Annotated in this window: 101 protein-coding genes, 4 pseudogenes and 1 other annotated feature (2 of these 106 running past the window's edge); of the genes and pseudogenes, 58 read left to right on the top strand and 47 right to left on the bottom strand. The window is 48.8% G+C overall.

Translation table 11 applies throughout. The features are described from left to right. Both IPG31_08715 and xerD read left to right on the top strand, forming a co-directional pair. Positions 1 to 622, top strand: the 3' portion of a protein-coding gene (locus IPG31_08715; protein MBK6618427.1) for a DUF3426 domain-containing protein. The gene continues 137 nt to the left of window position 1, outside the view; the window shows 622 of its 759 coding nt (coding positions 138–759); its start codon lies beyond the left edge, outside the window; the stop codon is at positions 620 to 622. Between the two features lie 94 nt (positions 623 to 716). After that, positions 717 to 1628 (top strand): site-specific tyrosine recombinase XerD, encoded by a 912-nt coding sequence (xerD, locus tag IPG31_08710; GenBank protein MBK6618426.1) that lies wholly within the window; start codon positions 717 to 719, stop codon positions 1626 to 1628. A 37-nt stretch (positions 1629 to 1665) separates the two neighbouring features. Here xerD and IPG31_08705 read toward each other — a convergent pair whose 3' ends face one another. From IPG31_08705 to IPG31_08685, 5 genes are all read right to left on the bottom strand, one after another. Continuing rightward, on the bottom strand, positions 1666 to 2688 hold the full coding sequence (locus IPG31_08705; GenBank protein ID MBK6618425.1) for a PstS family phosphate ABC transporter substrate-binding protein: 1023 nt from the start codon (positions 2686 to 2688) through the stop codon (positions 1666 to 1668). Between the two features lie 112 nt (positions 2689 to 2800). Continuing rightward, positions 2801 to 4168 carry a phosphoglucosamine mutase gene (gene glmM / locus IPG31_08700; GenBank protein MBK6618424.1) on the bottom strand — a complete coding sequence of 456 codons (1368 nt, stop codon included), beginning with the start codon at positions 4166 to 4168 and terminating at the stop codon, positions 2801 to 2803. 74 nt (positions 4169 to 4242) lie between these two features. Next, positions 4243 to 5073: a dihydropteroate synthase gene (gene folP, locus IPG31_08695; GenBank protein MBK6618423.1), complete on the bottom strand. Its 831-nt coding sequence runs from the start codon at positions 5071 to 5073 to the stop codon at positions 4243 to 4245. Positions 5074 to 5142: 69 nt separating this feature from the next. Beyond that, on the bottom strand, positions 5143 to 7065 hold the full coding sequence (gene ftsH / locus IPG31_08690; GenBank protein ID MBK6618422.1) for an ATP-dependent zinc metalloprotease FtsH: 1923 nt from the start codon (positions 7063 to 7065) through the stop codon (positions 5143 to 5145). A gap of 204 nt (positions 7066 to 7269) precedes the next feature. Continuing rightward, the gene (locus IPG31_08685; GenBank protein MBK6618421.1) at positions 7270 to 7893 is read right to left on the bottom strand and encodes an RlmE family RNA methyltransferase; all 624 of its coding nucleotides are present in this window, start codon (positions 7891 to 7893) and stop codon (positions 7270 to 7272) included. A gap of 35 nt (positions 7894 to 7928) precedes the next feature. Between IPG31_08685 and IPG31_08680 the strand changes: the two genes are divergently transcribed. Continuing rightward, entirely contained in the window at positions 7929 to 8318 is a 390-nt protein-coding gene (locus IPG31_08680; protein MBK6618420.1) for a YhbY family RNA-binding protein, read from the top strand. Between the two features lie 13 nt (positions 8319 to 8331). Here the strand turns inward: IPG31_08680 and greA are convergent, their stop codons facing one another. The 9 genes from greA to def form a co-directional block, all read right to left on the bottom strand. Then, positions 8332 to 8808 (bottom strand): transcription elongation factor GreA, encoded by a 477-nt coding sequence (greA, locus tag IPG31_08675; protein ID MBK6618419.1) that lies wholly within the window; start codon positions 8806 to 8808, stop codon positions 8332 to 8334. A 220-nt stretch (positions 8809 to 9028) separates the two neighbouring features. Next, the gene (gene carB / locus IPG31_08670) at positions 9029 to 12226 is read right to left on the bottom strand and encodes a carbamoyl-phosphate synthase large subunit (GenBank protein MBK6618418.1); all 3198 of its coding nucleotides are present in this window, start codon (positions 12224 to 12226) and stop codon (positions 9029 to 9031) included. A 24-nt stretch (positions 12227 to 12250) separates the two neighbouring features. After that, entirely contained in the window at positions 12251 to 13408 is a 1158-nt protein-coding gene (carA, locus tag IPG31_08665) for a glutamine-hydrolyzing carbamoyl-phosphate synthase small subunit (GenBank protein ID MBK6618417.1), read from the bottom strand. A 485-nt stretch (positions 13409 to 13893) separates the two neighbouring features. Then, positions 13894 to 15150 carry a sigma-54-dependent Fis family transcriptional regulator gene (locus IPG31_08660; GenBank protein MBK6618416.1) on the bottom strand — a complete coding sequence of 419 codons (1257 nt, stop codon included), beginning with the start codon at positions 15148 to 15150 and terminating at the stop codon, positions 13894 to 13896. A 110-nt stretch (positions 15151 to 15260) separates the two neighbouring features. After that, positions 15261 to 17432 (bottom strand): HAMP domain-containing protein, encoded by a 2172-nt coding sequence (locus tag IPG31_08655; protein MBK6618415.1) that lies wholly within the window; start codon positions 17430 to 17432, stop codon positions 15261 to 15263. 9 nt (positions 17433 to 17441) lie between these two features. Next, a complete protein-coding gene (locus tag IPG31_08650) occupies positions 17442 to 17999 on the bottom strand; it encodes a DUF4390 domain-containing protein (GenBank protein MBK6618414.1) in 558 nt (185 codons plus the stop codon). A 40-nt stretch (positions 18000 to 18039) separates the two neighbouring features. After that, on the bottom strand, positions 18040 to 19317 hold the full coding sequence (rsmB, locus tag IPG31_08645) for a 16S rRNA (cytosine(967)-C(5))-methyltransferase RsmB (GenBank protein ID MBK6618413.1): 1278 nt from the start codon (positions 19315 to 19317) through the stop codon (positions 18040 to 18042). A 34-nt stretch (positions 19318 to 19351) separates the two neighbouring features. Beyond that, positions 19352 to 20302, bottom strand: coding sequence for a methionyl-tRNA formyltransferase (locus tag IPG31_08640; GenBank protein ID MBK6618412.1), 951 nt, complete (start codon positions 20300 to 20302; stop codon positions 19352 to 19354). 57 nt (positions 20303 to 20359) lie between these two features. Next, complete coding sequence (gene def / locus IPG31_08635) at positions 20360 to 20866, bottom strand: peptide deformylase (GenBank protein MBK6618411.1); 507 nt, start codon at positions 20864 to 20866, stop codon at positions 20360 to 20362. 174 nt (positions 20867 to 21040) lie between these two features. Here def and IPG31_08630 point away from each other — a divergent pair, with 174 nt between their 5' ends. The 4 genes from IPG31_08630 (at position 21041) to IPG31_08615 (ending at position 26415) form a co-directional block, all read left to right on the top strand. Further along, a complete protein-coding gene (locus tag IPG31_08630) occupies positions 21041 to 22069 on the top strand; it encodes a LysM peptidoglycan-binding domain-containing protein (GenBank protein ID MBK6618410.1) in 1029 nt (342 codons plus the stop codon). A gap of 95 nt (positions 22070 to 22164) precedes the next feature. Beyond that, positions 22165 to 23274, top strand: a complete 1110-nt coding sequence (gene dprA / locus IPG31_08625; protein MBK6618409.1) for a DNA-protecting protein DprA — start codon at positions 22165 to 22167, stop codon at positions 23272 to 23274. A 105-nt stretch (positions 23275 to 23379) separates the two neighbouring features. Beyond that, a complete protein-coding gene (locus tag IPG31_08620; GenBank protein MBK6618408.1) occupies positions 23380 to 23838 on the top strand; it encodes a DUF494 domain-containing protein in 459 nt (152 codons plus the stop codon). A 63-nt stretch (positions 23839 to 23901) separates the two neighbouring features. After that, positions 23902 to 26415, top strand: coding sequence for a DNA topoisomerase III (locus tag IPG31_08615; GenBank protein MBK6618407.1), 2514 nt, complete (start codon positions 23902 to 23904; stop codon positions 26413 to 26415). 73 nt (positions 26416 to 26488) lie between these two features. On the opposite strand, the gene IPG31_08610 is transcribed toward IPG31_08615, so the two are convergent. Continuing rightward, positions 26489 to 26737, bottom strand: coding sequence for a hypothetical protein (locus IPG31_08610; GenBank protein MBK6618406.1), 249 nt, complete (start codon positions 26735 to 26737; stop codon positions 26489 to 26491). 188 nt (positions 26738 to 26925) lie between these two features. Here IPG31_08610 and aroA point away from each other — a divergent pair, with 188 nt between their 5' ends. The 12 genes from aroA (at position 26926) to IPG31_08550 (ending at position 37261) form a co-directional block, all read left to right on the top strand. Beyond that, the gene (aroA, locus tag IPG31_08605) at positions 26926 to 28233 is read left to right on the top strand and encodes a 3-phosphoshikimate 1-carboxyvinyltransferase (protein ID MBK6618405.1); all 1308 of its coding nucleotides are present in this window, start codon (positions 26926 to 26928) and stop codon (positions 28231 to 28233) included. 40 nt (positions 28234 to 28273) lie between these two features. Beyond that, positions 28274 to 28972 carry a (d)CMP kinase gene (locus tag IPG31_08600; protein ID MBK6618404.1) on the top strand — a complete coding sequence of 233 codons (699 nt, stop codon included), beginning with the start codon at positions 28274 to 28276 and terminating at the stop codon, positions 28970 to 28972. A 128-nt stretch (positions 28973 to 29100) separates the two neighbouring features. Further along, entirely contained in the window at positions 29101 to 30849 is a 1749-nt protein-coding gene (gene rpsA / locus IPG31_08595; GenBank protein MBK6618403.1) for a 30S ribosomal protein S1, read from the top strand. Positions 30850 to 30858: 9 nt separating this feature from the next. Beyond that, positions 30859 to 31158: an integration host factor subunit beta gene (locus tag IPG31_08590; GenBank protein MBK6618402.1), complete on the top strand. Its 300-nt coding sequence runs from the start codon at positions 30859 to 30861 to the stop codon at positions 31156 to 31158. A 273-nt stretch (positions 31159 to 31431) separates the two neighbouring features. Further along, positions 31432 to 31644, top strand: a complete 213-nt coding sequence (locus IPG31_08585; protein MBK6618401.1) for a LapA family protein — start codon at positions 31432 to 31434, stop codon at positions 31642 to 31644. 2 nt (positions 31645 to 31646) lie between these two features. Continuing rightward, positions 31647 to 32342: an orotidine-5'-phosphate decarboxylase gene (gene pyrF, locus IPG31_08580; protein ID MBK6618400.1), complete on the top strand. Its 696-nt coding sequence runs from the start codon at positions 31647 to 31649 to the stop codon at positions 32340 to 32342. Between the two features lie 133 nt (positions 32343 to 32475). Next, positions 32476 to 32772, top strand: a complete 297-nt coding sequence (locus IPG31_08575; protein MBK6618399.1) for an IS66 family insertion sequence element accessory protein TnpB — start codon at positions 32476 to 32478, stop codon at positions 32770 to 32772. Continuing rightward, the gene (tnpB, locus tag IPG31_08570) at positions 32760 to 33110 is read left to right on the top strand and encodes an IS66 family insertion sequence element accessory protein TnpB (GenBank protein MBK6618398.1); all 351 of its coding nucleotides are present in this window, start codon (positions 32760 to 32762) and stop codon (positions 33108 to 33110) included. The genes IPG31_08575 and tnpB (IPG31_08570) overlap by 13 nt, the downstream gene beginning before the upstream one ends. Positions 33111 to 33173: 63 nt before the next feature. Then, positions 33174 to 34775 carry an IS66 family transposase gene (locus IPG31_08565; protein ID MBK6618397.1) on the top strand — a complete coding sequence of 534 codons (1602 nt, stop codon included), beginning with the start codon at positions 33174 to 33176 and terminating at the stop codon, positions 34773 to 34775. A gap of 186 nt (positions 34776 to 34961) precedes the next feature. After that, positions 34962 to 35258 (top strand): IS66 family insertion sequence element accessory protein TnpB, encoded by a 297-nt coding sequence (locus IPG31_08560; protein ID MBK6618396.1) that lies wholly within the window; start codon positions 34962 to 34964, stop codon positions 35256 to 35258. Further along, entirely contained in the window at positions 35246 to 35596 is a 351-nt protein-coding gene (gene tnpB / locus IPG31_08555) for an IS66 family insertion sequence element accessory protein TnpB (GenBank protein ID MBK6618395.1), read from the top strand. Before IPG31_08560 ends, tnpB (IPG31_08555) begins: the two co-directional genes overlap by 13 nt. Before the next feature lie 63 nt (positions 35597 to 35659). Continuing rightward, positions 35660 to 37261 (top strand): IS66 family transposase, encoded by a 1602-nt coding sequence (locus tag IPG31_08550; GenBank protein ID MBK6618394.1) that lies wholly within the window; start codon positions 35660 to 35662, stop codon positions 37259 to 37261. 17 nt (positions 37262 to 37278) lie between these two features. On the opposite strand, the gene IPG31_08545 is transcribed toward IPG31_08550, so the two are convergent. Both IPG31_08545 and IPG31_08540 read right to left on the bottom strand, forming a co-directional pair. After that, complete coding sequence (locus IPG31_08545; GenBank protein ID MBK6618393.1) at positions 37279 to 37560, bottom strand: IS66 family insertion sequence element accessory protein TnpB; 282 nt, start codon at positions 37558 to 37560, stop codon at positions 37279 to 37281. A gap of 144 nt (positions 37561 to 37704) precedes the next feature. Continuing rightward, entirely contained in the window at positions 37705 to 39096 is a 1392-nt protein-coding gene (locus tag IPG31_08540) for a cysteine--tRNA ligase (protein MBK6618392.1), read from the bottom strand. Between the two features lie 169 nt (positions 39097 to 39265). On the opposite strand from IPG31_08540, the gene IPG31_08535 reads away from it, so the two are divergent. The 3 genes from IPG31_08535 (at position 39266) to ald (ending at position 41661) form a co-directional block, all read left to right on the top strand. Continuing rightward, positions 39266 to 39904 carry a peptidyl-prolyl cis-trans isomerase gene (locus IPG31_08535; protein MBK6618391.1) on the top strand — a complete coding sequence of 213 codons (639 nt, stop codon included), beginning with the start codon at positions 39266 to 39268 and terminating at the stop codon, positions 39902 to 39904. Positions 39905 to 39926: 22 nt separating this feature from the next. Then, positions 39927 to 40418 (top strand): peptidyl-prolyl cis-trans isomerase, encoded by a 492-nt coding sequence (locus IPG31_08530; GenBank protein MBK6618390.1) that lies wholly within the window; start codon positions 39927 to 39929, stop codon positions 40416 to 40418. Positions 40419 to 40545: 127 nt separating this feature from the next. Next, complete coding sequence (gene ald / locus IPG31_08525; protein MBK6618389.1) at positions 40546 to 41661, top strand: alanine dehydrogenase; 1116 nt, start codon at positions 40546 to 40548, stop codon at positions 41659 to 41661. Between the two features lie 76 nt (positions 41662 to 41737). Here ald and IPG31_08520 read toward each other — a convergent pair whose 3' ends face one another. From IPG31_08520 to IPG31_08505, 4 genes are all read right to left on the bottom strand, one after another. Then, positions 41738 to 44083, bottom strand: a complete 2346-nt coding sequence (locus IPG31_08520; GenBank protein MBK6618388.1) for a hypothetical protein — start codon at positions 44081 to 44083, stop codon at positions 41738 to 41740. A 206-nt stretch (positions 44084 to 44289) separates the two neighbouring features. Next, positions 44290 to 44724, bottom strand: coding sequence for a DUF937 domain-containing protein (locus tag IPG31_08515; GenBank protein ID MBK6618387.1), 435 nt, complete (start codon positions 44722 to 44724; stop codon positions 44290 to 44292). 118 nt (positions 44725 to 44842) lie between these two features. Further along, positions 44843 to 45385, bottom strand: coding sequence for a hypothetical protein (locus IPG31_08510; protein ID MBK6618386.1), 543 nt, complete (start codon positions 45383 to 45385; stop codon positions 44843 to 44845). A 17-nt stretch (positions 45386 to 45402) separates the two neighbouring features. Then, a complete protein-coding gene (locus tag IPG31_08505) occupies positions 45403 to 45954 on the bottom strand; it encodes a hypothetical protein (protein MBK6618385.1) in 552 nt (183 codons plus the stop codon). A 156-nt stretch (positions 45955 to 46110) separates the two neighbouring features. Between IPG31_08505 and IPG31_08500 the strand changes: the two genes are divergently transcribed. Further along, the gene (locus IPG31_08500) at positions 46111 to 46857 is read left to right on the top strand and encodes an EI24 domain-containing protein (GenBank protein ID MBK6618384.1); all 747 of its coding nucleotides are present in this window, start codon (positions 46111 to 46113) and stop codon (positions 46855 to 46857) included. Here the strand turns inward: IPG31_08500 and IPG31_08495 are convergent. From IPG31_08495 to IPG31_08450, 10 genes and pseudogenes are all read right to left on the bottom strand, one after another. Beyond that, positions 46842 to 48182 carry a deoxyribodipyrimidine photo-lyase gene (locus IPG31_08495; protein ID MBK6618383.1) on the bottom strand — a complete coding sequence of 447 codons (1341 nt, stop codon included), beginning with the start codon at positions 48180 to 48182 and terminating at the stop codon, positions 46842 to 46844. The two genes, IPG31_08500 and IPG31_08495, sit on opposite strands and share 16 nt — an antisense overlap. After that, positions 48175 to 49476 carry an EAL domain-containing protein gene (locus IPG31_08490; GenBank protein ID MBK6618382.1) on the bottom strand — a complete coding sequence of 434 codons (1302 nt, stop codon included), beginning with the start codon at positions 49474 to 49476 and terminating at the stop codon, positions 48175 to 48177. The genes IPG31_08495 and IPG31_08490 overlap by 8 nt, the downstream gene beginning before the upstream one ends. A 23-nt stretch (positions 49477 to 49499) precedes the next feature. Continuing rightward, complete coding sequence (locus IPG31_08485; GenBank protein ID MBK6618381.1) at positions 49500 to 50786, bottom strand: DUF3391 domain-containing protein; 1287 nt, start codon at positions 50784 to 50786, stop codon at positions 49500 to 49502. A 79-nt stretch (positions 50787 to 50865) separates the two neighbouring features. After that, positions 50866 to 54330 (bottom strand): transcription-repair coupling factor, encoded by a 3465-nt coding sequence (mfd, locus tag IPG31_08480; protein MBK6618380.1) that lies wholly within the window; start codon positions 54328 to 54330, stop codon positions 50866 to 50868. A 103-nt stretch (positions 54331 to 54433) separates the two neighbouring features. Then, positions 54434 to 56259 (bottom strand): annotated as a pseudogene (recJ, locus tag IPG31_08475) (single-stranded-DNA-specific exonuclease RecJ). Positions 56260 to 56416: 157 nt separating this feature from the next. Continuing rightward, on the bottom strand, positions 56417 to 56848 hold the full coding sequence (locus IPG31_08470; protein ID MBK6618379.1) for a flagellar protein FlgN: 432 nt from the start codon (positions 56846 to 56848) through the stop codon (positions 56417 to 56419). 19 nt (positions 56849 to 56867) lie between these two features. Continuing rightward, positions 56868 to 57179, bottom strand: a complete 312-nt coding sequence (flgM, locus tag IPG31_08465; GenBank protein MBK6618378.1) for a flagellar biosynthesis anti-sigma factor FlgM — start codon at positions 57177 to 57179, stop codon at positions 56868 to 56870. 130 nt (positions 57180 to 57309) lie between these two features. Beyond that, positions 57310 to 58920, bottom strand: a complete 1611-nt coding sequence (locus tag IPG31_08460) for a peptide chain release factor 3 (protein MBK6618377.1) — start codon at positions 58918 to 58920, stop codon at positions 57310 to 57312. Positions 58921 to 58937: 17 nt separating this feature from the next. Beyond that, entirely contained in the window at positions 58938 to 60980 is a 2043-nt protein-coding gene (locus IPG31_08455; protein MBK6618376.1) for an ABC transporter ATP-binding protein, read from the bottom strand. Continuing rightward, positions 60977 to 62482, bottom strand: coding sequence for an ABC transporter permease (locus tag IPG31_08450; GenBank protein ID MBK6618375.1), 1506 nt, complete (start codon positions 62480 to 62482; stop codon positions 60977 to 60979). Before IPG31_08450 ends, IPG31_08455 begins: the two co-directional genes overlap by 4 nt. Before the next feature lie 135 nt (positions 62483 to 62617). Between IPG31_08450 and IPG31_08445 the strand changes: the two genes are divergently transcribed. Then, positions 62618 to 64303 (top strand): L,D-transpeptidase family protein, encoded by a 1686-nt coding sequence (locus IPG31_08445; protein ID MBK6618374.1) that lies wholly within the window; start codon positions 62618 to 62620, stop codon positions 64301 to 64303. 101 nt (positions 64304 to 64404) lie between these two features. Continuing rightward, positions 64405 to 64941, top strand: coding sequence for a DUF882 domain-containing protein (locus IPG31_08440; GenBank protein MBK6618373.1), 537 nt, complete (start codon positions 64405 to 64407; stop codon positions 64939 to 64941). A 60-nt stretch (positions 64942 to 65001) separates the two neighbouring features. Here the strand turns inward: IPG31_08440 and IPG31_08435 are convergent, their stop codons facing one another. The 3 genes from IPG31_08435 to IPG31_08425 form a co-directional block, all read right to left on the bottom strand. Next, the gene (locus tag IPG31_08435; GenBank protein ID MBK6618372.1) at positions 65002 to 65637 is read right to left on the bottom strand and encodes a thiol:disulfide interchange protein DsbA/DsbL; all 636 of its coding nucleotides are present in this window, start codon (positions 65635 to 65637) and stop codon (positions 65002 to 65004) included. 174 nt (positions 65638 to 65811) lie between these two features. Next, entirely contained in the window at positions 65812 to 66462 is a 651-nt protein-coding gene (locus tag IPG31_08430; protein ID MBK6618371.1) for an SPOR domain-containing protein, read from the bottom strand. Positions 66463 to 66488: 26 nt separating this feature from the next. Next, on the bottom strand, positions 66489 to 68249 hold the full coding sequence (locus IPG31_08425) for an arginine--tRNA ligase (protein ID MBK6618370.1): 1761 nt from the start codon (positions 68247 to 68249) through the stop codon (positions 66489 to 66491). A 160-nt stretch (positions 68250 to 68409) separates the two neighbouring features. Here IPG31_08425 and IPG31_08420 point away from each other — a divergent pair, with 160 nt between their 5' ends. From IPG31_08420 to rng, 9 genes are all read left to right on the top strand, one after another. Then, the gene (locus IPG31_08420; GenBank protein MBK6618369.1) at positions 68410 to 69087 is read left to right on the top strand and encodes a hypothetical protein; all 678 of its coding nucleotides are present in this window, start codon (positions 68410 to 68412) and stop codon (positions 69085 to 69087) included. A gap of 24 nt (positions 69088 to 69111) precedes the next feature. Next, positions 69112 to 69999: a bifunctional methylenetetrahydrofolate dehydrogenase/methenyltetrahydrofolate cyclohydrolase FolD gene (gene folD, locus IPG31_08415; GenBank protein MBK6618368.1), complete on the top strand. Its 888-nt coding sequence runs from the start codon at positions 69112 to 69114 to the stop codon at positions 69997 to 69999. A 52-nt stretch (positions 70000 to 70051) separates the two neighbouring features. Next, positions 70052 to 72709 carry a pyruvate dehydrogenase (acetyl-transferring), homodimeric type gene (gene aceE / locus IPG31_08410; protein ID MBK6618367.1) on the top strand — a complete coding sequence of 886 codons (2658 nt, stop codon included), beginning with the start codon at positions 70052 to 70054 and terminating at the stop codon, positions 72707 to 72709. A gap of 81 nt (positions 72710 to 72790) precedes the next feature. Next, a complete protein-coding gene (aceF, locus tag IPG31_08405; protein MBK6618366.1) occupies positions 72791 to 74170 on the top strand; it encodes a dihydrolipoyllysine-residue acetyltransferase in 1380 nt (459 codons plus the stop codon). Positions 74171 to 74193: 23 nt separating this feature from the next. Continuing rightward, positions 74194 to 74877 carry a nicotinate-nucleotide adenylyltransferase gene (nadD, locus tag IPG31_08400; GenBank protein ID MBK6618365.1) on the top strand — a complete coding sequence of 228 codons (684 nt, stop codon included), beginning with the start codon at positions 74194 to 74196 and terminating at the stop codon, positions 74875 to 74877. Beyond that, complete coding sequence (rsfS, locus tag IPG31_08395) at positions 74874 to 75203, top strand: ribosome silencing factor (protein ID MBK6618364.1); 330 nt, start codon at positions 74874 to 74876, stop codon at positions 75201 to 75203. Before nadD ends, rsfS begins: the two co-directional genes overlap by 4 nt. A gap of 9 nt (positions 75204 to 75212) precedes the next feature. After that, complete coding sequence (gene rlmH / locus IPG31_08390; GenBank protein ID MBK6618363.1) at positions 75213 to 75680, top strand: 23S rRNA (pseudouridine(1915)-N(3))-methyltransferase RlmH; 468 nt, start codon at positions 75213 to 75215, stop codon at positions 75678 to 75680. 30 nt (positions 75681 to 75710) lie between these two features. Then, positions 75711 to 76337 carry a septum formation inhibitor Maf gene (gene maf / locus IPG31_08385; protein MBK6618362.1) on the top strand — a complete coding sequence of 209 codons (627 nt, stop codon included), beginning with the start codon at positions 75711 to 75713 and terminating at the stop codon, positions 76335 to 76337. Positions 76338 to 76520: 183 nt separating this feature from the next. After that, a complete protein-coding gene (rng, locus tag IPG31_08380) occupies positions 76521 to 77972 on the top strand; it encodes a ribonuclease G (GenBank protein MBK6618361.1) in 1452 nt (483 codons plus the stop codon). A 110-nt stretch (positions 77973 to 78082) separates the two neighbouring features. On the opposite strand, the gene IPG31_08375 is transcribed toward rng, so the two are convergent. Next, complete coding sequence (locus tag IPG31_08375) at positions 78083 to 78793, bottom strand: glutathione S-transferase family protein (GenBank protein MBK6618360.1); 711 nt, start codon at positions 78791 to 78793, stop codon at positions 78083 to 78085. 141 nt (positions 78794 to 78934) lie between these two features. On the opposite strand from IPG31_08375, the gene IPG31_08370 reads away from it, so the two are divergent. After that, positions 78935 to 79300, top strand: a complete 366-nt coding sequence (locus tag IPG31_08370) for a helix-turn-helix transcriptional regulator (protein ID MBK6618359.1) — start codon at positions 78935 to 78937, stop codon at positions 79298 to 79300. Positions 79301 to 79480: 180 nt separating this feature from the next. Here IPG31_08370 and IPG31_08365 read toward each other — a convergent pair whose 3' ends face one another. The 8 genes from IPG31_08365 to IPG31_08330 all read right to left on the bottom strand — a co-directional run bounded on the left by IPG31_08365 (position 79481) and on the right by IPG31_08330 (position 87086). Continuing rightward, positions 79481 to 80374, bottom strand: a complete 894-nt coding sequence (locus IPG31_08365; protein MBK6618358.1) for a DUF4868 domain-containing protein — start codon at positions 80372 to 80374, stop codon at positions 79481 to 79483. Next, positions 80364 to 80933, bottom strand: coding sequence for a hypothetical protein (locus IPG31_08360; GenBank protein ID MBK6618357.1), 570 nt, complete (start codon positions 80931 to 80933; stop codon positions 80364 to 80366). Before IPG31_08360 ends, IPG31_08365 begins: the two co-directional genes overlap by 11 nt. Beyond that, positions 80926 to 82305: a hypothetical protein gene (locus IPG31_08355; GenBank protein MBK6618356.1), complete on the bottom strand. Its 1380-nt coding sequence runs from the start codon at positions 82303 to 82305 to the stop codon at positions 80926 to 80928. Before IPG31_08355 ends, IPG31_08360 begins: the two co-directional genes overlap by 8 nt. Further along, positions 82305 to 83729 (bottom strand): N-6 DNA methylase, encoded by a 1425-nt coding sequence (locus IPG31_08350; protein ID MBK6618355.1) that lies wholly within the window; start codon positions 83727 to 83729, stop codon positions 82305 to 82307. The genes IPG31_08355 and IPG31_08350 overlap by 1 nt, the downstream gene beginning before the upstream one ends. A 98-nt stretch (positions 83730 to 83827) precedes the next feature. Continuing rightward, complete coding sequence (locus IPG31_08345) at positions 83828 to 84040, bottom strand: addiction module protein (protein MBK6618354.1); 213 nt, start codon at positions 84038 to 84040, stop codon at positions 83828 to 83830. Positions 84041 to 84055: 15 nt separating this feature from the next. Further along, complete coding sequence (locus tag IPG31_08340) at positions 84056 to 86455, bottom strand: DEAD/DEAH box helicase family protein (GenBank protein MBK6618353.1); 2400 nt, start codon at positions 86453 to 86455, stop codon at positions 84056 to 84058. A 146-nt stretch (positions 86456 to 86601) separates the two neighbouring features. After that, a complete protein-coding gene (locus tag IPG31_08335; GenBank protein MBK6618352.1) occupies positions 86602 to 86811 on the bottom strand; it encodes a BrnA antitoxin family protein in 210 nt (69 codons plus the stop codon). Continuing rightward, positions 86808 to 87086, bottom strand: a complete 279-nt coding sequence (locus IPG31_08330; protein MBK6618351.1) for a BrnT family toxin — start codon at positions 87084 to 87086, stop codon at positions 86808 to 86810. The genes IPG31_08335 and IPG31_08330 overlap by 4 nt, the downstream gene beginning before the upstream one ends. A gap of 178 nt (positions 87087 to 87264) precedes the next feature. On the opposite strand from IPG31_08330, the gene IPG31_08325 reads away from it, so the two are divergent. The 19 genes and pseudogenes from IPG31_08325 to IPG31_08235 all read left to right on the top strand — a co-directional run bounded on the left by IPG31_08325 (position 87265) and on the right by IPG31_08235 (position 107905). Next, positions 87265 to 88881 carry an alginate export family protein gene (locus IPG31_08325; GenBank protein ID MBK6618350.1) on the top strand — a complete coding sequence of 539 codons (1617 nt, stop codon included), beginning with the start codon at positions 87265 to 87267 and terminating at the stop codon, positions 88879 to 88881. 104 nt (positions 88882 to 88985) lie between these two features. Beyond that, the gene (locus IPG31_08320) at positions 88986 to 89159 is read left to right on the top strand and encodes a hypothetical protein (GenBank protein MBK6618349.1); all 174 of its coding nucleotides are present in this window, start codon (positions 88986 to 88988) and stop codon (positions 89157 to 89159) included. Between the two features lie 734 nt (positions 89160 to 89893). After that, a pseudogene (locus IPG31_08315) lies at positions 89894 to 90710 on the top strand (methane monooxygenase/ammonia monooxygenase subunit C). A 270-nt stretch (positions 90711 to 90980) separates the two neighbouring features. Beyond that, a complete protein-coding gene (locus IPG31_08310; protein MBK6618348.1) occupies positions 90981 to 91817 on the top strand; it encodes a methane monooxygenase/ammonia monooxygenase subunit A in 837 nt (278 codons plus the stop codon). Beyond that, positions 91817 to 93080, top strand: a pseudogene (locus IPG31_08305) (methane monooxygenase/ammonia monooxygenase subunit B). The gene IPG31_08310 and the pseudogene IPG31_08305 overlap by 1 nt, the downstream one beginning before the upstream one ends. A gap of 221 nt (positions 93081 to 93301) precedes the next feature. Continuing rightward, a complete protein-coding gene (locus IPG31_08300) occupies positions 93302 to 93874 on the top strand; it encodes a hypothetical protein (protein MBK6618347.1) in 573 nt (190 codons plus the stop codon). Between the two features lie 70 nt (positions 93875 to 93944). After that, on the top strand, positions 93945 to 94529 hold the full coding sequence (locus tag IPG31_08295) for an LPXTG cell wall anchor domain-containing protein (protein MBK6618346.1): 585 nt from the start codon (positions 93945 to 93947) through the stop codon (positions 94527 to 94529). A gap of 60 nt (positions 94530 to 94589) precedes the next feature. Next, positions 94590 to 95039, top strand: coding sequence for a copper resistance protein CopC (locus IPG31_08290; protein MBK6618345.1), 450 nt, complete (start codon positions 94590 to 94592; stop codon positions 95037 to 95039). 15 nt (positions 95040 to 95054) lie between these two features. Then, positions 95055 to 97181: a CopD family protein gene (locus IPG31_08285; GenBank protein ID MBK6618344.1), complete on the top strand. Its 2127-nt coding sequence runs from the start codon at positions 95055 to 95057 to the stop codon at positions 97179 to 97181. Between the two features lie 265 nt (positions 97182 to 97446). Then, positions 97447 to 97947 (top strand): hypothetical protein, encoded by a 501-nt coding sequence (locus IPG31_08280; protein ID MBK6618343.1) that lies wholly within the window; start codon positions 97447 to 97449, stop codon positions 97945 to 97947. Between the two features lie 172 nt (positions 97948 to 98119). Then, a complete protein-coding gene (hrcA, locus tag IPG31_08275) occupies positions 98120 to 99142 on the top strand; it encodes a heat-inducible transcriptional repressor HrcA (protein MBK6618342.1) in 1023 nt (340 codons plus the stop codon). Positions 99143 to 99174: 32 nt separating this feature from the next. Then, positions 99175 to 100260, top strand: coding sequence for a ferrochelatase (locus IPG31_08270; GenBank protein MBK6618341.1), 1086 nt, complete (start codon positions 99175 to 99177; stop codon positions 100258 to 100260). 21 nt (positions 100261 to 100281) lie between these two features. After that, complete coding sequence (locus IPG31_08265) at positions 100282 to 101085, top strand: sterol desaturase family protein (GenBank protein ID MBK6618340.1); 804 nt, start codon at positions 100282 to 100284, stop codon at positions 101083 to 101085. Positions 101086 to 101116: 31 nt separating this feature from the next. After that, positions 101117 to 101896 carry a M48 family metallopeptidase gene (locus tag IPG31_08260; GenBank protein ID MBK6618339.1) on the top strand — a complete coding sequence of 260 codons (780 nt, stop codon included), beginning with the start codon at positions 101117 to 101119 and terminating at the stop codon, positions 101894 to 101896. Between the two features lie 151 nt (positions 101897 to 102047). Continuing rightward, a complete protein-coding gene (locus IPG31_08255; protein ID MBK6618338.1) occupies positions 102048 to 102917 on the top strand; it encodes a phosphoribulokinase in 870 nt (289 codons plus the stop codon). Positions 102918 to 102979: 62 nt separating this feature from the next. After that, positions 102980 to 105208, top strand: a complete 2229-nt coding sequence (locus IPG31_08250) for a UvrD-helicase domain-containing protein (GenBank protein ID MBK6618337.1) — start codon at positions 102980 to 102982, stop codon at positions 105206 to 105208. A 74-nt stretch (positions 105209 to 105282) separates the two neighbouring features. After that, a protein-coding gene (gene prfB / locus IPG31_08245) for a peptide chain release factor 2 (protein ID MBK6618336.1) occupies positions 105283 to 106408 on the top strand; the annotation gives its coding sequence in 2 pieces (ribosomal slippage) (positions 105283 to 105363 and positions 105365 to 106408; 1125 coding nt in all). 48 nt (positions 106409 to 106456) lie between these two features. Further along, positions 106457 to 106828 carry an iron-sulfur cluster insertion protein ErpA gene (gene erpA, locus IPG31_08240; GenBank protein MBK6618335.1) on the top strand — a complete coding sequence of 124 codons (372 nt, stop codon included), beginning with the start codon at positions 106457 to 106459 and terminating at the stop codon, positions 106826 to 106828. A gap of 297 nt (positions 106829 to 107125) precedes the next feature. After that, a complete protein-coding gene (locus tag IPG31_08235; GenBank protein ID MBK6618334.1) occupies positions 107126 to 107905 on the top strand; it encodes a TolC family protein in 780 nt (259 codons plus the stop codon). A gap of 36 nt (positions 107906 to 107941) precedes the next feature. On the opposite strand, the gene IPG31_08230 is transcribed toward IPG31_08235, so the two are convergent. Beyond that, positions 107942 to 109161, bottom strand: a protein-coding gene (locus IPG31_08230) for an IS3 family transposase (protein MBK6618333.1) whose coding sequence is annotated in 2 segments (ribosomal slippage) — positions 107942 to 108876 and positions 108876 to 109161 — 1221 coding nt in all. Because the reading frame shifts where the segments join, the coding sequence is not laid out codon by codon here. Beyond that, positions 108767 to 108883: a sequence feature (AL1L pseudoknot), on the bottom strand. Its footprint overlaps the gene before it by 117 nt. 56 nt (positions 109162 to 109217) lie before the next feature. Here IPG31_08230 and IPG31_08225 point away from each other — a divergent pair. Both IPG31_08225 and IPG31_08220 read left to right on the top strand, forming a co-directional pair. Then, positions 109218 to 109760, top strand: coding sequence for a TolC family protein (locus IPG31_08225; GenBank protein MBK6618332.1), 543 nt, complete (start codon positions 109218 to 109220; stop codon positions 109758 to 109760). After that, complete coding sequence (locus IPG31_08220) at positions 109747 to 110994, top strand: DUF1611 domain-containing protein (protein MBK6618331.1); 1248 nt, start codon at positions 109747 to 109749, stop codon at positions 110992 to 110994. Before IPG31_08225 ends, IPG31_08220 begins: the two co-directional genes overlap by 14 nt. 270 nt (positions 110995 to 111264) lie before the next feature. Here the strand turns inward: IPG31_08220 and IPG31_08215 are convergent. From IPG31_08215 to IPG31_08205, 3 genes and pseudogenes are all read right to left on the bottom strand, one after another. Then, positions 111265 to 112001: pseudogene (locus IPG31_08215) on the bottom strand (ATP-binding protein). Next, positions 111980 to 113458 (bottom strand): IS21 family transposase, encoded by a 1479-nt coding sequence (locus IPG31_08210; GenBank protein ID MBK6618330.1) that lies wholly within the window; start codon positions 113456 to 113458, stop codon positions 111980 to 111982. The pseudogene IPG31_08215 and the gene IPG31_08210 overlap by 22 nt, the downstream one beginning before the upstream one ends. A gap of 135 nt (positions 113459 to 113593) precedes the next feature. Continuing rightward, complete coding sequence (locus tag IPG31_08205) at positions 113594 to 113812, bottom strand: hypothetical protein (GenBank protein ID MBK6618329.1); 219 nt, start codon at positions 113810 to 113812, stop codon at positions 113594 to 113596. On the opposite strand from IPG31_08205, the gene IPG31_08200 reads away from it, so the two are divergent. Both IPG31_08200 and IPG31_08195 read left to right on the top strand, forming a co-directional pair. After that, positions 113804 to 114250 (top strand): hypothetical protein, encoded by a 447-nt coding sequence (locus IPG31_08200; protein ID MBK6618328.1) that lies wholly within the window; start codon positions 113804 to 113806, stop codon positions 114248 to 114250. The two genes, IPG31_08205 and IPG31_08200, sit on opposite strands and share 9 nt — an antisense overlap. A 10-nt stretch (positions 114251 to 114260) precedes the next feature. Further along, a protein-coding gene (locus IPG31_08195; protein ID MBK6618327.1) for an HlyD family secretion protein crosses the window boundary here: on the top strand, positions 114261 to 115343 show its 5' portion. The gene runs 129 nt beyond the window's last position; the window shows 1083 of its 1212 coding nt (coding positions 1–1083); the start codon lies at positions 114261 to 114263; its stop codon lies beyond the right edge, outside the window.

Here is a 115343-nt window from a genome sequence, read left to right as displayed (position 1 = left end):
TGCCGATACCCAGATAGCATCCATTACCCCCCTGGTTTCAATCGAGCAGGACGGACATCCGACTGCCGTTACCACAAAGGTGCCCAGTCATAACGAAGAAGGGTTCGACTTTCTTGACTCTCCCGCAACGCAGCAGCCTTCTTCCCACAAGTTAAGAAAAGCAAGTTATATTTTGCTTGCTTTGCTGGCATGGCAAATCATGCATGGCTATCGTGGCGAGCTTGTCATGGCTTTTCCTGCGTGGCGCGCTTTCTTTGAAAACTATTGTGCTGTGATGCGATGCGATATGCCACTTCCACAGCAACTCACCCTGTTGAGCATAGAATCCTCGGAATTAAAATTTAACCCCGTCGATGCAACGGATGAAATCGGTCTGACAGCGATTATCCGCAACCACGCCCCATTTTCCCAGGAACTGCCGACATTGTTGTTTAGTTTAACCGACGTAAACGATCGGGTGATTGCCAGCCAGATCTTACACCCAAGGGATTATCTTCCGCCCGAAGCGCTGGATGCAATCAAAACAGGATTTTCTGCTAACCACGAAATTCTTATTCAGCGTCAGTTCAGACTTAACGCGGTCAAGGCGATAGGATATCGATTGGAACTCCGTTATCCGTAGCGCTGACATGCCTTCTTTTGAAGCGACATCAGAAAATTTTACTCTATCCTGATGAATAGCCTGCCTGCCGTTGGACGGTTACACATGAACGCGAATGAGTATGGCTAAAGACGCTACTACGCTGGTTGATGAATTTGCCGATGCGCTATGGCTGGAAGATGGCCTGTCACGCAATACCATCAGCAGTTACCGCGCTGATTTACTGAAATTGAGTCGATGGCTGGATGAGAAGCGCCATGCGGGTGGAGGGCTTGCTAATGTCACGCAGGCAGATCTGCTGGCTTTCTTGTCGAGTGGAATTTTGCAAGGTGCCAAGGCAAGTACTGCAAGTCGCGCGCTCTCCTGTATGCGGCGCTTCTACCGGTATTTATTACGGCAGGGGAAAATTAAGCTCGACCCCACCCTCAATATTGACAGTCCCAGAATTCCCCGCTATCTGCCCACAAACTTATCTGAAACAGAAGTTGAAATGCTGCTTGCTACCCCCAATATTCAGCAGCCATTAGGGCTGCGTGATCGTGCCATGCTGGAACTGCTCTATGCTACCGGCTTGCGCGTATCTGAGCTGGTTAATTTGCAGATCTCACAAGTACGGCAAGATATGGGAATCGTGCATATTCTGGGAAAAGGCAACAAAGAACGCCTGGTACCGCTTGGCGAAGAAGCATTGCACTGGCTGATGCAGTATTTGCAACAAGCACGCCCCACCATACTCAGGGGCAAACATAGCAGCAAACTCTTCATAACCGCTCATGGTGAAGCCATGAGTCGCCAGGCATTCTGGTATCTAATCAAGCGGTATACGTTACAGGCGGGTATCGATAAACCACTTTCGCCGCACACCCTGCGCCATGCCTTCGCCACCCATCTACTCAATCATGGCGCAGATTTGCGCGTGGTACAACTGCTGCTCGGACACACCGACATCTCCACTACGCAGATTTATACGCATGTTGCAAGTGAACGGCTCAAGCAATTACATGCGAAACATCATCCACGCGGATAGCAGCGCTTGCGATCGAGCAAGGAAGAAGTCACAATTTCTAGTGTGAACGGGATTTAGTAAATAATTCTTCGATAGTGAGATTAATACTGGCCTCGCCACCAAATACCGTTCCCAATACGTTATCCTGCATGTGCTTGATATTGAGTGTGTAGAATTTGCTATCCAGTGGGAAATATTTAACTTCCTTGACCAATTCCGGTGCGTTATTCATGTAGAAATTTACAAATTCCCTGACTTCAGGCTTCTGGGTGGATTTGGCGTTGACATAAATAAAAATTGGTCGTGACAGGGGGGCATAGCTTCCGTCTTGTACTGTCTGCATCGATGGAATGACACCACCGCTTCCATTATCAACTGCGACTACCTTTACTTTTTTTTGATTTTCAATGTAATAAGCAAAGCCAAAAAATCCAAGGGCATAAATATCGCTGGCAACACCCTGGACGAGTACATTGTCATCTTCCGAAGCAGTAAAATCACCCCGGCTTGACTTGGCTTTCCCAACAACAGCTTCAGTAAAATAATCAAAGGTTCCCGAATCCGCACCCGCACCATACAGTTTCATTTCTGCATCAGGCCAGGCAGGGTTGATCTGTTTCCAGCGGGTGATAGTTCGCTGTGCTGCTGGTTCCCACATTTTTTTGAGCTCTGCGACTGTCAATGACTGGATCCAATGATTCTTTGGATTGACTGCTACGGTCAATGCATCAAACGCAATCGGCATTTCAATGAAATCAACTCCGTTATTTTTGCACTCTTCAATTTCCGAGTGCAGAATAGGTCGAGAGGCATTCGATATATCAGTTTCACCGCGACAAAATTTCTTGAACCCCCCACCTGTGCCGGAAATTCCAACGGTAACCCGCACGGCACCCTTTTTATCAATCTGAAAATCCTCAGCAACAGCTTCCGTAATTGGGAATACCGTGCTTGAGCCGTCTATTTTTATAATTGGTTTTGCGTAACTATAGTGACTGGCCAAACTGAACACGAGGAAACTGACTAAAAATGTGAGTGTACGTCCATGATTTTTTTTTGGCGTTAATAAAAATTTTTGCATGTTAATTTCCTTAGTTAAGGATTAAAAGGTTGAACATTATTTGGCCAACAAGGCTAGACCCTGCCAAGGTAATCCGTTTTAGTTACCGTTGTGTGACACAGTGGTATTTATGTTAGTGACCCGTAGTTGCCTGATCCCGAATGATTTCAGCAAGTTTATTCGACCAATGTTCAATCTGCTCCTGAATTTTGCCCTCAACCATGACCCTAATCAAGGGTTCGGTTCCTGATGCGCGCAGCAGAATGCGACCATCATTACCCAGCGCTTGCTCAGCCTGACGCTTCATATTCAATACCGCCTCATTATGGTTGAAATCAAATTTTTTCTGAATCGGTACATTCAATAATTGTTGTGGAAAAAAATGGATACCCTGCATGAATTCAGAAAGTGTCAGTCCGGTATCCTGCAAGGCATACAGGACTTGCAGGGCCGAGATGATGCCATCTCCAGTTGAATGCTTATCATGACATATGATGTGCCCCGAATTCTCCCCCCCCAGATACCAATTGTTTTGTTCCAATAATGCCGATACATAGCGATCACCTACGTTGGCTCTGGCAAATGGAATGCCGAACTCTGCAAATTTCTGTTCAATAGCCAGATTGGTCATGAGTGTGCCAACAACACCGCCCTGCAGCGTGTCTAGCTGTTGTCGATGTTTTGCGATAATAAAAAGCAAGCTGTCACCATCGAATACTCGTCCGGTACAATCCACCATCATGACCCGATCGCCATCGCCATCAAGTGCGATACCCAGATCGGCCTGATGCTGAATAACAGCATTTTGTAGTGCGGTAATATGGGTGGCGCCACAGTCAAAATTGATATTGAGGCCATCAGGTGAAGCAAAAACAGTGACCACATCGGCACCTAGTTCATGAAACACTGAACCGGCAATGTGATAAGTTGCGCCATGAGCACAGTCCACTACAATTTTCAAGCTACGCAAGTTAAGTTGATAGGGGAAGGTGCCTTTGCAAAACTCTATATATCTGCCCGAGGCATCCTTGAGGCGCTGCACTTTACCCAGCTTTGCTGAAGGCATGGTTTCAATTGGTGTATCGAGGGCAGCCTCGATTTTTAACTCCATTTCGTCTGGTAGCTTGGAACCTGTTGACGAAAAAAATTTGATACCGTTATCATCGAAAGGATTATGTGAGGCAGAGATCACCACACCCGCCTGAATACGTAATGCACGCACAAGATAGGCAATAGCGGAAGTTGGCATCGGACCGGATAGCAGCACATCCACGCCAGCAGCAGAAAAACCCGCCTCAAGTGCAGATTCCAGCATATAGCCGGATATTCTCGTGTCTTTACCAATCAAAATCGTCGGTCGATCATTTGCGGGTAATTGCCAGTCGGTTTCACGCAGAACTTTTCCAGCCGCATATCCCAGCCGCAGAATAAACTCGGGAATTATCGGCGATATGCCAACCTTGCCACGTATACCATCTGTACCAAAATATTTTTTTTTCATCTTGCGTCAAAATTCAGAAATTAAGGAATGGCTGATTGGATATCACCTGTCTGATCGGCTGCCAATATTGCTCGTCACATCGCGCCCACCGAGTTCACCGCCTCCAACACGGCAAGCGCATCTCGAGTCGCTTTAACATCATGCACTCGTAATATTCTAGCGCCTTTATCTGCTGCAATCAAAGCTGCTGCGATGCTGGCATATTTCCGATTATCGACAGCATTTCCCGTAATCGCTCCCAGCATTGATTTTCTTGAAATGCCTACTAAAACCGGAAAATTCATTGATAAAAACTGATCAAGCTGACGTAATAGTATCAAGTTATGTTTCAGCGTTTTGCCGAAACCAAATCCGGGGTCAATGATGATTCGGGTTGCGGTGATTCCAGCTAAAGCTGCAGCGGCTGCTCGTTGCCTGAGAAATGCCCCGACTTCATTTATGACATCGCTGTACTCGGGGGCATCCTGCATGGTATCCGGTTGTCCCTGCTTGTGCATCAAACACACCATGACTTCGCTGGCAGCAACTACTTCCAGTGCCCCGGGGGTTTGCAGGGCATTGATATCATTAACCAGACTAATGCCAGCCTGAATGCTGGCCTGCATCACTTCCGGCTTGGTGGTATCAACTGAAACCAAGGCATTCTGATTAATCGCATATTCGATAACCGGCATGACCCGATCCAGCTCTTCATTCACTGAAACCGGCTTACTTCCAGGACGAGTGGATTCTCCGCCGATATCTAATACGTCAGCACCTTCTGCTATCAGCTGACTGATATGTGTTTTTGCCTGTGAAATCGTGGCATAGCAACCTCCATCAGAAAAAGAATCTGGCGTAACGTTGACAATACCCATTATCAGCTGGTGTTTTTCGGCAAGAAGCCTTTGTAGTCGATTATTCATTGGAACATAACAGAACGGCCTGAGCGTAATCAATACGCTCAGGCCGTTCAAATTTGGTGGTTGTTATGATTAAGCTTCCGCTTCTTGCGAGGATTTTTCAACTACTGCGGGTTCAGCATCAGGTTGTTTCTCTTCTTCAGATTTAACGGGTTTACTTTTATCATCGGTCGAGGATTGTGGCGCTTGCGGTGGGCGAGGAGTGCGGCCATCCATAATATCCTTGATCTGATCGCTGTTAATAGTCTCCCATTCAAGCAGCGCCTGCGTCATTGCCTCAATTTTATCTTTGTTATCTTCAATCAATTTACGCGCAAGCGCATATTGCTCATCGATAATCCGACGGATCTCCGCATCGACCTTCTGCATGGTTGCTTCGCTCACATTTTTGTGTGAGGTAACCGAACGCCCCAAGAACACCTCACCTTCATTCTCGCCGTAGACCATTGGCCCCAGATTATCAGACATTCCCCACTGGGTTACCATTTTTCTGGCAGTGTCAGTTGCACGTTCAAAATCATTGGAGGCGCCAGTGGTCATTTGGTGCATGAATACTTCTTCTGCGATTCTGCCACCAAACATCACCGCCAGAGTTTGTAACAACTGCTCACGATCCATACTGAAGCGATCTTCCGTGGGCAACTGCATGGTAACGCCTAATGCGCGACCGCGCGGAATGATGGAAACTTTGTGAACCGGATCTGTTTTGGGCAGCAGATAAGCAACTACCGCATGGCCAGATTCGTGATACGCAGTGTTACGGCGCTCATTTTCCGGCATAACTACCGAGCGACGCTCGGCACCCATAAAAATTTTATCTTTTGCGCGCTCAAAGTCTTCCATATCAACCAGGCGTTTATTGGAGCGAGCAGCAAATAGTGCGGCTTCATTAACTAGATTCGCAAGATCCGCACCAGACATACCAGGCGTTCCTCTAGCCAGAATATTGGCTTTAACATCGGGTGAGATAGGTACCTTACGCATATGAACTTGCAGAATTTGCTCGCGACCGCGAATGTCCGGTAAAGGAACGGTGACTTGCCGGTCAAATCGACCTGGACGGAGTAACGCCGGATCAAGCACATCAGGGCGGTTGGTGGCTGCAATGACAATGACCCCCATTGCACCTTCAAAACCATCCATTTCAACCAGTAATTGATTGAGAGTCTGTTCGCGCTCATCATTACCGCCGCCCAATCCCGCGCCACGTTGACGACCAACCGCGTCAATTTCATCTATGAAGATGATGCAAGGTGCATGTTTTTTGGCCTGCTCAAACATATCTCTCACCCGGGAAGCACCAACACCTACGAACATCTCCACAAAATCTGAACCGGATATACTAAAAAACGGCACTTTTGCTTCCCCTGCAATTGCACGGGCCAGCAGGGTTTTACCGGTTCCGGGGCTGCCACACATCAAAACGCCTCTAGGGATATGTCCACCAAGTTTTTGAAATCGTGTGGGGTCACGAAGAAAGTCAACCAGTTCGGCAACTTCTTCCTTGGCTTCTTCACAACCAGCGACGTCAGCAAAAGTCACGTTGTTACTTTTATGATCCAGCATCCTGGCTTTACTTTTTCCGAATGAAAAAGCACCGCCACCTTTGCCACCACCTTGCATCTGCCGCATAAAGAAAATCCATACGGCAATCAACAATAACATCGGGAACCATGAAACCAGCACACTCATCAGCATGGAAGTTTCTTCTTCTGGTTTGGCTTCCACGATCACGCCGGCCTGTAAAAGATCACTCACCAGCCATGGATCAGATGGAGAGAATGTAATAAACTGCCGTCCATCAGTTTTAGCTCCCTTGAGTGTTCGGCCGTCAATAATGACTTTGGCGATCCTTCCTTGTTTCATCTCATTTATGAATTGCGAATACTCCAGGGGGGGTTGTGATGTCTGGCGGGTCGTGAACTGGTTGAATACTGTCATCAATACCAATGCAATTACCAGCCATATGGCCATATTTTTAATTAAGTTATTCATATTAGCTCCTCAATATATTTCTCGACAAAACCAGTTGTAGCAGAAGTGCTGGTAATTTATTTGCAAATATTTACTATCCAGACATTTAAACAAACAAATAAAGCAATACCGCTTTCTACCCTTATGCGTCCCGTTACTTTCAAGTATGTAAATAGAAACCAAGTCAAGTTGACAACTATAACCATTTATCGCACTTTTTGCAGTCTAACAGATTACTTTTCCCCTCCCCAGCAAATAAATTTCCCTGCTGCGATCTCGTGAAGCCTTCGGTTTAACAGTAACAACTTTATCAAAACTGGCTTGCATCAATTGACGAAATGACTCATAACTGCTTCCGTGAAAAACTTTGACAAGAAAGCTTTTGCCAGGGTTCAAATGTGCCGCGCAAAACTCTAGTGCCAGTTCCGCTAAATAGATGCTCTGCGCCTGATCACTGACACGGATGCCAGTAAGATTTGGAGACATATCCGAAATAACGAGATCCACTTTTCTTCCCGCTAATATTTGCTCAAGTTCAGTGAGTACATTATTCTCGCGAAAGTCCCCTCGGATAAAGGTGACCCCAGGGATTGGCTGCATGGGCAAGATATCGAGCGCAATCACCCCCCCCTTCCGTCCAACCGCATTCGATGCCACCTGCGACCAGCTGCCAGGGGCTGAACCCAGATCAATAACGGTCATGTCAGGCTCAAACAACCTGTCCCGCGCATCAATTTCCAGTAATTTATAAGCCGCACGTGAACGGTAACCTGCTTGACGCGCCCGTTGGACAAAGCTGTCATTAACATGTGCAGCCATCCATGCTTTGCTGGTTTTAGCCGGTTTCATCAGGTAAAATTCACTATTTATCAGGAAACGATCTTATGCTTGAAGTATTAGATACGGCACAACGGCGGCTGCTTATCGCCAACGCACATCATCTGAACCCGGTCGTAATAATTGGTAAAGGAGGCTTGACGGAAGCGGTTATGAGCGAGATCGATCATGCGCTTATCAAGCATGAGCTTATTAAAATTAAAGCGACTGAAGATGATCGTGCCAAGAGAGGGGTGCTGCTGGAGCAGATATGCCAAGCCCTGGGCTGTGCATCAATAAATAATATTGGCAAAATCCTGGTGGTCTACCGTCGCAAGCCTGAAATTCAAGATAACAAACCACCCGTTACGGTAAAACATAAACCGATTAACCGCAAAAAACGGGTTTTTGCAACACAATCACCCGTCACCTCAGTTCGCAAACGAAAAAACAAATAAATGGATAGTCAGCTTACACATACCTGACGTCAATAATTTCGTATTCATGCACACCACCAGGCGCGTTGACTTCAGCAATATCCCCAGGGTATTTCCCAATCAGGGCACGCGCAAGCGGTGAGCTGATTGAAATTTTACCCGCTTTGATCTCCGCTTCATCATCCCCGACAATCTGATAAGTCACTTTAATATTGTTTTCCAGATCATCAAGATCAATTGTGGCACCAAAGACACATGCCCCATCTGCATTCAACGTCGCCGGATCGATAATCTGGGCGTTGGAAAGCTTGCTTTCTAATTCGACAATTCGTCCTTCAACAAAGCTCTGTTTTTCCTTGGCAGCGTCATACTCAGCATTTTCGGAAAGATCCCCCTGAGCCCTTGCTTCCGCGATGGCAGCAATAACGGCAGGACGTTGAACCGTTTTCAGTTCGTGTAATTCTGCGCGTAGCTTCTCGGCACCAGTATGGGTAATTGGTATGGTATTCATGTTTTCAATGTTCTTTTTTATAGCAAATGTTTATAAAACCCGCTGATATTATTATCTGCGAGTGATTGAGGAATAGTGTAGCCATGGCATATTGCTGCTACATAGCCACACATCTGGATGGCAACAGACAGCTTCAATTTTTGTTAGACCGGCGGTTTAGTAAAGCAGGAAATAAACTGGGTAAAATTATCGGCTGGTGTTTGACGATTCCTATTTTTGCCTAGAACACAAGTTTTTGCAAACAATAAACCTGCAATTCCTGACGGCCAACCATACCCATGCAGGCGGCACGTGCACCAGCAAGCGTTGTATAGTAGGTGGTCTTAGCCTGTAATGCTGCACGTCGGATCGAATAGGAATCCCGTATTGCACTGCGCTTATTCATTACGGTATTGATGATCAAACTGAATTCCCCATTTTTGATTCTGTCAACGACATGTGGCCTGCTTTCCGTCACCTTGTTGACGATGATGACGGGTAGACCGGCTTCCATGATGGCCTGGGCGGTACCACGCGTGGCGAACAATGAAAGGTTCAAAGCGAGAAACTGCTTGGCAAGAAGAATCGCCTCAGCTTTATCATTGTCCCGCACACTCAATAGCACCTTGCCAGAAGTAGGTAACTGCACACCCGCCGCCAGTTGAGATTTAATAAAAGCCTCCGCAAAGGTTTTTCCTACTCCCATAACTTCACCCGTTGATTTCATCTCCGGTCCCAGAATGGTATCCACACCAGAAAACTTCACAAACGGAAACACGGCTTCTTTAACTGAAAAATGCGTAGGAATCACTTCTCTGGCAACTCCCTGGTCAATCAGCTTTCTGCCAGTCATGCAGCGTGCAGCAATCTTGGCCAGTTGCAGACCGGTTGCCTTAGACACAAAGGGAACCGTTCGTGATGCTCGTGGATTGACTTCCAGCACATAAACCAGGCCATCCTGAATGGCAAACTGAATATTCATCAGTCCCTTGACATCGAGTTCATGGGCCATAGCAGTCGTCTGCCGACGCAACTCATCCTGTATCTCTGCAGAGAGACTATATGGCGGTAACGAGCACGCCGAGTCTCCCGAATGTACACCGGCCTGTTCGATATGTTCCATGATACCGCCGATCAGTACTGTTTCACCATCGCAGATAGCATCGACATCAACTTCGGTAGCATGGTTGAGAAAATGATCGAGTAATACCGGGGAATCATTGGAAACCTTTACTGCTTCGGTCATATAGCGTTGCAGGTCTCGAGCCTCATGCACGATTTCCATGGCACGGCCACCCAGCACATAGCTAGGTCTGACCACTAATGGATAACCAATTTTATCTGCCGCAGCCAGCGCTTCTTCCGGACTGCGTGCTGTCAGATTGGGCGGCTGTCTGAGCCCTAACCGTTGCAGCATGATCTGGAAGCGTTCACGATCCTCAGCGCAATCGATCATATCCGGGCTGGTGCCAATTATGGGCGCGCCATTGGCAGCCAGTTCGCGCGCCAGTTTCAATGGTGTCTGCCCGCCATATTGCACGATGACTCCCACCGGTTTTTCCAGCGCGATGATTTCCAGTACATCTTCCAGCGTCAGCGGTTCGAAATAAAGACGATCAGAGATATCGTAGTCAGTTGACACTGTTTCGGGATTGCAATTGACCATGATCGTTTCATACTGGTCCTCGCGCATCGCCAGCGCCGCATGAACACAACAATAGTCAAATTCGATTCCTTGTCCGATGCGGTTTGGGCCGCCACCCAACACCATGATTTTTTTACGATCACTTGGCCTGGCTTCGCACTCTTCTTCATAGGTGGAATACATGTAGGCGGTTTGGGTGGCAAATTCTGCGGCACAGGTATCCACCCGCTTATAAACTGGACGGAGGTTGAGTGAATGCCGTCTGGCTCTGACCGTATCCTGGTTGCATCCAAGCAAGTGCGCAAGACGCCGGTCAGAAAAGCCGTTACGCTTCAATCGGCGTAATGACTGATAATCGAGCGAATCCAGTGTTTTGCTGGAAAGAGACTGTTCTTGCCTGATCAGATCTTCGATTTGCGCCAGAAACCAGGGATCGATTTTCGTCAGCGAATGAATTTCAGCAAACTTCAATCCACAGCGAAAGGCATCGGCGACGTACCACAAGCGATCCGGGCCGGGATAACTCAGTTCAGCCTCAATAACTTCAAGATCGGTTGTTTTTTCATCGAGCCCATCCACGCCAGTTTCCAGCCCACGCAACGCTTTTTGTAACGATTCCTGGAATGTACGGCCAATTGCCATCACCTCGCCAACCGATTTCATCTGTGTCGTCAGACGATCATTAGCTTGCGGAAATTTCTCAAAAGCAAAACGTGGAATCTTGGTAACTACGTAATCAATAGCCGGCTCGAATGAGGCGGGTGTTTCTCCGCCAGTAATATCGTTGCCGAGTTCATTGAGTGTGTAGCCAATCGCGAGCTTGGCAGCAATTTTTGCAATCGGAAAACCGGTGGCCTTGGAAGCGAGCGCGGAGGAGCGTGAAACACGGGGATTCATTTCAATGACCAGCATTTGGCCATTTTCTGGATTAAGCGCAAACTGTACATTGGCGCCGCCAGTTTCTACTCCAATTTCCCGAAGTACGGCGATGGAAGCATCACGCATGCGCTGATATTCCTTGTCCGTCAGTGTTTGCGAGGGTGCAACCGTAATAGAGTCTCCTGTATGGACACCCATTGGATCAAGATTCTCGATCGAGCAGACAATGATGCAATTATCCTGCCTGTCACGAACGACCTCCATTTCGAATTCTTTCCAGCCAATAACGGATTCCTCGATCAGCAGCTCACGAGTGGGCGAAGCTTCCAGACCACCCTCACATATTTGGATAAATTCCTCACGATTGTACGCAATGCCACCGCCGCTACCTGCCAGCGTGAAAGAGGGGCGGATAATGACAGGGTAACCAATTGCCGCCTGTACCTGCAAGGCTTCCTCCATACTGTGCGCCACCGCCGAGCGCGCAGATTTAAGACCAATACGAGTCATGGCCTGCTTGAACTTGTCGCGATCTTCTGCCATATCAATAGCTTCTCGAGATGCGCCAATCAGCTCAACGCCATAGCGTTGCAGCACACCATGTTTTACTAGATCCAGCGCGCAGTTGAGCGCGGTTTGCCCTCCCATGGTAGGAAGCAGTGCACTCGGACGCTCAATTTCGATAATTTTCTCGACAACCGGCCAGGTAATGGGCTCTATGTAAGTAGCATCAGCCATTTCCGGATCAGTCATGATGGTAGCCGGATTGGAATTGACCAGAACAACTCGATAACCTTCCTCACGCAAAGCGCGGCAGGCCTGAACGCCCGAATAATCAAACTCACACGCCTGTCCGATAACAATCGGGCCGGCGCCTATGACGAGAATGGAATGTAGATCAGTACGTTTAGGCATTTAGTGTTGAGCAATTCGCAAGGTTCAAATGACGGACTCTTCGTGTGCATGTTGGGCGATACTATTGACGAAACGATCAAACAGATAATCTACATCATGCGGACCGGGGCTGGCTTCTGGGTGACCCTGAAAACAGAACACAGGTTGACCGGATAATTCGAATCCCTGCAAGCTGCCATCAAAGAGCGATCGATGAGTAATGCGCGCATTCTCAGGCAAGGTTTCGGCTGCAACCGCAAATCCATGATTCTGGCTGGTAATCATAACGCGGCCACTATCAATATCCTGCACCGGATGATTCGCACCATGATGCCCGAATTTCATTTTAACCGTCTGCGCACCCACGGCGAGCGCCACGATCTGGTGTCCAAGACAGATACCAAATAACGGAATTTTTCTGGTCAGCAGGGTACGGGTTGCCGCAATTGCGTAATCGCATGCCTTGGGATCCCCGGGTCCATTGGATAATAAGACGCCATCCGGCCGGTCTGCCAGAATTTCATGAATAGCTGTTTGCGCCGGATAAACTCTGACCTGACATCCCCGTTGCACTAGTTTGCGCAAAATAGCTCGTTTGACGCCAAAATCAAGAACCGCCACTCGCCAACGTCCGGAATTCGATAAACGATACCCGCTTTCAATTGTCCATTCTCCCTCATCGAATTCCCGAATGTGATCGCAGGTCACGACGCGCGCCAGGTCCATTCCTTCCAGTCCTGGAAAGGCGCGAGCCTCTCGCAATGCCTCGTCGGCATCAACCTGTCCGGCCATAATGCAACCAGCCAGTGCACCTTTTTCTCTGAGGATCCGGGTGAGCTTTCGTGTATCGATGCCAGCAATGGCGACAACGTGATGCTGTCTCAGAAAATCCGGCAGGGACTGCTTGCTGCGCCAGCTGCTATGCATCAGGGGCAGATCACGAATCGCCAATCCTGCAGCATGTACCGCATGGGTAGAGATAGACTCCACATCTTCGCTATTGGTGCCGGTGTTGCCAATATGGGGGTAAGTCAATGTGACGATTTGTCGACAATACGACGGGTCGGTAATAATCTCCTGATAGCCGGTCATGGCCGTATTAAAAGCGACTTCACCCGTAGTGATGCCCATAGCACCAATTGCGTATCCGTAAAAAACAGTACCATCAGCCAAAACGAGTACAGCACGCGGATGATCGGACACAAAGCTCTCCAGTATTTACAAGACGCTATTACGCAGACATAAAAAATGCGGTTTGAAATATATAAAAACCGATTTCGCGCCGCTTGGCTCGATTATACGCGAGAAGTTGGAGCCTTTCCAGAAGCAGTCTCTTTCAATATGAAATGAGTCTGAAGATATTAACAGGCGGTACGGTAAAATGAATATCAAGGAAGGAGGAATCTTGTATACAACTAACTCAGCGCAAAATTAACCAGGGTTACGCTGACCGATTCGCCTGACCTGTGCTTTTGACTTAGAACGGTGTTTTTTCAGCCAATGGATGATTCCTGTTTCAAATAGTCCTGGCAATATAATCCCCACGAACAACACCAAAATATAATCGGGTAAACCCAAAATTTTGCCAGAGTGAAGTAGTCATTGTCAGTGAGCAAAAGCGTCACCGCTGGTTTGTGTGCAGAGTGCGGAAATTTTGTCGCCAATCGCTGAGAAAGGGGGGGGTGCTGCTAGAGTTGGTTTCTGGTTTTAATCCCAAGTGATTTGATCTTTCGGTAAAGATGCGTCCTTTCAAGTCCAGCGCGCTCGGCTACGCGCGTCATGTTTCCACCTTCCTGTTCAATCAGTTTCTCAAAATAGGTTTTTTCAAAAATATCACGTGCTTCTCGTAATGTGATATTCAAAGGGATGTCTGAGGCAACGCCGGTTTCCTGGGGAGAAAAGGCCAATGCCTGCTGAACTGCTTCTGCAGAAATTTCATTATGTGTACAGGTGACCGCCAGGGAATGTACGATGCTGGTTAATTGTGCGAGGTTACCTGGCCAATCATAATTGCGCAAAGCATTCAGTGCAGCCGTATTAAATTGCAACACGGGTACTTCGCCAGATTCGATCAGTGTGGAGAGCAATTGATTGGCAATTTCAGGTATATCTTCCCGATGTAGTTTCAGCGGAGGAATAGAAATCGTCAGACTGCTTAATATTTCAAATAGCTTGGGATGGAACAGCCCTTGGGCGGTGAGTTCGGCCAGTGCGCGTGCAGTGGCACATACCAGGCGAGCATTATAGTGTTCCAGTTTTCCCAGGATCAGTAACAGCCCTTTTTGTTCGAGTTTGGTCAGATCGCCTATTTCACCTAGAAAAATCAGTCCTCCCCGTGCTTTTTCCAGTGGTTCCAATGGGCGTTCAGCCAGCAACGCGGAAGATTCTGGTTCTACCCAGGCGGTATTGATTCTGTGCAGGAAGCGTGCGCAATATTCAAATCCGACTCCTGGCTCCCCGGTCAGCAGAACGGGCACTTTGAGATTTTGCACTTGCTCCAGCTTTCTTCTGAGTTCCATGATTAGATTGCTGCGACCAAGATTAGTCAGGGAAAACGTTGAGAATGAAGGGTGCTGCGCGCCGCGTAATACCTGCCCTACGGTACTGAGTAATTTTTGTAGTGGAATCGGCTTTTCCAGATAGCCAACCGCGCCAATCCGGGTTGCCTCGACGGCGGTTTCGATTGTGCCATGGCCTGACATGATGACGACGGGCATGGTGAGTGCCCCGGTATTTGCCCATTCTTTGAGCAGCGTAATGCCATCGGTATCAGGCATCCATATATCCAGCAGTACCAGATCGGGACGCAATTGATTGCGGCATACCTTGGCCTCTTCGGCATTTTCAGCAAGCATGACGGTATAGCCTTCATCACCGAGAATCTCGGATAACAATTCGCGGATGCCCAACTCATCATCCACTACGAGAATGGTATTGTTAGCCATTAATAATCAGGTCTTGTAATTTAACCGACATGTATCGAATCTAAAAAGGAAATCTGACACAGATTTTATCATTGTATAAGGTAAATTTCTGTGCAAGGCTGGCATGGCCGCTAGACCGGGATATCGGGGTGTTGCGAATTTTCAATAACCAGGGCGGGTAAGGTAATGAATACCTGTGCACCGTGAGGTTGAATATTTTTGACGAGAATAGTACCACCGTGCTCATCGATGATTTTCTTGACAATAGGTAGACCGAGCCCCGTTCCTTTGGGTTTGGTAGTGATATAGGGTTCAAAGATGTTGGCCTCAACAGATTCAGAGAGTCCAATGCCATTATCCGTAATACTCAACAGAATGTTGCTTTTGCTGGATTCTGTCTGCACCCTTATCATGGGGTCATGAATTGTACTTAGAGCATCCTGTGAATTCTGTAAAAGATTGTGCAGCACCTGGCGTAGCCTGGCTGGATCACCTTTGATGGGCGGAATATCCGCCGCAAGCTGCATGTCGATTTGTGGATAAATGGCACTATTTTCTGGGTGGGTAGTCGTTTGATAGAGCGCAAGAACTTCTCTGATCAACCGGTTGAGGTCTATCTGATAGAACTCAAGTTCAGGAGCTCGGGCGTAATCTCTGAATTCATTGACCATTTTTTTGAGCGCCTCAACCTGATCGACAATAGTAGTGGTGGCGCGTTTTAGAATTCTGGCGTCGGTTTCGTCGAGCTTATTTACTAGTTTGTGCTGCAACCGCTCCGCCGAGAGCTGGATGGGGGTCAGGGGATTTTTAATTTCATGCGCGAGACGCCGCGCAACCTCTCCCCAGGCAACAGTTCGCTGCACTTGCAATAAACTGGTGATGTCATCAAATACCACTATCCCACCTCGGGAGGATGTTTGTGGCAGGCGTGAACCACGTAGTAGCAGTATTTGTTCTTTATTGGCCGTTGAATGTATGACCTGGCGTTGCCATTCCCCTGTTTTTTCCGAGGCAAATCCGATTTGAATTTCCTCGGCCAGGAGTTTTAATCTGGGTTGCTGAATAACGCATTCCGCAACTGTTAGTCCTTCAAATCTGGCAAGTGGAATCTGAAGAATTTGCTCGGCGCTCTGATTGGTAGCGCGCATACGCAAGTTCTCATCAAAAACGATGACTCCAGATGATAGATTTGCCAGAATGTTTTCCAGATAAGCCCGTGCATTCTCAACTTCCTGTTGATTACGCTGCGCAACATTACGCGCAATGGCCAGTTGCTCGGTCATCAGATTGAACGATTCGGTCAATACGCCAAACTCGTCTGTACTCTGAACCTGGTGGCGTCTGCTGAAATCTCCCTGAGCGACGGCACGGGTGCCATCCGCCAGTTGTCCAAGCGGCGCACTTAATTTTTCACTGATGACAAAAGCAGCAGCAACTGCTGAGAATAACGCGAGGAATAGTGCCAAGGTAAGGGTAACGCTGTATAGCCTGGTTAATCCCTGGCGGGACAGTATCAGTTCCTGATAATCACTGAAACCTGCTTGCACCTGTTCGGCACTGTCCGCCAGGGATTGTGGTATACGCTGTAATACCTGCAATACCCGAATATCTTCGTCTGAACTGAGAACATTGACGGGTACCAGAACACGTAGATAAAGTACGTTACCGTCAAGAGATTCCACTGCACGATAATTTTTTTGCATGCGGATATTACGCATCGCTTCTGCATTGGGCATCTCGGGAAATAGTACGTCATCATCCATGCTGGTAAAGGCAACGATTTTGCCATCCTGGTTGAATAACGTTGCCTCCTGGATCTGTGACTGGATCAGGAGCCGATTCAGTGTCGTGAGTGGAGAGCTGGTAGATTCTGATAGCGAAAGCGCCGCAGCCTGGGCTCTTTTCTGAAGTTCTTCCAAAAGATTATCCAGCACAGTCTGTCCGAGTGTAAGTCCGCCTTCCAGCGCTCGATCAACTTTAACGTTAAACCAGGATTCAATACTTTTTTCCAGAAACTGTACCGAAACACTGTAAATCAGGGCGCCAGGCAGAATTGCCATCAGCGAAAAAACGATTAATAGTCGTACTGCCAGTCTGGAGCCAAAAATCCCCATTTTGATACGGCGCCGCAGTCGCCAGAGCAGAAATGCTACTACCCCAATTAGGAAGATTAAAAAACCAACTATAAAAATAATCAACCAGCGGTAGCGGCGCTCAAAAAATTCCGTGTTAGCACCTGCAGTCGCCAGCAGATACAGCATGATAATGCTTAATCCTGTGACCAGTGCAATGACAAATTTCATGAGTTTGTGCTAATGGGTAATAGGATGATCAGACTCGGGTATGATTGGGCGAATAATTTTTTCAGAAACAAGATTCCAGTCTGCTGAATCAAACCATTCCATCTGGAAAGGTTTGGGCAGGCGCGAGACGTCCAGAGAGATCTGCAAAGCCAGATAATACTCATGGTTTGCCAGTAGCGGTGTGTATTCCTTAAAGGGCAGATCAGTCTGGTGCCCCAGTGTTTTTAACGCGACATCCAGCGAAGCGAAGCTGTGCAATTGCTCATTCTGCAGTAATCGATATTGACGGGTCAGTGCGTGATAACTCAGTCTGAAGCGCGCCCTGCAACGGGCAACCTCTTCATCCATCCAGTACCAGCGTGGTTTCATAATGGATGCATTTACCATAAAAACCAGTTCAACTCCTTTTTTTAGGGCATCTTCCAGCGTCTGATTCAGGGAAATATCTGCCAGTACATCCATGCGGAAACTCTCGGTAGACTTTCTGAAATCAAATGATTTTATGTGGATACTGCCGCCAGGGCTGGCGAATAGTGGCAACGTGATCAGAGTCAGCAAACACAGCATTGCCAATTGTTTGAATGATTTTTCAGTCAGAACAGTCGGTTTAATGTTTTTGTAAAGTGGCATAAAAGAAACCATCATGATGGTTGTCAGGCAATAACTGCCGACTGTTGAATTGTGGGTGAGTCGCAGGCAGCAGTTTTGCTTCCGGGTGATGCAATAAAAATTTTTTAACGAGCAAAATATTTTCTTCCTGAAAAATCGAACAGGTAATGTAGAGCAGTCTCGCGCCATGTTTCAGTAAAGGCCACATTCCTTCGAGAATGGTAAGTTGGGTTTGTGCGTAATGGGAGATGTCTTCCGGTTTTCTGCGCCATTTGATATCCGGGTGGCGACGTACCACGCCGGACGCCGAACAGGGAGCATCCACCATGATCCGGTCGAACAACCGTCCATCCCACCACTGAGCGGGATATCGGGCATCTCCGTCAATGATCTGATGAGCCGACAGCTTCAGGCGTGTCAGATTTTCCCTGACCTTCTGCAGGCGATGGATGCTGTTATCAAGAATAGTTAATTCAATATTCTCTAATTCCAGCAAATGTGTACTTTTACCACCTGGCGCGGCGCAGGCATCGAGGACGCGCATGCCATTACTGGCCGCCAGTAATGGTGCTGCTAATTGCGCGCCGGCATCCTGCACGCTGATCAGGCCATTGGCGAATCCCGGCAGTTTTTCCACCGAAACCGGTTTGGCAATTATCAGCGCGTGATCCCATAGTATCCTGGCATCTATTCCCTGTGCATCAAGCATGGCTTGATAGTCGTGCAGGGTTATCTGACGCTGATTGATTCGCACTGTCATCGGTGGATGCTGGTTACCTGCCAGCAGAATGCTCTGGTATTGCTGAGGATATTGTCGCCGTACTGTGTCGATCCACCATTGCGGATAAGAGAACCGGGTGGCCTCATTTTGTGTGGTCTGTTCCATTAGCACATCCCGTTGACGGATAAAGTTGCGCAGTATGGCATTGATCAGACCGGCTATTTTTGTATGGTCAGCAAGCTGGCGGGAAGCAGAAACGGCATGGTTGACGATTGCATGACTGGCCGCTTTGCTGTAACCCAGCTGATACAGGCTGACGAGTAACAGGTAGTGCAGGCGGTCATCCTGTAGTGGTTTATTCAGCAGTGTGTCTAATATGGCGACAAGTTGCGCATAATGACGCAGTACCCCATAGGCCAGATCCTGAATCGCGCCTCGCTGCTGTCCGGTCAACATGGCGTTGCTCTGCCAGGTCATTCGTAGCACGTCGGTCAGATTGGCGCCAGTCATGACTTCACTCACAGCCTGAGCCGCCAATAGTTGTGTTTTGATCATATTTGCTGCTGGGTATGGATAGTCACCGCAGTCATTAAGTCTGGTTGTCGCCACTGGCGAAGCGGTCGCTGTTTGAGATGGAGTGACCTGCCATAAACTGGGCAGCCGTCAGTTTTTTTCCTCCGGCGGGCTGTAAAACTTCAATCCGCAGTGCGTTGTGTCCGCATGCTACTACGATGCCGTCGTTTGACGCATTGATTATTTCGCCGGGTTTGCCTGAAGATCTGCCCGAATCAATCACGCTGGCCTGCCATAGTTTGACCGGATTACCGGTCAAGCCAGTTAATGCGCCGGGGTAGGGGTTAAATGCCCGAATTTTACGCTCGATACATAAGGCATCCAGCGTCCAGTCGATTGCTGCTTCTAATTTATTGACTTTGGAAGCATAACTGGCGCCTGTTTCGGTTTGCGGTGTCAATTCGAGCTTTCCGTCAATCAAATCCTGCAGGGTTGTCACGATGCTGGCTCCACCCAGGATAGCTAATTTGTCATGCAGACTTGCGGCGGTCTCGTTTGGTGTAATCGCTGCGGTATGCCGCGACAAAATGGCACCGGTGTCTAGCCCGCTATCCATCTGCATGATGGTAATACCCGTTTCCTGATCTCCCGCAAGGATTGCGCGCTGGATCGGAGCAGCGCCACGCCAGCGTGGTAAAAGAGATGCGTGGATATTGATGCATCCATATCGCGGGATGGTTAACAGGGCTTCAGGCAGAATCAGGCCGTAGGCCGCTACAATCATGACATCCGGAGCGACTGCGCGCAATTGCGCCTCCAGGGCGGCCGACTTAAGAGATGACGGTTGTAATAGCGGCAGATGGTATTGTTGCGCCAGCTGTTTGACCGGGCTTGCTTGCATTTTTAAGCCGCGCCCCGCAGCGCGATCCGGCTGGGTGAGTACCAAATCAACAGAGAAACCAGCTGCTAGTATTGCATCCAGAGCTGATGCAGCAAATATGGGTGTACCAGCAAAGAGAATTTTCATGGATTGCGGCAAGTGAGATTGGGAATAGAGAAGATTCTATCCGGCAACATACCAAAATCAGGCAATTTGTTTGCGAGCCTGTTTTTTCAGCTTACGCAGAATACGCGATTGTTTGAATGGAGATAGGTATTCGACAAAAACCTTGCCCAGTAAATGATCCATTTCGTGCTGGATGCAGACCGCCAGCAGGCCAGTTGCTTCCAACGTAAAAGCTTTGCCATCGAGCCCGGTTGCCTGGACCGTAATTTGTTCGGCACGCGAAACTGTGTCAAAAATGCCTGGTACGGATAGGCAACCCTCCTGGAATGAGGATATACCGCTGCTGGCGGTAATTTCCGGATTGATCAAGACCAGTAGATCGTTATGAGCCTCGGAAATATCAATGACGACCACGCGTTGGTGAACATTTACCTGGGTGGCAGCCAACCCAATGCCAACGGCAGCGTACATGGTTTCAGCCATATCCCTGGCCAGTTCGGTAATTTCTGCAGTGATTTGCGGAACGGCGCGCGCGATTCGGTGCAGTCGTTCATCGGGATAGTGGAGTATTTGTAGAATTGCCATGGTGAATATGCATAATTCAGGAATTTGAAACAAAACAGATGCTTTACTATGGATGATCAATCAACTTTTGATTTCTGCCTGGAATTGATGGTGAGCTTGCATGGCGTTGCCTTTTTAGCCCAATCAAACTTGGCAGTATTGTTTCGATGTGTATCTATAAAATTGAGAGCTTCTATGCGTATATTGACCATTATAACTGCGATTTTATTCGCTAGACTGGTTTCCCTCCCGCTTGTCAGTGCCAGTGAAATCAAGTTACAGGACAATGCGCCAATGCGCTATGTTGTGACGAGAGGGGATACGCTGTGGGGAGTTGCGGCACGTTATCTGCGGGACCCGTGGCGTTGGCCGGATATCTGGCAGGCAAACCGTCATGACATTGCCAATCCGCACCGGATTTATCCTGGCGACATTATTGTGATGGAAAAAACTGCGCAAGGTGTGCGTCTGCGAATTTCTGAGGAAAACGGTACGATCAGACTGTCTCCCCGGGTGCGATCGGAATCACTTACTTTGCGAGCGATACCAAGCATTCCTGCTGACCGGATAGAGCCATTTCTGAGCAAACCGTTGGTGGTGGAACGTCATGCCCTGGATCGAGCACCGGTGATTCTTGGTGCCAGCGATGAGCGTGTGATTCTCAGTACGGGTGACAAGGTGTATGTGCTGAATATGCCAATCGACCAAGGGCAAAAATGGCAGGTATTTCGTGGTGGGAAGGCGCTGCTTGATCCTGATGTGGTGGATCGTATTCTCGGATATGAGGCAAACTATCTGGGAGATATTGAAATAATGGATTTCGCAGAGACCAGCTCGGGCATGGTGACCCATTCAGCACGAGAAATTCTAAAAGGGGATCGTCTGGTTCCGGCTGTTACCTCTACCATCGGTGATTATTTTCCACATGCACCCGATTTCGGTATATCCGGACGCATTATTTCCGTTTATGACGGAGTTAATGAGATTGGAGAAAATGCAATTGTTACTCTGAATAAAGGCCGTCTGGACGCCATTGAGCCTGGGCATGTGCTTGCTGTATATCGCAAGCAGCAGATTCGTTCTCATGAAAGTAAGTGGGTCGATGCGCCAGATGAGCGCATCGGTCTGGTTTTCGTTTTTCGGGTGTTTGACCGGGTTGCTTATGCATTAGTGGTGCAAAGCCGTCAGGCAATTAAGGTGCTTGATGCTGTTAAAACACCCTGACAGGCAAGGCTGAAACTTCTATACTCACGTCTTTTTGGACTTGTGATTCGTTAAGTTGAGTAACAAGCTGCTCACTGTGAGGATAGTTGCTTTTTATGTCGATTGATCGGGATATCGAATCCTGGCTTCGTCTTGGTTTGATTAAAGGATTGAGTGGTGGTGCAATCCGAAAATTACTTACCGCTTTTGGTAGTCCCGACGAGATTTTTGCCACAAACATTCATTCGCTTGAGCGCGTGGTCAAAAAACCGGTTGCTTCCCGTATTTTTCAGCGTGAGGTGGATGAGGGAAATTTTGTCAGAACGATTGACTGGCTGTCCGATCCGGCTAACAGTCTAATTACGCTGGTTGATCCTGACTACCCTGTTGCGCTCCTCAATATTCCCGATCCTCCCCCTATTCTCTATTTCAAGGGACAACGCCATCTGCTTGCGCTGCCGGCGCTTGCCATGGTGGGTAGTCGTCATGCTACTCCGCAAGGATTGACTAATGCCAGAGCATTTGCAGAGGCTGCGAGCCATGCCGGATTTTGCGTTGTGAGTGGTCTGGCGCAGGGAATTGATGCGGCTGTACATGAAGGTGGCTTGCGGGGAGCGGGTTCCAGTATGGCTGTGGTTGGGACGGGCCTGGATATCGTGTATCCGGCCAGAAATCACGTGCTGGCGCATCAATTGGCAAAAGTGGGTGCGCTGATCTCAGAATTTCCCTTAGGCACTCCTGCGATTGGAAGTAATTTTCCGCGACGCAACCGTCTTATCAGCGGCCTGAGTCAGGCTTGTCTGGTCATTGAAGCTACGCTGCACAGCGGATCGCTTATTACCGCCAGGCTGGCGCTGGAACAGGGGCGTGAAGTCATGGCTATTCCTGGTTCGATTCACTCGCCGTTGTCAAAAGGCTGTCATGCACTGATCAAGCAAGGTGCCAAATTGGTTGAAAATATTCAGGATATTCTGGATGAACTCAACTGTTTCTCCGGGCAGCATTCTGATGCGGGACAAGTTAGTCTGCAGCAGGAAAATGTAATCGAGCATAAGCAGGGTGATGCCGCATTGCTGGTTTACCTGGGGCACGATGCTGCAGATATTGACACATTGTGCGAACGCAGTGGCTTCACGGCGGAGGCGGTGTCAACTATGCTGTTGACTCTGGAATTGGAGGGGAAAATAGGGAGTTTGCCCGGGGGGCGCTATCAGCGCATCAGTTGATGCTATCATGTGCGAGTTAACAATTGCGGCGGCAGGCATCCATCAGATGGCTTGTTTACTGGTCGCAGAAGTGTCCTGCAGTCAATAAAAGTCATAAAGTACGTTATGTTCGATATTCTTTTGTATCTGTTTGAAAATTATTTTGAAGCCGGTCGTTGTCCCGATCCGGCCACATTAACTCATAAATTGACAATGGCTGGATTTGAAGACGATGAGATAACGCTTGCGCTCGACTGGCTTTCCGGACTCTCCGAAAATGATGCTGATCGCTACCCGGCCAGTCTGATCGAAAGTCGATCACTTCGCCATTTTTCAGCAGAAGAAATGGAGATTATCGATATCGAGGGGCGTGGGTTTATTCTGTTTCTTGAGCAGACGGGCATCATTAATCCGCTGCAACGTGAGCTGCTGATCGAGCGCGTCATCGAGATGGATGGCGACCATGCCAGTCTGGAAAAAATAAAACTGGTCGTTCTGTTTGATCTGTGGATGCAGAACCGGTTATCAGAGCACTCTATAGCGGAGAAACTTTTTGTAGTCAGTGATTCTCATTCACGGCATTGATATGTCTTTCGCATAGCAGTTTTTTGTGGTATGAAGCGTCTTCGAGTAACCTGAAAGCAATCTATGAGCAAAAAACTGATTATCGCTGAGAAGCCGTCTGTCGCAAATGATATTGCACGAGCGCTCGGCAATTTTACTAAGGAAAACGACTATTACGAGAGTGATGAGTTCGTTTTGTCTTCTGCTGTCGGGCATTTGCTTGAATTGATTGTTCCCGAGGAATACGAAGTCAAGCGAGGCAAGTGGAGCTTTGATAATTTGCCTGTTATTCCACCACATTTTGATGTGGCGCCGATTGAGAAAACAGCTGCCCGTCTGAAGCTGTTAAGCAAGCTGATTAAACGCAAGGATGTGGATACGTTGATCAATGCCTGTGATGCGGGTCGAGAAGGTGAGCTCATTTTTCGCTATATCGTCCAGCATGCCAACAGCAGGAAATCTATTAAACGATTGTGGCTGCAATCGATGACCCCTGCCGCCATTCGTGATGCGTTTGATCATTTACTGGATGACAGCGAAGTTTTATCGCTGGCAGATGCTGCGGTTAGCCGTTCAGAGTCTGACTGGTTGGTTGGTATCAATGGTACTCGCGTGATGACCGCGTTTAACTCTCAGGAAGGGGGGTTTCATAAAACTACGGTTGGGCGGGTACAAACGCCTACACTGGCTATTCTGGTCGAGCGCGAAGAGGCCATCAAGAAATTTATCGCCAGAGATTACTGGGAGATTCACGCGACTTTTGCGACTGAAAATGGGACGTATGCCGGTAAATGGTTTGATGAGAGTTTTATCAAATCTAAAAATGAGGCTGATAGCAGGGCAGACCGGGTTTGGGAATTAGTCAGGGCTGAGGAAATTCGTGACAAATGCCAGGGGCAGTCTGGTCTGGTCTCGGAAGAGAGCAAACCGACCAAGGAGAACTGCCCGCTGCTTTATGATCTAACCAGTTTGCAGAGAGAAGCAAACAGCCGTTTCGGGTTTTCCGCTAAAGCAACGCTTGGACTCGCTCAGGCGCTCTACGAGAAGCATAAGGTTCTGACTTATCCGCGAACAGATTCGCGTGCATTACCCGAAGATTATCAACAGACTGTCAAAGAAACGCTGCAAACGTTGGTGTCATCGGAGTATGGCCAGTTTGCGCAGCATATTTTGACGGCGGACTGGGTTAAGCCCAACAAGCGGATTTTCAATAACGCCAAAGTATCTGACCATTTCGCCATTATTCCTACCACGTTTGCAGCAAAAAAACTCAACGAAGCTGAATCGAAACTTTATGATCTGGTTGTGAAACGCTTCCTGGCAATTTTTTATCCGGCGGCAGAATTCCTGATTACCACGCGGATTACCTGTGTGCGGGATGAGCTATTCAAGACCGAAGGTAAAGTGCTGATTCATGCTGGATGGCAAGCTGTCTATGGTAAACAGGATAGTAGCAGTCAACTTGATCAGGAAGATAAGGTTGCTCCCGTGTTGATGGCGGTGGCGCTGGATAAGCCTGTGATTGCTGAAAAAGTTGAGGTATTGGCTAATCGAACTCGACCACCTGCGCGATTTAATGAATCTACCCTGTTGTCAGCAATGGAAGGTGCAGGTAAATTGGTTGAGGATGAGGAGTTGCGTGCGGCGATGAGTAACAAGGGATTGGGTACGCCAGCAACACGCGCGGCGATTATTGAGGGTTTAATTTTTGAAAATTACGTGCAGCGACTAGGGCGAGAACTTCAGCCAACTGCCAAGGCGTTTTCATTGATTACTTTGCTGCGCGGATTAAAAATACCCGAATTGACATCACCGGAACTGACGGGTGACTGGGAATCTCAGTTACGTCAAATCGAACAAGGGCAGCTCAAGCGCGAGGAGTTCATGGCCAAGATTGCTGCCATGACTCGACATATCGTCGAGCAAGCTAAAAGCCATCGTGGTAAAACCATTAATGGTGATTTTGCTGCGCTCAGCACGCCTTGTCCGCGCTGTGGTGGAAAGATGCAGGAAAACTACAAAAAGTTTCAATGTCAGCAATGTGATTTTGCGTTATGGAAAATCCTGGCAGGGCGGCAATTTGAGGTAGAAGAAATGGAAGCTTTGATCGCGACGAGGGCGGTTGGTCCTTTATCTGGTTTTCGCAGCAAGATGGGTCGTCTATTCAATGCCATGGTCAGGCTGAATGATGATGACGAGATGAAATTCGATTTTGGTAATGAAGCAGATCAGGCGCAAGAAGAGATTGATTTTTCTGGACAGTTGTCTTTGGGCGCCTGTCCCCAGTGTGGACATGCAGTCTATGAGCATAAAATGTTTTATGTTTGTGAAAAGGCGGTAGGTGTGGAGCCTGCTTGCAGCTTTAAAACCGGTAAAATTATATTGAGTCGCCCGATAGAACCGGAGCAAGTGGTTAAGTTATTGCAGGCTGGAAGAACAGATTTGCTGAATAAGTTTATTTCAAAAAAAAGTCGTCCATTTTCGGCTTATCTGGTAGTAGTGCCTGGCGGTAAAATCGGGTTTGAATTTGAGCAGAAAAAAAACAAGGAGAAAGCAGCTACTCCCAAAAGTAAATCTGGAAAAGCTGCTGCCTCCTGATCGGGTGGTGTCTGGATATGTAAACTGAATGCATTGGTGAGCAAGACGGCTTATAACGAGCCGCCTTGTTCGGTCAGGAGAAAGTGACCATAATATATCGGACAATTCCGGATATTGCTGCGATCATAATGGCCAGACTGGCCACAACTGTTAAGCCCTCAACCACCAGGAAACCGATAGCCTGTGCAACGCTGGTGTACTCAACCTCGCCTGATTCGTTGCGACGAGCATCCCTGCGAATTTTGATCCAATAGAGTATTCCGAATACGATTGGTAGCGCCAGAATTGAATAGATTAGAGTGCTTAGATAAGAGTCTTCCATTAATTGGCCTCGTTGTTGTTAAAAATGTGATTCATTGAATGGTGTTTCCCTGAAAGCAGCATATTGTATGTGATCTGCGCGGGTGATGATAGACATTGCACAGCCAAAGAAGTTGTTTCAGAATTTCTTTGAGATACTTCAAATGGTGTGCAAATTGCGAGTAATTTTATAATGTTGGTGAGCGCCACATGAATTGGCTTGATCTTCCTTTAATCCCTGAAGTGCGCGGTGTAATTCGTTTGCCCGGTTCAAAAAGTATTTCCAATCGGATATTGCTGTTATCCGCTTTGGCTGAGGGTGTAACTACTATTTCAGGATTGTTGCATTCAGATGATACCGGTCAAATGTTGACTGCCTTGAAGACGCTGGGGACTCATATAAAATTTTCTGAAGAGGGTGATGTTGAGGTAACAGGTTGTCAGGGGGAGTTTCCGGTCAGGGAGGCCCGACTTTTTTTAGGTAATGCAGGCACGGCGTTTCGACCGTTGACAGCAGTGCTGGCGCTGATGCATGGACATTATTATTTAGCTGGTGTGCCACGGATGCATGAGCGTCCCATCGAAGATCTGGTGGATGCACTACGCCAAATTGGGGCTAGTATAAATTATTCGGGGCAAGCTGGTTTTCCGCCGATTGAAATTCATCCGGCAAGCATCCAGCCTTGTGCAATGACAATTAAAGGAGATATATCCAGCCAATTCCTCAGTGGTTTGCTCATGGCACTGCCGCTGACAGGGAAATCAATGGTGGTCACAATTGATGGCTTATTGATATCACAACCCTATGTTTCATTGACTTTGCAGCAAATGTCACGTTTTGGGGTGTGCGTCGAGCATGAATCCTGGCAGCGTTTTAGTATGGCTGGCGAGCAGGTCTACCGCAGCCCTGGCAATGTTCAGATTGAAGGAGATGCCTCTTCAGCATCTTATTTTCTCGCGGCGGGTGCAATTGCAGGCGGGCCCGTGCGTGTAGAGGGGGTGGGACGTGCGAGTCAACAGGGAGATATTCGTTTTGTTGAGGCTCTCGAAAAGATGGGGGCGTGTGTCAAAATGGGCGATAACTGGATTGAATGCAGCTCACCACGCCGGTCTGTTACCGGTAAGCAGCTGGTGGCGATCGATATGGATTGCAATCATATACCTGATGCGGCAATGACGTTGGCGACAGCGGCCCTGTTTGCGCAAGGGACCACCACGCTGAGAAATATTGGCAGCTGGCGGGTGAAAGAAACCGACCGAATTGCGGCAATGTCGGCTGAATTGAGTAAATTGGGTGCAAAAATTGAATCGGGCGAGGATTTTATACGCATTACTCCGCCTGATGGTTCCCCTAATGCGGGTGCTGTGATTAACACCTATGATGATCACCGCATGGCAATGAGTTTTTCGCTAATCTCGCTGGGTGTGCCAATACGTATCCTGGATCCTGATTGTGTAGCCAAAACCTTTCCAGAGTATTTTAAGCAATTTGAAATGCTGGCCCATTTCGATACCTGAAATTTTCCAAGTTTAATCATTAAGTTGAGTCAATCTGAATATGAATAACTTAGCTGTTCCTGTTATCGCCGTCGATGGTCCTTCAGCTTCTGGCAAGGGAACTGTTGCTCGACTGGTGGCCCAAAAACTCGGATTTCACTATCTGGATAGTGGTGCACTATACAGGCTGGTAGCGCTGCGGGCTTTGCAAGACAGCATAAGTGCCAGCGATGAGGTGCAATTGGCAGAAATTGCGAGGCAGATTAATTTTTCTTTCGAGGCTTCCCTTGTCTGGCTGGATGGACGAGATGTTGACGATGCGATACGTGCCGAATCCTGTGGTGAATTTGCTTCCAGAATTGCCCATTTTCCAGCTTTGCGAGCCGCATTGCTGCAACGGCAGCGAGATTTCTGTAAATTACCGGGACTGGTTACGGATGGCCGCGACATGGGATCAGTAGTTTTTCCTGATGCAACGCTTAAAATCTATTTAACAGCAAGCGTTGAGGAGCGTGCAAACAGGCGTCATAAGCAGTTGAAGGAAAAAGGTATTAATGCTAACATGCCCAACTTGCTGCAAATGTTACGGGAGCGCGATCAGCGCGATAGTGATCGGGTATCGTCACCATTGAAGCAACAGGCAGATGCGCAACTACTCGATACATCCAATTTGTCAATAGATGAAGCAGTTGGGCAGGTGTTGGACAGCTATGCTGTAGCAAAATCACATGCCAGAGCGCATGAAAATCCAGTAACTTAGTGTTTATATATTTTATTTTACAAGCACAGAGCGCTGCACTTGGTGGCAGCTCGCTGTTTTTTTTAACTAACCTATCCTGATTAAGTTTTTTTTGGGATATTCATTTTACGATCGGGTATTTTTTAATAATGACTACTGCTACTACCAGCGTGACAAGTTCTATGGAAAGTTTTGCGCAACTCTTTGAAGAAAGCCTCTCGCAAAAAGAAATGCGGGTCGGGGAAATAATAACTGCTGAAATTATTCGCATTGATTTTAATTTTGTGGTTGTTAATGCTGGTTTGAAATCAGAGAGCTATATTCCAATTGAGGAATTCAAGAATGACAGAGGCGAAATTGAAGCGAAGGTAGGGGAGTTTGTCAGTGTTGCCATTGAAGCACTGGAAAATGGTTATGGAGAAACCCGGTTATCACGAGATAAAGCCAAGCGCTTGAGTGCCTGGTTTGATCTGGAAACGGCCATGGAAGAGGGCAGGATTGTAACCGGCATGGTCAACGGCAAGGTTAAGGGTGGCTTGACTGCAACTGTTAACGGTATTCGTGCATTTTTGCCAGGGTCTTTGGTGGACGTCCGGCCTGTCAAGGATATGACACCTTATGAAAATAAGGAAATGGAATTCAAGGTTATTAAGCTTGATCGTAAGCGTAATAACGTAGTGGTTTCACGGCGAGCTGTTCTCGAGGCAACTTTGGGTGCGGATCGTGATGCGTTACTGTCAAACCTGGAAGAAGGGGCAACAGTACAGGGGATTGTTAAAAATATCACGGATTATGGTGCGTTTGTTGATCTGGGTGGTATTGATGGATTGCTGCACATAACCGATCTTGCATGGCGACGTGTTAAGCATCCTAGTGAGGTGATCAGTGTTGGGGACGAGGTCACCGCTAAAATACTAAAATTTGATAAAGAGAAAAATCGTGTTTCTCTGGGAATGAAACAGTTAACGGAAGATCCCTGGGTCGGTCTATCACGTCGTTATCCACATGGTACCCGTCTGTTTGGCAAAGTGACCAATATGACGGATTACGGTGTATTTGTTGAAATAGAGCAGGGAATAGAAGGATTGGTGCATGTTTCGGAAATGGATTGGACGAACAAGAATATTTATCCATCCAAGATCGTTCAGCTTGGTGATGAGGTTGAGGTAATGATTCTTGAAATTGATGAAGATCGTCGACGGATTTCTCTGGGTATGAAGCAATGCAAACCTAATCCATGGGATGAATTTGCGCTGACTCACGAGAAGGGAGACAAAGTGAGCGGACAGATTAGATCGATTACGGATTTTGGCTTGTTTATTGGCTTGCCTGGTAATATTGATGGTCTGGTGCATTTGTCTGATCTCTCCTGGATACAGCCTGGCGAAAAAGCGATTCTGGAATTCAAAAAGGGAGACGAAGTCGAAGCGGTTGTATTGTCCATTGATGTTGAGAAAGAGCGAATTTCGCTGGGTGTTAAGCAACTGGAAGGCGATCCTTTTACCGTTTATGTGGCATCAAATGATAAAAACAGTCTTGTTAAGGGTGTCGTTAAATCCGTAGATGCGAAGGGCGCAGTTGTTGCGCTGACTGAAGATGTAGAAGGTTATCTGCGCGCATCCGAATTGTCGCACGATAAAGTTGAAGATATTCGCCTGCAACTAAAGGAAGGTGATGAGATTGAAGCTAAAATCATTAATATTGATCGTAAGACCCGTAATATCAGTTTGTCAGTTAAATCGAAATTAAAAGAAGAAGAAGATAAAGCGGTGAAAGTAGTTGCTTCATCGCCTGCTCCGGCCAATGCAGGAACGACCAACCTTGGTGCATTGCTGAGGGCCAAGATTGAGAGCAAGGCTTCCGGAGCGGATGACGGTAAAAGTTCTGAAGAACAATAAGGATGCACCATGACAAAATCTCAACTGGTATTCAGGTTGGCTGAACGCTTTCCGCAGCTTTTGGCTAAAGATGCCGAATTAATCGTTAAAATTATGCTCGATGCGATGGCTAACAGTCTGTCTAAGGGGGAGCGTATCGAGATTCGAGGATTTGGCAGCTTTGATCTTAACTTCCGACCAGCACGCATTGGTCGGAACCCTAAGTCTGGAGAGAAAGTTCAGGTACCCGCAAAATATGTTCCACACTTCAAAGCTGGAAAAAAAATGCGTGAACTCATTGATGCGATTCCCAGCGAAAGTAAAAAGTAGGAATCAGGGAGTGGGTTGGGTCAAATAATTTAATTGTCGATTGGTAATATTCTTTGAGAGCAACCGGGTGTTGCAATAAACCTCAAGTTTTTGGTGTAATAAGCAGCATCCGGCCGCAAGGTATCGTAAAGAAACATGATGGGGTAAACGAACGGGTTTCTTGTCTTTATACATAATAAAATCATTTCCTTATGGTTTTATCTTGAGAAGAATACTACTTAAGTAGACCCCAAAATTAATGGGATGATCTGGCTGATATGGATTTCATAAAAAATGACACGCATGCTGACTACATTACTACGCTTGGCCATTTTCTTCCTGTTGCTCAGTTTTGCGGTAAAAAATTCGGAGATGACAGCGATACATTATTATTTCGGTATCGAGTGGGAATTACCCATGATTGTCATTTTATTTATCTGTTTTTTTGCTGGTAGCTTCTGCGGCTATTTTTCTTGTTTGGTACAACAATTACAGAACCGGAAATAAGTGTGGGCGATCCTCGTATTATTGTGGCGCTTGATTTCCCTGGTCAGGTAGAAGCATTGGAATTTGCGAGACGATTGGATCGCAGCCTTTGTCGCATAAAAGTGGGGAAGGAACTGTTTACTCGTGCCGGCCCACAATTGATTGAGGAATTGATGCGACTGGACTTTGAGATATTTCTCGACTTAAAATTTCACGATATTCCCAATACAGCAGCCTCGGCGTGTGCAGCAGCAGCGGCGCTTGGTGTGTGGATGATTAACGTTCATGCACTGGGTGGCAAGAAGATGTTGTTATCCTGTCGCGAAGCCTTGCATAAAAAAAATATCAAACTGATCGCAGTTACGCTACTAACCAGTTTGCAGCGTGAAGATCTTGATGAGATTGGTTTATTTGGTACTCCGGTACAGATAGTCCATCGACTCGCTCTGTTAGCGCAGCAGTGCGAGCTTGACGGGGTAGTTTGCTCAGCGTTGGAAGCTGCGCAGTTGCGGTCGTCAGGCCTAACAGGAGGGTTTTTACTGGTTACTCCAGGGATTCGACTTGCCGACGGTGACCGGAATGATCAGGTTAGAGTCGCGACACCACATCAAGCAATACGAAATGGCGCTGATTACCTTGTAATCGGGCGTCCAATTACGCAGGCAGCCGAGCCGCTGAAAATCCTGGAAAAAATTAACCGGGAAATATATTCCACATAGTCCAAACTTATTCGTCAGGCGCTGTACGAATAAGTTTAAGCCCCATTATTTTGTAACCGTCCAACGCTCCCATCTACGCAATCACAATTTTCTGGATTATTCTCCTCTGCATTACCTTACAGGAGGATAAACCATGGCATTACAGGATGATAAGCAAAAGCATATCAGCAACTGGCAAACGAGCGGTTTGTCGCAGGCAGCCTATTGCCGGGCGCTCGGGTTGAATGCGAAGACGTTTGGGAATTGGTTGCGCGCTCACCGGCGTGGGCGCGATGATATCAAGCTGCCAGCCTTGATTCCGGTTACGATCAAGCCGACAGCGGCGTCAGTGGAAGTATTGCAGCTTCGCTGTCGCGGTACGCATGTGCTGGAATTACCACTGAGCGTTTCCCCGCGATGGCTGGGAGAATTGCTGTCATGTCTGGGTTGATTGCGCACGCGGGTAAGATCTGGCTGGCGGTCGATCCGGTGGATATGCGTCGCGGCATGGATGGCTTATCGATGATTGTGCAGCAGGTATTGGGTCACCCGCCCTGCGCGGGTTCGGCGTTCATATTCTGCAATCGCGCGGGCAATCGCATCAAGGTCTTGCTGTGGGATGGCACGGGGGTGTGGTTATGTCAGCGCCGCCTGCATCAGGGGCGGTTTGTCTGGCCGAGGCAGGATGCGGCGTGTGTCGAGTTAGCGCTATCGCAGTGGGAATGGTTGATTGCCGGCGTAGACTGGCGGCGTTTATCGGCGCGGCCACAATGGCATTTTCAGGTGTAGAAAATATGTAATAGTTGTTTATTAACAGGCGGTTGATTGCGATTTCGTGGTATAATTCATCTCATGAATTCACTGGCGCAACTGGATCAACTCAACCTCGATACGGCCACCAAACAACAGGTGGTCAATCTGGTTCAGGCATTTCAGCTTGATCTGACCCAGCAAACACAGCAGACAGTTTATGCGCTGGAACTCAAGATTCAGGCGCTCACCCTGGAATTGGCGCATCTGCGCCGTATCCGATTTGGCAGGAAAAATGAAGCGTTGTCTGCCTTGTCACCCAGGCAGCTTTCTTTGTTTGAAGAATCGGCGCTGACCGATATCACGGCCATTGAGGCTGAAATCGAACAGATCAACAGCACACCAACCCCCAATGCCACCAAAGTGCCGCGTACCCGCGCCGGTCGTCAGCCGCTGCCAGATCACCTGCCGCGCATCGAACACCGGCATGAACCCGCATCCTGCCAATGTGACCGATGCGGTTGCGATCTGACTAATATCAGAGAAGACATCACCGAGCAGCTCGACGTGGAACCCGCCAGATTCTTCGTTCATCGCCACATTCGCCCACAGTACGCCTGCAAATCCTGTGAAACCATCACGGCAGAACCCGTGCCACCGGCAGTCATCGATGGCGGCATGGCCGCCCCGGGCCTGCTTGCCTGGGTGATGACAAACAAATACCTGAATCACCTGCCACTTTATCGCCTGGAGCAGATTGCTGCCCGTGACCAGGTCACGCTGCCCCGTTCCACCCTGGCCGAATGGGTAGGCCGTACCGGCGTAGCCCTGCAACCATTGGTCGATCGCCTAACCTGGCATCTACTGCAGGGCAACACGCTGCATGCCGATGAAACACCAGTTGCACAATTGGAACCCGGTCGCGGCAAAACCCGTAAAGCCTACCTGTGGGCCTACCGCAGCAATGATCTTGAACCCGGGCCGCGTATCATCGTCTTCGACTATCAAGCTGGCCGTAGCGGTCAGCATGCGCGGCACTTTCTGCAAAATTGGCAAGGACACCTGATGGTCGATGACTATGCTGGGTATAAAGCACTTTTTTCCACAGCCACATCGCCTTGCGTCGAATTGGCGTGCTGGGCGCATGCGCGACGCAAATTCTTTGACCTGTACCAGGCCAATGCCAGCACGATGGCATTGGCAGCGATACAGCGCATCAGCGTCTTATACGCAATCGAAGCAGAAGGCAAAGACCTGAGCATCGAAGATCGTCTGCAACTGCGGGCAGACAGAAGCCTGCCCGCACTGCATGCATTGCATGACTGGCTGATGCAAACCCGTAGCCAGACCGCAAATGGCGGCGGCTCCGCCAAAGCACTCGACTATACCCTCAGACGCTGGCCAGGTCTCATCCGCTACGCACAAACCGGCTCTCTTCCGATCGACAACAACCCGGTGGAGAACACCATCCGCCCGATCGCAATCGGCAAAAAGAATTGGCTATTCACCGGATCGGAACGTGCCGGTCAACGCGCCGCTGCCATTCAAACCTTGTTCGGTACCGCGCAACTCAACAAACTCGATCCCGCCGCATGGCTTGCAGACACCCTCGCCAGACTACCGACCTGGCCCAATAACCGCATCGATGAATTGCTGCCACTTACACCAGCGTTCATTCAATCACTTAAACAGCAGGAAAGATAGATGGGAGCGTTGGACGGTTACTGCCGCGACGCATATCCACCGGATCGACCGCCAGCCAGATTTTACCCGCGTGCGCAATCAACCCAGACATGACAGCAATTCTCCGTAACCGTCCAACGCTCCCATCTACGCAATCACAATTTTCTGGATTATTCTCCTCTGCATTACCTTACAGGAGGATAAGCCATGGCATTACAGGATGATAAGCAAAAGCATATCAGCAACTGGCAAACGAGCGGTTTGTCGCAGGCAGCCTATTGCCGGGCGCTCGGGTTGAATGCGAAGACGTTTGGGAATTGGTTGCGCGCTCACCGGCGTGGGCGCGATGATATCAAGCTGCCAGCCTTGATTCCGGTTACGATCAAGCCGACAGCGGCGTCAGTGGAAGTATTGCAGCTTCGCTGTCGCGGTACGCATGTGCTGGAATTACCACTGAGCGTTTCCCCGCGATGGCTGGGAGAATTGCTGTCATGTCTGGGTTGATTGCGCACGCGGGTAAGATCTGGCTGGCGGTCGATCCGGTGGATATGCGTCGCGGCATGGATGGCTTATCGATGATTGTGCAGCAGGTATTGGGTCACCCGCCCTGCGCGGGTTCGGCGTTCATATTCTGCAATCGCGCGGGCAATCGCATCAAGGTCTTGCTGTGGGATGGCACGGGGGTGTGGTTATGTCAGCGCCGCCTGCATCAGGGGCGGTTTGTCTGGCCGAGGCAGGATGCGGCGTGTGTCGAGTTAGCGCTATCGCAGTGGGAATGGTTGATTGCCGGCGTAGACTGGCGGCGTTTATCGGCGCGGCCACAATGGCATTTTCAGGTGTAGAAAATATGTAATAGTTGTTTATTAACAGGCGGTTGATTGCGATTTCGTGGTATAATTCATCTCATGAATTCACTGGCGCAACTGGATCAACTCAACCTCGATACGGCCACCAAACAACAGGTGGTCAATCTGGTTCAGGCATTTCAGCTTGATCTGACCCAGCAAACACAGCAGACAGTTTATGCGCTGGAACTCAAGATTCAGGCGCTCACCCTGGAATTGGCGCATCTGCGCCGTATCCGATTTGGCAGGAAAAATGAAGCGTTGTCTGCCTTGTCACCCAGGCAGCTTTCTTTGTTTGAAGAATCGGCGCTGACCGATATCACGGCCATTGAGGCTGAAATCGAACAGATCAACAGCACACCAACCCCCAATGCCACCAAAGTGCCGCGTACCCGCGCCGGTCGTCAGCCGCTGCCAGATCACCTGCCGCGCATCGAACACCGGCATGAACCCGCATCCTGCCAATGTGACCGATGCGGTTGCGATCTGACTAATATCAGAGAAGACATCACCGAGCAGCTTGACGTGGAACCCGCCAGATTCTTCGTTCATCGCCACATTCGCCCACAGTACGCCTGCAAATCCTGTGAAACCATCACGGCAGAACCCGTGCCACCGGCAGTCATCGATGGCGGCATGGCCGCCCCGGGCCTGCTTGCCTGGGTGATGACAAACAAATACCTGAATCACCTGCCACTTTATCGCCTGGAGCAGATTGCTGCCCGTGACCAGGTCACGCTGCCCCGTTCCACCCTGGCCGAATGGGTAGGCCGTACCGGCGTAGCCCTGCAACCATTGGTCGATCGCCTAACCTGGCATCTACTGCAGGGCAACACGCTGCATGCCGATGAAACACCAGTTGCACAATTGGAACCCGGTCGCGGCAAAACCCGTAAAGCCTACCTGTGGGCCTACCGCAGCAATGATCTTGAACCCGGGCCGCGTATCATCGTCTTCGACTATCAAGCTGGCCGTAGCGGTCAGCATGCGCGGCACTTTCTGCAAAATTGGCAAGGACACCTGATGGTCGATGACTATGCTGGGTATAAAGCACTTTTTTCCACAGCCACATCGCCTTGCGTCGAATTGGCGTGCTGGGCGCATGCGCGACGCAAATTCTTTGACCTGTACCAGGCCAATGCCAGCACGATGGCATTGGCAGCGATACAGCGCATCAGCGTCTTATACGCAATCGAAGCAGAAGGCAAAGACCTGAGCATCGAAGATCGTCTGCAACTGCGGGCAGACAGAAGCCTGCCCGCACTGCATGCATTGCATGACTGGCTGATGCAAACCCGTAGCCAGACCGCAAATGGCGGCGGCTCCGCCAAAGCACTCGACTATACCCTCAGACGCTGGCCAGGTCTCATCCGCTACGCACAAACCGGCTCTCTTCCGATCGACAACAACCCGGTGGAGAACACCATCCGCCCGATCGCAATCGGCAAAAAGAATTGGCTATTCACCGGATCGGAACGTGCCGGTCAACGCGCCGCTGCCATTCAAACCTTGTTCGGTACCGCGCAACTCAACAAACTCGATCCCGCCGCATGGCTTGCAGACACCCTCGCCAGACTACCGACCTGGCCCAATAACCGCATCGATGAATTGCTGCCACTTACACCAGCGTTCATTCAATCACTTAAACAGCAGGAAAGATAGATGGGAGCGTTGGACGGTTACAATTCTCCCAACCATCGCGGGGAAACGCTCAGTGGTAATTCCAGCACATGCGTACCGCGACAGCGAAGCTGCAATACTTCTACTGACGCTGCTGTCGGCTTGATCGCAACCGGAATCAAGGCTGGCAGCTTGATATCATCGCGCCCGCGCCGGTGAGCGCGCAACCAATTCCCAAACGTCTTCGCATTCAACCCCCGCGCCCGACAATAGGCTGCCTGCGACAAACCGCTCGCCTGCCAGTTGCTGATATGCTTTTGCTTATCATCCTGTAATGCCATGGCTTATCCTCCTGTAAGGTAATGCAGAGGAGAATAATCCAGAAAATTGTGATTGCGTAGATGGGAGCGTTGGACGGTTACATTATTTTCGGGATTTACTCTCTTGCAGTGTCATCCCTCATGCCTCACTGTAGTGATTTCTGGTTATGCTCGCTTCCAGGTCGTGCCTTGAGGGCCATCTTCGAGAATAATGCCATTTTCACTTAACTGCTGGCGCAAAGTGTCTGCTTTGGCGAAATCTTTATCCTGGCGCGCTTGTATGCGTTTTTGAATCAGGAGTTCGATTGCTGCTTGCGTCAGTTCATCGCTTTGTGAATGAGTATGTTGCTGAAAAAACTGCTGGGGAGGTTGCTGCAGCAGGCCGAGCACGCCGCCCAAAGTTTTTAGTAGCGCGGCATATTGAATGTCGCCAGTACGATTTGCTTCACTCGCCAGATCAAACAGTACGGCTATTGCTTCTGGCGTATTGAAATCATCGTTCATTGCAGCCATAAAGCGCTGCGCGTAGGGATCATGCTCCCAGTCAATCGCCACTGTTGCGCCATCGTGATTTTTGAGTGCGGTATAAAGCCGTTCCAACGCATTTTTGGCGTCGTCCAGATGAGTATCCGAATAATTGAGAGGGCTGCGATAATGCGCGCGCAGAATAAAAAAACGTACCACTTCAGGCTGATAGCGCGCCAATATCTCACGTACCGTAAAAAAATTACCGAGTGATTTAGACATTTTTTCATTGTCTACCCGCACAAAGCCATTGTGCATCCAGTAATTGACGTGCTGGTGGCCGTGCACTCCCTCGCTCTGGGCAATTTCGTTTTCATGATGAGGGAACTGCAAGTCCTGGCCGCCACCATGAATATCAAATTGCACACCGAGATAATGTTCACTCATCGCCGAGCATTCGATATGCCAGCCTGGGCGGCCTTTCCCCCACGGCGAATCCCAACTGGGCTCGTCTGGTTTGGCCGCCTTCCATAGAACGAAATCGAGTGGATCACGTTTGTACCCATCAATTTCTACCCGCTCACCTGCACGCAGATCTTCCAGCGATTTGCCCGATAGTTTGCCGTAATATGGAAAATTGTGTACGGCATAATACACATCGCCATTATCTGCGGTATATGCGAGGTTTTTTGCCAGCAGTGCGGTAATCATCGCAATCATATGGTCAATGCACTCGGTCGCGCGCGGTTCAAAATCAGGTGACGCGATACCCAGTGCAGTCGCATCTTCCTGCATCGCCTGAATGTAGCGATCAGTCAGGTTCCTGATGGACTCTCCGTTTGTCAGCGCGCGCTGAATGATCTTGTCGTCAATATCCGTGATATTGCGCACGTAAATTACTTTAAGGTCCAGTGTCTGTAACCAGCGCACCACGCTGTCGAATACTACCAGCACCCTTGCATGGCCGAGATGACAGTAATCATAGACTGTCATGCCACAGACATACAGTTTGACTTCTTCCGGTGTCATGGGCACAAATTCCTGCTTGACTCTGGCGAGCGTGTTATAAATTTTCAGTTTCGAGGCTGGCATGTAAATTGATGAATTTATCGGTATGATTGGACGGTTGGTAAAGTTTTTGGCGGTATCGGTATACGATTGTGCAAAATTGCGTAAAAAACACAAAAGTCTGCTAATCGCCTGCCAGCGCGTGCTTCAGATCGCTTTTAGCATTCAGAATAAACTTTTTGAGTATAACATAATGAATAATTTCTTCCCCAGATGGCGGATTGCTTTGCCCGCAACCATCAGTAAGACAGCTGATTTTCGTTGGATATTAGTGTCGCTGTTGATCTTTAGTAGCTATGCTTTTGCAGCCAATCCCAGAGTGGAAATTCAAACAAATCATGGATCCATTCAGCTGGAGCTCTACCCAGAGAAAGCACCTAAAACAGTTGAAAACTTTCTGGCCTATGTGAAGGATAATTTTTACAATGGTACTATTTTTCATCGAGTTATAGCGGGCTTCATGATACAGGGAGGTGGATTCGGTCAGGATTTCGTACAAAAACCGACGCGGCAACCCGTTGAAAATGAAGCTGTCAATGGCCTGAAAAACAACCTGGGCACCATCGCAATGGCACGTACCAGCGAACCGCATTCCGCAACGTCACAGTTTTTTATTAATGTTGCGGATAACGGTTTTCTTGATTACACCGCCCCCACGCAGCGTGGCTACGGGTATACCGTCTTTGGTAAAGTGATATCCGGAATGAGCGTGGTCAACAAAATTGCGCTGACCTCTACCGGTGCCCAGGGTCCTTTTGCCAGCGATGTGCCTCGCAGTATTGTCATCATTGAGAGAGTCAAATTGCTTTCCACAAATACCGACGCCGATTAAACCCGTATATATAGGATAAAGAATGATCAAATTGCACACAAATCATGGTGTTATCACCCTTGAGCTCGACAGTGAGAAGGCACCAGCCACGGTTGAGAATTTTCTACGTTATATTGAAAACGGCCATTATGAGAACACGGTGTTTCATCGTGTCATTGACGGTTTCATGATTCAGGGTGGAGGTTTTGCGCCGGGGATGAAAGAAAAAAACACCCTGGCGCCCATTCAGAATGAAGCTGCAAACGGTCTGCACAACGAAACCTATACCATTGCGATGGCGCGCACCAGTGACCCGCACTCGGCGACCGCACAATTTTTTATCAATGTAGCTAACAATCAATTTCTGAACCATACCGGTCCCACGGCGCAGGGTTATGGATATTGTGTATTCGGTAAGGTGATCGATGGCCAGGAAGTGGTTGATGCCATCAAAAAGATGAAGACCGGCAATAAAGCTGGTCACCAGGACGTCCCGCTGGAAGACGTTATTATTGAAAAGACGGAAGTTATTTGAGTGTTATGACACTCGTCATGGTCGATGATAGCAGGCAGGCCATGATTCACCTGCTACTTATATCAGCATTGTTGCGCCACGAAATGATCGCCCGATCCGGGCAACAGTAATTACAGCGGAGTCAGGAATGCGTATTGGCGTGCCAAAGGAAATCAAAAATCATGAGTATCGGGTTGGTCTGGTTCCTGCCGCTGTCGCGGAGCTGAGCAGACGCGGGCACGAGGTATTGATCGAGCATGATGCTGGTGTCGGCATCAACCTGCATGACCAGGATTACCAGCGGGCGGGTGCCTGTATTGTAGATAGCGCTGAAGCGGTCTATACCGGCGCGGATATGATTGTTAAAGTCAAAGAACCACAGCCAGGCGAGCGCAAGATGTTGCGGCGTGAGCAGATCCTGTTTGCCTATCTGCATCTTGCGCCTGATTCGGAACAAACCCGCGATCTGATTGCATCCGGCGCCAGCTGCATCGCTTATGAAACCGTGACTGATTTACAGGGTAGATTGCCGTTGCTCGCACCCATGTCTGAAGTGGCAGGTCGCCTGTCGATCCAGATTGGCGCGCATTGCCTGGAAAAGTCTGCAGGTGGCAGCGGCATCCTGCTCAGTGGCGTACCCGGCGTTGCACCCGGGAAGGTGGTGATTATCGGTGGGGGTGTCGTCGGCCATAACGCAGCGCGAATCGCGACGGGACTGGGAGCGCGTGTCATCGTACTGGATCAGAATCTGGAAGCGCTCAGGCATCTGGACGAATTATTTGGCAGCCAGATCGAAACTGTATACTCCAGTCCTGACAATATTCAGCAACAGCTCACCCTTGCCGATCTGGTCATCGGCAGTGTGCTGATTCCGGGCGCAGCGGCGCCAAAGCTGGTGACACGCGAATACTTGCGACTGATGCAGTCCGGATCGGTCGTGGTCGATGTTGCCATTGATCAGGGGGGGTGTTTTGAAACATCACACCCTACAACGCATGATCATCCAACCTTCATCGAAGAAAACATCGTGCACTACTGCGTACCCAACATACCTGGCGCAGCAGCAAGAACTTCAACCTTTGCCCTCAATCAGGCAACCTTACCATTTACATTGCGACTGGCGGATCATGGTCTCGAAGCACTGCGCAAAGACGGGTATCTCCGTTGCGGACTGAATGTGCATAAGGGAATGGTGACTTATGAGAAAGTAGCACTGGCGCACGGTTATGATTACATTCCGCCGATACAGGCGCTGCAGCGCTAATGCCCACAAATTCAACAGAAAAGAAAGTGCGATGCCTGCGTAAAGCAAGGCACTTTCCTTGGTTATTTGTCGATGTTTATGGATTGACCGGTTTGGGTGCTGGTACGGCCTGAGAGGGTGGAATCATGGCTGCTTCGGGCGGCTCTTCCTTCACAATGGGCTGGGGATCAACATCCGTTTGTGGGTTTTCTGTTGCCGGCTCGGGTTCGGATTTTTTAATCTCTGCATTGATTCCATTTTTCTCGGGGTTGATGCGCTGCCATATTGCCTGTAATTGTTCCTGATGCAGGTAGCCCTTATCCCAGGCATGGAAGACACCCGTCAGCAGGGCCAGCATGATCAAATAAAACTTCCATGGCTGTTTCTTTTCTGCAAAGGGATCTGCAAGCGAGCGCTTTGCGCCTGGTGGCAGCGCGGCCATTTGTGTCAGGGAAGCGCCAAAAGGAATATTGATAATGGCGCGTGTGTTGATTGCCCAGCCATTACCATCCAGCAGGGGTGCGAGGTTGCGTTTGCGCAGCTTGAGATAGGCGAGCAAGACTGATGGGCCGGATATCAGCAAAATAATACCCAGAAAAGCAAGCGGTATTTCCCACCATGCCAGACTGAGCAGTCCGGAAACAATCGAGGCAATCGCTGTGCCGATTGCGCCAACCGCAAGACCGATGGCAGCAAAAATCCCGGCAAATTTACCAATATCGAAAGGGGCGTTGGGTGCGTTACCCACTCCGGTTTTTTGGGTAACATCCGCAATACCGGCGCCGGCTTGATCCTGAACGGCTTTTTCACGTGCGCTGGCCATTTTCTCAATTTGTTCGCCAATCATTTTGCCAATGCGTTTGTAGGGATACCAGAACGCCTGACGGACGCTGATGGGATGTTCTATTATTTTGACGACGGTGGCATCCCAGTCTTGACCCTTGCAATCATAAAAAACGCCATTACGGCCGACCATCACGTTGTCGGCATCCCCATCAGTGAAGGCTGCGGCAATAAACATTTTTTCATCCCCTTCGCGTCGCCTGCACTCACAGTAGGCGAGGTATATGCCACTCAGATTGGCCATGTTGCTGTGCTGGTCAATATTGGCAATACGCAGACAGAAATGGCAACTGCGTCCATCAATATAAAGTGCGCCTGCCTGAAAAATGGCCAGCGCGCCGGGGGTATAAAATTCACGCAGGGATACAAAATTATTTAACAATCTGAACAAATTCTGATGGTACCGGATCAGCCGGTCAACAGAATCAATGGTATCTGCGGTATCGGCAAAAGCCGCATCTTTGGCGATGAGCGCATTTATTTTTTCCTGATAGCCGCCATCGAGAATCTGACGTATACGTGCAATCCCCAGAGATTCAACCGCTGTGGCTGGCTTGACGCCCAGCCAGGCCTGATAGGCTGAAAAATTATCTTTTATTTTCTTCCAGTTCTCTACGGTTAACGCATCGGTATGGCCCAACAGCGGAGCGACCACAGCCTCCTGAAAAACAGCCATGGCATCTACCCAGGCGGGATTGATGCCGGACTGGAGCGACAACGGTTTGCCAGCTTCAATTTTGGCGATGGGCAGCACCGCCAGTGGCTCTGATACAGCAGAAAGGTTAGTACTGGCCAATGCCATGTATTCGGTCAGAAGTGGATTCAATGGTTCACTGGCACGTTGATCAAATTCGGCCAGGCGGCAGCGCGTGAAATAGTCATCTATTTTGACCATAACTGTATTGAACGCAGTGTGAGCAGCTTCAGTTTTTTCTCCAAGCAGAAATACCCGTTTTGTATCCTGATCCGCTTCAGCCCACCACTTGCTATAGATTTGCGCATCCGAGAAGAACAGATCAACTTTTTCCTGGGAAATGCCAGGTAAGCCGCAGCGGTCTTCTTCCGAGCCGACGCAGGTTATGATGTCTTCAATCACCACCTGTGTATCCGCTTCAGATGCCGCACTCGCGGGAACAATGCCATCACCGTTGAATGTTGTGCTGGCAAAGATTGCATTGAGATCGGCGGTATCTTCTGTCGTAATCGCTGTTTCCTGCGTTTTACCAAGATTCGTCAGAATCTGTTTGGCTGAATTGTGCAGCAACCTGCCTTCGGAAGTGCTGTCATCAATGGCATCGAGTGGCAGCGCATTTGCACCGCGCATGATATCTTCCGGATGCTTGAGCAGAGAGGTTGCCCAGTTGATTGCCGCAAGCACTTCCGGAACACGGATGTGGCCATCACCATCCGTATCGATCAGGGCAAGCGTTCTGTCGTCAAATTCGAGATTGCTGGCAGGACAGCTCAGCGCCGCCCAGAGCTTGGGATCGAGTGTTTCCAGCGAGGTTAAATCTGATGCGGTTTCGAGCCGAACCTGATCGAATCCACCGGAACGAAAAAAACGCCATTTGTGTTGTGTGTTGTTGTTTTTGTCAAACATGAGATATCCTTTTATATCAATGAAGAAGTCAGGTAGGAGACTGTATTTTTGAGTTCGTGCTTTTGAATGCTGAAACGGCTGACAGCTTAAGTGGAAGGGTGCAGATAGAACTAAATGCAGGTAAAGTTAGTGTGATAATCCAAAAGAAACAGGTGACAAGAATCGGAATTCAGTCACCTGGATTGACTGCAACTAACGGGTGCAATCTAACGAAACAGTTTTTTCAGTAAGCCAATAATCCCCGGCGCACCCCCGACCATGTCCAGCAAAGTGCCGCCACGGGAGGATTTATCTACGACAACAGGCACGGCTTCAGCCAGGCTTGTAGCCGCATCATCTTGAGAAATACCTAATTGCCTGGCAAATGCGGCAATTTTATCGTTACCGAATATTTCTGAAATCTGACTGGTTTCTATCGCTTTATTGGGACCATCGCCCAACCAGGATTCAGCAATCGATCTCATGTCGCCACCCTTCATATTGCTGACCAGGGAAGCGAGATCAATCTTACCTTTGTCGTTTGAGAAGAGACTAAACAATGCCGAAGAAATTTCTGTTAACTCAATTTGGCCGTCTTTATCTGTGTCGAGTCTGTCTTTAAAAAGCTTTGCAGCAACTTGGAAAACGTCATCAGTATTCATCTTCATATTCCCTTTCATGGTTGATAAAAAACTATTGAGTTATGATTAATCTCAACAAACAATTTTCGTTCTAGTGACAGTAACTGATTGCTTGCCGCCAGAATCAGCAGCTACTCTTTCAGTAAGGTGGCGGCGGCGGTGGATTACCCCTTGGCGGTGGGGGAATGTATCTATTGGAAGGCGGCTGTTGAGCAGGCGCCTGATAGCCAGCGGCATTGCCTACCCCCTGGAATCGTGCAGAAACAGGCACTTGATGTCCATTGGCATACATGCACTGAATATAGGCAACATCATAGCGTTCCTGACTGATTGATCCGGAAGATTGCGCGCTACTGCTACCCGCCAGCCCGCCACCGAGCAAACCTGTTCCTGCGCCAATCGCGGCACCCCGGCCACCACCAAGAGCAGCGCCGGCAATGGCACCGAGGGCAGCGCCTATTACTGCACTTTCCGCGCCACTTGAAATAGAGGCTTTTCTGGGTGTGTTGTAATCGGTTTGCTGGCTGGCAAATTGCCTGCACATAAAATCATCATTGCGAAACTGATCAAAGTTTTTGCCGTTACCCGGCAAAACCATAACGCCTGGTCCGGATGGAATATGCACACAGCCGACCAGAGCTATTGCCAGCGATAAAACAGACAACCGGGAAGTATTTTTCATCAGACTGTACTCCTATGTTATTCGTCGTGGCGGGGCGGAACCTGGATCCAGCCGCCCGGACAGTTCTTGACTTGTGGGTAATAACCGGCAGGTTGTTCGCAATAATGCCAGTAATTTGACTGGGTAACAACCGCAGGTGGGGAGGGCTGGACGATCGGCGGTTGCTGGATATAGACCGGCGGGGTGGCGGGCATGGTTATTACTGGTGGATAGGCGTAAGGATAAACAGGTGCCGGCCATGCGGATCCAAAAAAACCACTGCCGTAGTAGTTGCCGCGATAGTAGGGGCGGCGATATTGGATTCCAAAGCTCGGATAACCCCGGCTGAAACCACCATACCCGCTGCCAAAGGAAATCCCACCATAAAAACTGGAACGATGCCCTGAGTGGATATGTCGACTACCTGAATAATGTCTACCGATACCATAGCCTCCCCCAAAATGAGAGCGGTGTCCACCAGCGTGATGATGTCCGCCGGCATGGTGATGCCCGCGACCCGCCCATAAGGCATCATGATAGAGGTTGCCAGCCAGAATCAGAGAAAGGTAAAGCCAGGTTATATTTTTCATTTGATATGCCTCTGAAAAAGGGAAGGGCGCGCACTCTTACGCTGTATCAGTTTGGAGCAGAATTTTAGGTTATATTAGCCGATAAAAGATCGACGTGCTTCATAAAATCTAAATTCAACTTTGCAGCAACCCTGTAGATTTAGCTAAGGAAATTCAATGTCCAGCGTGGTTAATGCGCTCATGCGCGCAACGGTCAATCTTTTTCACCCGCGTATATTCTGGTTATGGAGCTGGCCCTTGCTGGTGGCGAGTATCTTCTGGTGGGTAGTGGGTGCTTATTTCTGGACGCCTGCTTCCGGCTGGATTTTGGTAAATCTACCCGTTGCCGATTGGCAAAACTGGTTAGAGGCCTCTCGTCTGCAGACCATTGCTGATGGGGTTGAATCTGTTATCAATGTGTTGATTTTTACCATTCTGATTATTGTTACCAGCATGATTCTCACCGCTTTGTTTGCAATGCAGGAACTGGTCAATTTCGTCGCCAAACGTTATTACCCGGATATGGATCGTGCACACGGTGGGTCGGTTGTCGGCAGCTTGCGTGCGGTCGCGTCAACTTTTGCAGTATTTATCCTGATTTGGGTCGTCACGCTACCGTTATGGTTTATTGGTATTGGCCTGCTGGTGCCTTTACTGGCGGCGACTTATATGAATCAACGGCTGTTTTGCTATGATGCGCTGACCGAACACGCAGAAAAAGCGGAGCTCGACGAACTGCTGGTTGCTGATCGCCCGGCACGCTGGGGTTTGGGATTGCTCACCGGGCTGATACAGTTTGTTCCTATCCTGAATTTTTTTTCACCCACTCTCACCGCGCTGGCCTTTATTCATTTTGAGCTGGGGCGATTATCCAGACGCAGGCAGCAGATGAGTGTCAAGCAGGCTGTTCAACCTGAAGATTGAGATACGCCCAGAGCTTTTTTATAGACTGCCAGGCAGCGTTGGCGTGCGAAATTATGCTCGACAATGGGCGGTGGATAGGACGGTTGATGAACCTCTTCAACCCAATTCTTAATATAGCGCCAGTCAGGATCAAATTTTTCAGCCTGAGTGCCCGGATTGAATATCCGGAAATAGGGCGCCGCATCCACACCACACCCCGCGACCCATTGCCAGTTACCGACGTTGCTTGCCAGTTCAAAATCAAGTAGTTTTTGCGCAAAATAGGCTTCTCCCCAGCGCCAGTCGATCAGGAGATGCTTGCATAAAAAACTGCCTGCTACCATGCGTACACGATTATGCAGGTAGCCAGTAGTATTGAGTTGCCGCATACCGGCGTCTACCAGTGGATACCCGGTTGTACCCATACACCAGCGTCTAAATTCATTTTCATCGTTACGCCATGTGATGTGGTCGTAGCGTGATTTGAAACTCTGGTTAACCGTGTGTGGAAAATGCCACAAAATCTGACTGAAAAACTCCCGCCAGATCAGTTCGTTGATGAATATCTCCGCTTCTGCCTGAACACTCTGTTGCATGATCTGACGGAGACTGACCGTACCAAAGCGCAAATGTGGCCCCAGGCGGGAAGCATGTTCCCGCGCCGGGAAGTCACGATTTTTACCGTAAGCCCGCAACAATGGCGCATCGACATGGCAATCCGCAACCGTAAGCGTGGAGCGCTCAAAACCGATCTGAGCGAGCGTGAGCTGGGGCAGCGGTTGCCCTTTCACCAGATTTCCCCATTTCGGTTTAATTCGTTCTGTTGGTTCCGAGTGGCTGGCCATTTCCTGCCAATGAGCTATCCAGCGTTTCTGGTAAGGAGTGTAGACGACATAGGGTTGGTTATCCGCCTTGACAATTTCGTCCGTCCCAAACAGAACATGGTCTTTATAGCTGAAGAATTTTGCCCGATGGGCTTCCAACAGCTGGCGTACCCCAGCATCGCGCTCCCGTGCGTATGGCTCGTAATCCTGGTTGGCGTAGACGGCATCAATCTGGTATGCATGTAACAGCTGTTCAAAAATTACCAGGGGGTTACCATGAAACAAGGCGATACCGCTGTTGAATTTTTCTCTCAGTTGCGCGTTTAAGGTTTGCAATGTGTCGAAAATGAACGTGACTCGCGCATCATCTCGCGGCAATCCGGCCAGAATATTGGAATCAAAAATAAAAACCGGCAATACCGGTTTGCCTGCCGCCAGTGCTTTGATCAGGGCGGTGTTATCTGTCAGGCGCAGATCCCTTCTGAACCAAAAAATGGAAAGAGGTGTGGATTGCTCAGCCACCGGATGATGCCTGTTTCTCGCTGGTGGCAGGGGGTAAAATCTGGTTGCGGGCGGTCTGGATCAGTTCTGGCAGCGGCATGCCTTTCCCGATCAGGTAGCCTTGTATGGTATCGCAGCCCAGTTCCTGCAGGCGGGCGTAGGTGGCCTCATCCTCGACTCCTTCTGCCACCACATGTAAATCGAGCTGATGTCCGAGGTTGATCATGGTATCGACAATGCGCTCATGCATGCGTGACTTCAGCATGTTTCTGACGAATAGCATATCAATCTTGATTTCATCCAGCGGAACCTGTAGCAGCCGTGCCATTGAGGAATAACCGGTACCGAAATCATCCATCGATAATTTAAGTCCAATCTCCTTGAACTGGTGCAACACCTGCAGCGCATGCGCATCGTTTTCCATCACGGCTGTCTCGGTGAGTTCAATAGTGATGACCTCGGCGGGAACCTGCCACAGCGCAAGGATTTGCGAAACCAGATCAGCCAATTCCGGATCACGCAGATCCTCGGCTGAAAAATTGATCGATACTCCGGCATCCAGCCCGCTACGGCGATATTCACTACACTGCCGCAACGCGGTATTCATGATCCACAGTGTCAGCTTGGTCATCAAAGGTGTACTTTCCACCAGTTGAATCAATTTATCCGGCCGTATTGCGCCTTGCTGCGGATGTGTCCAGCGTAGCAAGGCCTCCGTGGAGGTAATCCGGCCACAGGCAATATCAAATTTAGGCTGATAAACCAGAAAAATCTCGCCAGCTTCTATCGCTACTTCCAGATCAGACAACAGATCAATGCCCATAGGTTGGGAATCCGTACTTTGTTCCACCAGTAATTTAACCGGTTCGCGCTCGGCACGGGCACCATGCAGGGCAAGGTTGGCGGTACGCATGAGCTGATCAATGCAGGAGTTGCATGAATGCTTGATTGCGATTCCAATACGACTAAACAGATTGATTCGATGTTCATTCAGCAGAAGCGGTTGCGCCAGGACTCTCATAATCTTGCTTGCCGCCAGACTCGCGTGCTCATCTGTCAGCAGATCTGTCAGCAGACAGGTAATTTGATAGCGCCCGACCGTGCCGACAATATCTTGCGGATTAAGTGCATGCCGGATCATCCCGGCGGCCTGGCCGACAAGATCATCCACCACGCGATACCCCAGCACGCCGTCCAGTTCGGGTAATCGTTCAAACTCAATTAGCAATATGGCGTTGTGCCTCGGTACATTCTGTGATTCCAGCAGGATACGACTGGTTGTTTGCAGGAAATCCGGGTACGAAAGAATGGTCATGACAGGAGAAGGAAACCGGGTTCCTATAAGTAATAGCGGGAGATATCAATGCCAAACGCGCCCAGCGGCAAATCCCGCTTGATTTCATATTCAATTCCGGTGGTGCTGAGTTCATTGAGTCGCAGATCAATCTGGCGGGGCGATTCGTAGGGCTGCTTTTTAGCATCGAGAATCACCATGATTTTGGGGCGAAAACGCTGTGTGCGGTTATGCGCCAGCACGATCGCTACTTCACCGGTATTGAGTTCCACGAGACTGCCAATCGGGAAAATACCGATAAACTGGCAGAACTGCTCCACCAGTGTGCTATTGAGTCCACTCTTTGAATTGGTTCGTAGCTCTCTCAGTGCTTCAAATGGCCTGAAGGCCGGCATATCACGCATCGGTTCGATCAGGTTCTCATAGCTGTCGATTACTGCCGCCATTCTGGAGTAAGGATGCAGCTGATTGGCGACTAACCCATGAGGATAACCGCTGCCATTCTCACGCTCATGGTGCTGGGCAACGATCAACAGCACTGCTTCGGCTATGTCCGGTGTCGCCGCCACGGAAGCTTCTCCATACGCAACGTGGCGCTTGAAAATGTCGTGTTCAGCAGCACTCAATTTGCCGGTTTTTTTCTGGATTTCTGTTGGTAGTTGCGTTTGTCCGATATCCATCAATAATCCGCCCATTCCCAACACCGAGAGTTCTTCACGGGGCAAACCCAGGTGACGTCCCAGCGCCAGCAGATAAACCGAGGTACGCGCCGATTTTTCATACAGCTCATGTCGGGTTTTTTTCAGGCGTGATAACAGCAGCAGCGCATCTGGATTGCGCACCACACTTTCACGCAGTTTCTCAACGACTTCTTTTGCGCGACGATAATCCAGGCTGATACCTTGTTCAATGCACCCATGAAGTTCCTCCATCATGGAGATGCTGATTTCCAGCGCCTGCCGGGCGGTCGGCAATTCACGCTCAACCGGATGAACATCGGTATAGCGCTGATTACCATGAAATGGCGTGCGCTGAATTTCTTCTGGTTCGTTAGACGTTATCCGGGCAACGGGAATACTGCCGGATGTTGGTGGCTTACCGCTGCTGGATGCGGGGTTGACTGCGATAGTCCGTTTGGGCTTGAAAGAAGCGGGAATACTTGCCTCATCGACAAAAACCGTCTGGCAAAGCTGTGCAAGCTGATCGATATCTGCCTGTGACTGAATGAGAACGCCTTCGAGCAGATAGGGCGTACCCAGCCAGGGGCGATCCAGCCGGCTGACAAACATACCGGGCTGCAAATCATTAACGGATATCTCGCGTGTTGCCATATTGATTTCTGGAGTAGAGACAAATTTTCTTTGGACGGAACAGGGAAATTATTTCCGGTATTTATAACGTTACCATCGTTTACTTTTCTGCCAGCACAGCAAATACCTTATTGATTTCACGGATACGTTCGTTAAGTGCTGCCATTTTTACACTGATCCGGAGTCGATCAGGGCCGGATAAAGCGTAGATTTTGCTGTTATTTACGAGGTACAGAATCCGGGTTGCTTTAATCGGTGGGTTCGGCATGAATTGCAGCTGAATTTGCTCGGCACTCGCATCAATGCGAATGATGCCCAGTTTCTTTGCTTCGATCCGCAAACGATGGCAATCCAGCAGCGCTCGGGCAGGATCCGGCAGCAGACCAAAACGATCAATCAGCTCACGCTGAATATCTTCGAGCTGCTCGTCGTCCATGCAGCTTGCCATGCGTTTGTACAGCACCAGTCGCTCATGGATATCACCGCAATAATCGGCTGGCAGCAGGGTAGGCACATGCAATTTGATTTCGGTGGTTATTTCTGGGGGCGCCTCGTCCTGTGCGGATTGCCCTGCCTGCATCGATTTGATTGCCGCATCCAGCAAGGAATGATACAAATTGAACCCGACTTCCTGCATCTCACCGCTTTGCGATTCACCCAGTACCGCACCCGCGCCGCGAATTTCAAGATCGTGCATCGCCAGGTAAAATCCTGATCCCAGCTCCTCCATGGCCTGAATCGCTTCCAGACGTTTGAGCGCCTGCGTAGTCAGGGCGGCCTTGTCTGGCGTCAATAAATAGGCATAGGCCTGATGATGCGAACGTCCAACCCGGCCACGCAGTTGATGTAGCTGCGCGAGACCAAATTTATCCGCACGGTGAATGATGATGGTATTGGCGCTGGGGATATCGATACCAGTTTCGATGATGGTGGTGCACAGCAGCAGGTTGAAGCGCTGCTGATAAAAATCGCGCATCACGTGTTCGAGCTCGCTCTCGCGCATCTGACCATGGGCAATATGGATACGCGCTTCGGGCAGCAGGCGGCTTAAACGGGTATACATGTGTTCGATGGTGCTGACTTCGTTGTAGAGGAAGTAAACTTGTCCACCGCGTTTCAGTTCACGCAAACAGGCTTCCCGGATAATGCTTTCGGAAAAGGTATGTACGAAAGTTTTAATCGCCAGCCGTCTTTGTGGCGCGGTTGCGATGATCGAAAAGTCGCGCAGTCCTTCGAGTGACATCGCCAGTGTGCGCGGAATCGGCGTGGCGGTCAGGGTCAGCACATCCACTTCGGCACGCAGTTTCTTCAACTGCTCTTTGTGGCGCACACCAAAGCGATGTTCCTCATCGATAATGACCAGACCAAGATTCTTGAATATCACCTTATCCTGAATTAGCTTGTGCGTGCCAATGACAATATCGACCGTCCCGTTTGTCATCTCGCGTAGCGATTCTGCCTGTTCGCGAGCAGAACGGAAACGTGACAGTTCGGCAATCCTGACCGGCCATTGCTCGCCAATCAGACCGAAACGATCCGAAAAGTTCTGAAAATGCTGCTCGGCCAGCAGTGTCGTGGGTACCAGTATGGCGACCTGCTTGCCGTTGGCCACTGCCATAAACGCTGCCCGCAGCGCCACTTCGGTTTTACCAAAACCAACGTCACCGCAGATCAGGCGATCCATCGGTTTGCCGGATTGCATGTCCTGGATGACCGCGTTAATCGCAGCGGCCTGATCGGGTGTTTCTTCAAAGCCAAAACCATCAGCAAATGCTTCGTAATCATGTGGATCGAGTCTGAATGCAAAACCCTGCCGTGCTGCACGCTGCGCATAAAGATCAAGCAATTCCGCTGCGGTATCATGCGCCTGGCGCATGGCTTTGCGCTTGGCTTTTTCCCACTGGCCGCTGCCGAGTTTGTGCAGGGGGGCATTTTCCGGCGCGGCGCCGCTGTATCGGCCAATTAAATGCAGTTGTGTCACCGGTACATATAATTTGTCCCCACCTTGATATTCCAGTGCGAGAAACTCACTTTCCTCGTCACCGGGTTCCATGTTGACCAGTCCCAGATAGCGTCCAATCCCATGCTGTTCATGCACCACCGGATCACCAGGTTTGATTTCCGATAAATCCCGCAGGATAGAATCGGCCGACGTGGCTTTGCGCGCATCCCGGGTACGGCGGCTTTGTACATGCGAAGCGTAGAGCTCGTTTTCAGTCAGCAGCGCCAGTTTTTCTGCTGTCAGGATGAATCCGTTGTGCAGCGGGGCGATACCAAGCATGCATCGCGCCGTATCGTTGGTAAATGAAGCGAAATCCTTGCATAACTTCAGATCCAGGCCATATCCGCGCAGATGCTCTGCCATCAGTTCACGGCGCCCCATGCTCTCTGCCAGCAGCAATACCCGTCCACCGGTGACGTTAAAGGTGGTGATAAAAGTGAGTAGTTTCTCAATGGGATTGGCAGCACGCCGTTCTACCTGAATGGCGGGCAGCGCCTGAGCCAAGGGTTCCTGCTGTACTGCTGCGCCGCTGCTTTGCAAGGTGATCTTTTGATGCGGCTTCAAAAAACCGTAAAATCGGTCAGTCGTTAGAAACAGTTCCGTGGGAGACAGCAAGGGTCGCTCGATGTCGTGGCGCATCAGGTCGTAGCGCGAGCGCGTGTCGTGCCAGAACTGCTCAATGGTCTGCCGGATGTCTCCATGCAGGCACACTGTGCCGCCGGGTGGCAAATAATCGAAAAGGGTGGCGGTCTGTTCGAAGAATAGTGGCAGATAATATTCAATTCCGGCTGGTGTATTGCCTTTGCTGATTTCCTGGTAGAGCTTGCTGCGAGTGGGGTCGCCCTCAAATTTCTCCCGGTAATTGACGCGAAAACGGCTGCGCCCAGTTTCATCCAATGGAAATTCGCGTGCTGGCAGCAGCCGGATTTCCTTGACCGGATAGACGCTGCGCTGGGTATCGGCATCAAAGGTGCGGATGGTTTCAATTTCGTTATCAAACAGATCGATGCGATACGGCAATGGGCTGCCCATCGGAAATAAATCAACCAGTCCACCACGAATGCAATATTCTCCGGGTGAAATCACTTGTGAGACATGAGTGTAGCCTGCCAGCGTCATTTGGCTGCGAAACACAGCCAAATCCAGCGTGCTGCCTTGCTTGACAAAAAAAGAATAGGCCGCGAGGTATTCCCTGGGCGGCATGGTATAGAGTGCGGTTGTTACCGGCACGATCAAAACGTCACAGGTATGGTGGGTGATCTGATAGAACGTTGCCAGCCGTTCGGAAATCAGATCCTGATGTGGTGAAAAATTATCGTAAGGCAGGGTCTCCCAGTCTGGTAGCAGATTGACCCGTTGTTCAGGCGCAAAGAAAGGGATTTCGTCCAGCAGTCTTTGTGCATCCAGCGCATTAGCAGTAACGATGGTGATGGGTTTGTCAGCCTGACTGGTGCGCACCAGCTCGGCCAGCGTATAAGCATCACTCGAACCCTGAAAGGTTAAATGGGTGCGTGATGAGTCACGGGAAATGGCCGCGGTTTTTGCAATCAGATTGTTGGGCATGAGTTATGAACAGACAGGGTTTCAGTAAAGGGTATCTCTAAAAATCCACATTTCGTTACTTGTTGCAATACATCGTGATTCGCAAAAAATATTTCCTTGCCTGTCAATCCTGTGCTGAGTCAATATTTTTTGTTCTTGCCTCGTCTTGTTTAACACTCTGAATTTTTAGAGCCGCCCTAAACTCTGACGCAACTTCAAACCAGTGTGTCAGCAATAATTGCAGTCGTGTTTCGCCGTTATATTCGTTGACCTGCAGACGATAGACCGCCTGAATGACTGGTGGCAAGGTGTCTGCATAAAAAAGAGTATGGCATCATGCACCTGCTGGATTTTTGGTTCTCTTAGTTTCAGTTTTAAATGCTTTTCCCCGACGACACGCTGACTTTCCACCTGGAAACAGCCTTGGAAGCTGGGTTCAGAAAATCCCTGCCCCCACGCATGCTGCGCCAGGTCGTGTGCTAACGTGAGTGTCATTTCCTCAGGCTTAAGTTCACCATCCGTTTCAATGACCCGCTCCAGATCGGCCGGGGTCAACCAGTCCTGCGCAACCTGTTCGAATCCAGCGCGAAATGATTCGAAATCCTGTTCTGCCAATGTCAGTCCCGCAGCCATTGCATGGCCGCCAAATTTAGTGAGAAGTCCTGGATGGCGCTTGGCAACCAAATCAAGCGCATCACGCAGGTTAAACCCAGGGATAGACCTGCCGGAACCCTTGATTTCACCCGTATTTCCTCGCGCAAAAACGAGTGTCGGCCGGTGAAGCTGATCTTTGAGACGTGAGGCAATCAGGCCAATAACGCCCTGATGCCAATCGGGATGATACAGGCACAGGCTGTAGCTCACCGGCTGACCATCACTTGACGGGGTTGCTGCCAGTTGTTGCAGGTCAATATCAGCCAGTTTACTCAGGGCTTCCGCGCGCATGCTGGTTTCGATCTCGCGGCGCTGTTGATTCAATTCATCCAGCTGCGCAGCAAGTCGCATTGCTGTGGGCTCATCCGTGGCCATCAGGCACTCTATCCCCTGCGACATGTCTTCCAGCCTGCCCGCAGCATTTAACCGGGGGGCAAGCATGAAACCCAGTTCATAAGTTGTGACACGTGTCAGATCACGCTTGGCAACCTGACATAACGCGCGGATGCCGGGACAACAGTGCCCTTTGCGGATGCGCTGCAAACCCTGCTGCACCAAAATTTGATTGACTCCGTTGAGCCTGACGACATCAGCCACCGTTCCCAGTGCGACCAGATCCAGCAAACTGGCAAGATTCGGTTCTTTACCCTCTGCGGAAAACTGTCCCCGGCTGCGCAATTCAGCGCGTAACGCAAGCATGACGTAGAAAATCACCCCTACCCCGGCCAGTTGCTTGTCGGGAAAATCACAACCGGGCTGGTTGGGATTGACGATCACGGTTGCTTCCGGCAAACGCTCCCCCGGCAGGTGATGGTCGGTGATGTAAACTTCCATGCCCAGCGCGTTGGCAGCCGCAACCCCTTCCACACTGGCAATACCATTATCAACCGTGATCAGGATATCCGGCCGGCTTGCACGGTTTGCTGCCAGGTTGACGATTTCGGGCGTTAACCCGTAGCCATATTCAAAACGATTGGGAACGAGATAATCGATCATGGCACCAAACTGGCGTAATGCACGTAACGCCACTGCACAGGCGGTCGCGCCATCGGCATCGTAATCGGCAACAATGAGGAGCTTCTTTCTGGCGGCAATGGCATCGGCCAGTAACTGCGCAATACGCTGACTGTTTTTCAGTCTGGTAAATGGCGTTACTCTCGCCAGCGCAGTATCGAGCTCAACCGGATTTTCAATCCCTCGGGCAGCCAACACACGCGCCAATACAGGTGATAAACCATGCGCATGCAGCTCGGTAAAAGCCGATACAGGAAATTTACGAACGATGATACTGACCATAGTGAGGAGAATTACTTAATTTAGCCAATTCTCCCACATTACATCGGCATCTTCTACTAGAGATGGGGTGGGGAAGCGAAGAATTACTGTCCGGATAAGGCAATCAGGAGAATGTCATGGGGAAGGTAATGCCGATGCGAACTGGATCGGCGAGAGATCAGACGGTCAGCCCTTTCGGATTGTATAACTCGGCTCGCCCAACCGCACCACGAAGTGCCTGTAACGATTGCCTGGTTTGTCTCAGCCAGTGGGCGAGAATGGTTTCGTTGGTTTGGTTCAACTGTTTAGCCAATTGAAGCAAGGCTTGGTATCGTTGGGAAATAGGGGGCGTTGAGATCGGGTTAGACGACAGCAGGATATCAAACTCCATCGTTTTGTCCGGAAAATTGCTGGCAGCCGATAACCGGCTGCGCTCTTCATGCAACTGCATCAGCTGATTGACGACTGGGATTTTTTCTGTACTCAACAAGGCAAGCACTTCAATATCTCCACTGACCAGAGCAGCCTGCTCGCGCTTGAGCAGGTCAACAAAGGCTTCGACACTCTCCAGCTCATGCTGCAGAATGTCGTTTAATTTTTTTGTTTTCATTGCGGATCAATAGCGAGCATTACTTGCCGGATGATTCTTGCCTTGCCAGAATCAGCTCTCTGACTGATTCAAGCAGTCGATCCGCTACGACTTCAGGGTTGACCTTGAAGCGGCCTTCGCTAATGGCCAGTTTGATTTCTGAAATTTTGGCCGTATTGATTACTTCGCTACTGTTATTGAGTGCCTGTGCAAATGAAACATTTGTGCCGATATGCACATTAGATCCGGCCGTGGCAGTGGGTTGTTTGGCCGGAGCGGAATGGTCGGTTTTTTTTACTTCGCTGCCAGCAACGATGCCTGCTCGATCGCGAATAGGATGATTGATTTTCAAGGTCGTATTCCTTTTGATAATTAATGCCAGAGTAATGCATTGCTTAACGGTAGTTGATCGTGGAACTTTAGCGTAATTGCTGCTTCTTCGAAAATAGTACTATGAATAACAAGTCTTGAATGGAAGTTTCTCAGCAAGCTGCCGTCTGAAACATTAATCCAGCGTGTTCCCGCATTTTATGAAAGTGGATGGGAGGCCAGTTTTCTTCAGCCACACTGATTTCGGCGGCAAAAGTTGCGAGAAAAGTGGGTGCACCAACCGCGTCGTAGGCAATGCGATAATCATTGGCAGTGATGAAGCGTTGTAGTTCGCGTGGATTATCGGCTGTAATCCATCGCGCGAGCTGGTACTTTGCAGGCATGATTCGCGCCGCTACGCCATACTCATGTTCCAGGCGGTGTGCCACCACTTCAAATTGCAGCGCGCCGATCGCGCCGAGCAGCAGCATACTGCCAATATGAGGACGAAATACCTGGATCGCGCCTTCTTCACCAAGCTGGGTAAGCCCCAGATTGAGTTGCTTGCTGCGTAAAGGATCAGCAATTTCCACCGTTCTGAAGATTTCTGGCGCGAAGAACGGCAAGCCGGTAAATTGCATATTATCGCCTGCTGTCAAGGTGTCTCCCAGTTGCAGCGTGCCATGATTGGGAATGCCGATGATATCGCCTGCAAAAGCGGTCTCCAGCAATTCACGCCGTTGCGAAAGAAAGGAAACTACCGTGCTGGTCCGGATATCTTTGCCGCTGCGCACTACCTTGAGAGTCATGCCGCGTTTGAATTCTCCGGAACAAATGCGCACAAAGGCGATACGGTCGCGATGTGCGGGGTTCATGTTTGCCTGAATCTTGAATACCAGCCCAGAAAATTTTTGCTCGGTCGGCAATACTTCGCGCTGAATGGCGAGACGAGGGCTGGGTGCTGGTGCGAGGTCAACCAGTGTATCCAGCACTTCCTGCACACCAAAATTATTGATGGCGGATCCAAAGAAAACTGGGGTTTGTTGCCCGCTTAGAAATTCATTGCGATTAAATTCTGGGGAGGCTTCCTGAAGTAGTTTGATTTCCTGCCAGGCCTGATTCAGTTCGAGATTGAAACGTTCCTGCGCTGCGGGGCTTTCGAGATCGGTAATAATTTCAATTTTTTCCTGACCAGCACGATCCTCGCCCGGACGAAAAACCCGCATGCACTGTTCCCTTAAATCATAGACGCCATGAAACAACTTGCCCATACCAACCGGCCAGGTAAAGGGGATGGTTTCCATTTCCAGTGTGCGTTCGATCTCGTTTAGCAAATCAAATGGTGCTCGCACTTCCCGGTCCATTTTGTTGATAAAGGTGATAATCGGTGTGTTGCGTGCACGACAAACCTGCAACAGGCGCATGGTTTGAGCCTCGACGCCATTGGCGGCATCGATCACCATCAGCGCCGCGTCCACAGCAGTTAATACCCGATAGGTATCCTCGGAGAAGTCCTGGTGACCAGGGGTATCGAGCAGGTTGATCACGCAGTCCCGATACTCCATTTGCATGACTGAGCTTGCAACCGAAATGCCACGCTGCTTCTCGATCTCCATCCAGTCAGAGGTGGCGTGACGGCTCGCTTTGCGCGCTTTGACGCTGCCTGCGATATGGATTGCGCCTGCATAAAGGAGCAGTTTCTCTGTTAACGTGGTTTTACCCGCATCCGGATGGGAAATGATGGCAAACGTGCGACGACGTTTTACCTCATGTTCAATCGACATGGTTGATCCTGAAATTTTTAAAACTCCGAATTATAGAGGTGACAATGAGTCGTGTGTGCAGAACCAAAATAACTGGTCGATGGATAAGTCTCACGGCAAATCGGCATGACGTGCGGGCAGCGGGGATGAAAATGACAGCCGGTGGGTGCGTTTGCTGGCGATGGTGGTTCTCCCTCCAAATGGATAATTTTGCGCTGGATATTCAGATCCGTCACAGGAATAGCGGACAACAATGCCTGCGTGTAGGGGTGTCTGGGGTGATCGAGTACTTCCCGAGTGGGGCCAGTTTCAACGATCCTGCCCAGATACATCACCGCCATTTCGTCGGCAAGATAATCCACCACGGCGATATTGTGGGTGATGAAAAGGTAGGCCAATCCACGCTCGTGTTGCAGGGATTTCAGCAAGTTGAGGATTTGCGCTTGCACGGAAACATCAAGCGCACTGGTTGGTTCATCGCAGATCAGTAACTGTGGGTTAACCGCCAATGCGCGCGCAATGGCAATCCGCTGGCGCTGTCCACCGGAAAATTCATGCGGATAACGCCATTTGACATCCGCAGGCAGGCCAACTTGTTGCAACAAGGCATCCACTGCGGCGTATCTTGCGAACCCATCCTTGTTCTTCTGCCTGGATTGTGATGGCCGGAGTGAGCGAATACCTTCCTCGATGATTTCGGCAATGCGCATACGCGGATTGAGGGAGGAATAAGGATCTTGAAAGACAATCTGGAAAAGCGCTCTTTTTGCCAGTAATGATTTGCGTTTGAGCTTGTCAAGTGCCTCACCTTGCAGATAAACACGGCCGGCTGTTGTTTTGACGAGTTGCATGATGCCTTTGCCAACCGTGGTTTTGCCGCAACCTGATTCACCCACCAGCGCGAGGGTCCGACCCGGCGCAATGCTGAGTGAAACCCCGTCGACTGCTTTGACATGACCAGTAACCCGTTTCAGTAATCCACGCCGGATCGGGAAATGTATCTTCAGATCACGAACTTCCAGTAATGCATCATGCGGGTGGTCCGCCCTGTCATGTGGGGAGTGGATGTTGATTTTTTCCGAAGACGATACCGCAGTGTTGGTATGTGAAGTGTTTTGGGCGGTATAGAGGTGACAGCGAACCTGGTGCCCAGGTGCAATGGGCACCCATGGTGGAATGGAGGCATGACACACTGACCATGCTTGTTCGCAGCGATCAGCGAAACGGCAGCCGGTAAATGATTTTGACAATGTGGGGACTTCTCCACCGATGACAGCCAGCGCGTGGTCACGTTTCTGTCGGGAAGGCAGTGCTGCAAATAATTTTTGTGAATAGGGGTGAGCGGGTTGCTGGAAAAATTTCTCGCGACTGGTGCATTCAACCATTTCACCAGCGTACATTACGCCGATCTGGTGGGCCATTTCCGCTACCACGCCCAGATCGTGGGTGATCAGTAGAATGGCCATCCCGGCCTGTTGCTGCAGATCACGCATGAGATCAAGTACCTGCGCCTGGATGGTAACGTCCAGTGCGGTAGTCGGCTCGTCGGCAATCAGTAGCTCAGGCTTCGCCGCCAGCGCCATGGCAATCATGACGCGTTGCTTCATGCCGCCAGAAAACTGGAATGGATATTCCGTCAGCCGTTGTGTTGGATCGGGTATGCCGACACTCTGCAGCAGTTCGATCATGCGGGATTGCATTGCCAGTTTGTCCATCGACGTGTGACGCTGCAGGACTTCTGCAATTTGCGCGCCCACCGTCATTACTGGATTAAGACTGAGCATTGGTTCTTGGAAAATCATGGCAAGACGATTACCACGCAACTCGCGCATGGCTGATTCCGGCAGCGTCAGTAAATCCTGCTCATTCAAACGAACACGGCCTTGTGTAATCTCTCCGGCATCCGGCAGCAGGCGCATGATGCTCAGGGCGGTCATGGATTTGCCACAGCCGGATTCCCCTAGTAGCGCAAAGGTTTGTCCACGCGCTATTTCCAAAGACAGGCCATTTACGGCATAAACGGTGCGCTCACCAACGCGCAGGCGTGTGGTGATGCCCTCGATGGTCAGTAAAGCCGTCATGTACGTGTTTCCGCTTTAGGTGGAGTCAGAGTTTGGTTGTCAGTTTGTGATTCGGTTTCTGGTTTATTGCTGTCGTCATGGTTTATCTGCAGGGTTCTGACGCGCGGATTAAATGCATTTTGTACCGCATCAGCAAACAGATTGGCGCTCAGTACCAATGTGAACATGAATATAAATGCCGCAAAAAGTGTCCACCACACCATGGGTTCACGTGCCATTTCCAGCCGGGAAGCATTGATCATGGTGCCGAAACTGATCATGGATGGATCGACTCCCACGCCGACATAGGAAAGCACGGCCTCTGCCAGTACCAGCCCGCTGAAATCCATAACAGTGACAATCAGTACGATATGCATGACATTTGGCAGAATATGGCGACTGATGATACGCCAGTGGGAAACGCCAAACGCATGCGCTGCCTGAATGTACTCCATTTCGCGCAGCTTGAGGGTTTCTCCACGTAACAACCGGCATAATCCTGTCCAGCTGGTGATTCCTAGAATCATGCATAAAAACAAAAGCCGCAGATCGGCTCTGGCAGCAACTGTTTCAAATAGATCGGCGTGTGTTTCAATGTAAACCTGCATCATGAGCACGGCTGCAGCAATCAATAATACGCTGGGAATGGAGCTGAGCGTCGTATAAGTATATTGAATGATATCGTCAGCGATGCCACGAAAATAGCCGGCAGCAATACCGAGCAATAGCGCAAAAGGCAGCATGATCAGGGTTGTCAGTGTGCCGATAACCAGACCAACGCGAATACTTTTAAGTGCATGGTAGAGCACATCCTGTCCGACCTTATCAGTTCCGAGCACATGATAATGAGAGGCCAGTGCCGTTATTGCGCCACTGAGTGCCAGTATCAACGCAAGCGTCAACAGAATGGCGTTCCACGGAACTTCGGTTGTTCTCCTCCACACGGCCCGGTACATGAATGTAAAGGTTGTAGTGTGACGTTGCGCTAACCCGTTAACCAGCGTCAGCATGACAGCCGTCCACACTATCAGCCCGCCAGTGGCGCCCAGTAACGTGCGCAACCAGACATCCGCGAGCAGCTCCGATTCTGGGTTCTGCAATTGCGCCCCTCCGTATACCAATCGGGGAAATTCGCGAATTTGACCGCCATTGTCTGTTTCAATGGTCTCCTTAGCATAAAGATGAGCCGACAGCGGAGCTGAATAGGTTTTCTCCACCTGCTCGCGTAATGGCTTCAACCCCACATCCAGCAGACTGAGAACTTCGGTGCTGTAGATTTTCTGGTCACCCTGATACGGGGAATCCGGCAGCAGCGGGCGGAAGTGAATGGTATCCAGCAAGCCGATTATGACGAAACATGTCAATACGGTCAGTGCCGACATTCCGCTTGCGCTATGCGTTACCCGGCGCCAGGGCGCGAGCAGGTGAGCATGCCGCCGAACGTAAATTATAGATAAGAGACCTGCGGCTACCAGCAGATAAACCAGCGCATCAGTCCAGAGTAAGACGGGAATAAAAGGCATTGCAAATAATTTTCAATGAGTTGGATGGATGGTCAATAGGATTGGGGTAATATCTCCCAGTAAAAGGGAAGTATAAAGCTAAAAAAACTTGTATTTTTGTTTTGTGGTGTAAGCAACCTATGATAAAAAGTAGTTATGATCAAAAAAATAAAAATGGAGAAATTCTTGTATTTAAAGATATTGCCTGCATCCTTTAAGGCGGTTTTGACTGCGCGAGCCTTGATTTGTTTTACAGGCATATTGATCTCGTTGCATATCCATGCTCAAGTTGATTCATCCATAGTGAATCCGCAGACTTTGCGCGAATACCTGGAAGATAATTCCGGCAATTTGTGCCAAAAGACCAGTTTGGCAACGCTCAAGCGTTTCTATAGCCTGCGTGATTATCAGCCGGTGTGGTCTGAATCCGGTCAACTCTTGCCAAGAGTTGATGTTGCGCTAACATTTATCGGTCGTGCTGATGAAGAAGGATTGGCAGCTGCGGATTATGACTTCGAGAATCTCCAGCAATTTCGGCATGAAAAAAACAATCCTGCCTCGTTTGAGCTGGAATTATGCGTTACCCAGGCGTTGCTGTCACTCATTCGCGATGTCAATAGTGGGCGATTACAGGCAAGTGCCGTCGATCCCGATTGGCATATTGCACAACCAATCTTTGATTCAGCCAGTTTTTTGCAACAAGCGCTCACGTCGGATAACTTTCAGCAGACACTGGCGAGTCTGACGCCAGATATTCCGCAATATTATGTTCTCAAAAAATTATTGGCAAAATTTCGAGCGTTAGTCGCCAGTGGAGAAAAATGGCTGCCCATTCCCGAAACGGGTGCCTCAATTCGGCTCCATGCTACCCATGCAGCGATACCACTCATTCGGTTGCGTATTGAGCAAGCGCGAGCCTTGTTTAATCATTCTGACTATGCCATTCCTTTCAGCAACAGCGCCTATTATGATGAAACCCTTGAGAAAGCGATTAAGGCATTTCAGCAACAGCATGGGCTGAACGCGGATGGCGTTATTGGTCGGCACACCAGGCAGGCTATGAATCTGTCGCCCGAGGAATATATTCAGCGACTGCGTATCAATATGGAACGCCTGCGCTGGCTACCGCGAAATCTGAGTGATAGGCACATACTGGTCAACATTGCGGGGTTTAATCTCGTTGCCGTTGAACGAGGCAAGCCGTCCCTGGAGATGCGTATTGTGGTCGGACGGGATTATCGTTCAACTCCCAGTTTCAACAGCTACATTTCCCATATTGTGCTCAATCCATACTGGAATGTTCCCCGTAGCATTGCCAGCAAGGATTTGTTGCCAAAACAGAAACATGATCCTGGTTTTTTCGCCTCTCAGGGCATCAAGGTTTATGCTGACCATACACATGAGTTTGAAATTGATCCAAATATGATTGACTGGTATGCAGTTGGCAATGAGCTTCCTTACGCTCTCCGACAGGTGCCGGGGATGAAAAATGCGCTCGGACGTATGAAATTTATGTTTTCTAATCCATTCAGTATTTATCTGCATGATACGCCGTCTAAATCATTGTTTAAAAAAGATATCAGGACTTTCAGCTCGGGTTGTATTCGACTGGAAAAACCGATGGAGCTTGCTGAGTTTTCCCTGCGGCAGTCTATGCAAAATAGCGGCTTTCAGGATAGACTTGACAGCGGAAAGCCTTATACGGCACATCTTCCGGAAAGATTGCCAATCTATATCGTGTATTTGACTGCCTGGACTGATGCACAAGGTGATATTCGTTTTTCTTCCGATATTTATGGACGTGACAAGCGAGCTTTGACTCTTGCGCGCTGGTTAGGATGAGGTGATTACTTTCGCGTTGCCTGTCCTTTTTTTGCTTACTGAAGCGAGTCTATCCAAACTTTAACAAATGGAGACAATACATGCATGATTTGACACCTGACATGAAGGTGCGCCGTCAATTTTTACGTGCGGGACTCGGTGCCTGTGCCCTGTTAGCTTTTCCTGCTGCACACGCCAATATCATTTCACCAAGAAATGAAAAACGCCTGGACATGCTGAATTTGCACACTGGAGAGCGCATCAAGACGACTTACTGGGTAAAAGGGCGTTACATTCCTGATGCGCTGCGATCCATTGACAACGTGCTGCGTGATCACCGGTCTGGTGAGCAACATGCCATTGACCCAAGGTTGTTGGATCTGATGGAGTATTTACGCTACCGCATGGGGCGCACCCAGCCCTTTCATATTATTTCTGGATATCGATCACCTGCTACCAATGCCATGCTTTCGGCAAACAGTAACGGGGTGGCAACCAAGAGTCTGCACATGCAGGGCCAGGCAATCGATATTCGCTTGCCTGGCGTGCCACTTGCTACCCTTCGGAAAGCAGCGATTTCCTTAAATGCAGGCGGGGTAGGCTATTACCCCAAATCTGATTTCATCCATCTGGATACCGGTGCCGCCCGCAGCTGGTAAGGTATCGGCAGATTTCCGGTATTTTATGTAACTACTTGTGTTGATTGAGTTAATTTTCTGCTATTCTTTTTCTTGACGAACTTTGTTCAGGAGGTAGTTGAGTACGGCGATGGTGTCTTGTGGGGTGCCACTCAGTTTGCCGCTGGTCAGGTAAACACCGTTGATAACCAAGGCGGGGACGCCGGTGATTTGGTACTGCTTGGTCAATTGTGCTGCGCGGTTGGCCTGATTCTGGACGGTAAAGGAATGGTAGGCATTGACGAATTTACCGCGTTCTATACCCTGTTTTTCAATCCAGGCAAATAGTGTTGTCTCTTTAGATAAGTCAATTTTGTCACGATGGATAGCTTGATATAGTTTGTCATTCAACTGTTGGGTTAGGCCGAGACTTTCCATCGCATAGAAGGTTTTAGCGGCAGGCATCCAGTTGGCACGGAAAATTGCGGGTATATAACGAAAGTTGACATCGTTTGGCTTGTTCTCAAGCCAGCTTTTGAGATGGGGGTGGAGATCATTGCAGTGCGGGCAGCCGTACCAGAAAAACTCGATAACCTCGATTTTCTCTCTATTTTCAGTTGGTTGTGGCGTGGCAAGCCGGGTGTAATCTTTGCCTTCGGTCATCTGCGCCTGCGCGGTAGTAATCAAGCAAAACAACAGAACGCTCAGCAACAGGTAAATGGTTTTTTGTGTATTCATTTTTTCCTCTTGTTTGGGTTATTTGATTAAATTATAAATCTGGCATGGCTAGGAGACTATCTGAGAATAGACTGATTTCTCGGACAGCCTCCTAGTCTATCGTAAATTACTGGTTAGCCATACCAGGGTGTAAAATCAAAAACTAATGTCTTTCAGCGTGTACGGGAAGACTGATCAATCCGGGTTGCGTACCAGACTGGTGGTAATGCCATTTGACTGCAATGATCCGCGAATCCGGTCGAGTTCTTCCATTTTGTCGAAAGGTCCGATTTGCACCCGATGTGCGGCTGCATTGTCCCCTGATTTTTGTGTGATTACGGTGGCGATGACACCCAGCAAGGCGAGTTCCGCTTTACGGCGTTCGGCTGCATCACGACTGCTGAATGACCCGGCCTGTAAATAATATTTGACCGACTCGGGTAAAGTTGTATTTGCTACTTTAGCAGGAGGAGGGAGCGGTACTTTGGATGGCATCGTCGGTGCTGCTACGGGTGCCGTTGGAGCAGGATCAACGAAAAGCTCGCTATCCGGTTCTTCGATTCCAGGCAGAATATTATAGAAATCAAAACGTGATTTATTCTCGACTGACTGGGTTTTCTCAACGGTTTTATTGCTCGACAGGGTTGAAGGTGAAGCTTTCTCAGCGGGTTGATTCGGAGTGGTCTGGGATTCGTTGAGGTAAGGGCTGGGTGCCTGGCTGATGAATAGCCAGACACCAATGGCACTTGCCAGACCCAGAATATAGCCGATAACCAGCCCTGAAAATAAGCCTCCACTGCGTCTGCCCGTACTAGTGCTATTTCTTGACTTGTAATCGCGACTCATTGCACTCTAATCCTTAGATAACATTGCTACATTTCAGCGGGTGAGGTTACGCCCAGCATGGTCAATCCCTTGGACAGAACCTGGCGGGTAGCAAAAATCAACGCCAGTCTGGCTATTTTAAGCGTTTCTTCGGAAACAAGAAAACGGGTGGAATTGTAATAACCATGAAACTCACTCGCCAGTTCACGCAGATAGAAGGCAATCAGATGAGGTGCGCGTTCCCTGGCGGCAGCTTCAATCGTATCCTGGAAGTCACTCAGTTTTTGCAGCAGGCTGAGTTCAGCCGGGTCAGTCAGCAGGGCGGCATCTGCTGTGGTAAATAGAGCGGGCGCCCCGTTCCACTGCGCCAGTACGCTGCAAATCCTGGCATGCGCGTACTGCACATAGTAAACTGGATTTTCATTGCTTTGCGATTTGGCCAGGTCAAGATCAAAATCAAGGTGCTGATCACTTTTGCGCAGTACATAGAAAAAACGGGCGGCATCATTGCCCACCTCTTTACGGAGTTCGCGCAAGGTGACGAACTCACCGGAACGTGTTGACATGGCGGCTTTCTGCCCATTGCGGTAGAGGACGGCAAATTGAACCAGTGCGATTTCCAGTTTTTTTGAGTCAACTCCCAGCGCGTCCATGGCGCCCGTTACGCGGGGAATGTAGCCATGATGATCTGCTCCCCAGACATTGAGCAGGTGATCAAAGCCGCGCTCGTACTTATTCAGGTGATAGGCGATATCTGAAGCAAAATAAGTGTACTGGCCATTCTCTCGTTGCGTCACGCGGTCTTTTTCGTCACCAAAGGCAGTTGAGCGGAACCATGTTGCGCCATCCTGTTGGTAGAGCAGTTCGTTATTCTCCAGTAAGCGCGTGGCGTGAGTGACCATGCCGCTGTCAAACAATGATTGTTCGGAGAACCAGGTGTCGAATTCGACACCAAACTCCATAAGATCATTTCGACAGTCTCCCAGTTGCTCTGTCAGTACAAAGTTGTGCAGATAAGCATAATCCTGCCCGAGGATATGTTTGGCCGTGGCGATGAGCCGATCGAGTCTGGCATCTTCATCCGCAGAAGCGGAATCTGTACTGGCTATTGTTAATTGCTGCAGCATGGATTCGGAGCGATGTGTGTAACGCTCGCCATGCGCATTATGAATTTCCCTTGCCATTGTGATGACATACTCGCCCTGATAGGCATTCGGTGGAAACTGAAAAAACAACCCGTTCAATTCCAGGTAGCGCAGCCAGACGGACAGAGTCAGGATGTCCATTTGTCGGCCAGCGTCATTGACATAGAATTCACGTTTAACGTTAAAGCCGGCGGCAGCAAGTATGTTGGCCAGGCTTGCGCCAAAAGCGGCTCCCCGGCCATGTCCGACATGCAGTGGGCCGGTGGGATTGGCTGAGACGAATTCAATCAGAATGCTTCTGCCTTCGCCCAGATGGCAATGGCCAAATGATTCACCTGCTCGCAGCATGGTATGCAGAAATTGCTGCTTGGCGTTTTGGGTTAAAAACAGATTAATAAAACCGCTGCCCGCTACCTCGGCTCTTTCCAGCCAGGGTGAGATGGGCAGTGCTGAAATGAACGCGGTAGCCAGCTCATACGGATTCCTCCGCAAAGATTTTGCCATTTTCATCGCGACATTGCTGGCGTAGTCGCCATGCCCGGATTGTTTGGGGCGAGCTAATTCGATGGGCGGGGTGGCTTCGTCCGGAAGCGTTTTATTTATGGCTTGTTGAAGCAGCGAAGCGCAATAGGATTTGAAATTTTCGGGAAATTTTGTAACCATGGTGGGTAAATAATTCGGCAACTGCGCATTATATCGACTTGTTTGTAAACTGTTTGCGTTTTGTGGGGTTGGGCTGTGTATCTGTCTGTTTCTGTGCGCCCGGATGGGGCAGGTATATAATGGCGGCCATTAATTGGATCAGTAAAGAGGAATTGAAACGATGGAAGCATCAGCCGGAAGCCATAACAATATATCAACAGTTACGGATAGCGCTCTGCTGGATGAGTGTATTGCACATGCAAAAGAAGTGATTGCCGTTCAGCTTGAGCATATTTCTGACAGAAAAAAGTATGATTTTGCTCCGCAGTTCAGAGACATGACGATTCAACTTTATCTGGTTGGCGTGATGTGGAAGTGCTATGAGCAACATGAACCCAAGGAGAGCGCCCTGGAGAAGGCTTTTGCGGCGCTAACGGCAATGATGATGAAAGATGGCGTCAAACCCAAAATAGCCGAAAAGAGAACGGCATTTCTCAGAAAGACGTCCAGACTGGATGATGATGAAGCTTTGGCCATATCCATGGGTTATGAAAGTCAGCCGGATGACCGGAGTCTTGCGGAGGTGTTTGACCACTACCTGGATGAGGTCAGAGTGTCCGGTGGATTGTGGCGCATCTTTGATCAAGGTAAAAAAATTATGATTCTTGGCGGATTGCTGTTTGCGATGGCCGGGATATGGCTGGTGACGTTATTCTTGCCGGAGAGCAGTAATTCAACTATTTTTATAGTCGGTCTGGTGATGGCTTTTTTGTTTATGTTGCCCACTTTTTTGATTATTTTGATTATTTATCGTTACAAGATTAAGCGGGGTGAACGATTAAAATCTTCGTCCACTTGACCCGCCAGGTTTGATGCCTATCTCATGAGTGCAATTATCATTGATGGTCGACGGGTCGCAGATAAACTGCGTGAACTTCTGAAGTTGCGTGCCGACGATTTGTCGCGAACCTGGATGCAGCCGGGTCTGGCGGTCATCCTGGTTGGAGATGATCCTGCGTCATCAGTTTATGTGCGTAATAAGGCGAAAGCTTGCGATACGCTGGGAATTCGATCCGAAGTATTTAATTATCCAGGGGATATTTCTCAGGAAGCACTGTTGCGTCAGATTGGGGCTCTAAATGCCAATATTGGGATTCACGGAATTCTGGTGCAATTGCCCCTGCCGACGCATATTCAAATACACAAAGTGATTGCCGCCATTGCTATCGGTAAAGATGTTGATGGTTTTCATCCCTGTAACGTGGGTGCGTTGGCGACTGGCCATGCCCAAATGAGACCCTGTACGCCTTTTGGCATTATGCAAATGTTGGCGCATTACGAAATTCCGATAGAGGGCCAACATGCGGTGATTGTTGGGCGGAGCAATATTGTGGGTAAACCAATGGCGCTGATGTTGCTGGAGCAGGGTGCAACCGTGACGGTTTGCACTTCCAGAACACGTGATCTGGGTGGACATACTCGTAGTGCAGATATCGTAGTCATGGCAACCGGGAAACCCAATTTATTGACTGGTGCGATGGTTAAACCGGGAGCGACCGTGATTGATGTTGGCATTAATCGTATGCCGGATGGCAAGTTGTGCGGTGATGTGGAGTTTGCCAGTGTCAGGGAGAAAGCCGGTTATATCACGCCGGTGCCCGGGGGCGTGGGGCCGATGACCATCATGATGTTGATGAGTAATGCAGTCGAAGCGGCAGAGCATGCCAGAATAGAAGCTCAATTGCTGGATCGGCACGGCAATATTCAGTGAGAATGGAGCGGTTAACAGTGATCTTATCTAAATAAAGTGCGATAAAAACCATATGGAATTTCAGGATATTGATCCCCAGGAAACGCAGGAATGGTTGGAGGCGCTGGAAAGTGTGCTGCTGAATGAGGGTGCCGAGCGTGCTCATTATTTGTTGGAGAGGCTTGTGGAGAAAGCGCGTCGCTCCGGTGCCTATCTTCCGTACAGCGCGAATACGGCCTATATCAATACGATTCCTCCCGGCAAGGAAATGCGTTCACCAGGTAATCATGCGCTGGAACAGCGCATCCGCTCTTATGTCAGATGGAATGCAATGGCGATGGTGTTGCGCGCCAACCGTACAACCAATGTTGGCGGACATATCGCGAGCTTTGCTTCAGCTGCGACTTTGTATGATGTGGGCTATAACCATTTCTGGCACGCGCCATCGGAGAATCATGGCGGAGATCTCGTTTACGTGCAAGGGCATTCCTCTCCCGGCATTTATGCTTATGCGTATCTGCTTGATGTTCTGACCGAGGAGTCTCTGGACAGTTTTCGCCAGGAAACCGGTGGTAAGGGCTTGTCTTCATATCCCCATCCGTGGTTGATGCCGGATTTCTGGCAATTTCCTACTGTTTCAATGGGACTCGGCCCGCTGATGGCGATTTACCAGGCGCGCTTCATGAAATACCTCGATAGCCGGGGGATGGTTAAAACCAATGATCGCAAGGTATGGGCGTTTGCCGGTGACGGGGAGATGGATGAGCCAGAGTCTTTGGGGGCCATCACGCTGGCTTCACGCGAGAATCTTGATAATCTCGTGTTTGTTATCAATTGTAACCTGCAAAGACTCGATGGACCGGTTAGAGGTAATGGCAAGATCATTCAAGAATTGGAGGCGGCATTTCGTGGTGCGGGCTGGAATGTAATCAAGGTAATCTGGGGCTCCTACTGGGATCCTTTGCTCGCAAAAGATACCAAAGGGTTACTACAGCAACGCATGATGGAATGTGTCGACGGTGAATACCAGACATTCAAGGCTCGCGATGGTGCGTATGTTCGCGAGCATTTCTTCGGCAAGTATCCTGAATTGCTGGAAATGGTCGCCAATATGTCGGATGACGATATCTGGCGGTTGAATCGTGGCGGGCACGATCCACACAAGGTCTATGCAGCCTATGCAGCGGCTATGCAACACAAGGGGCAGCCGACCGTGATACTGGCCAAGACCATCAAGGGCTATGGTATGGGGGAATCGGGGGAAGCGCAAAATATCACACATCAGCAGAAAAAAATGGGTACGGTTTCACTGCAGGCATTTCGTGATCGCTTTGGCATCTCGCTGTCGGACGAGCAGTTGGAAGATGTTCCCTATCTGAAGCCGGATAAAAATTCTCCAGAGTATGCTTACATGCACGAGCGACGTAAGCAATTGGGCGGTTTCTTGCACCACCGGCGGCAGCAGGCGCAAAGCCTGCAAACGCCACCCCTGGAAGCATTTGATGCTTTGTTAAAAGCAAGTGGAGAAGGCCGCGAAACTTCCACAACCATGGCGTTTGTGCGAATTCTTAATATCCTGGTGAAAGATGCCAATATCGGCAAGCATATCGTACCCATTGTCGCGGATGAGTCACGTACATTCGGCATGGAAGGCATGTTCCGCCAGCTGGGGATCTGGTCATCGGTCGGGCAGCTTTATACACCGCAAGATGCGGATCAGCTGATGTATTACAAAGAAGATAAGCATGGGCAGATTTTGCAGGAGGGAATCAACGAAGCCGGCGCCATGTGTTCCTGGATTGCGGCGGCAACCGCTTATAGTACGCATAACGTGCAGATGATTCCCTTCTTCGTGTACTACTCAATGTTCGGTTTTCAGCGTGTTGGTGATCTGGCCTGGGCGGCGGGAGACATGCGTTGCCGTGGGTTTCTGATGGGTGGGACAGCTGGCCGAACGACGCTGAACGGAGAAGGGCTGCAGCATGAAGATGGTCACAGTCATTTGCTGGCCTCGGTCATTCCGAATTGTGTGGCTTACGATCCTGCTTTTGCCTGCGAACTGGCGGTAATTATTCAGGATGGACTGCGGCGCATGGTTCAGGAGCAGGAAGATGTGTTCTATTACATCACAATCATGAATGAAAATTATGCGCATCCAGAAATGCCAAAAGGTGCTGAACCCGGCATACTCAAGGGTATGTATCTACTGCGTGAAGGTGAGAAAAAATCGCGCAAACCCCGTGTGCAGCTCCTGGGGGCGGGTACCATTTTACGCGAGGTGATTGCTGCCGCCGATCTGCTGGAAAAGGAATACGGCGTAGTGGCTGATATATGGAGTGTAACCAGTTTCAATCAGTTGCGCCGCGAAGCGCTGCAGGTTTCCCGTTGGAATATGCTGCACCCGGCAGCCAACGCAAAATTATCTTATGTGACTACCTGCCTGAAGAATCGTAAGGGTCCAGTGATTGCTTCGAGTGATTACATGAAGATTGTCGCTGACCAGATTCGTGAATTTGTACCGGGTCGATATTGTGTTTTGGGAACCGATGGTTTTGGGCGATCAGATACGCGTGAAAAGCTGAGAAATTTCTTTGAGGTGGATCGGCACTATATTACGGTGGCCGCGCTCAAGGCGCTGGCGGAAGAAGGTGCAATTCCTGTGGAGCAGGTTGCTCAATCTATTCAGGTGTTGGGAATTGATCCGGATAAACCTGATCCAGTCAGCGCATGACTCAGCTAATATTGTCTGGTCAGGTAAAAGCAGTTTCTTTCGCTGATGTTTTCTGCGATGAATTGATTGATGGGAGTGGGTGTGGCTGAAGTCAAGGAAGTGGTAGTACCGGATATCGGTGATTTTGATGCGGTTCCGGTGGTTGAAATCCTGGTTAAAGTGGGAGATGTCGTCCGGCAGGAAGATCCTCTGATCGTGCTGGAATCGGATAAGGCAACAGTCGAAGTTCCGTCCCCCTATGCCGGAAAGATAAAGCAGGTCAAGCTAAAAACTGGCGACAAGGTTTCTCAGGGAGCATTGGTCCTGACGATGGAATTAATACCTGCCGAAAATGAACCACCCGCAGAGTCGCCTGCCGCTCCGCAGCAAAAAGAAGCTGTTCACACGGATGCGGGCAGCTCAGCCACCGGGGCAGACGGGGAGCAACTGACGAGTCAAGCTGCGTCAGCTGATGTTGATTCCGATGCCGCCGTTATGCTGGCAAAGCAGGCGCCTGATGAGGGATCAAAAATACCGATATTGAAATCCGGGTTCAGTAAAAATGCTGACATAAATCCACATGCCGGTCCTTCCGTGCGCCGCTTTGCACGCGAACTGGGTGTGGATCTGCGTAAGGTGGCGGGTTCGGGCGTCAAGCAGCGTATTCTCAAGGAGGATATCCATGCTTTTGTTAAACAGGAATTATCTGACAGGCAAAGTACTGGAGGTGGGAATGTACTGGATCTGCTGCCCTGGCCACAGATTGATTTTGCTAAATTTGGCCCGATTGAGCTGAAGCCGCTGTCACGCATTCAACAAATTTCAGGTGCTAATCTGCAACGCAACTGGGTCATGATTCCGCATGTGACGCAATTTGATCAGGCAGATATCACTGATTTGGAAACGCTGCGAAAGACGCATAACGAGAAACTGGATGCTGGTGGCGTCAAGCTAACGATTCTTGCTTTCTTGATCAAGGCAGTGACGGCTTCTTTAAAAAAATTTCCAGAATTTAATGCGTCTCTTGATCAGACTAATAGTAATAATCAGTTGATTGTAAAGCGATATTATAATTTGGCTTTTGCGGCAGATACGCCCGGTGGTCTGGTGGTACCGGTTATTCATCATGCAGACCAGATGGGAGTGCTGGAAATTGCTGCCGAACTCGGCAGATTGTCTGCTCTTGCTCGTGAAGGCAAGTTGAAACCGGGGGATATGCAAGGTGGTAGTTTTACGATATCCAGTCTTGGCGGGATCGGAGGGACAGGTTTTACACCAATCATTAATGCGCCCGAAGTGGCAATTCTTGGTGTTTCGCGAGCAAGTTATCAGCCAGTTTATCGCGACGAGAAATTTATGCCACGGTTGCTGTTGCCCTTGTCACTTTCCTATGATCATCGAGTTATCGATGGTGCCCAGGCTGCACGCTTCACTGCGCATCTTGCAGAAGTTTTGGCAGATATGCGACTGGCGCTATTCTAGCCTGAGAGAAACTAAATGCGGTTATGAGCAATATAGAGTCGTTCCCGCTCGTTGGTATTTATGGGGGATCATTCGATCCTGTGCATTATGGACACTTACGGGTTGCCGAGGAAGTGTCGGAAAGTTTAACGCTCGATCGATTATGTTTTTTACCCGCTGGTCAGCCACGGTTGCGCGATCTGCCTCTGGCAACCAATCAATGCCGTCGTGTCATGCTGCGCGGTGCCATTCGTGGTAATACGCGTTTTTTTCTGGATGACCGCGAGTTGCTGAGGGCAGGGGAAACCCGAAGTGTTGAATCTCTGCGCGAAATCCGGCGTGAGCTTGAAATCAATGCTCAAGGCTCGATCTGCTTTATTATTGGAGCCGATGCTTTTCTGAAATTACCGCAATGGTTTTGCTGGCAAGAGTTATTCGAATTGTGCCATATCGTGATAGTCAACAGACCCGGCAGCACCTTGATAAAGGATGTGACTGATTTGCCGCCATCTCTGAAGGAAGCCTGTGAATATCGTTGGACTGATCACATTCTCGATTTGCGTGAATCATTGTCCGGCAGGGTTTATGTCGCCCAAACAACCATGCTGGCGATCTCTTCAACCCGTATCCGTAAATTAATCCAGGCAGGTAAGAGTGTGCGTTATTTACTGCCTGACAGCGTAATAAGTTATATCATCAGGCACCAAATCTATGTTGGAGAGAAATGAACTCTGATCAATTATTGAAAATTGTCATCCAGGCGCTGGAGGATATTAAGGCTAAGGATATCCGCGTCATTGAGCTGGGCAAGTTTGCGACGTTATTTACAATCATGGTCGTTGCCAGTGCCGACTCTACCCGTCAGACCAAGGCGTTAGCCAATCATGTTCGGGAAGTGGTCAAGGCGGCCGGAGGCGAAGTTTATGGTGCGGAAGGTGAGCAAACTGGTGAATGGATGCTGGTTGATCTGGGTGAGATCGTAGTACACGTCATGCAGCCCGCGACCCGTGAGTATTATGATCTGGAGGGATTGTGGGCTTCTTCCCTGCGCTAGCGTTTCTCCATGAAAATTCACATTCTGGCAGTCGGTAACAAAATGCCAGCCTGGGTTGATGAAGGCTTTAACGAATATGTGCGGCGCATGCCCAGGGAGACCGATGTTCGTTTGATGGAAATTAAGCCGGAGAAACGCGCAGGTAAGGACAGGGATAAATTGCTGAGTATCGAAAGCGAGCGTATTCAAGCCGCCTTGCCGACGGGATGTCATGTGGTGGTCATGGACGAACGCGGTCAACAGGCCAGCACGTTGCAGCTGGCACAAATGCTGACAGACTGGCTGGCATCTGGCCGGAATACGGTATTTATTATTGGTGGTGCGGATGGTCTGCATTCGGCTATTCAGCAGTTGGCGCATCAGAAGTTGGCGCTATCCGCATTAACTTTACCGCACGGATTGGCACGTGTGCTGCTCGCCGAACAGTTATACCGGGCAATGACGGTGAACCGGCAACATCCGTATCATCGTGCCTGAATCTTAACCTCTAACATGATTGACTAACCAATGAGTCCTATCAAACACTCGATCTATCTGGCATCGCGCAGCGCCCGTCGGCGTGAACTGCTGCGGCAGATTGGTATTCATCACAGTGTGCTGCTGATGCGCGAGACGTTGACTCGTCCGGCAGATGTTGATGAATCACCATTGCCCGATGAATCTTCGGATGACTATATCTACCGGGTGACCCATGCGAAAGCTGAGGCAGGCTGGTTGCGTATTGGTCAGCGCGGTTTGCCAGTAAAACCGGTATTGGCGGCAGATACGGTAGTCGTATTGGATGGCTGTATTCTGGGTAAGCCGCGTGATCCCGGGCATGCAAAAACAATGCTGAAACAGCTGTCAGGACGAGAGCATCAGGTATATAGCGCAATCGGACTGGCGTTTGAGCAACAGATCAGGTTGCGATTATCAGTTTCGACACTGCGATTGCGTGAAATCAGTTCTCAGGAGATTGAAACTTATGTTGCCAGCGGCGAAGCGCATGATAAAGCTGGCGCTTATGCAATTCAGGGGAAAGCGGCGGCATTCATTATTGAAATGAGTGGCAGTTACAGTGGCGTAATGGGGCTACCCTTGTTTGAAACTGCGCAGCTGCTGGAAGAAACGGGAATACCGGTGTTTGCCGGCTAAGGAGTCGATCATAAATAACTGTAACACTTGGATCGCATCTGGCGAGCACGCTACAGCATTGTTTGTCGTCGCTATCGCTCGCTATGACTCCTCCTCTCGCCTTGCATTCCGTCAGACTCACCCAATTAGCACACTTATTTCTTTACGGCTCCTAATAAAAAGCAAGATCTGGAATGTCAAGTTATGAGCAGTGAGATTCTGGTCAATATTACCCCGCAGGAAACACGTGTTGCCATCACCGAGCAAGGTGTTACGCAGGAACTGCATATTGAGCGTAACAACAGTCGCGGTATTGTGGGTAACATCTACAATGGTCGCGTCAGCCGGGTGTTGCCAGGTATGCAGTCTGCTTTTATTGATATTGGACTGGAGCGTGCTGCGTTTCTTCATGTGGCCGATATTCTGGAATTTTCTCATGGACACCCAATTCGGCCGATCGAGCAGCTGTTAACCGAAGGCAGTAATATTCTGGTGCAGGTCGTCAAGGATGCCATTGGAGTAAAGGGTGCCAGGTTATCTACACAAATCAGTCTGGCAGGGCGTTTGTTGGTTTATCTGCCGCAGGATTGTCATATCGGTGTGTCGCAGCGAATCGAGGATAATGCCGAACGCGAGCAGCTACGCCAGAAATTAATGGATGCACTGCCAGTGGATGCCACCGGCGGCTTTATTATCCGCACAATGGCGGAAACTGCGGAGGTATCCGAATTACAGGGAGATATCAATTATCTGTATAAACTCTGGTTTGATATTCAGCAACGTGCATTGACGTCTCCTTCTCCCGCTTTGCTCTATCAGGATCTGGATTTGAGTCTGCGGGTATTGCGCGATTTTGTGGATGCTGAGGTAGATCGTGTCTTGGTAGATTCACGAGAAACTTTTCAGAAAATGATGGTATTCACCCAAGAGTATATGGTGAATGATGCCGGTAAGATTTGCCACTATACCGGCGTCAGACCTTTGTTTGATTTGTATGGCGTTGAACAGGAAATTGAGAAATCGTTGGCACGCCGGGTAGATTTGAAATCTGGTGGCTATGTAATTGTGGATCAAACTGAAGCGTTGACAACCATGGATGTCAACACGGGTGGATTTGTTGGTATCAGTAATTTTGCTGATACCATTTTCAAAACCAATCTGGAAGCTGCGCAGGTCATTGCGCGACAGCTGCGGTTAAGAAATCTGGGCGGGATCATCATTATCGATTTCATCGATATGGACCAGGAAGAACATCGCAACGCTGTGCTGGCCGAATTTAACAAAGCATTGCTTAAAGATAAAACTAAAATGACTGTTAATGGGTTTACCGCGCTTGGACTGGTAGAAATGACCCGTAAACGAACTCGTGAGAGCTTGGCGCAGATCCTCTGTGAAACTTGCCCTACCTGCCAGGGGCGTGGCGAAATCAGGAGCGCGCAGACGGTTTGCTACGATATTCTGCGCGATTTGCTTAGGGAGGCGAGACAGTTCAGCGCTAAAGAGTTTCGCATTCTGGCATCTCAACAGGTGATCGATCTCTTTCTGGATGAAGAATCCCAGCGACTTGCCAATCTGGGAGACTTCATCGCTACACCCATCAGCTTACAAGTCGTCGCTTCCTATACCCAGGAGCAGTACGATGTCGTTTTGATCTAACCCCATGATGACATAAGCACGATGGGGGTTAATTTAGACGCTTTCCCCGCGTCATTTATGCCACCGAGGGCAGGAGTAAACAACGTAGCAAAGTATCGCCGCACCCGGGATCAGGCACTCGGCAAGTCGTAGTAAAATTCGCGCCTGATGCGATCTACATAACTCACCAGATTATTTTGTGCCGCACCATATTCCTTAAGTGGTGATTCGATCGGGCAACCAATAATATTAATCAGTAGCCCAAAAGCGGATGCGTCCAGCGTGGTAGGGCGATCGCCCAAGAAGTATGGGTTGTTCCCGAGGATTGCGGAGAGCGCATCAATGTCCTGCTTGCCCAAAGCGAAGATCTCATCCGCTTGATGTCTGCCTGTTCCGTGACCATAGATCTGTCGTCGGATTTTTTGTCGTGTGTGGCTTGCGACAATACCCCGAATAATTGGCGGTAGTGCGCCAAAAATTGCTTGCTTGTTAATTTTCCAGTTTTCATCCGTGTATTGCCAGCGTGAATACAATGCAACCCAAAACAAATGTTCTTCGAGCAAGCGCTGCATTGCAACCGATGCTGCGGATTCCGCGCTGGTCAATCCTTCATCCAGATCTCGATAGGTTAATTTGAGATACGCGATGATGAATTGGGAATCACCAAGAATTTTCCCGTTATCGTCGATGTAAGGCAGTTTTCCTTTGGGCGCGCCAATTGGCAATACCGGCCTGATTTCATAAGCTATACCAGCCATTCGCAAATAGGTTTCGATTTTGCAGCAAAAAGGACTTAAATTGGGAATACCCCAAGTACGTTCAAATTGATAAAGCTTCAGCATACTGATGATCCTCATCATAAAATGGAAGATAGGGTTACTTGTGTTATGCAAGCAACTATATCTTATAAGCTTGTTAATTGCAAGTGATCTATTTATATTACCCATATTCGATTATTTTCCTGACAGGCATATTGATCCGTGATGAATGATTCAAACCAACCCTTTTTTGAACGATCGTTCTGCCCGATTGCTTGTGCGCTTGATCAGCTTGGCGATAAGTGGACGTTATTGATTATCCGTGATCTGTTATTGGGTAAAAGGCGCTATCGAGAGCTACTGGCTTCGCCGGAAGGAATAGCGACCAATATATTGGCAGACCGGTTAAAAAAACTGGGAGCTGCCGGGATTGTTCTGCAGCAGGCCTATCAACAAAAACCGGTACGGCACGAATATGTACTGACAAAGAAAGGGGAAGATTTACGCCCGGTGTTGCAGGCTTTAGTGAAATGGGGAAAAACCTATTATCCGGACACCATGGTATTTGAACCTGAGCATACACAAAAGTGATTTGGTTTAGCCTGCGTGGGTCCGATTAGCTTCGCGTAATCGGAATTTTGTATTGAAACTTGGGAAAGTACAGTTTATCCGTTCAAACGATCTGTAGACGCTGGTTATCAGGGGTACCGGGGAAGCAAATACAATCTTCGCCTCTGAGCATACGTCCGTATGGACGTTTCCATCAGCAGCTCACAGGTATTGCTTGGAATTGGTGAGGCATTTGCGCTTTGTCAGCGGTGTAGTTACGTAATCTTCATCAAGAAAGCGGATCAGTTCTTTGAGTTGTTTCTTATCCTCAGGAATGACCAATTTACCGTCATCGTTGACGGTTATGTGGATGCGATGCTCTTCTGGCAATTCCTGATTGAAGTTGTTGGCGACGGTCTGCATGTCGGCCACTGTGATATTCTCCAGCACCTTGTTCTTTTGCAGCAAGGCGATTTTTTTGCGGATGATTGAGTCGGCGTTGTCTTTGAAACTGGCTTTATCCTTGAAGGCAAACAACTTTGTTTCGGCAAAGGCGTCGAGATCGGTATCGGTGGCTTCGCGGTAGTAGTCAGCGAGATCAAGAAAGCGTTTGGTGTTGTGGTAGGAGCTGAAATACAGCGTCCCGTTATCGTAATGGGCGGTGAGCTTGTCTTGCAGTATCAGCCCCGGTTCTTCCAGTTTTTTGTAGGTGTCGCCGGAGCCGATTAGGGTAAAACCGCACTTCAGGAGCTTGCCGGTATCGAATACCTGAAAATTGACGACTTTACTGGCTACCGTCCAGGTGCCACTGAACAGTGCCTTAATCCGATGAGTTTCATTTTTGAGATTCAAAACGCGACTATTTGTCAACGGATTACTGATGGCCTGACCGATGGCTTGCGGCAAGGGGTAGGCGGGAATAGTGAAGATTTCGCCGTGATCGACGTTGTAGCTGCCGGTAAAGTCGAAGGCTTGTTTGCCATCCAGCAAGGCGTTTTTCTGCTCGGCGAATAGTTGGGACAGCTCAGCACTAAGTTCGGCGGTTAGAGGAATACGCCGCACCGGGCTTTCTTCGTCATCTACCAGAGCAAACAGATTAGCATTATTATTTAGCATGGTTGGCATCCAGGATCATGTATTCAGTCAATTGCACCACCTGCGACACATTCTTGCAGTCGGTAATATTCTGGCGGGTGATCAGCACATAGGTGATGTCACCCTCGATAGTCACTTCAAAAAAGTGATAACCGAAGAATCCGAGCAAGGGGTTGAAGTGGTAGGCGTGCGAGTTGTAGACGATAAAGAAGAATATCACCGCGACGAATACCAACACCGGCAGGCTGATGGTGCTTTGGCTCTGGTTGATCAGCGGCAGCAGGTAGACCAGCAAAAAACCGACGATCTCCTTGTCCACCGTTTTTACTGCTTTGATTTTCACCGGTAGGCGTTCCAGCCCATGACGCGAGGCTGACAGCCACACCAGCCCGAAGCAAAGGCCGCTTAACATCAGTGCGGCGAGTAGATAGGCACTACCAGCCTGCCAGTGGACGGCGAGGTTGTGTTGCCAAGGCAATTTCGCTTCCCACGCAGTGCTGATTTCGACGAACCACAGCGTCAGAAAAATGGGCGCTAGCGAGGTAGAGACTAGCGCCAGTTTGGCGGCCTTGTTAAGCACTGATGGCCTCCGACTGACTGGCTGCTACCGTGCTGACAATGTTATTACTGAAGGCTTCTTTCAACACCGCCTGCATCAGTTGTTCGGCATGACTTTGGTTTTGGTTGATTTGGATTTCTAATTGGTCGCAGAGGGTGAGCGCTTTTTCGACTTTGGCGACGATGGCTTTTTGTTCGGATTGACTACACAATGGAATCAGGGTGCTCGAGACAATGCCTTGATTTATTTTCGGCATACTTTTTTGTGCACCGGTAGCATTATTTCTGAAATACTCTCTACAGAATGGACTCATTAGAACATGGTGCAGATATACTTCGGAAATAAAATCTACGGGCTTTAGCTTCATCATCAGATCAGGATATATGAATCGATGCTCTCCGCCTTTGTAAATAGCAGAAATACCAACAAAATCCATGGAATTCCCGCGCTGGATGAGAATTTCTCTATCGTTTAGCCACAGAAATGAGTCCTTCAGTATTTCTTCATCAATATACTTGATTTCTGTATCGATAAATTTCCCAGTGGTTGTTGCACCTAATTTTAATGTTTTCGTGCCTGTTGGGTAGTCAACGGTCTTTGGTGAATAGCCATTTCTTGGGCTTTCATAAATTACATGATCCAATCGACACCACTCCCACTCCTCAGGCAGTTCAAAGGGCTTTTCATCTTCGCCAATCGGCGGCAGCGATTTTTGCACTTTGATTTTTTTGTCTTTAACCAGTTGTGCTTTTTCAGCGTCGATGCGTTTCAGCAATTCGCTGGCGGGTTCGACATCGGGGCTCTGGGCGCGCCAGTCGGCGGTGAGCTTGCCTTCGATGGCTTCCTGCAAAATCTGCTGGCGCAGTTTTTTGAGTAGGGTTTTTTGGTGGGTAAGCTCGAATTTCAGCTCAATATCTTCTTTTTCTATTCTCTGAAAACGGTTGAGAATAGAAAGCTGCTCCACTTTGCTCGGCAAAGGGATTTCCAGTGGCAATAGGTGCTTTGGTTTTATCTCAGTTTTGATGCCACCTTTTACCTGCTCCTTGAGAAGTTGAATAAATAGCGGTGATTTTAAAAAACGCTTGAAATACTCGACGCTGATTTTGTCTTCATCGAAAGTGTAAGATGAATAGTGGATGGTCGCCGTCACATCTTCGTCACCATCATAAACACCCAGTGCACCCTTGGCGACATTAATACCTGATATCACCAGATCACCCCGCTTGATCAGTATCATGTCGGTTTTGCTGGGTTTGTTGGCAATATGGAAATTGCCGGAGAAATCGATTTTGTCGATTCGGCACAAGCCGGAAATTTTCGACGTATTGGGTTTGTAGCGACCTTGTCGCTCGAACATGAAATCGCCGATTTTAGCCATTTTCCAGTTCGCCACTACATCAACTCCTTTCGCAGTTGATCCAGTAACTGATCGCCTTTGGCAAACGACTGGTGCAGCAAGTCCAATAATTCGGCGCTGCTGTGCTGCTTTTCCTCTTCAGCACGGTGCGGATTTTTGATGTCGAGGTTGTAGCCTCTGGCCTTAATGGTGTCGATATCCACTTGCCAGGCTTGTTCACTTTCTTCGCGGTTATTCCACCAGTCTTTCAGGCTGTCGAATTCGGCTAACTGGATGGATTTGGTTTTGGAATAGGCTTTGTAGTCATCGGGCAGTTTGTGCTCGTAGTACCAGATGTTTTGCGTCGGTTCACCTTTGGTGAAGAACAACAAGTTGGTAGCCACTGAGGCATAGGGCTGGAACACTGAATTGGGCAGGCGCACGATGGTATGCAGATTGCAGTCTTCAAGCAGTTTCAGGCGGATACGCTGTTTGACGCCATCACCGGTGAGCGAGCCATCTGGCAGCACAATCGCTGCTCTGCCACCCTCCTTGAGTAGGTGAATCATCAGTATCAGAAATAAATCGGCAGACTCTTTGGTGCGGTAGGTCTGAGGAAAATTGTTTTCATTATTGTTGGACACCACGCCACCGAAGGGCGGATTAGCCAGAATGACATTGACTCTATCTTTGCGAGTGTATTCGGTGAGTGGGCGCTCCAGAGAATCACCAAAGCGGATATTGGGCGTGATGATGTCGTGCAGGATGAGGTTGGTATTGGCGAGCATGTAAGGCAGAGGCTTATATTCCCAGCCTTGCACATTCTGGGCAATCGCTTCGCGCTCGGCGACCGTGCTGGCGCTGGCTTTCAGGTGCTCGATGACGGCGGTGAGAAAGCCACCGGTGCCGCAGGCGGGGTCGAGTACGGTTTCGCCCTGCACAGGGTTGACCATCTGGGTCATTAGATCGGTGATGGCACGGGGCGTGTAGAACTCGCCCAGGGTGCCAGCGCTTTGCAGTTCGCTCAGGAAAGTTTCGTAAATCTGGCCGAACAGGTGCAGATCTTTGCTGTTATTGAAGTCAATCTCGTTGAGCTTGTTAATTACCTGGCGCAGATGAATGCCCGACTTCATGTAGTTATAGTTGTTGGCAAAGACTTCATGCACCAGCACCGCGCGGCGCTTGGCGGTGGAAAGATCTATTTCCGACAGAGTGGGGAACAGCTTGCGATCCACAAACTGCAACAACTCGTCGCCGGTCATGCCTTCGTCGTCACCGGCCCATTCATCCCAGTGCAACTCCGGCGGGATGGGTGAGGTGTAGTTGTCGTCCATCAGCTCCAGCTCTTTGTCCTTGTCGCTGAAGATTTTCAGAAACAGCATCCAGCCCAGTTGCAGGATGCGCAGCTCATCGCTGCCGGTGCCGGTGTCCTGGCGCATAATGTTGCGGGCGGATTTTACGATGCCGCTGATATTGCTCATTGCTCCAGCCTCCCGACAATCCAGGCGGGATTTTGGCGGCAATCGAGTATGGCGTAGATTACGATATCGTCTCCTTCAATGGTGTAATATTTTGATAGTCACTTAATCCGCTCGCGTATCGCCATTTTGGCTTCGCTCCACGCCATCGGTTGCTGTCCTTCACTTTGGCGCAGTTGATGGCGGTGATTGAGGGCTTCTTGATGCCAAGCCGGGGATGCGATTTGGCTATGGGCGCATAGATCGTCCCACAGTGCCTCCATAACCGTGAGTTTTTCGGCAATGGTCATTGTATCGAGGTGTATTTCTATCATTTTGCTTTCTCCTGTTCAGACCGCTTGATACAGCGCGTGTTCCAGTTGGGTTAAGGCTTGCAAGTATTGTGGCTTGCCGCCGAATAATTTGATGATTTCAGTCGGGGTGCCGAACTGGTCGAAGGGATTGACCTTGAGCACCTTGATGTCTTCGATGTTCTCGATGCCTTCGTCTGCGTATTTGTCCAGCAGGGCTTCGAGCACTTTGTGTGCCTGATCACCATAACGGGTGAATACATCGCGCTTTTTCACCTGTTTGACTCGTTCGGAACGAGTCAGCGGGGGCTGGTCGAAAGCGGTGTGACAGATCATGTCGAAAATGTCCATCTCTTTGCTGATGGCCTCTTTCAGGTTTTCCAGTACGATACCCTGCTCGGTCAGCTCGTCAATAACGGCCTGTTTTTTGTCGGCGCCGTTCCATTTGTTGAGAAAGGCATCCAGTGTTTGATATTGCTCGCGCACTTTTTGCCGGGTGTAGTCTTTCAGACTACCGGTAATCAGCTTGCCGTTGCCATCCATGTATTGAATGCGCTCGTTGAGCACAGCGACATTGACACCATTAACGTAATATTTGGGTTTCGGCCCACTGATGATATCCCCGCCATCGATGATATCAGGTATGAGATAAGGCGTTTCGACGGGCAGTTCAAAGATGATCGCTTCGCCCTCGTCGCCGGTCAGGATTTCATCTTTGCTCAGCTCTTCTTCTGGGGTGTCGAATTCGTCGTCCTGCACCAGTTCTTTGACGCGCACCGGGTCGCCATCAAAATCAGGATCAGCAAAGAGGTCAGTGACATTGCGGAAATCCAGAATGGTGAAGAAGGTTTTGCCGAACTCTTCGTTAATACGGGTGCCACGCCCGATGATCTGTTTGAACTCGGTCATTGAGCCAATGTTGCTGTCCAGCACGATGAGTTTGCAGGTTTGGGCATCCACGCCAGTGGTCATCAGTTTGGAGGTGGTGGCAATCACCGGGTAGCGTTCTTCGGGATTGATGAAGTTGTCCAGCTCGCGCTTGCCTTCATCGTTATCACCGGTGATCTGCATAACATACTTGGGATTCTGCGCCATGAGGTCGCTGTTGGTATTGGCTAATGCTGCACGCATGCGCTGGGCATGGTCGATATCCACGCAGAACACAATCGCCTTATCAAAGCGGTTGGTCTTTTTCAGGTATTCGGTGATTTTGTTGGCTACCGCTTCTGTACGCTCGTCGATGACCAGATTCTTGTCATAATCCTTGCGGTTGTAGATACGATCATCCACCAACTGACCACTTTTATCAGTTTTGCCTGCCTCCGGTCGCCAGCCTTCCAGATCAACATTCAAGCCAACGCGCACCACCTTATAGGGCGCAAGAAAGCCGTCCTGAATGCCCTGTTTGAGCGAGTAAGTGTAAATGGGGTCGCCGAAGTATTCAGTGCTGGAAACGGTTTCGGTTTCCCTGGGCGTCGCGGTAAGGCCGATATGGGTTGCGGTTTTGAAGTAATCCAGGATTTCGCGCCATGCGCTGTCTTCCGAGGCGCTGCCACGGTGGCACTCGTCGATAACGATCAGATCGAAAAAATCGGTGCTGAATTCGCGGTAAGCGTCCTTGTCTTCATCATAGTTGGTCAGCCCTTGATAAAGCGCCAGATATATTTCGTAGGATTTGTCGATCTTCTTGTGCTTGATAACCGTCATTTTGTCTTTGAAATGACGGAAGTCACCGCGCCGGGTCTGGTCGATCAGGGTGTTTCGGTCGGCCAGAAACAGGATGCGTTTTTTGGCCCCGGCTTTCCATAGGCGATGGATGATCTGAAAGGCGGTATAGGTTTTACCGGTGCCCGTGGCCATAGTCAGCAGAATGCGCTGCTGACCTTTGGCAATGGCCTCTACCGTGCGGTTGATGGCGATTTGCTGGTAATAGCGCGGGCTGCGACTGGTGCCGTCGAAAAAATAATCCTGGGCGCTGATGCGCTCGGCTTCCGGCGTGGCGATACCTTTGTAGCGTTTGTAACGCTCCCACAGTTGTTCGGGTGTCGGGAAGTCGTGCAGCGGGAGTTCGCGCTCGACACTGCCGCTGGCGGCGGTGCGGTCGTGTTCAAAAAAGCCATCGCCATTGCTACTGAACACCGAGGGGATATCTAGAATGGTGGCGTAATTCAACCCTTGCTGTATGCCTGCCATGACCGAGTGCTTGTTATCCTTGGCCTCGATGATGGCGACCGGGATATTAGGTTTGTAGTAAAGGATGTAGTCGGCCCGCTTGCGCTTGCCACGGGTGGTGAGATTGCCCTTCACATAGATACGGCCATCGGTGAAGCCGACTTCCTCGCGGACTTGCTTCTGCATGTCCCAACCGGCTTGCTCCAGCGCAGGCGTGATGAACTTGGTGCAGATGTCACGTTCTGACAGGTCTGTTTTATTCGTCATCCGATGATCCGGTTTTCTGGATTGGTTCGAGTTGGGTTGGGCATATAACGCAAAGCTAAGGAGCGAGTCGCCAAACTCGATAAAAGCAAACCTTCAAAACCACCACGGACTTGTTATTGGTTCGAAATCGCAGTTGAATTTGATGGTCAAGAAACATCAATGGTTCGGTGTTTGCGTACACAATCCTGAAGATATAAATTAATGAGGCTTTGGTATGGCACACCACTGTTCTCAGTCATTTCTTTGAAATACCCAACCACATCTTCACCGAGCCAGATTGTAACTGATCTCTTCAGCTTCGAGGCGTAAGGGTTTTTTCGTGATTTCATTTGGGAAAGATCATATTCTGCTTTCATGGCGCGTTACCTTTGTGGTGTTTGCTTTCGCATTTGGTTGCTTTGCAGGCTGATATTATCCTGATTGTCTCGCCTGATTCCCGTTCGCAGTGGTAGACAAGAAGCATCTTGGATTCATAACTAAAGCCGAGCATCAGAAAACAGTGTTTTTCTATCGAATGTGCATTATCATAAAATTGCACCGCAAATTCGTCATGGAAGGCAGACTCGGCTTCTTCGAAAGAAATACCATATTTTTTCTCATTGCTTGGCAGCTTCTGTTGTATCCCGCTCAAGCCCTATCATGATTACATTGTATGTGTAATAGTTGACATGAATCGTCCTGCTTAAAGCGATTTTCTGTATATCGCCATCTGTCCTTTGCTCACGGGTTGGATGAGGATTCATATGAATAAAAATTAACACGCAACAATGGCCTGACCGGAACACCGGAAGAACATTCAGGAGAAAGTTATGAAACCTGTCCGGCGAATCATTTCGCTTTTGCTGGCTACGACAGCAAGTCTGCTGCCCACCGCCGCTGCACTGGCGAATGAGTACACGCTATCAAACAACAGTCCGTCAACCCGGCAATCCGTCGTGCTCATCGCACAAGCAGGTGCAGCAGACCAGGATGCGGATAAATGGGCAATATCACCCAAAAATCAGTCTGCAGCGCAACCTGTTCAATCCGCCCCCGCGCAACCGGAAGCGCCGCAGAAGTCCAGTTACTTCCAGCGTGCGCGCAGCTATTCCACCCACCCGGAATCTGATCCACCGCGTTATGTGCGCAATCTGGCCAAGACAGATATCGAAGCATTCAAGCATCTTGACTGGCTCGATGCCGGTTTTGACTACCGGGTGCGGTACGAGCTGCGCGATGGCGATATACGGCGCAATAGACTGATAACTGATAATAATTTCCTGCTGCGTACCCGTGCCTATATCGGTATCAGAAATATTGTCGATCCTTTCCGTTTTGCGGTCGAATTTGAAGACGCACGTGCTTATAACAGTAATTTCCCCAGAGATAATCGCGACTGGAATAAATTTGAACTGATTCAGACTTATGGCGAGCTGTATTTCAAGGATGTGCTGGGGAAAGACGATCTAGGTAATGACCGTCCGCTCCGGATCCGCGGGGGGCGCATGGCTTGGGAGACCGTCGACAGACGTTTGTTCGGCAACAATCAATGGCGCAATACCACCAACAATTTTGAAGGTTTTCGGGTCACATTCGGGCGGGAGGCGAACGACTGGGAACTGGATGCCTGGGGATTACAGCCTGTCATCCGCGATATAAACGACTTTGATGGCCGCAATAAAGGCCAGTGGTTTTATGGCGCGGTGGGTCACTGGCGAAAATGGTCCGATGTCATCACGATACAGCCGTATTACATGGCGCTGATGCAGGATGACAGAGGCGGACAACAGGCCAGCCGGGAAATACATTCACCGGGTATACGCGCTTACGGTGTACTGCCAAAAACCAATATTGACTATGATCTGGGCGCGATCTACCAGTTTGGTCGCGACAACGGCCAGACAAAATCCGCCTGGTCATACCTGATCGAGCTTGGCTATACCTTCAAGCACGACTGGAAACCACGGGTAAGCGCCTTTTATGGCTTTGTCAGCGGTGACCGCAACCCGAACGACAACGTAAACAATCGCTTTGAACGGTTCTTCGGCTTTGCGCGTCCGTGGTCGCCTGACGACAATCTGATTATGGAAAACGTCAAGGCGCCCAAGATCGTGTTCGAGTTCTCTCCACACAAAGATGTTTCGATAGACGGCGGATACAGCTGGTTTTGGCTGGCCAGCGACACCGACCGTTTCAATAATCTTTTTAACGTTGCCACACGAAACACCCTCAACCGCGATCCGACCGGACAAAGCGGCGACTTCCTGGGGCAGTCGATTAATACCCGCATCCGATACAAACTGACACCACATGTTGATACCACCGTCGGATATTCACGTTGGATGAACGGGGCTTTTGTGAAAAACAGGCAACTCGCCGCATTGGGAGAATATAACGACCACAGTAATTTTTTCTACGTTGAAGTATCACTCAGAGCCTTTAAATAAGCAGCATCACTCAAGTAAAGCTCGGGTTTAGACATTCAGCATCCAGATGCGACCATTAAAGCAGAAGCAAAGTAGCGATACGAGACGTTAAAAATATTCAGAAAATGAGCAAAAATTACTTGACAGAAGGCAAGGTTTGCGCTGCCGCCGCCCTGCATACGCGGGTTTCTGGCGTAAGCAGGGCGGCGGCCAATGAAGGAGTTTTTATTCCTCATTTGGTGCTCTATGTCCTACGCTCAAACTGTCCGACTTTGCCTGTCAAGCTGAATTATTCCTGAGACAGATTCCTCCCTGATCATGCTTCCCGGGGATCATTTATTCGAAGAAAACACAACTTTTATTTCAATCCGCCGCAATTACTTTCTTCGCAATTATGCCTATCGGTTCATGGAACTTTGCGTGCCGTCACTCAGTGAATCGGTCGTTCGCTCCGCTACGCGTCTTTAGATATTATCCAGAAAAAATTTGATTTTGCCGTGTGGATTTAAGATACCGGCGAACGGCCTGAAACTTTTTTCAGATGCAAAAAATATTCTGATTGTGAACAATCAGCGATGACTGCTGCGTTGTAATCGGCTTTTCTGGGCGATATCTCCCAAGAATCACAAATGGATATGTTTTTGGTAGTGTTGTTTCGTTGTATTTTGTTCAGGAGGGGGCAGAAATTATACGGGTAGATGGTGAAAATTGGGTTTCGGGGCGGGCGCTGAATAATATTTTTGGAGGTGCGTGGTTTCGCCAACCTTTAGTTAATATTAAGTAAATTTGGAATGATCTTATATTCCCATACTTAAAGTATGGAAAAAACTTGACTAAGGATGAGAAGGTGACTACGCTTTCGGGTGTATCTGGCGTTGGAGGTGTAACCTTGCTGGAACAAAAGTGGTAGTAGAGTGTCACAAGCAAGGCAAAAGCCGCGATTAGTTTGTGGTTTTTGTGAAGACGGGTGATGGAAAGAAGACAAATCATCACAATTTTTAACAAAAATGTTGTTCGATAGGAGGAACTAGAGATGGCAACTACGATGGGAACAAGCAGCGCAGCGTCTACCTCGGAAAGAGGCTATGACATGTCGTTGTGGTATGACTCCAAGTGGTACAAATTTGGCATGATCACCATGCTGTTGGTAGCAATATTCTGGGTATGGTATCAACGTACTTTTGCGTATTCGCACGGTATGGACTCGATGGAGCCTGAATTTGACCGCATCTGGATGGGACTGTGGCGCGTACACATGACCATTATGCCGTTGTTTGCCTTGGTAACCTGGGGCTGGATCTTAAAAACGCGTGATACCAAAGAGCAGTTGGATAACCTTGATCCTAAACTGGAGATTAAACGTTATTTCTACTGGTTGATGTGGATTGGCGTATACATCTTTGGTGTGTACTGGGGCGGTAGTTTCTTCACGGAGCAAGATGCTTCCCTGGCATCAAGTGATTATCCGTGACACCAGCTTTACCCCTAGTCATGTAGTGGTATTTTATGGTTCATTCCCAATGTACATTGTCTGCGGTATTGCTGCATACCTGTATGCAATGACTCGTCTACCGCTGTATAGCCGTGGAATTTCATTCCCACTGGTTATGGCGATTGCGGGACCATTGATGATTCTGCCTAACGTTGGTTTGAACGAATGGGGCCATGCTTTCTGGTTCATGGAAGAGCTGTTTAGTGCACCGCTGCACTGGGGCTTCGTGATTCTGGGATGGGCTGGCCTGTTTCAAGGTGGTATTGCTGCACAGATTATCACCCGTTATTCCAATCTGACTGACGTTATCTGGAATAACCAAAGTAAAGAAATTCTTAACAACCGGGTCGTAGCTTAATCTGGTACATTTTTGGTGGCGCGGCGTCGAGTAGTTGATTGGCGCCACGCTTCCAGGATGTGAGTGGAAATACCCTGGTTGATTTCGAGGGATTGGAGTCAGCCGGGTACGAGAGAGGTACTTTATTGATAAAGATAGAGGAATCGTCATGTTGCTACACTTAATATTACAAGCTAGAAAAGGGAGGGAGTTATGAATGATATTTTACTAGTTCTGATATATGTCGTACCGTTGTTAATGGTGTTTACTTTGCTCACCAAGGGCGAAGGTATGTTTGCTGGTGTATTCAGAACGAATGAAATTCTGAAAGCGGCTAAAATGCCGCCAGAAGCGATTCACATGTCGCGATTGATTGATGCGGTGTATTTTCCGATTTTGATTGTGCTGCTGGTTGGAACCTACCACATGCATTTTATGCTATTGGCAGGTGACTGGGATTTCTGGCTGGATTGGAAAGATCGCCAGTGGTGGCCGGTATTGACACCTATCGTTGGAATTACCTACTGTTCGACCATTATGTACTACCTGTGGGTGAACTATCGTCAACCATTTGGCGCGACCCTTTGCGTAATATGTTTGTTGCTGGGTGAATGGCTGACCCGCTACTGGGGATTCTACTGGTGGTCACATTACCCAATCAATTTTGTCACACCGGGTATTATGCTTCCAGGTGCATTAATGCTGGATTTGACCTTGTATTTGACACGTAACTGGTTAGTTACCGCATTGGTTGGCGGTGCCTTCTTTGGATTGTTATTTTATCCAGGTAACTGGCCGATATTTGGTCCTACACATTTGCCGATCGTAGTAGAAGGACACTTGCTGTCGATGGCTGATTACATGGGTCACATGTACATTCGCACAGGTACACCGGAATATACGCGTCTGATTGAGAAAGGATCATTGCGTACTTTTGGCGGCCATACCACAGTGATTGCGGCGTTCTTTGCAGCATTCGTTTCCATGTTGATGTTCTGCGTTTGGTGGTATCTGGGCAAAGTCTACTGCACAGCCTTCTTCTACGTTAAAGGTAAAAGAGGACGGATTGTACATAGAGAAGATGTGACTGCATTTGGTGAAGAAGGCTTTCCAGAGAGGATCAAATAATGGATATCAAAAAACTATATAAACATGGCGTGATGGGGCTTTACGGTGCGGCCTATGCAGTAGCAGCACTGACCATGACGATGACGCTGGATGTTTCAACGGTAGCGGCACATGGTGAGCGTTCACAAGAGCCATTCCTGCGGATGCGGACTGTGCAATGGTATGACGTGAAATGGAGTCCAGGAAACTGTCAAAGTGAATGAAAATGCAAGAATGGAAGGTAAGTTCCATTTGGCATCAGACTGGCCACGGGCTGCTTCAAAACCTGAACGCGCATTCCTGAACGTGGGTAGCCCGAGTCCGGTTTTTGTTCGGCTGAGTACCAAAATCAATGGTCATCCATGGTTTATTTCTGGACCATTGCAGGTTGGCCGTGACTATGCATTCGAAGTTAATCTGAGAGCGCGTATTCCTGGTCGTCACCACATTCATGCGATGTTGAATGTGGAAGGAGCTGGTCCAATTGCTGGTCCGGGCGCATGGATGAACATCACGGGAAGTTGGGATGATTTTACCAATCCGCTCAAGTTGCTGACGGGTGAAACCATCGATTCAGAAACGTTTAATCATACCAATGGACTTTTCTGGCACGTATTGTGGATATCGCTGGGTGTTTTCTGGATTGGCGTATTCACTATCCGTCCCATGTTCCTCCCGCGTAGCCGGGTACTGCTGGCATACGGTGATGACCTGCTGCGTGATCCAGTGGATACCAAGATTGCCTGGGTGATGGTAGTAGTGACGCTAGGTTTAGTATGGGGTGGTTATCGCTATACAGAAAACAAACATCCCTACACTGTACCAATTCAAGCGGGTGAATCCAAGGTTGCTCCATTACCGGTAGCACCTAACCCGGTTGCTATTACCATAACAGACGCGAACTATGACGTACCAGGTCGTGCGCTGCGTGTTTCAATGGAAGTAACTAACAATGGTGATAGCGCGATTGAGTTCGGTGAATTCACCACGGCAGGTATTCGTTTTATTAACTCGGTTGGACGTAAAACACTGGATCCAAACTATCCACGTGAATTAACGGCAATTGGACTGTCATTTGATGATGAAACACCAATCCAGCCGGGCGAAACCAGAGAAATGAAAATGGAAGCCAAAGATGCATTATGGGAAATTCAACGCTTGATGGCGTTGTTGGGTGACCCGGAAAGCCGCTTTGGTGGACTGCTGATGGCTTGGGATGAAGAAGGAAATCGACATATCACCAGTATTGCTGGTCCAGTGATTCCAGTCTTTACCAAACTCTAAGCAATACCAGGGTTAGGTTAATCACCATCAACCGTTACACCGCGGTCGTCAGGCAGGGGTGTAACGGTTTTTTTATTAGCGGAACGAGAACAAAGTATCCTGAAATCTGTCGAAATAATCGTTGTCTCTATGAGATGATTGCTAACAAAAAATAGCGATTGGGCTATTTGAGAGAAGGGCTTGTTGCAAATAGATTAAAAATTTATGGGGGGGAATTGGTCATGATGAGGCGATCAATACAGGTAGTTTTAGCGTGTTGTGGATTGATTGGAGCATTGAATATAAGTAATGTACAGGCGCACGGAGCGGTACCACTGGAAGAGGATATCTGCGTTCGTCAGGTTGGTGAAAATATGGTGCATCTAAGTGCGTATCAGCCACAACATGATCAGACAGGACAATATTGCACAGAGATACCGGTTGCGGGGGAAACGTATCTGGTCGTAGACTTAATTGATCCGGCGCTCAGAAACATGCCGGTGAGTTTAAAAGTATTTCGTGGAGCGACCCCTGAAGGCGAGACGGTTGCCCAAATGAATGCGGATTATTACCCGGATGGCGTGATAAACGGATTGGAACGGCTGGATCAGGGGCTATATTCGCTATTGGTGACTGCAGAGGGGGTGCCGCCATTAAACTATCACTATCAACTGCGCGTGGAGATGGTGGATTATGCAAAAGTGGCACGCCAGGCTATAGGTCCGGCTATCGTGCTGTTAGTATTATCTTGGCTTATATTTAAACTGGTGCAGTCCGGACGTATTAACAAATGGTTCAAAAACCGGTGGAAATAGATAAAAAACCATTTTTATAATGTGCGATTAGATATACAATCAAAAGATTTAAAGAGGGAGAAAGTAAATGATGATAAAGAACTGCATGCAGAGCACATCGCAGTGGCTGACAGCAATATTACTCGGAGTGGCATTTAGCGTGCAGGTGAATGCGCATGGAGGGCTGTCTCTGGCGGATGATATGTGCAAATTAACGATTGGCCCTTACACCATGCACTTTACCGGATACCAGCCAGAGAGCTCCCAGGAACAGGAATTCTGTGAGGATATTCCAAATATTGGTCGAACGATTGTCGCGCTGGACTATATAGATGAGGATTTACGTCCGATGACTACTGAAGTGCGCATAATTCGTGATACGGGATCGGAAGATAATTTGGATGAAGTTACAATATTCCAAATAGAACCCAAGGTTTACCCAAATGGATCGGTTACATTTGAGCATAATTTTCCGCTAGAAGGAAAATTTGTTGGATTGGTAACAGTTCGCGGTAGTGATGTTGAATATGTGTCGCGTTTCCCGTTTGCTGTGGGAACGGGTGGTAAATCAAATTTACCGATGATATTTGGATTGCTGGCAGTAGTTGCTGCAGCAGCCGGATTCTTCTTTATGAAAAAGAATAAATCTGGAGACAGTAACCAGCAAGTGGCTTAATTGATTTGTGAAATACCGAATCAGTTCGATTTGTTTAACCTTTTATGGGATAGATAAAGTATGAGTCTAAACAGATTGTTTGCAGTAGAGCTCGTGTGTAGATTGTTTTTGAACGGGGGAGTGTTATTGGTTCGCTTAACAAGTACGCTACTAATTGGTTTAATGCTAGCGATATTTCTTATCTACTCACATGATGCTTTTGCTCACGCTTCGCTTGTCAAGGCTGAGCCCGCGCGTCGTGCGGTGCTTTCGATACCGCCTAAGCAGATACGTCTTTGGTTTAATGAGGAAATTGAGGCTGATTATGCTTCTTTAGTTGTTTTTGATGAAAAAAAGAAAACTGTAACTGAAAAAAAACCATTGGTTCATTCCGAAGATCCAAAATCAATTTATCTTGAATTGCCGGAACTGGCCTCGGGGAAATATACCGTTAAATTCCGTGTGCTATCTGTGGACGGCCATGTGGTAGATGCGGATTATATGTTTAGTATTAAGCAGAAATCGGATTGATGGGAGGGGCAGTAGGTGCTTGAGTTTTTTGCGACAACTGCGCGCTGGATGCAACTCGTTGCTAATCTTATATTATTAGGAAGTTGTTTTTTTCTTGCCTACGCAAGTCAGTCTACTTCGTTGTATGAAAGATTTTGGGTTCGACGATTAGAACGTTTGTTTCCATGGCTGGCAGGGATAATTTTAGTTGGCCTTTTGGGTATATTGGCGATAACGACAGCAGAAGCTACGGGTGTGGATGCGAATGTTTTATTGCCCAGTGCGTGGTTAGAGATTATTGTTCAAACTAAAATGGGGCATATGTGGGTGGCTCGTGCCCTGTTTGCCGCTATTTTATTTTTTCTAATTCTGTTGCTGCTTCGAAAAAAACCTAGACAATCCTGGCATTATTACTCCTGCGCACTGGCTGCAGCCTTTCCACTAATCGCGGGGGCGCTTGTTAGCCATTCGGCCGCTGAAGAAAACTATCTTACGTATGTTTCGCTGTATTCGATACATATTTTGCTGGCAGGGATTTGGTTTGGCGCATTGCCAGCTTTTTTATTGATTGTTTTTGATAAACAACCAACAGATGATCAAGAGGGTGGCTTTGGCCTGAATGTTGCCTGTTTGAAAAGATTTTCGGGGCTGGCATTGCCTGTAATGCTGGCAATTATGCTAACAGGTGTTATTGTAGCCGATCGGATGATTGATGAGGATTACCATGCTCTGGTATCAAGTGCATACGGGTGGCTATTAAATACCAAAATTGCATTATTAACGGTTGTCTTGATAATTGCTTATCAGGCTCGGTCTAGATGGTTGCCGTTGTTTGAGAGACTTGTTAAAGCAGATATTCAACATAATTCTGAATCACTGTCAAGTCTGAGTTACTTTCAACGGCTATACTCTGATGTTAGCCAGACGAAAAGGTTGGGTGATTTTTCTGTAGATGCTACAGTTGGTATGACAAAGCTACAGAAATGGGTTCGTATAGAATTTATCCTGGCACTATTTTTAGTTTTAATTGCCACCGTGTTGTCCAATACTGTGCCTGCCAAACATGCGATGGTGGAATACTGGCCATACCCGTTTAGGTTTTCCGTAGTTGCAACATGGGAAGATCCTACTGTTCAGAATTATTTCTGGAGTGGAATAGGACTATTGGCCATAGGAATAGGATCGATCTGGCTAGGCATTAGAAATAACTGGCAAGTCAAAAAACGATATGTAGTACCAGCAATCCTAATAATTTTTGCGTTATCGATAATTCTGCCTCAGTTTGCTATTAAGGCGTACCCTGAGACCTATCAGAGTACGCCAGTTCCGTTCGATGCGATTTCCATTTCCAATGGAAGCGCCTTGTTTGCCGAAAATTGCACAAACTGCCATGGCTCTCAGGGCGCAGGTAATGGTCTTTTGGCCAAAACATTTTCTCGGCCAGCCGTAGATTTGCTGACAGAAGCGCATACTGCTAAACACACTGCTGGTGACTTTTTTCACTGGCTAACTTACGGAGTGGCAGAAAGTGGTATGCCTGGTTTCGCAGCAAATTTATCTGAAGAAGATCGGTGGGATACAGTTAATTACTTGCATGCCATGTCAAGGGGGTATCAGGCCAGACTATTAAACCCTTCTGTGGTACCTGATAGACCATCCATGGGACCTCCGATGTTTCAGTTTACTGCTGTTAATGGTAAGGCAGGTATTCTGAAAGATTATCGACAACGCAGTAACATAATATTGGTTTTGTTCAGCTGGCCTGATTCCTCTGTGAGATTGAAAGAATTAAATGAATTGACTGACAGGCTAAAAATGCTTGATACAGAAATTCTGGCAATTCCGATGGATGAGCTCAGTAAAAATATCCTGGAGAATATTTCTGCGGATGTTGCTTTCCCCGTGGTGCTGGATGGTTGGTATGAAATAAGGAATAGTTACCTTCTTTTCAGAAGAACACTTACTCATCCGGATATTATGGGGGAAGGAGTTATGCCTGAACATATGGAGTTTTTGATTGATCGTTTTGGTTATTTGCGAGCAAGATGGATTCCCTCAATTGACAGCTCTGGCTGGGACGACCCTAACTTGTTGGTCAAACAGCTTGCTCAACTTAATCAGGAGGGTGAGATATTGCCTCCTCCTAAAGATCATGTGCACTGATTATTTTAATTTTGAAAATATTTAGAAGTTTTATTTGTTAATAGATTGCGGTACTGAAATGGTGTATTAGTTTGGCTATGTCATCGTTAGTTAGTGGTTGTTATGTAACCAAATGAATTTAAATAAAAATATCAATTATTGGTTTTTTGGCTAATGGCTTGTTTATAAATGATAAATAGTGTTTATTTGCAGTGACCAACAATTAACGATGACATAGCCATTAGTTTTTATGGATTCTTCGCACTTTTATAAGAAAGGAGTAGAAATGAAAAAAATATTTAGTGGTGTGGGAATATTATTCTTTTTGAGTGTTGTTCTATCCGGTCTTGTTTGGGCTCATAGTGATGAATACTTGGATTCAATAAAAGCCCCGCACGGGGGGCAGTTGCGCATGGCAGGTCCTTTTCATCTTGAGTTGGTTGTAGAGGCAGAAGAGTTACGTCTTTACGTCACAGATCACATGGATAAGGAAATTTCAACCAAGGAAGGATCGGGAAAAGCAAATATCATCAGTGCGAACGGAGAAAAGACGGCTGTCGATCTAACTCCGTTTCTTGGAAATGTGATGAGGGGAAAAGGGAAATTTGAATTAACGCCTGAAACAGTAGTGTCGGTTTTTGTGGCTCTGGAGGGCTATGAAACACAGGGTGCGCGTTTTACGCCATTGGCGCCTAAAATATCTGACGGCGAGAGCAGCAATGCGGGCGATCACCACCATCACCACCATCATCACGATGAAGGTCATCAGCATGAAGATAATCTTTAAATTAAATAAATTTTACGTATTTAGAAAATATTCTTATATGGATAGCAATTAAAACGTTGGAATGAATTACATTAATTTATTTTCGATTATGTTTTGTCATTTGTTTCTGAACCGGTATGAGAACCCAGATAACGTTTATCTGTTGATTCTGCAAACTTGTTAGAATATGGCCATGCTTAATGATCGCGCCAAAATTCTACTGAAAACGCTAGTTGAGCGCTATATCCATGAAGGACAGCCTTTGGGTTCACGAGCCCTTGCAAAATTTTCGGGTTTGGATCTAAGCCCGGCTACGGTTCGGAATGTTATGACGGACCTCGAAGAAATGGGTTATGTCGCCAGTCCACATACCTCTGCGGGAAGAATGCCGACTGCGCTTGGCTATCGTTTTTTTGTGGATAGTCTGCTGGTAGTCAAATCTCTGAACAATGTGCAGATGACCATGCTTGAAAACAGGATGTATCCGGCGAACCCTGCGCACTTGGTTAACGTTGCCTCCAACTTGCTATCGGAACTTACCCAGTTTGTCGGTGTGGTAATGGCGCCTCGAAGATCAGGGGGGGCGGTGTTTCGCTATATTGAATTTATGGCTTTAACCGAGAAGCGGATTTTGTTAATTTTGGTTACGCCTGATGGTGATGTACAAAATAAAATTATTTTTACGGAAACACTTTACAACCAATCTGACCTAATTGAAGCAGGTAATTTTCTGAATCAGCATTATGCCGGATGCACTCTGGAAGCAATTCGTACAGGATTGCAAAGTGAGTTGACCAAAATTCGTCAGGATATTTCTCATTTGATGAATATGGCTATTGAAGTTGGATGTGAGACTTTACAGATGGATAGCGAAGCCGTAGTAATTACCGGTGAGCACAAACTTTTTGATGTAAGTGATTTATCAGAAAATTTATCCAGCCTAAAAAAGCTATTTGAATTGTTTGAACGCAAATCAAAATTACTGCAGCTGATGGAGTTAAGCCGTCGGGCACAGGGTGTAAAAATCTTTATCGGCGGAGAGTCAGATTCGACAATTCAGGAAGAAATCAGTGTTGTGATGGCACCTTATAAAATTGAAGGTGAAATTGTTGGTACAGTTGGTGTAATTGGTCCGCGTCGTATGGCGTATGAGCAGGTAATACCAGTTGTTGATATTACTGCAAAATTGTTATCGAGTAGCTTGTCTCAGCATTAACACCTTCTCTTTTTTTGATACACAGCCTATTAATGTTACCTGAACCAGCTTATCAGCATGGGGTTTCTAGCCGAGTTGGTGTTTTACTCATTAATTTGGGAACGCCTGCTGCGCCCACCGCCAAAGCTTTGCGGCCTTATCTGAAACAATTTTTGAGTGAGCCACGTATTATTGAGCTACCACGCTGGTTTTGGTGGTTTATTCTCAATGGTATTATTCTCAATACTCGTCCTGCCAAATCAGCCAGGAAATATGAACAAATATGGATGCCTGAAGGTTCGCCACTGAAGGTGCATACAGAAAAACAAACTACTTTGCTGGCTAGTCTGTTGCAAGAACAAACCGGGTATCCATTGATAGTAGAGTATGCAATGAGTATTGGCACACCTTCGATCAAAGATACGCTATGGAAAATGAGAGAGCGTGGTTGTGATCGTATTCTGGTGATGCCTTTATTCCCCCAGTATGCGGCTAGCAGCAGTGGTTGTGCATTGGAAAGCGTTTTTTGTGAATTTGGCAAGATGCGTAATATGCCTGCTTTGCGCACGATAAAGCATTTTCATGATAAAGGAGTTTATATTGCAGCACTGGCGGAAAATATTAAAGATTATTGGGCTGAGTATGGGCAGCCAGATAAACTGGTGATGAGTTTTCATGGCGTGCCACGAAAAACGCTGGATGCAGGCGATCCCTATCATTGTGAATGTCACAAAACTGGTAGATTGTTGGCCAAAGCGCTGTCGCTATCCAGTGATCAATACCAGGTTTGTTTTCAATCACGTTTTGGTCTTGCAAAGTGGCTTGGCCCTTATACTTCTGAGATATTGGAAGAGTTAGGTAAGCAAAGACTCAATCGTATTGATGTGGTTTGCCCGGGTTTTGTGTCTGATTGTTTGGAAACACTGGAGGAAATAGCAATAGAGGGTAAAGCAATCTTTATGGCCGCTGGTGGAGAAGATTTTCATTATATTCCTGCCCTGAACGAGCACCCTGCCTGGATTAATGCACTCAGTGAAATAGTGCGCGCTAACCTGGTGGATTGGTTGGATCCACAAAACTCTAAAGATGATGCGGAACACTCTCGCAAGCTTGCGCTGCAATTGGGAGCACTTCAATAATCAGACTGCCTGTCGTGATATATGCAACCGGTTGAACAGGAGCATTACCTTAGACTCGGCTTGTTTTTAACCGTTTTGATCGGCATGGCATGCTGGGAAATATATGTGCCCAGGAGAAAGTTGACGGTAGCTAGATGGCTCCGTTGGCGAAATAATCTCGCATTATCTTTCATTAACAGTATTCTGTTGAAAATACTGCTGCCCGTGACTGCAACCGGGGCTGCTGCTTACGCAGCCAGCTATCAATGGGGCTTATTCAATCAATTAACGTTACCAGCATGGCTTGTGATTGGCGTGAGTATCATTTTGCTCGATCTTGCTATTTACGGGCAACACGTTGCGATGCATGCTTTCGCGCCACTGTGGCGATTACATCGTGCCCATCATGCTGATCTCGATCTGGACGTGACGACCGGTTTGCGTTTTCATCCTCTTGAAATGTTGCTCTCGATGTTGTTCAAATTGACCATTATCGTGCTAATTGGTGCGCCGGTGATGAGTGTTTTACTGTTCGAGATTATTTTGAGTGTCATGACGATGTTTAATCATGGCAATGTGTATTTACCGCGTAAACTGGATAATATCTTGCGATACCTTATTGTTACGCCTGATATGCACCGTATTCATCATTCCGTTCATCCAGCCGAAATGAACCATAATTTTGGTTTTAATCTAACAGTTTGGGACAGACTATTTGCTACTTATCGCGACCAGCCGCAAGCTGGGTATGATCAGATGATGATCGGGTTGCTGCGGTGGCGAAGCTCACAGTTCTGTAGCCGGTTAGCAAGTATTCTGAGGATGCCTTTTGAGAGATATTCATGAAAATAGCAGTTAATTCTTGCGTGATGGCAAAATGAAAAAATTTTTGATACTGCTTTTAGTTTTATTGCTAGGTGGTTGCGCTACCTCTCCTACCGGAAGATCTCAATTGATCTTTATGCCTGATTCTGAATTGAACAGTCTGGGCCTGCAAGCATTTGAAACAATGAAACGCGATACGCGAACTAGCTCTAATGTTGTGAATAACCAGTTTGTCAGGTGTATCGTTGATGCAATTACACGTGAAACTGGCGGTCAGTGGGAAGTTGTCGTTTTTGAGGATAAATCTTTAAATGCCTTTGCTTTACCTGGTGGGAAAATTGGTGTGCATACTGGATTGATCGATCTGGTGGATAACCAGCATCAACTGGCCGCAGTTATTGGTCATGAAGTGGGACATGTATTGGCCAGACATAGTAACGAGCGGATGTCGCAGCAGATGGGTACGCAAATGGGAATTTCGCTGGTACAGGCAATTGCTGCGCCACAAACTGCGTTAGGGCAAACTGCTATTGGATTGCTGGGGGTGGGTGCGCAGTATGGCGTCATTATGCCTTTCAGCAGGTTGCACGAGAGCGAAGCGGATCGCATTGGTTTGGATTTGATGGCCAAAGCGGGATTTGATCCTGCCGAGAGTGTCACGCTCTGGCGGAAAATGTCACAGGCTAGCCAAGGTTCGCAGTCGATCGAATTTTTGTCTACGCACCCATCACACGGTACTCGCATCCAGGATTTGCAAGCAAGGTTACCTGCTGCGCGACAAATTCAGCAACAGGCTCATGCGGCAGGTAAGATTCCACGATGCATGAAGTAATTCTGTTTACTTAAATATCATTTGTTAACAACTGGTTATGTATTATTTTCCAAGAAAATGCTAAAAACCAGTATCATTCAGTCTTTGGTTTGTCACTATCCGAGCTGTCAGTATTTGACATCATTTACTATTATTCCAGGGAGAATTATCTATGTCGCAAAAACATCCTGTTATCGCGGTAACCGGCTCATCCGGCGCGGGCACATCTACGGTTAAATCAAGTTTTGAGCATATTTTTCGCCGCGAGCATCTGAATGTCGCTGTTGTTGAGGGGGATAGTTTTCATCGCTACGACCGTGAAGCGATGAAACAGGCAGTTGCTGATTCAGAGAAAACAGGTGGACGTCCTATCAGCCATTTTGGCCCGGAAGCCAATGAATTTGAAAAACTGGAAACTCTCTTCAGAGAGTATGGCGAAAAAGGGCAGGGTGAGCGACGCCTTTATCTTCACAATGAGGAAGAGGCTGCACCATATAATCAAAAACCAGGAACATTTACACCCTGGCAATCGATCGCGCCAGGATCGGATCTGTTGTTTTACGAAGGACTGCATGGTGGGGCGAAAAGTGAAACTGCCGATGTCGCAAAATATGTGGATTTACTGGTTGGTGTTGTGCCTATTGTTAACCTTGAGTGGATACAAAAAATTTATCGTGATACCAAAGCCAGAGGCTATTCTGCTGAAGCCGTAACCCATACCATCCTGCGACGTATGCATGATTACGTTCACTACATTACGCCTCAGTTTTCACGCACCCATATTAATTTTCAGCGGGTTCCAACAGTAGATACTTCCAATCCATTTATCTCCCGCGAGATTCCAACATTGGATGAGAGCATGGTGGTTATTCGTTTTCGTGATCCTCGTGGAGTAGATTTTCCTTATTTGTTGAGTATGCTTGATAACTCGTTTATGTCACGCCCTAATACCATTGTGGTACCGGGGGGCAAGATGGGTATGGCTATTGAGTTGATTTTGACGCCATTGATTCTGGATATCGTCACTAGAAGCAAGAAATAACCGGTTCTTTTTTCTGTTGTTTAGCAGGCAGTAAGCATTTTTCTACTTATCCGCCCGCATCTATGAGCTCCATTCTTTCCGGGTTAAATCCCGAGCAGCTTGAAGCAGTTACCTGGCCACATCAGTCTGCACTGGTGCTGGCAGGTGCTGGCAGCGGTAAAACTCGAGTATTAACTACTCGCGTTGCTTATCTGTTGCAGTCAAATCTGGCACATCCGCACAATATTCTGGCGGTAACGTTTACCAATAAAGCGGCACGCGAGATGCTGACGCGTATATCCGCAATGTTGACTGTCCCTCCACAGAATATGTGGGTGGGCACGTTTCACGGCCTGTGTAACCGTATGTTGCGTTCACACTATCAGGAAGCTGGTTTGCCACAGGGGTTCCAGATTCTGGATATAACCGATCAGCAGGCAGTCATCAAACGACTGCTCAAGGCCCATTCTCTGGATGAGAAGGCGTATCCACCCAGATTAATACAGTGGTTTATCAATCATGCTAAGGAAGAAGGGTTGCGTGCAAGTCAGGTCGTACCAAAAGATAGTCAGGAACACAAACTAACTGAGTGCTATCAACTGTATGAAACAATCTGCCTGCGCGATGGCTGGGTTGATTTTTCGGAATTATTGTTACGCTGTTATGAATTGCTGACGCGTAACCCGATACTGTGTGACCACTATCGTGATCGCTTCAGTCATATTCTGGTTGATGAGTTTCAGGACACCAACCGATTGCAGTATCAATGGCTGAAGCTGTTGTCTGGCAATGGATCAGGGGAGCACAATGTAATCTTTGCGGTCGGTGACGATGATCAGAGTATCTACGCGTTTCGGGGAGCGTATGCCGGTAATATGCAGGCGTTGGAAAAGGATTTTGCCATATCCAAAGTCATCAAACTGGAACAGAATTATCGTTCGCAAGGCAATATACTGGAAGCAGCGAATGCGGTTATTCAGCACAATACCGGACGTTTGGGTAAAAATCTGTGGACGGCTGCAGGAGAAGGTGAGCCGGTTCGGGCTTATCATGCTTTTACGGATCGTGACGAGAGCGCATTTATTGTTGATGAAATAAAAGCTTTGCATGCCGAAGGGCTGGCCTTATCGAATATTGCCCTGCTTTACCGCTCTAATGCTCAATCACGGATGCTCGAGCATCAACTATTCAATACGGGGATTTCATATCGCGTTTATGGAGGCATGCGATTTTTTGATCGTCAGGAAATCAGGCACATGCTTGCTTATTTACGGATGATCGTCAGCCCGGAAGACGATTATGCCTTTATGCGTATCGTTAATTTTCCGACACGCGGAATAGGCGCGCGCACATTGGAGCAATTGCAGGATCAAGCGAGGGTGGCCAATACCAGTTTATGGCAAATGGCATGTCAGCAACATAAAGAAGGTGTGGGTGCTGTTCGTGGAAAAAATCAGTTACCTGGTAGGGGAATGAGCGGATTTGTCGATCTGATTTTATCCATGCGTGAGGCCTCTATATCATTACCATTACCCGAGATAGTGTCGCTGATCGAGCGCCGAAGTGGGTTGAATGCCCACTATCAGTCTGAAAGGGAAGGTGGTGAACGACTGGAGAACCTGAAGGAATTGATCAACGCTGCTACCAGCTTTGTACATGAGTCAGAGGATGACAGTCTGCCAGCTTTTCTTGCACATGCTTCGCTGGAGGGAGGGGAACATCAGGCAGGCGATCAGCAGGATGCGGTACAGTTGATGACGGTGCATGCCGCCAAAGGACTGGAATTTCCAGCGGTATTCATCTGTGGCCTGGAAGAGGGGCTGTTTCCACACGAAAATAGCCGCAAGGAAGAGGGAGGATTGGAAGAGGAACGGCGCTTGATGTACGTGGCGATCACGCGTGCTCAGCAACGATTGTATCTCACGTATGCACAAAGCCGCATGTTACACGGGCAGATACACAGAAATATTCCGTCGCGTTTTGTGACAGAAATTCCAGGGAATCTGCTTAAAAAGTTATGCCCAGATAGAGAATCTATTCCCTCCGAGTTTTCAGGTGGGTATACGAAGGGGGCAGGTTCAATAGCGTCCAGCAAAAAGCGGACTGCCAATCAATTTTCCTCTGCTTTACAAGAACAGCCGTTTGGGTTGCAAATTGGCCAGCGAGTATCACACCAAAAATTTGGTCACGGTACCATCATCAACTGCGAAGGCAGCGGTGAAGACTTGCGAGTCCAGGTGCACTTTAGCCTGCTGGGCACCAAATGGCTTTCGATGGCTTACGCCAATCTGACTTCACTAGAAGAACATTGATGTTTTTCGGCTGAGTATTTGTTGTCAAGGTTGCTTGATATAAGCAAACACACTAATCAAATGATCAAACCAATATGGAAACAGAAAAAATAAATGCATTGAAATCGCAGTTGCAGGATCTTAGGCAGAGAAGCAATATTTTACGGGGGTATCTTTGACTTCGAAGTCAAACAGGTACGATTGAGTGAACTGGAAAGGCTGGTTGAGGATCCCTTGATCTGGAATGAGCCCGCGCGTGCGCAGGAAATCGGTCGAGAGAAGAAGTCGCTGGAAACCATCGTTTATACCTTTCAATTTGCGGATACTCAACTGCGAGACGCGCAAGAGCTTCTCCAGATTGCTCAGGAAGAAGAAGATGAGGCGGCCGTTCAGAGTATTGCCAAGGATGTTGCCTCGCTGGAAACCAGTCTGGCCGCGATGGAGTTTCGTCGCATGTTCTCGGATCCGATGGATCCCAATAACTGCTTCCTGGATATTCAGTCGGGTTCAGGTGGAACTGAAGCGCAAGACTGGGCAGCGATGCTGGAGCGCATGTATTTACGCTATTGTGAACGGCGTGGATTTGCGGTGGAAGTACTGGAAGAATCACCAGGAGAGATTGCCGGTATCAAAAGCGCAACCATTAAAATCAGTGGAGAATATGCTTATGGATATCTGCGAACAGAGACCGGTGTGCACCGGCTAGTGCGAAAATCACCATTTGATTCCGGTAATCGGCGTCATACCTCATTTGCCAGCGTTTTTGTTTATCCTGAGGTTGATGACAGTATCGAAATTGATATCAATCCTGCAGATTTACGGGTAGATACGTTTCGGGCTTCAGGAGCGGGGGGGCAGCATATCAACAAAACTGACTCAGCTGTCAGAATTACGCACGCCCCATCGGGTATCGTAGTACAGTGCCAGAGCGGACGTTCGCAACATCGTAATCGGGCTGATGCGATGGATATGCTCAGATCCCGTCTATATGAAGCAGAGCTGAGAAAGCGTAATGAAACCAGGCAAGCCGTGGAAGACTCCAAAACTGACATTGCCTGGGGTCACCAAATTCGTTCTTATGTACTGGATCAATCGCGTATCAAAGATTTGCGAACCAATGTCGAAGTGGGAAATACCCAGGCGGTGCTGGATGGGGATCTGGAAGTATTCATCGAAGCGAGCCTGAAGCAGGGCGTACAGGGTGAAAGTGAAGCAGAGTAAATCGTTTGCTTAATGTAAGTTAATTCTAGTCAGGCGAGGACAAATAAAATGAATCAAGAATCAACAGATCCTGAAATAGTAAGTGGAGTAAAGCCCATGCTGGTTTTTACTGATAGTGCGGCCAGTAAGGTTAAGGAATTGATTAATGAAGAGAACAATCAGGCATTGAATTTACGTGTATTTGTTAGTGGTGGTGGCTGTTCTGGTTTTCAGTACGGCTTTACGTTCGATGAAACTATTAATGAAGATGATCTCGTGATGGAAAATCAAGGCGTAAAGTTATTGGTGGATTCGATGAGTTTCCAGTATTTAATCAGCGCGGAAATTGATTATCAAGAGAATGCCCAAGGCTCACAGTTTGTCATCAAGAATCCCTCCGCAGCATCCACCTGTGGCTGTGGCTCATCGTTTTCGGTGTAAAAGGTGTGTAAATGGATAATCGCCCTGTGTTAAGCCGGTGTCTCAGTATTTTTTGTTCTCGCTTGGTTTTGTTTAAAATGCTGCATTCTTAAATACACCCCCCCTAATCCTGTCACCATCACTGCATTGTTGTGACAGATGATTCTGTAGCTACCCAGCGGATATTAAACCACCAACTTTCACAAGCCGTATATGCATATTCATACAAAAATGTAAGAAACAGTCTACTGTGATTTTAATTTGCTTTTAATGTTGTTGCTAACGCGAGCCCAATTTCAGCAATCATTCCGATTATTCATGAAAAATTTAAGCTATCAGATAATCATTCTTATAATCGGTATTTTCATACATGCGCCCTTGGGCGCGGAGAGTCTTATTACCATTTATCGTGAAGCGCTGGAGCATGATGCGGAATATAAAATCGCCCGGCACACTTACACTGCCAGTCAGGAACGATTGACTCAGGGCAGGGCCGGATTGCTTCCAAGCATTGATTTCACGGGCAGAGCACGAAACGTGTATCTTGATACCGACCGACTTGATAGTGATATTCTCATCAGAAATCGTGGCATAGTCGTTACTGCGGTTCAGCCATTGTTCCGCATTGAAAATATCATTATCTACCAGCAGTCAAAAAATGAAGTCGCACAAGGAGCCGCACAATTTGTCCTGGCTGCACAGGATTTGATTTTGCGGATCACCCAGGCGTATTTCGATATGCTGACCGCGCAGGCCAATGTTGGTGTGCTGGAATCCCAGACAAAAGCATTTGAACGGCAGCTTGAGCAAATGAAATATAACCTTGAATCCGGTCTTGGCACCATAGTAGATATGGATGAAGCCGAATCCCGCTACGATTTGGCTATCTCCCAGGAAATAGCTGCAAGGAACATGCTGGAGATCAGCAGGCACAACTTGCAGCGTATTATTAATCGTTTTCCAGAGATGCGACCTGATATCAATATAGATAAAATTATCTCTGGTCCGCTTGCGCTGCCTCAGGGAACCATGGATGAGTGGGTTTCTTTGGCCGAGCAAAAAAATATCGCATTAAGGGTGCAGCAATTCGCATACTGAATCGCCCCGGTTTTTCCGGAGACTATTTACCTTGAGTCAAACCGCAACGGCTGACTCTCTTGGTTGGCGATAATAGGCCATTTCAAATTCTGCCGGCGGAATATTTCCAATCGGCTCCAACAATCGGCGATTATTGAACCAATCTACCCATTCCAAGGTTGCAAACTCAACATCGTCGATATTGCGCCAGGGGCCGCGGTGCCGTATGACCTCGGTCTTGTATAATCCGTTAATTGTTTCGGCGAGTGCATTGTCATAAGAATCACCAACACTACCAACAGAAGCATCAATATTGGCTTGTATCAAGCGTTCCGTATAGCGAATCGACAAGTATTGACTACCGTGGTCGCTATGATGGACTAATCCCTTAATTTCGCGCCGTGCGCACAATGCCTGTTCCAATGCGTCGAGCACCAGATCGGTATGTAATGACCGGCTGACTCGCCAACCAACAATATACCGGGCAAAAACATCGGTAATAAAAGCTACATAAACAAATCCCATCCACGTTGCAACAAAGGTAATATCCGCTACCCACAATTGATTGGGCCGGGTCGCCACAAATTGTCGGTTAACCTTATCTGTTGGGCAGGCAAGTAAGTTATCTGCAATCGTTGTCCGGCACTTTTTACCACGCCTGGCGCCTTGTATCCCAAGTGTCTTCATCAATCGCTCGACGGTGCAACGCGCAGCGCTAATGCCTTCTCGCAACAATTGCCGCCATACTTTACGAACACCGTAAACCCGGAAGTTACTTTCCCAAACCTGCTGTATTTCGAGTGCCAGCTTCGTGTCCCGCCTGACGCGACCGGGCAATCGATCCGGATCTCTCTCCCGCCTTTTGTGCTCATAATAAGTCGACGGGGCAATCTGTATTTGCTTACAGATCGGCTCGACCCCATATTCCACCTTATTTCTATCAACAAATAACATCATCATTTCGGTCGGCGGTCGAGCTCCGCCTGGGCAAAATAAGCGGATGCCTTCCGTAATATCTCGTTAGCCCGCTTTAATTCACGATTCTCCCGTTCCAATTCCTTGAGCCGCTCACGATCCGATGTCGACAACCCGCCTCGAATTCCTCGATCCGTCTCCGCTCTTCTTACCCATGCTCGCAATGTTTCCGCTGTGCAGCCAATCTTCGATGCGATCGATTTGATCGATGACCATTGCGATTCATGCTCTTTTTGCTGCTCGAATACCAACCTTACTGCTCGCTCCCGGACTTCCGGTGAATAACTAATTTGATTTTTCATATACTCCTCCTCTCAAATCATTTTATCTCCGGAAAACCCGGGGCGATTCATACGATATTGCCAGGCAGGAAGCAACCCGAGCCAAATCAGCCCATTATCCGACACTGGATCTGGTTGGACAGTACAACAATCAGATAGATAACCCGTTTGTTGTCAGCGCCCGTGGCCTGGATTTTGAATCAAAAACTATCGGCATTGAACTCCGAATACCTATTTTCCATGGGTTTTCAACGCAATCCAAGGCAAGAGAAAAATTTGCCAACCGCAACAAAGCGCAAGAAGAGGTGGAAAACAGTAGACGTCTGATTGCGTTACAGGTGCGGCAACATTATTTGAATCTCACTAACGGCGTCGCTCAGGTTGGTGCGCTTAGAAGAGCACTCAAGTCGAGTCAAAGCCGATTGGATTCCACCATTCTTGGACAGGAGGCCGGCATTAGAACAGAAATTGATGTTTTGAACGCGCAACAGCAGTATTACTCAGCTCGCAGAGATCTGGTTGTCGCCTATTACGATTATCTGATGGCACGATTACGGTTAAAGGCGGATGTGGCCGAGCTCGATGAGTCTCTCCTGGAGGAAATCAATGTATTACTCTAACGATATAGTACGTATTCAAAACGCTTCCTGGGCATTTACCACCCGCCGTGTTTCCCGGGATGCCGTAAAAGCGCTGCTTCCGCCTGAAGGCACGCCATGCCCAGGTGATCTTGTGCTGGCATCCGTCGATTATCTGGGCCAACATCCCGGCCTTCAACTGCCCAGCGGCAGACGCAAGCAGCTTTTTCCGGGTGATGAGATCGTCGTTGCGTATGGGAATCGCTATGCATCCAATCAGTTCGAGTCAGTAGTACCTGAAACGCTCGGGCCTTGTCATCTGGTGGCAGGCGGTGGCATTGCCTCGCGTGCCGTATCCTGGCATGTCAACATGAAGAAAGGCCCAACACATATCACCCCCATAGATTTGCTGGGGGATGCCGATAACAGACGTATCAATCTACGCGACCATGCCCTTTCTCCGATCAGCACACTCGATACCCCCGTGCCTGTCACAATCGCTGTTGTTGGAACAGGCATGGATTCCGGAAAAACGCAGAGCTGCGCTTACCTTGTTCGTGGATTACTTGCCGCCGGGCTTCGCGTTGGGTATGCAAAAATTACCGGAACAGGTGCCGGTGGCGATTTTTGGCTGCTCAAGGACGCTGGCGCTTCGCCGGTGCTCGATTTTACCGACGCAGGCATGGCCACCACCTATATGATCTCATTGGAGCAACTCGACTCATTGCTTATGACATTAATGGGACATATTGCACGAGAGAATGTGGATGCCATGGTGCTCGAAATCGCAGACGGCGTATTTCAGCAGGAAACATCGGCATTACTACAATCGCCGGTGTTTGCTTCGCTCGTGTCGGGTATTCTGATGGCTTCTCAGGATTCAATGGGGGCCAGTGCAGGCGTCAACTTTCTAAGAAAACATGCAAAACCACCGGTAGTAGCTATCAGCGGCATTATTTCAGCCGCCCCGCTACAGATTCGTGAAACTGTTACAGCGCTCCATTTGCCTGTTTATGATCGGGAAGGACTAGCTACCCCCGAAAATGCGATGAAAATTCTTGCGGATGCACAGCATTCGCAGGTTCGCGAGACCGCTGCGGCACGCCATATACCCGTTTATGATCGAGGCGAGTTGGCCATCACACCGGAGCGTGCGATGAATATTCCTGCTGCCGGAGCGCAGCCCCACATTGAAACAAAAAAAACCCCAGGGTTTCTGCCTAAACTCAGACAGATACTGCAACAATCTAATCATTCAAAAAAAGATGGTCAGTAAACAGATTCATCCGAAATGGTCGTTACCCTGCGGACAATTGTTGCGCAGATCGTTGAGGACCGATCCACTGTCTGAATACCTGGTCTATTTACCGACTACCGGCACCGCAGATACGACCGTCCTGGTTTCAGTTCATGGCATATCACGGAACAGCTGGATTAAACAGGCCGAAGTGCTCGTACCCACATGCGAGCGCCACCGCTATCTCGCGTCAATTATCTTGGCCGCTTTGACGACAATTATGATGGCCGGTTGAGTTTATTAGCTACTTCATGATTTTTTCTGGTTTTTCCTCCTATAACTTTCACTGTCGATTTCGATGATGGTTGCGTGATGGATGATCCGGTCGATGGCGGCAACAGTCATCATGGTGTCAGGGAAGATTTGATCCCACTGGCTAAAAGGCTGGTTTGAAGTAATGATGAGACTTCCGCTTTCATAGCGATGGGCAATGAAGTCAAACAATACCTGTGTTTCGAATCGGTCTTTTTGACATAGCCGATATCATCAACGATCAGTACACGGTATTTATCCAGCCGCGTCATGGCGGACATCAAGTCCAGTTCTTTCCTGGCTTGCTGCAGGAGTTGAACCAGTGCGGTAGCTGATATCCATTTGACGCGAATGCCTTGTTCAATCAAATGCAACCCCAATGCTGCCGCCACATGTGATTTGCCGACACCGGATGGGCCGATCAGCAACACATTGTCTGCCTGGCTCGCCCAGTAGGTATTGTCGCGCAGCGTAATGATTTTTTTCTGAGCGGCTTGAGGCAGTTCGGTCAGCGCCAGAGTGGCAAAGCTTTTGCCGCGCGGCAGTCTGGCTTCATGCGTCCAGTTGCTGATTCTGCTTTGGAAGCGCTGGGCGACTTCCTGTTCGCACAGGGCGGCGAGATATTGGCTGTAGCTCCAGGCGTGTTCTGCGGCTTGATCCTGGAAGTGCCGGTAATGCTGGCCAAAGGCAGGGAGTCTGAGTTCCTTGAGCATCAGTGGGAGCGATTCAGACATGAGCTGCCTCCTTGTGTTGCCCAGTTTCCGCTGAGGAGTTGATCGTAGGTATCCGCAGTGTGTTGTTTAATTGGGATGTCCGGCTGCGGCGCATGCTGCCGCAGAAATCGCTTTTGCAGTGTTTGCAGTTCAGGTAGCGGATGTTGTTGCAACAATTCAGCGGCCAACTGGCTCTCGCAATCATAGTCGTAGGCAAAACGCAGCACCGATACCATCCATTTGCAAGCGAGTCCGGGATCAAATTGTTGTTGTACCCGCGCCCACAGCTGGTGATACTGTGGCGTTGGCAACAGATCATCCCGCAGCCGGGAAAAGCGAAAGGCTTGTGGCTTTGCCGCCAATGCATGAATCACATGACGGTAATCGATGCGCCGGGCGCGTCCTTCCGGCGTTTTCGGATACGCGCGCGGTAATGTAATGACCGGTGTTTGGCCGACAAAGCATTCCAGACGATCGTGATAGAGATGAACCCGGATGTTCTCGCCAATGAGTCTGGATGGCACACTGTAGAGCCCCCGTTTTACCGCTATGGTGCTACTGGTGGTCACTTTGACGGTCAGTTCACTGAAGTCCATGAAGCGGTAGCGTGGCAGTGGCTGGAGATGCGATTGCTCTTCCGCCAATCGCCCCCTGCAGCGCAGATTGAGCTTATCGACGATCCGTTCAAGAAAACGGCGGTAGGCAACCACACTGTCGAAATCCGCCGATCCCCGCAGTTTGATCGCCTGCTCAATCCGGTGTTTGAGCGAACCATGGGCATTTTCTACGGCGCCATTTTCATGACTGACGCCCAGGTTATTGACCGTAGGCTTCATGCCGTAGTGTTGACACAGCGCCGCATAAGATTGCGTGAGTTCTTGTTTTTGGCTCGCATTGACGTATGCGGCACTCAGGCTGTCGGTGCGATGTTCCCTGGGCACGCCGCCCAGTTTATGCAAGGCGGTCTGCAATCCATCGGCCAATGCACTATAACTTTCCCCGCCCCGGATGATATGAACCGCGCGCCAATGACTATAAGCCAGACAAAACTGATACAGCAGGTGATCAAATGGTTTGCCTGCAATCGTAATTGCCGTGCGCGGCCAGGTAAAATCGGACAACCCCTGGTGCCCGGCAGGTACCGACTGGCAAAACATGACCGCCTTACCGGGACCTTGCGTTGCCCGCCAGTGTTTTACACGGCGCTGCAAGCTTCTGAGCAATTTCTCCGGGTATTGGCCGGGATATCGATCATCCAGGTACTCCCAAAGCGTAGTCCCGGTCAGTTCAGGTTCCCCGTGCAGCAATGGAACCAATTCAGTCTCCCAAACCAGCTCAAAAGGATCCTGGCGCGTGCGCCATTGCCGTTGCGACTTCTCCACCCGCACACCCTTCTCAATCCTGCGGCCACTGCGGATACTTACCCCCGCTTTCGCAGCCGCTGTCCCCTGACCATGCCCTATCTGACGATTCTTCATATAAATAGCTTCCTGTTGATGAGTGATATGTTTTCCAGGCAAGTTCTTTCTCCTTATATAGAAAAGAACTCATACTGATACTTTCACTCAACCGGTCAAGATAATTGTCGCCTGACCGGACAGGTTAATTGTCGTCTAATACACCGCGTTACGCTGCTGGCACCCAGTTTCAGCGATCAGCAATACGCTGATTACCAGCGCCTGGGTCGTATAGGCCGGGGACAGCGCGCCGATCTGTTCCTGCACCGTTGCCTGGCGGAGCTGAATATGATGACCGGTGTTGATACCACCCATATCCGATTGTTTGGCCATTCCGGTGGCACTCAGTTTGTGCACCGCTATCTGATGGCTCATCCGCACCGTGTTGATAGCGCCGTTGTCAGCGCCGCAGGCTGGTATACGTTTCCCGATCCAACACAGAAGTTCCCATATGGTATTCGCTCCGCCTCCAGCCTGCCTGGATTGTCCTTTAACCCGGAGAGTTACTTGAAAGTGCCCGTAATGGTGTTAGTCGGCACTGAAGATACGGAGCAGTCTGAGGATTTGTTCAGCAGCGAACGTATTAATAAACAACAAGGTATAACGCGTATTGAGCGGGCGCGTAATTGGGTTGCGGCCATGCAGGCGCAAGCCAGGGCGCATGGAATGCAATCGCTGGTTAGTCTTGTGGAGCTGGCCGGTATCAGTCATTCTCTGGCTGATCTTTCCAGAGAAATCCCGCACATTGAAGGCATGATTCATTACAGCCGGTTTCTCAACTCTCATGACGCTTCAATTAACACACTGAATTAGCGCAGAATTTATGAAAAATTCCAAGAGTATACGCAATAAGAATGTTTCAAACGCTGAAATTCCCTTAAGTACCCCGGATTCCACCCACACTTATTTATCGGCAGAGAGAGACATAGACACCGGGATGGTGCCCCGTCTGTTTTACAGACGCCGAATCCTGAGACTCATTGCCGTTGGCATATTGCTCGCATTAGTCGTATTTACATGGAGCTGGCTGCGATATCAGTCACAACATGTGTTGTCAAGCAATGCTGTAGTAAGAAGCCAAATCACCGAAGTTGGTACGCGCTTCAACGGCATGCTGGCGGCGATCGAAGTCAGTGAAGGTGAGCGGGTGCAGGCCGGACAGGTGCTGGCGCGTCTGGCAAATCAGCATATCAACGCGGAAATTCTGCAGATACAGGCGCAAATCGACGCACTCGAACGTGAAGCCATATTGGAACAATCCGCCATCGAACACGAGCGCCTGAGACGGAAAACACAGCTCCAGGAAGCCAATGCCCGGGTCGCAGCAGCGCATGCCGAGTCGGCAGCAGCGAAAAGCCGTGCTGATGAAGCATATGCTTTCTACAAAGCACGGCAGGGGCTACTTGAAAAGCAATTGATTCCGCGTGACACGATGCGCCAGGCCGAAGCAGATCATCGGACAGCATCTGCACTGGCAAACGTAGTTCAAGCAAACAAGGTAGTCGCAGAATCAGGGAAACAAAATGCGCTGCTTGATCTTGACAGTCTGAATCTTCGTGTGCAGCGCCTTGGAGTGCTTGACGCCAATTTGCGTGCTGCCAGAGCGCAGTTGGAGCGCGCGCAAGCTGATTTGGATGGAACATTCATTCGCGCTCCGGATAATGGAACTATTATTCGCCGACTAATCCAAACGGGCGGGTCGATAAGGGTTGGAATGCCCGTGATACTAATGTCTATTGGTGATGATATCTGGATTGAAGCCTGGATCGATGAAGATCAGATACATCACGTTAAAATCGGCAATCCGGCAGTCGTGACATTGCCATCGTATCCTGGCCAGGAATTTGACGGTGTGGTTGATGCCATTGGTGTGGCAACCGATTTCGAACAACCGGTTGATGCCGTT

This window comes from Nitrosomonas sp., assembly GCA_016703745.1.
GTDB lineage: Bacteria > Pseudomonadota > Gammaproteobacteria > Burkholderiales > Nitrosomonadaceae > Nitrosomonas.
Note: the sequence above shows the minus strand (reverse complement) of the source record. Positions and strands in the feature narration are given on the sequence as shown.

Coding starts and splice junctions, on each gene's coding strand:
- xerD (MBK6618426.1), top strand. CDS start 717: ATGAGTATGGCTAAAGACGCTACTACGCTGGTTGATGAATTTGCCGAT.
- IPG31_08705 (MBK6618425.1), bottom strand. CDS start 2,688: ATGCAAAAATTTTTATTAACGCCAAAAAAAAATCATGGACGTACACTC.
- glmM (MBK6618424.1), bottom strand. CDS start 4,168: ATGAAAAAAAAATATTTTGGTACAGATGGTATACGTGGCAAGGTTGGC.
- folP (MBK6618423.1), bottom strand. CDS start 5,073: ATGAATAATCGACTACAAAGGCTTCTTGCCGAAAAACACCAGCTGATA.
- ftsH (MBK6618422.1), bottom strand. CDS start 7,065: ATGAATAACTTAATTAAAAATATGGCCATATGGCTGGTAATTGCATTG.
- IPG31_08685 (MBK6618421.1), bottom strand. CDS start 7,893: ATGAAACCGGCTAAAACCAGCAAAGCATGGATGGCTGCACATGTTAAT.
- IPG31_08680 (MBK6618420.1), top strand. CDS start 7,929: ATGCTTGAAGTATTAGATACGGCACAACGGCGGCTGCTTATCGCCAAC.
- greA (MBK6618419.1), bottom strand. CDS start 8,808: ATGAATACCATACCAATTACCCATACTGGTGCCGAGAAGCTACGCGCA.
- carB (MBK6618418.1), bottom strand. CDS start 12,226: ATGCCTAAACGTACTGATCTACATTCCATTCTCGTCATAGGCGCCGGC.
- IPG31_08660 (MBK6618416.1), bottom strand. CDS start 15,150: ATGGCTAACAATACCATTCTCGTAGTGGATGATGAGTTGGGCATCCGC.
- IPG31_08655 (MBK6618415.1), bottom strand. CDS start 17,432: ATGAAATTTGTCATTGCACTGGTCACAGGATTAAGCATTATCATGCTG.
- IPG31_08650 (MBK6618414.1), bottom strand. CDS start 17,999: ATGCTGTGTTTGCTGACTCTGATCACGTTGCCACTATTCGCCAGCCCT.
- rsmB (MBK6618413.1), bottom strand. CDS start 19,317: ATGATCAAAACACAACTATTGGCGGCTCAGGCTGTGAGTGAAGTCATG.
- IPG31_08640 (MBK6618412.1), bottom strand. CDS start 20,302: ATGAAAATTCTCTTTGCTGGTACACCCATATTTGCTGCATCAGCTCTG.
- def (MBK6618411.1), bottom strand. CDS start 20,866: ATGGCAATTCTACAAATACTCCACTATCCCGATGAACGACTGCACCGA.
- IPG31_08630 (MBK6618410.1), top strand. CDS start 21,041: ATGCGTATATTGACCATTATAACTGCGATTTTATTCGCTAGACTGGTT.
- dprA (MBK6618409.1), top strand. CDS start 22,165: ATGTCGATTGATCGGGATATCGAATCCTGGCTTCGTCTTGGTTTGATT.
- IPG31_08620 (MBK6618408.1), top strand. CDS start 23,380: ATGTTCGATATTCTTTTGTATCTGTTTGAAAATTATTTTGAAGCCGGT.
- IPG31_08615 (MBK6618407.1), top strand. CDS start 23,902: ATGAGCAAAAAACTGATTATCGCTGAGAAGCCGTCTGTCGCAAATGAT.
- IPG31_08610 (MBK6618406.1), bottom strand. CDS start 26,737: ATGGAAGACTCTTATCTAAGCACTCTAATCTATTCAATTCTGGCGCTA.
- aroA (MBK6618405.1), top strand. CDS start 26,926: ATGAATTGGCTTGATCTTCCTTTAATCCCTGAAGTGCGCGGTGTAATT.
- IPG31_08600 (MBK6618404.1), top strand. CDS start 28,274: ATGAATAACTTAGCTGTTCCTGTTATCGCCGTCGATGGTCCTTCAGCT.
- rpsA (MBK6618403.1), top strand. CDS start 29,101: ATGACTACTGCTACTACCAGCGTGACAAGTTCTATGGAAAGTTTTGCG.
- IPG31_08590 (MBK6618402.1), top strand. CDS start 30,859: ATGACAAAATCTCAACTGGTATTCAGGTTGGCTGAACGCTTTCCGCAG.
- IPG31_08585 (MBK6618401.1), top strand. CDS start 31,432: ATGACACGCATGCTGACTACATTACTACGCTTGGCCATTTTCTTCCTG.
- IPG31_08575 (MBK6618399.1), top strand. CDS start 32,476: ATGGCATTACAGGATGATAAGCAAAAGCATATCAGCAACTGGCAAACG.
- tnpB (MBK6618398.1), top strand. CDS start 32,760: ATGTCTGGGTTGATTGCGCACGCGGGTAAGATCTGGCTGGCGGTCGAT.
- IPG31_08565 (MBK6618397.1), top strand. CDS start 33,174: ATGAATTCACTGGCGCAACTGGATCAACTCAACCTCGATACGGCCACC.
- IPG31_08560 (MBK6618396.1), top strand. CDS start 34,962: ATGGCATTACAGGATGATAAGCAAAAGCATATCAGCAACTGGCAAACG.
- tnpB (MBK6618395.1), top strand. CDS start 35,246: ATGTCTGGGTTGATTGCGCACGCGGGTAAGATCTGGCTGGCGGTCGAT.
- IPG31_08550 (MBK6618394.1), top strand. CDS start 35,660: ATGAATTCACTGGCGCAACTGGATCAACTCAACCTCGATACGGCCACC.
- IPG31_08545 (MBK6618393.1), bottom strand. CDS start 37,560: ATGGCATTACAGGATGATAAGCAAAAGCATATCAGCAACTGGCAGGCG.
- IPG31_08540 (MBK6618392.1), bottom strand. CDS start 39,096: ATGCCAGCCTCGAAACTGAAAATTTATAACACGCTCGCCAGAGTCAAG.
- IPG31_08535 (MBK6618391.1), top strand. CDS start 39,266: ATGAATAATTTCTTCCCCAGATGGCGGATTGCTTTGCCCGCAACCATC.
- IPG31_08530 (MBK6618390.1), top strand. CDS start 39,927: ATGATCAAATTGCACACAAATCATGGTGTTATCACCCTTGAGCTCGAC.
- ald (MBK6618389.1), top strand. CDS start 40,546: ATGCGTATTGGCGTGCCAAAGGAAATCAAAAATCATGAGTATCGGGTT.
- IPG31_08520 (MBK6618388.1), bottom strand. CDS start 44,083: ATGTTTGACAAAAACAACAACACACAACACAAATGGCGTTTTTTTCGT.
- IPG31_08515 (MBK6618387.1), bottom strand. CDS start 44,724: ATGAATACTGATGACGTTTTCCAAGTTGCTGCAAAGCTTTTTAAAGAC.
- IPG31_08510 (MBK6618386.1), bottom strand. CDS start 45,385: ATGAAAAATACTTCCCGGTTGTCTGTTTTATCGCTGGCAATAGCTCTG.
- IPG31_08505 (MBK6618385.1), bottom strand. CDS start 45,954: ATGAAAAATATAACCTGGCTTTACCTTTCTCTGATTCTGGCTGGCAAC.
- IPG31_08500 (MBK6618384.1), top strand. CDS start 46,111: ATGTCCAGCGTGGTTAATGCGCTCATGCGCGCAACGGTCAATCTTTTT.
- IPG31_08490 (MBK6618382.1), bottom strand. CDS start 49,476: ATGACCATTCTTTCGTACCCGGATTTCCTGCAAACAACCAGTCGTATC.
- IPG31_08485 (MBK6618381.1), bottom strand. CDS start 50,786: ATGGCAACACGCGAGATATCCGTTAATGATTTGCAGCCCGGTATGTTT.
- mfd (MBK6618380.1), bottom strand. CDS start 54,330: ATGCCCAACAATCTGATTGCAAAAACCGCGGCCATTTCCCGTGACTCA.
- IPG31_08470 (MBK6618379.1), bottom strand. CDS start 56,848: ATGAAAACAAAAAAATTAAACGACATTCTGCAGCATGAGCTGGAGAGT.
- IPG31_08460 (MBK6618377.1), bottom strand. CDS start 58,920: ATGTCGATTGAACATGAGGTAAAACGTCGTCGCACGTTTGCCATCATT.
- IPG31_08455 (MBK6618376.1), bottom strand. CDS start 60,980: ATGACGGCTTTACTGACCATCGAGGGCATCACCACACGCCTGCGCGTT.
- IPG31_08450 (MBK6618375.1), bottom strand. CDS start 62,482: ATGCCTTTTATTCCCGTCTTACTCTGGACTGATGCGCTGGTTTATCTG.
- IPG31_08445 (MBK6618374.1), top strand. CDS start 62,618: ATGATCAAAAAAATAAAAATGGAGAAATTCTTGTATTTAAAGATATTG.
- IPG31_08440 (MBK6618373.1), top strand. CDS start 64,405: ATGAAGGTGCGCCGTCAATTTTTACGTGCGGGACTCGGTGCCTGTGCC.
- IPG31_08435 (MBK6618372.1), bottom strand. CDS start 65,637: ATGAATACACAAAAAACCATTTACCTGTTGCTGAGCGTTCTGTTGTTT.
- IPG31_08430 (MBK6618371.1), bottom strand. CDS start 66,462: ATGAGTCGCGATTACAAGTCAAGAAATAGCACTAGTACGGGCAGACGC.
- IPG31_08425 (MBK6618370.1), bottom strand. CDS start 68,249: ATGGTTACAAAATTTCCCGAAAATTTCAAATCCTATTGCGCTTCGCTG.
- IPG31_08420 (MBK6618369.1), top strand. CDS start 68,410: ATGGAAGCATCAGCCGGAAGCCATAACAATATATCAACAGTTACGGAT.
- folD (MBK6618368.1), top strand. CDS start 69,112: ATGAGTGCAATTATCATTGATGGTCGACGGGTCGCAGATAAACTGCGT.
- aceE (MBK6618367.1), top strand. CDS start 70,052: ATGGAATTTCAGGATATTGATCCCCAGGAAACGCAGGAATGGTTGGAG.
- nadD (MBK6618365.1), top strand. CDS start 74,194: ATGAGCAATATAGAGTCGTTCCCGCTCGTTGGTATTTATGGGGGATCA.
- rsfS (MBK6618364.1), top strand. CDS start 74,874: ATGAACTCTGATCAATTATTGAAAATTGTCATCCAGGCGCTGGAGGAT.
- rlmH (MBK6618363.1), top strand. CDS start 75,213: ATGAAAATTCACATTCTGGCAGTCGGTAACAAAATGCCAGCCTGGGTT.
- maf (MBK6618362.1), top strand. CDS start 75,711: ATGAGTCCTATCAAACACTCGATCTATCTGGCATCGCGCAGCGCCCGT.
- rng (MBK6618361.1), top strand. CDS start 76,521: ATGAGCAGTGAGATTCTGGTCAATATTACCCCGCAGGAAACACGTGTT.
- IPG31_08375 (MBK6618360.1), bottom strand. CDS start 78,793: ATGCTGAAGCTTTATCAATTTGAACGTACTTGGGGTATTCCCAATTTA.
- IPG31_08370 (MBK6618359.1), top strand. CDS start 78,935: ATGAATGATTCAAACCAACCCTTTTTTGAACGATCGTTCTGCCCGATT.
- IPG31_08365 (MBK6618358.1), bottom strand. CDS start 80,374: ATGCTAAATAATAATGCTAATCTGTTTGCTCTGGTAGATGACGAAGAA.
- IPG31_08350 (MBK6618355.1), bottom strand. CDS start 83,729: ATGAGCAATATCAGCGGCATCGTAAAATCCGCCCGCAACATTATGCGC.
- IPG31_08345 (MBK6618354.1), bottom strand. CDS start 84,040: ATGATAGAAATACACCTCGATACAATGACCATTGCCGAAAAACTCACG.
- IPG31_08340 (MBK6618353.1), bottom strand. CDS start 86,455: ATGACGAATAAAACAGACCTGTCAGAACGTGACATCTGCACCAAGTTC.
- IPG31_08335 (MBK6618352.1), bottom strand. CDS start 86,811: ATGAAAGCAGAATATGATCTTTCCCAAATGAAATCACGAAAAAACCCT.
- IPG31_08325 (MBK6618350.1), top strand. CDS start 87,265: ATGAAACCTGTCCGGCGAATCATTTCGCTTTTGCTGGCTACGACAGCA.
- IPG31_08320 (MBK6618349.1), top strand. CDS start 88,986: ATGAGCAAAAATTACTTGACAGAAGGCAAGGTTTGCGCTGCCGCCGCC.
- IPG31_08310 (MBK6618348.1), top strand. CDS start 90,981: ATGTTTGCTGGTGTATTCAGAACGAATGAAATTCTGAAAGCGGCTAAA.
- IPG31_08300 (MBK6618347.1), top strand. CDS start 93,302: ATGATGAGGCGATCAATACAGGTAGTTTTAGCGTGTTGTGGATTGATT.
- IPG31_08295 (MBK6618346.1), top strand. CDS start 93,945: ATGATAAAGAACTGCATGCAGAGCACATCGCAGTGGCTGACAGCAATA.
- IPG31_08290 (MBK6618345.1), top strand. CDS start 94,590: ATGAGTCTAAACAGATTGTTTGCAGTAGAGCTCGTGTGTAGATTGTTT.
- IPG31_08280 (MBK6618343.1), top strand. CDS start 97,447: ATGAAAAAAATATTTAGTGGTGTGGGAATATTATTCTTTTTGAGTGTT.
- hrcA (MBK6618342.1), top strand. CDS start 98,120: ATGCTTAATGATCGCGCCAAAATTCTACTGAAAACGCTAGTTGAGCGC.
- IPG31_08270 (MBK6618341.1), top strand. CDS start 99,175: ATGTTACCTGAACCAGCTTATCAGCATGGGGTTTCTAGCCGAGTTGGT.
- IPG31_08265 (MBK6618340.1), top strand. CDS start 100,282: ATGCAACCGGTTGAACAGGAGCATTACCTTAGACTCGGCTTGTTTTTA.
- IPG31_08260 (MBK6618339.1), top strand. CDS start 101,117: ATGAAAAAATTTTTGATACTGCTTTTAGTTTTATTGCTAGGTGGTTGC.
- IPG31_08255 (MBK6618338.1), top strand. CDS start 102,048: ATGTCGCAAAAACATCCTGTTATCGCGGTAACCGGCTCATCCGGCGCG.
- IPG31_08250 (MBK6618337.1), top strand. CDS start 102,980: ATGAGCTCCATTCTTTCCGGGTTAAATCCCGAGCAGCTTGAAGCAGTT.
- erpA (MBK6618335.1), top strand. CDS start 106,457: ATGAATCAAGAATCAACAGATCCTGAAATAGTAAGTGGAGTAAAGCCC.
- IPG31_08235 (MBK6618334.1), top strand. CDS start 107,126: ATGAAAAATTTAAGCTATCAGATAATCATTCTTATAATCGGTATTTTC.
- IPG31_08220 (MBK6618331.1), top strand. CDS start 109,747: ATGTATTACTCTAACGATATAGTACGTATTCAAAACGCTTCCTGGGCA.
- IPG31_08210 (MBK6618330.1), bottom strand. CDS start 113,458: ATGAAGAATCGTCAGATAGGGCATGGTCAGGGGACAGCGGCTGCGAAA.
- IPG31_08200 (MBK6618328.1), top strand. CDS start 113,804: ATGGCTCATCCGCACCGTGTTGATAGCGCCGTTGTCAGCGCCGCAGGC.
- IPG31_08205 (MBK6618329.1), bottom strand. CDS start 113,812: ATGAGCCATCAGATAGCGGTGCACAAACTGAGTGCCACCGGAATGGCC.